102 protein-coding genes and 1 pseudogene (2 of these 103 running past the window's edge) are annotated in these 112,479 nt (G+C 71.4%); 43 read left to right on the plus strand and 60 right to left on the minus strand.

Annotated features, from left to right (window positions below; all coding sequences use genetic code 11):
* The 23 genes from D9C15_RS07250 to D9C15_RS07360 all read right to left on the minus strand — a co-directional run.
* Positions 1-696: the beginning of a nickel-dependent hydrogenase large subunit gene (locus D9C15_RS07250; RefSeq protein WP_127996778.1), read on the minus strand. Its footprint begins 762 nt before the window's first position; the window shows 696 of its 1,458 coding nt (coding positions 1-696); it begins with the start codon at positions 694-696; its stop codon lies off the left edge, out of view.
* On the minus strand, positions 693-1,688 hold the full coding sequence (locus D9C15_RS07255) for an NADH-quinone oxidoreductase subunit B family protein (RefSeq protein WP_127996779.1): 996 nt from the start codon (positions 1,686-1,688) through the stop codon (positions 693-695). The genes D9C15_RS07250 and D9C15_RS07255 overlap by 4 nt, the downstream gene beginning before the upstream one ends.
* Positions 1,685-3,223: a sigma-54-dependent transcriptional regulator gene (locus D9C15_RS07260; protein ID WP_127996780.1), complete on the minus strand. Its 1,539-nt coding sequence runs from the start codon at positions 3,221-3,223 to the stop codon at positions 1,685-1,687. The genes D9C15_RS07255 and D9C15_RS07260 overlap by 4 nt, the downstream gene beginning before the upstream one ends.
* A complete protein-coding gene (locus tag D9C15_RS07265; RefSeq protein WP_127996781.1) occupies positions 3,223-4,926 on the minus strand; it encodes an enoyl-CoA hydratase-related protein in 1,704 nt (567 codons plus the stop codon). The genes D9C15_RS07260 and D9C15_RS07265 overlap by 1 nt, the downstream gene beginning before the upstream one ends.
* Positions 4,923-5,429 (minus strand): hypothetical protein, encoded by a 507-nt coding sequence (locus tag D9C15_RS07270; protein ID WP_127996782.1) that lies wholly within the window; start codon positions 5,427-5,429, stop codon positions 4,923-4,925. Before D9C15_RS07270 ends, D9C15_RS07265 begins: the two co-directional genes overlap by 4 nt.
* A complete protein-coding gene (hypE, locus tag D9C15_RS07275) occupies positions 5,429-6,487 on the minus strand; it encodes a hydrogenase expression/formation protein HypE (RefSeq protein ID WP_127996783.1) in 1,059 nt (352 codons plus the stop codon). Before hypE ends, D9C15_RS07270 begins: the two co-directional genes overlap by 1 nt.
* Positions 6,484-7,623: a hydrogenase formation protein HypD gene (gene hypD, locus D9C15_RS07280; protein WP_127996784.1), complete on the minus strand. Its 1,140-nt coding sequence runs from the start codon at positions 7,621-7,623 to the stop codon at positions 6,484-6,486. The genes hypE and hypD overlap by 4 nt, the downstream gene beginning before the upstream one ends.
* On the minus strand, positions 7,620-7,850 hold the full coding sequence (locus D9C15_RS07285) for a HypC/HybG/HupF family hydrogenase formation chaperone (protein WP_127996785.1): 231 nt from the start codon (positions 7,848-7,850) through the stop codon (positions 7,620-7,622). The genes hypD and D9C15_RS07285 overlap by 4 nt, the downstream gene beginning before the upstream one ends.
* Before the next feature lies 1 nt (position 7,851).
* Positions 7,852-9,006 (minus strand): Kae1-like domain-containing protein, encoded by a 1,155-nt coding sequence (locus tag D9C15_RS07290; protein ID WP_127996786.1) that lies wholly within the window; start codon positions 9,004-9,006, stop codon positions 7,852-7,854.
* On the minus strand, positions 9,003-9,851 hold the full coding sequence (gene hypB, locus D9C15_RS07295; RefSeq protein ID WP_127996787.1) for a hydrogenase nickel incorporation protein HypB: 849 nt from the start codon (positions 9,849-9,851) through the stop codon (positions 9,003-9,005). The genes D9C15_RS07290 and hypB overlap by 4 nt, the downstream gene beginning before the upstream one ends.
* A gap of 13 nt (positions 9,852-9,864) precedes the next feature.
* Positions 9,865-10,212, minus strand: a complete 348-nt coding sequence (locus D9C15_RS07300; protein ID WP_127996788.1) for a hydrogenase maturation nickel metallochaperone HypA/HybF — start codon at positions 10,210-10,212, stop codon at positions 9,865-9,867.
* On the minus strand, positions 10,205-11,281 hold the full coding sequence (locus tag D9C15_RS07305; RefSeq protein WP_127996789.1) for a hydrogenase formation protein: 1,077 nt from the start codon (positions 11,279-11,281) through the stop codon (positions 10,205-10,207). Before D9C15_RS07305 ends, D9C15_RS07300 begins: the two co-directional genes overlap by 8 nt.
* Positions 11,278-11,748, minus strand: coding sequence for a [NiFe]-hydrogenase assembly chaperone HybE (gene hybE, locus D9C15_RS07310; RefSeq protein ID WP_127996790.1), 471 nt, complete (start codon positions 11,746-11,748; stop codon positions 11,278-11,280). Before hybE ends, D9C15_RS07305 begins: the two co-directional genes overlap by 4 nt.
* Positions 11,745-11,963, minus strand: a complete 219-nt coding sequence (locus D9C15_RS07315; protein ID WP_127996791.1) for a rubredoxin — start codon at positions 11,961-11,963, stop codon at positions 11,745-11,747. The genes hybE and D9C15_RS07315 overlap by 4 nt, the downstream gene beginning before the upstream one ends.
* Positions 11,964-12,045: 82 nt before the next feature.
* The gene (locus D9C15_RS07320) at positions 12,046-12,921 is read right to left on the minus strand and encodes a hydrogenase expression/formation protein (RefSeq protein ID WP_127996792.1); all 876 of its coding nucleotides are present in this window, start codon (positions 12,919-12,921) and stop codon (positions 12,046-12,048) included.
* A 13-nt stretch (positions 12,922-12,934) separates the two neighbouring features.
* Positions 12,935-13,369, minus strand: a complete 435-nt coding sequence (locus D9C15_RS07325) for a thioredoxin domain-containing protein (RefSeq protein WP_127996793.1) — start codon at positions 13,367-13,369, stop codon at positions 12,935-12,937.
* 109 nt (positions 13,370-13,478) lie between these two features.
* Entirely contained in the window at positions 13,479-13,790 is a 312-nt protein-coding gene (locus D9C15_RS07330) for a HypC/HybG/HupF family hydrogenase formation chaperone (RefSeq protein ID WP_127996794.1), read from the minus strand.
* 2 nt (positions 13,791-13,792) lie between these two features.
* Positions 13,793-14,410 (minus strand): HyaD/HybD family hydrogenase maturation endopeptidase, encoded by a 618-nt coding sequence (locus D9C15_RS07335; protein ID WP_127996795.1) that lies wholly within the window; start codon positions 14,408-14,410, stop codon positions 13,793-13,795.
* Positions 14,411-14,414: 4 nt separating this feature from the next.
* Positions 14,415-15,149, minus strand: coding sequence for a Ni/Fe-hydrogenase, b-type cytochrome subunit (cybH, locus tag D9C15_RS07340; RefSeq protein WP_127996796.1), 735 nt, complete (start codon positions 15,147-15,149; stop codon positions 14,415-14,417).
* A gap of 19 nt (positions 15,150-15,168) precedes the next feature.
* Positions 15,169-15,753 (minus strand): HupE/UreJ family protein, encoded by a 585-nt coding sequence (locus D9C15_RS07345; RefSeq protein WP_127996797.1) that lies wholly within the window; start codon positions 15,751-15,753, stop codon positions 15,169-15,171.
* A gap of 32 nt (positions 15,754-15,785) precedes the next feature.
* A complete protein-coding gene (locus tag D9C15_RS07350; protein ID WP_127996798.1) occupies positions 15,786-17,642 on the minus strand; it encodes a nickel-dependent hydrogenase large subunit in 1,857 nt (618 codons plus the stop codon).
* A gap of 12 nt (positions 17,643-17,654) precedes the next feature.
* The gene (locus D9C15_RS07355; protein WP_127996799.1) at positions 17,655-18,719 is read right to left on the minus strand and encodes a hydrogenase small subunit; all 1,065 of its coding nucleotides are present in this window, start codon (positions 18,717-18,719) and stop codon (positions 17,655-17,657) included.
* 162 nt (positions 18,720-18,881) lie between these two features.
* A complete protein-coding gene (locus D9C15_RS07360) occupies positions 18,882-20,432 on the minus strand; it encodes a methyl-accepting chemotaxis protein (protein ID WP_127996800.1) in 1,551 nt (516 codons plus the stop codon).
* A 134-nt stretch (positions 20,433-20,566) separates the two neighbouring features.
* On the opposite strand from D9C15_RS07360, the gene D9C15_RS07365 reads away from it, so the two are divergent.
* Complete coding sequence (locus D9C15_RS07365; RefSeq protein WP_164886674.1) at positions 20,567-21,709, plus strand: porin; 1,143 nt, start codon at positions 20,567-20,569, stop codon at positions 21,707-21,709.
* Between the two features lie 19 nt (positions 21,710-21,728).
* Positions 21,729-22,706 carry a tripartite tricarboxylate transporter substrate-binding protein gene (locus D9C15_RS07370; RefSeq protein WP_127996802.1) on the plus strand — a complete coding sequence of 326 codons (978 nt, stop codon included), beginning with the start codon at positions 21,729-21,731 and terminating at the stop codon, positions 22,704-22,706.
* On the opposite strand, the gene D9C15_RS07375 is transcribed toward D9C15_RS07370, so the two are convergent.
* The 3 genes from D9C15_RS07375 to D9C15_RS07385 all read right to left on the minus strand — a co-directional run bounded on the left by D9C15_RS07375 (position 22,707) and on the right by D9C15_RS07385 (position 25,917).
* Complete coding sequence (locus D9C15_RS07375) at positions 22,707-23,189, minus strand: MarR family winged helix-turn-helix transcriptional regulator (RefSeq protein WP_127996803.1); 483 nt, start codon at positions 23,187-23,189, stop codon at positions 22,707-22,709.
* A gap of 66 nt (positions 23,190-23,255) precedes the next feature.
* On the minus strand, positions 23,256-25,121 hold the full coding sequence (locus D9C15_RS07380) for a feruloyl-CoA synthase (protein WP_127996804.1): 1,866 nt from the start codon (positions 25,119-25,121) through the stop codon (positions 23,256-23,258).
* Position 25,122: 1 nt separating this feature from the next.
* Positions 25,123-25,917 carry a crotonase/enoyl-CoA hydratase family protein gene (locus D9C15_RS07385; protein WP_127996805.1) on the minus strand — a complete coding sequence of 265 codons (795 nt, stop codon included), beginning with the start codon at positions 25,915-25,917 and terminating at the stop codon, positions 25,123-25,125.
* Positions 25,918-26,008: 91 nt separating this feature from the next.
* Between D9C15_RS07385 and D9C15_RS07390 the strand changes: the two genes are divergently transcribed.
* Positions 26,009-27,310 carry a PQQ-dependent sugar dehydrogenase gene (locus D9C15_RS07390; protein ID WP_127996806.1) on the plus strand — a complete coding sequence of 434 codons (1,302 nt, stop codon included), beginning with the start codon at positions 26,009-26,011 and terminating at the stop codon, positions 27,308-27,310.
* A gap of 13 nt (positions 27,311-27,323) precedes the next feature.
* Here D9C15_RS07390 and D9C15_RS07395 read toward each other — a convergent pair whose 3' ends face one another.
* The 9 genes and pseudogenes from D9C15_RS07395 to D9C15_RS07435 form a co-directional block, all read right to left on the minus strand.
* Entirely contained in the window at positions 27,324-28,580 is a 1,257-nt protein-coding gene (locus tag D9C15_RS07395) for a hypothetical protein (protein WP_127996807.1), read from the minus strand.
* Positions 28,581-28,669: 89 nt separating this feature from the next.
* Positions 28,670-29,929 (minus strand): phenylacetate--CoA ligase family protein, encoded by a 1,260-nt coding sequence (locus D9C15_RS07400; RefSeq protein ID WP_127996808.1) that lies wholly within the window; start codon positions 29,927-29,929, stop codon positions 28,670-28,672.
* A complete protein-coding gene (locus D9C15_RS07405; RefSeq protein ID WP_127996809.1) occupies positions 29,922-30,224 on the minus strand; it encodes a hypothetical protein in 303 nt (100 codons plus the stop codon). Before D9C15_RS07405 ends, D9C15_RS07400 begins: the two co-directional genes overlap by 8 nt.
* Before the next feature lie 10 nt (positions 30,225-30,234).
* Positions 30,235-31,041 (minus strand): ABC transporter ATP-binding protein, encoded by an 807-nt coding sequence (locus D9C15_RS07410; protein ID WP_127996810.1) that lies wholly within the window; start codon positions 31,039-31,041, stop codon positions 30,235-30,237.
* A gap of 103 nt (positions 31,042-31,144) precedes the next feature.
* Positions 31,145-32,473, minus strand: coding sequence for an ABC transporter substrate-binding protein (locus D9C15_RS07415; RefSeq protein ID WP_127996811.1), 1,329 nt, complete (start codon positions 32,471-32,473; stop codon positions 31,145-31,147).
* 20 nt (positions 32,474-32,493) lie between these two features.
* Entirely contained in the window at positions 32,494-33,558 is a 1,065-nt protein-coding gene (locus D9C15_RS07420; RefSeq protein WP_127996812.1) for a branched-chain amino acid ABC transporter permease, read from the minus strand.
* An 18-nt stretch (positions 33,559-33,576) separates the two neighbouring features.
* Positions 33,577-34,506 carry a branched-chain amino acid ABC transporter permease gene (locus D9C15_RS07425; protein WP_127996813.1) on the minus strand — a complete coding sequence of 310 codons (930 nt, stop codon included), beginning with the start codon at positions 34,504-34,506 and terminating at the stop codon, positions 33,577-33,579.
* A gap of 9 nt (positions 34,507-34,515) precedes the next feature.
* Positions 34,516-35,301 (minus strand): ABC transporter ATP-binding protein, encoded by a 786-nt coding sequence (locus D9C15_RS07430; RefSeq protein ID WP_127996814.1) that lies wholly within the window; start codon positions 35,299-35,301, stop codon positions 34,516-34,518.
* Positions 35,301-37,235: pseudogene (locus D9C15_RS07435) on the minus strand (AMP-dependent synthetase/ligase). The gene D9C15_RS07430 and the pseudogene D9C15_RS07435 overlap by 1 nt, the downstream one beginning before the upstream one ends.
* Positions 37,236-37,371: 136 nt before the next feature.
* Here D9C15_RS07435 and D9C15_RS07440 point away from each other — a divergent pair.
* From D9C15_RS07440 to D9C15_RS07455, 4 genes are all read left to right on the plus strand, one after another.
* Positions 37,372-38,109 carry a Crp/Fnr family transcriptional regulator gene (locus D9C15_RS07440; RefSeq protein ID WP_127996815.1) on the plus strand — a complete coding sequence of 246 codons (738 nt, stop codon included), beginning with the start codon at positions 37,372-37,374 and terminating at the stop codon, positions 38,107-38,109.
* Positions 38,109-39,101, plus strand: a complete 993-nt coding sequence (locus D9C15_RS07445; protein ID WP_127996816.1) for a helix-turn-helix transcriptional regulator — start codon at positions 38,109-38,111, stop codon at positions 39,099-39,101. The genes D9C15_RS07440 and D9C15_RS07445 overlap by 1 nt, the downstream gene beginning before the upstream one ends.
* A 90-nt stretch (positions 39,102-39,191) precedes the next feature.
* Positions 39,192-41,153 carry an amidohydrolase gene (locus tag D9C15_RS07450; RefSeq protein WP_127996817.1) on the plus strand — a complete coding sequence of 654 codons (1,962 nt, stop codon included), beginning with the start codon at positions 39,192-39,194 and terminating at the stop codon, positions 41,151-41,153.
* Positions 41,154-41,271: 118 nt separating this feature from the next.
* Complete coding sequence (locus D9C15_RS07455) at positions 41,272-41,583, plus strand: hypothetical protein (protein WP_127996818.1); 312 nt, start codon at positions 41,272-41,274, stop codon at positions 41,581-41,583.
* Positions 41,584-41,729: 146 nt separating this feature from the next.
* On the opposite strand, the gene D9C15_RS07460 is transcribed toward D9C15_RS07455, so the two are convergent.
* From D9C15_RS07460 to D9C15_RS07470, 3 genes are read right to left on the minus strand one after another with little or no spacing between them, the layout of a single operon-like run.
* Positions 41,730-42,743, minus strand: a complete 1,014-nt coding sequence (locus tag D9C15_RS07460; protein WP_127996819.1) for a nucleotide-binding protein — start codon at positions 42,741-42,743, stop codon at positions 41,730-41,732.
* Positions 42,740-43,660: a 5'-nucleotidase gene (locus tag D9C15_RS07465; RefSeq protein WP_127996820.1), complete on the minus strand. Its 921-nt coding sequence runs from the start codon at positions 43,658-43,660 to the stop codon at positions 42,740-42,742. Before D9C15_RS07465 ends, D9C15_RS07460 begins: the two co-directional genes overlap by 4 nt.
* A gap of 40 nt (positions 43,661-43,700) precedes the next feature.
* The gene (locus D9C15_RS07470) at positions 43,701-44,552 is read right to left on the minus strand and encodes an AraC family transcriptional regulator (protein WP_164886675.1); all 852 of its coding nucleotides are present in this window, start codon (positions 44,550-44,552) and stop codon (positions 43,701-43,703) included.
* Positions 44,553-44,743: 191 nt separating this feature from the next.
* On the opposite strand from D9C15_RS07470, the gene D9C15_RS07475 reads away from it, so the two are divergent.
* From D9C15_RS07475 to D9C15_RS07490, 4 genes are all read left to right on the plus strand, one after another.
* Entirely contained in the window at positions 44,744-46,396 is a 1,653-nt protein-coding gene (locus D9C15_RS07475) for a tannase/feruloyl esterase family alpha/beta hydrolase (RefSeq protein WP_127996822.1), read from the plus strand.
* 108 nt (positions 46,397-46,504) lie between these two features.
* The gene (locus D9C15_RS07480) at positions 46,505-46,711 is read left to right on the plus strand and encodes a hypothetical protein (RefSeq protein ID WP_127996823.1); all 207 of its coding nucleotides are present in this window, start codon (positions 46,505-46,507) and stop codon (positions 46,709-46,711) included.
* Between the two features lie 64 nt (positions 46,712-46,775).
* Positions 46,776-47,516 (plus strand): response regulator, encoded by a 741-nt coding sequence (locus D9C15_RS07485; protein ID WP_127996824.1) that lies wholly within the window; start codon positions 46,776-46,778, stop codon positions 47,514-47,516.
* Positions 47,513-50,380 carry a hybrid sensor histidine kinase/response regulator gene (locus tag D9C15_RS07490; RefSeq protein ID WP_127996825.1) on the plus strand — a complete coding sequence of 956 codons (2,868 nt, stop codon included), beginning with the start codon at positions 47,513-47,515 and terminating at the stop codon, positions 50,378-50,380. The genes D9C15_RS07485 and D9C15_RS07490 overlap by 4 nt, the downstream gene beginning before the upstream one ends.
* Positions 50,381-50,395: 15 nt before the next feature.
* On the opposite strand, the gene D9C15_RS07495 is transcribed toward D9C15_RS07490, so the two are convergent.
* Positions 50,396-50,824 (minus strand): globin domain-containing protein, encoded by a 429-nt coding sequence (locus D9C15_RS07495; RefSeq protein WP_127996826.1) that lies wholly within the window; start codon positions 50,822-50,824, stop codon positions 50,396-50,398.
* 131 nt (positions 50,825-50,955) lie between these two features.
* On the opposite strand from D9C15_RS07495, the gene D9C15_RS07500 reads away from it, so the two are divergent.
* Entirely contained in the window at positions 50,956-52,701 is a 1,746-nt protein-coding gene (locus D9C15_RS07500; RefSeq protein WP_164886676.1) for a diguanylate cyclase, read from the plus strand.
* A 15-nt stretch (positions 52,702-52,716) separates the two neighbouring features.
* Here D9C15_RS07500 and D9C15_RS07505 read toward each other — a convergent pair whose 3' ends face one another.
* From D9C15_RS07505 to gspG, 12 genes are all read right to left on the minus strand, one after another.
* Positions 52,717-53,712, minus strand: coding sequence for an AAA family ATPase (locus D9C15_RS07505; protein ID WP_127996828.1), 996 nt, complete (start codon positions 53,710-53,712; stop codon positions 52,717-52,719).
* 128 nt (positions 53,713-53,840) lie between these two features.
* Positions 53,841-55,058, minus strand: a complete 1,218-nt coding sequence (gene gspF / locus D9C15_RS07510; RefSeq protein ID WP_127996829.1) for a type II secretion system inner membrane protein GspF — start codon at positions 55,056-55,058, stop codon at positions 53,841-53,843.
* Between the two features lie 19 nt (positions 55,059-55,077).
* Complete coding sequence (gene gspE / locus D9C15_RS07515) at positions 55,078-56,499, minus strand: type II secretion system ATPase GspE (RefSeq protein WP_127996830.1); 1,422 nt, start codon at positions 56,497-56,499, stop codon at positions 55,078-55,080.
* Positions 56,500-56,508: 9 nt separating this feature from the next.
* On the minus strand, positions 56,509-58,653 hold the full coding sequence (gene gspD, locus D9C15_RS07520; RefSeq protein WP_240668323.1) for a type II secretion system secretin GspD: 2,145 nt from the start codon (positions 58,651-58,653) through the stop codon (positions 56,509-56,511).
* A 2-nt stretch (positions 58,654-58,655) separates the two neighbouring features.
* Positions 58,656-59,534, minus strand: a complete 879-nt coding sequence (gene gspN / locus D9C15_RS07525) for a type II secretion system protein N (protein WP_205854748.1) — start codon at positions 59,532-59,534, stop codon at positions 58,656-58,658.
* On the minus strand, positions 59,531-60,052 hold the full coding sequence (locus D9C15_RS07530) for a type II secretion system protein M (RefSeq protein WP_240668324.1): 522 nt from the start codon (positions 60,050-60,052) through the stop codon (positions 59,531-59,533). The genes gspN and D9C15_RS07530 overlap by 4 nt, the downstream gene beginning before the upstream one ends.
* A gap of 58 nt (positions 60,053-60,110) precedes the next feature.
* The gene (gene gspL / locus D9C15_RS07535) at positions 60,111-61,382 is read right to left on the minus strand and encodes a type II secretion system protein GspL (RefSeq protein WP_127996832.1); all 1,272 of its coding nucleotides are present in this window, start codon (positions 61,380-61,382) and stop codon (positions 60,111-60,113) included.
* Positions 61,383-61,525: 143 nt separating this feature from the next.
* Positions 61,526-62,464 (minus strand): type II secretion system minor pseudopilin GspK, encoded by a 939-nt coding sequence (gspK, locus tag D9C15_RS07540; RefSeq protein WP_127996833.1) that lies wholly within the window; start codon positions 62,462-62,464, stop codon positions 61,526-61,528.
* Entirely contained in the window at positions 62,461-63,120 is a 660-nt protein-coding gene (locus D9C15_RS07545; protein ID WP_127996834.1) for a PulJ/GspJ family protein, read from the minus strand. Before D9C15_RS07545 ends, gspK begins: the two co-directional genes overlap by 4 nt.
* A gap of 4 nt (positions 63,121-63,124) precedes the next feature.
* Positions 63,125-63,484, minus strand: coding sequence for a type II secretion system minor pseudopilin GspI (gspI, locus tag D9C15_RS07550; protein WP_127996835.1), 360 nt, complete (start codon positions 63,482-63,484; stop codon positions 63,125-63,127).
* Entirely contained in the window at positions 63,481-63,960 is a 480-nt protein-coding gene (locus tag D9C15_RS07555; protein WP_127996836.1) for a pilus assembly FimT family protein, read from the minus strand. Before D9C15_RS07555 ends, gspI begins: the two co-directional genes overlap by 4 nt.
* On the minus strand, positions 63,935-64,372 hold the full coding sequence (gene gspG / locus D9C15_RS07560) for a type II secretion system major pseudopilin GspG (protein ID WP_127996837.1): 438 nt from the start codon (positions 64,370-64,372) through the stop codon (positions 63,935-63,937). Before gspG ends, D9C15_RS07555 begins: the two co-directional genes overlap by 26 nt.
* Positions 64,373-64,433: 61 nt before the next feature.
* Here gspG and D9C15_RS07565 point away from each other — a divergent pair, with 61 nt between their 5' ends.
* Entirely contained in the window at positions 64,434-65,054 is a 621-nt protein-coding gene (locus D9C15_RS07565; protein ID WP_127996838.1) for a type II secretion system protein N, read from the plus strand.
* Positions 65,055-65,060: 6 nt separating this feature from the next.
* On the opposite strand, the gene D9C15_RS07570 is transcribed toward D9C15_RS07565, so the two are convergent.
* Together D9C15_RS07570 and ilvA are read right to left on the minus strand one after the other, a co-directional pair.
* Positions 65,061-66,131 (minus strand): nicotinate-nucleotide--dimethylbenzimidazole phosphoribosyltransferase, encoded by a 1,071-nt coding sequence (locus D9C15_RS07570; protein WP_127996839.1) that lies wholly within the window; start codon positions 66,129-66,131, stop codon positions 65,061-65,063.
* Between the two features lie 105 nt (positions 66,132-66,236).
* Entirely contained in the window at positions 66,237-67,799 is a 1,563-nt protein-coding gene (ilvA, locus tag D9C15_RS07575; protein WP_127996840.1) for a threonine ammonia-lyase, biosynthetic, read from the minus strand.
* A gap of 346 nt (positions 67,800-68,145) precedes the next feature.
* On the opposite strand from ilvA, the gene D9C15_RS07580 reads away from it, so the two are divergent.
* On the plus strand, positions 68,146-68,568 hold the full coding sequence (locus tag D9C15_RS07580) for an OsmC family protein (RefSeq protein ID WP_127996841.1): 423 nt from the start codon (positions 68,146-68,148) through the stop codon (positions 68,566-68,568).
* Positions 68,569-68,584: 16 nt separating this feature from the next.
* On the opposite strand, the gene coq7 is transcribed toward D9C15_RS07580, so the two are convergent.
* On the minus strand, positions 68,585-69,229 hold the full coding sequence (gene coq7, locus D9C15_RS07585; RefSeq protein ID WP_127996842.1) for a 2-polyprenyl-3-methyl-6-methoxy-1,4-benzoquinone monooxygenase: 645 nt from the start codon (positions 69,227-69,229) through the stop codon (positions 68,585-68,587).
* A 211-nt stretch (positions 69,230-69,440) separates the two neighbouring features.
* Between coq7 and D9C15_RS07590 the strand changes: the two genes are divergently transcribed.
* From D9C15_RS07590 to D9C15_RS07625, 8 genes are all read left to right on the plus strand, one after another.
* On the plus strand, positions 69,441-70,538 hold the full coding sequence (locus tag D9C15_RS07590; RefSeq protein WP_127996843.1) for a porin: 1,098 nt from the start codon (positions 69,441-69,443) through the stop codon (positions 70,536-70,538).
* Positions 70,539-70,707: 169 nt separating this feature from the next.
* Positions 70,708-71,946, plus strand: coding sequence for a porin (locus D9C15_RS07595; RefSeq protein ID WP_127996844.1), 1,239 nt, complete (start codon positions 70,708-70,710; stop codon positions 71,944-71,946).
* Between the two features lies 1 nt (position 71,947).
* Positions 71,948-72,676, plus strand: a complete 729-nt coding sequence (locus tag D9C15_RS07600) for a DUF3047 domain-containing protein (protein ID WP_240668325.1) — start codon at positions 71,948-71,950, stop codon at positions 72,674-72,676.
* A 68-nt stretch (positions 72,677-72,744) separates the two neighbouring features.
* Positions 72,745-73,728 carry an ABC transporter permease gene (locus D9C15_RS07605; RefSeq protein WP_127996845.1) on the plus strand — a complete coding sequence of 328 codons (984 nt, stop codon included), beginning with the start codon at positions 72,745-72,747 and terminating at the stop codon, positions 73,726-73,728.
* The gene (locus D9C15_RS07610) at positions 73,728-74,939 is read left to right on the plus strand and encodes a M20 aminoacylase family protein (protein ID WP_127996846.1); all 1,212 of its coding nucleotides are present in this window, start codon (positions 73,728-73,730) and stop codon (positions 74,937-74,939) included. Before D9C15_RS07605 ends, D9C15_RS07610 begins: the two co-directional genes overlap by 1 nt.
* A gap of 2 nt (positions 74,940-74,941) precedes the next feature.
* On the plus strand, positions 74,942-75,853 hold the full coding sequence (locus D9C15_RS07615) for an ABC transporter permease (RefSeq protein WP_127996997.1): 912 nt from the start codon (positions 74,942-74,944) through the stop codon (positions 75,851-75,853).
* Position 75,854: 1 nt separating this feature from the next.
* On the plus strand, positions 75,855-76,835 hold the full coding sequence (locus D9C15_RS07620; protein WP_127996847.1) for an ABC transporter ATP-binding protein: 981 nt from the start codon (positions 75,855-75,857) through the stop codon (positions 76,833-76,835).
* A complete protein-coding gene (locus D9C15_RS07625; RefSeq protein WP_127996848.1) occupies positions 76,832-77,833 on the plus strand; it encodes an ABC transporter ATP-binding protein in 1,002 nt (333 codons plus the stop codon). Before D9C15_RS07620 ends, D9C15_RS07625 begins: the two co-directional genes overlap by 4 nt.
* Here D9C15_RS07625 and lysA read toward each other — a convergent pair.
* Entirely contained in the window at positions 77,830-79,098 is a 1,269-nt protein-coding gene (lysA, locus tag D9C15_RS07630; protein ID WP_127996849.1) for a diaminopimelate decarboxylase, read from the minus strand. The genes D9C15_RS07625 and lysA overlap by 4 nt on opposite strands.
* A complete protein-coding gene (gene lptM, locus D9C15_RS34535) occupies positions 79,095-79,337 on the minus strand; it encodes an LPS translocon maturation chaperone LptM (RefSeq protein WP_375138759.1) in 243 nt (80 codons plus the stop codon). The genes lysA and lptM overlap by 4 nt, the downstream gene beginning before the upstream one ends.
* Here lptM and cyaY point away from each other — a divergent pair.
* A complete protein-coding gene (cyaY, locus tag D9C15_RS07640) occupies positions 79,249-79,614 on the plus strand; it encodes an iron donor protein CyaY (RefSeq protein ID WP_127996851.1) in 366 nt (121 codons plus the stop codon). The two genes, lptM and cyaY, sit on opposite strands and share 89 nt — an antisense overlap.
* An 11-nt stretch (positions 79,615-79,625) precedes the next feature.
* Here cyaY and D9C15_RS07645 read toward each other — a convergent pair whose 3' ends face one another.
* A complete protein-coding gene (locus D9C15_RS07645) occupies positions 79,626-81,989 on the minus strand; it encodes a penicillin-binding protein 1A (RefSeq protein ID WP_127996852.1) in 2,364 nt (787 codons plus the stop codon).
* Between the two features lie 269 nt (positions 81,990-82,258).
* Here D9C15_RS07645 and D9C15_RS07650 point away from each other — a divergent pair, with 269 nt between their 5' ends.
* The 20 genes from D9C15_RS07650 (at position 82,259) to mutY (ending at position 110,601) form a co-directional block, all read left to right on the plus strand.
* Positions 82,259-83,338 carry a pilus assembly protein PilM gene (locus tag D9C15_RS07650; protein ID WP_127996853.1) on the plus strand — a complete coding sequence of 360 codons (1,080 nt, stop codon included), beginning with the start codon at positions 82,259-82,261 and terminating at the stop codon, positions 83,336-83,338.
* The gene (locus tag D9C15_RS07655; protein WP_127996854.1) at positions 83,335-83,991 is read left to right on the plus strand and encodes a PilN domain-containing protein; all 657 of its coding nucleotides are present in this window, start codon (positions 83,335-83,337) and stop codon (positions 83,989-83,991) included. Before D9C15_RS07650 ends, D9C15_RS07655 begins: the two co-directional genes overlap by 4 nt.
* Positions 83,992-83,998: 7 nt before the next feature.
* On the plus strand, positions 83,999-84,694 hold the full coding sequence (locus D9C15_RS07660) for a type IV pilus inner membrane component PilO (protein WP_127996855.1): 696 nt from the start codon (positions 83,999-84,001) through the stop codon (positions 84,692-84,694).
* The gene (locus D9C15_RS07665; protein WP_127996856.1) at positions 84,691-85,248 is read left to right on the plus strand and encodes a pilus assembly protein PilP; all 558 of its coding nucleotides are present in this window, start codon (positions 84,691-84,693) and stop codon (positions 85,246-85,248) included. Before D9C15_RS07660 ends, D9C15_RS07665 begins: the two co-directional genes overlap by 4 nt.
* Positions 85,245-87,404 carry a type IV pilus secretin PilQ gene (locus D9C15_RS07670; protein ID WP_375138760.1) on the plus strand — a complete coding sequence of 720 codons (2,160 nt, stop codon included), beginning with the start codon at positions 85,245-85,247 and terminating at the stop codon, positions 87,402-87,404. The genes D9C15_RS07665 and D9C15_RS07670 overlap by 4 nt, the downstream gene beginning before the upstream one ends.
* Positions 87,405-87,469: 65 nt before the next feature.
* The gene (locus tag D9C15_RS07675; protein WP_127996857.1) at positions 87,470-89,338 is read left to right on the plus strand and encodes a beta strand repeat-containing protein; all 1,869 of its coding nucleotides are present in this window, start codon (positions 87,470-87,472) and stop codon (positions 89,336-89,338) included.
* A gap of 19 nt (positions 89,339-89,357) precedes the next feature.
* Complete coding sequence (locus tag D9C15_RS07680; RefSeq protein ID WP_127996858.1) at positions 89,358-89,921, plus strand: shikimate kinase; 564 nt, start codon at positions 89,358-89,360, stop codon at positions 89,919-89,921.
* Between the two features lie 29 nt (positions 89,922-89,950).
* Positions 89,951-91,054 (plus strand): 3-dehydroquinate synthase, encoded by a 1,104-nt coding sequence (gene aroB, locus D9C15_RS07685; protein ID WP_127996859.1) that lies wholly within the window; start codon positions 89,951-89,953, stop codon positions 91,052-91,054.
* A 13-nt stretch (positions 91,055-91,067) separates the two neighbouring features.
* Complete coding sequence (locus D9C15_RS07690) at positions 91,068-92,252, plus strand: deoxyguanosinetriphosphate triphosphohydrolase (protein WP_127996860.1); 1,185 nt, start codon at positions 91,068-91,070, stop codon at positions 92,250-92,252.
* 98 nt (positions 92,253-92,350) lie between these two features.
* Positions 92,351-92,944 carry a type IV pilus modification protein PilV gene (pilV, locus tag D9C15_RS07695; RefSeq protein WP_127996861.1) on the plus strand — a complete coding sequence of 198 codons (594 nt, stop codon included), beginning with the start codon at positions 92,351-92,353 and terminating at the stop codon, positions 92,942-92,944.
* A gap of 8 nt (positions 92,945-92,952) precedes the next feature.
* Complete coding sequence (locus D9C15_RS07700) at positions 92,953-94,008, plus strand: PilW family protein (RefSeq protein WP_164886677.1); 1,056 nt, start codon at positions 92,953-92,955, stop codon at positions 94,006-94,008.
* A 13-nt stretch (positions 94,009-94,021) separates the two neighbouring features.
* Positions 94,022-94,654, plus strand: a complete 633-nt coding sequence (locus D9C15_RS07705) for a pilus assembly PilX family protein (RefSeq protein WP_127996862.1) — start codon at positions 94,022-94,024, stop codon at positions 94,652-94,654.
* A 15-nt stretch (positions 94,655-94,669) separates the two neighbouring features.
* Positions 94,670-99,106 (plus strand): pilus assembly protein, encoded by a 4,437-nt coding sequence (locus tag D9C15_RS07710; protein ID WP_205854750.1) that lies wholly within the window; start codon positions 94,670-94,672, stop codon positions 99,104-99,106.
* Positions 99,106-99,606, plus strand: coding sequence for a type IV pilin protein (locus D9C15_RS07715; RefSeq protein ID WP_127997000.1), 501 nt, complete (start codon positions 99,106-99,108; stop codon positions 99,604-99,606). The genes D9C15_RS07710 and D9C15_RS07715 overlap by 1 nt, the downstream gene beginning before the upstream one ends.
* Before the next feature lie 5 nt (positions 99,607-99,611).
* Positions 99,612-100,211, plus strand: a complete 600-nt coding sequence (locus tag D9C15_RS07720) for a pilus assembly FimT family protein (protein ID WP_259372596.1) — start codon at positions 99,612-99,614, stop codon at positions 100,209-100,211.
* A gap of 15 nt (positions 100,212-100,226) precedes the next feature.
* A complete protein-coding gene (locus tag D9C15_RS07725) occupies positions 100,227-100,955 on the plus strand; it encodes a transposase (protein WP_127996864.1) in 729 nt (242 codons plus the stop codon).
* 116 nt (positions 100,956-101,071) lie between these two features.
* Positions 101,072-105,823 carry a glutamate synthase-related protein gene (locus tag D9C15_RS07730; RefSeq protein WP_127996865.1) on the plus strand — a complete coding sequence of 1,584 codons (4,752 nt, stop codon included), beginning with the start codon at positions 101,072-101,074 and terminating at the stop codon, positions 105,821-105,823.
* Positions 105,824-105,936: 113 nt separating this feature from the next.
* Positions 105,937-107,403: a glutamate synthase subunit beta gene (locus D9C15_RS07735; RefSeq protein ID WP_127996866.1), complete on the plus strand. Its 1,467-nt coding sequence runs from the start codon at positions 105,937-105,939 to the stop codon at positions 107,401-107,403.
* Positions 107,404-107,545: 142 nt separating this feature from the next.
* Positions 107,546-109,555 carry a dynamin family protein gene (locus D9C15_RS07740; protein WP_127996867.1) on the plus strand — a complete coding sequence of 670 codons (2,010 nt, stop codon included), beginning with the start codon at positions 107,546-107,548 and terminating at the stop codon, positions 109,553-109,555.
* Positions 109,552-110,601 (plus strand): A/G-specific adenine glycosylase, encoded by a 1,050-nt coding sequence (gene mutY / locus D9C15_RS07745; protein WP_127996868.1) that lies wholly within the window; start codon positions 109,552-109,554, stop codon positions 110,599-110,601. The genes D9C15_RS07740 and mutY overlap by 4 nt, the downstream gene beginning before the upstream one ends.
* Here the strand turns inward: mutY and D9C15_RS07750 are convergent.
* The 3 genes from D9C15_RS07750 to recN form a co-directional block, all read right to left on the minus strand.
* Positions 110,594-111,208, minus strand: a complete 615-nt coding sequence (locus D9C15_RS07750; RefSeq protein WP_127996869.1) for an LON peptidase substrate-binding domain-containing protein — start codon at positions 111,206-111,208, stop codon at positions 110,594-110,596. The genes mutY and D9C15_RS07750 overlap by 8 nt on opposite strands.
* Positions 111,201-112,097: an RNase adapter RapZ gene (gene rapZ, locus D9C15_RS07755; RefSeq protein ID WP_240668331.1), complete on the minus strand. Its 897-nt coding sequence runs from the start codon at positions 112,095-112,097 to the stop codon at positions 111,201-111,203. Before rapZ ends, D9C15_RS07750 begins: the two co-directional genes overlap by 8 nt.
* Before the next feature lie 101 nt (positions 112,098-112,198).
* A protein-coding gene (gene recN / locus D9C15_RS07760; protein WP_205854751.1) for a DNA repair protein RecN crosses the window boundary here: on the minus strand, positions 112,199-112,479 show its end. 1,381 nt of this gene lie beyond the right edge of the window; only the last 281 of its 1,662 coding nucleotides appear in the window; the start codon falls outside the window, past its right edge; its stop codon occupies positions 112,199-112,201.

Consider the following 112,479-nt stretch of genomic DNA (forward strand, 5'->3'; position numbering starts at 1 on the left):
GCGCAGGTCGCCGCGCAGCGGATCGGCCGCATGCCAGGCCTGCAGCGCGGCCTCGTCGGGCAGCGCGGCGATCTCCTCCAGCGGCGCGGCGAAGGTGGTGTTCTCGAGGAAGGCGCGCAGCTCGCGCACCCGCGCCAGGAGGCGCAGCCGCTCCGCCGGCTCGATGGCGCGGGCGCTGCCGCCTGGCACCACGCTGCCGGTGTGTGGCCACTTGCCGCCCAGCGTGCCCATCAGCTCGAACCAGCGCTGGCGCGCCGCGATCGCCGCGCGGGCATGCTCGCCGGCCAGCGCGGCGAAGCGCCGCACCGCCTCGCCGAACCAGGGCCGGGCGGCATAGGCCGCGCGGGTGAAGTCCGGCATGAAGAACAGGTAGAAGTGGCTCAGGTGGTCGGCCAGGTTCTCGCAGGCGAGCATCAGGTTGACCGCGTGCAGGCCGTTGGGCGGCACCTCGAGGCCGGCCGCGTCGGCCAGCGCGCGCGCCGCCGCCACCGACTGCGACACCGAGCAGATGCCGCAGATGCGCGGCACGATCACCAGCGCGTCGTGCGGCGCGCGGCCGGCGAGCATCTGCTCGAAGCCGCGGTACATCGGCGCGTTGACATGCGCCTGCACCACCCGGCCGTCGGCCACCTCGAGCCGCACCTCGAGGTCGCCCTCGACGCGGTTGAACGGGCCGACGATCAGGCGCTGGCTCATTTCAGGCGGGTCTTGCGCACCGCCGGCGCGACGACGAGATGGTCGGCCGTGGCATTGCTCTTGACGCGGCGCGGCGTCGCGCTCTTGGACAGCGAGGCCAGCGCCACGAACCAGGCCTTGGGCATGTCGGTGGGCAGCCCGATCGGGATGCCGGCCAGCTTGGGCGTGCGGTGGAACGGGTGGCCCGGGTCCTGGAAGCCCGGCTCGGTGCAGCTGATGCAGGCGTAGCCGCCGCGTGTGCACGACCCCTCGCCGTTCCACAGCCGGGTGTTGCAGTCGGCATGCGCCTGCGTGCCCTTGCAGCCCAGGTGCTCCATCATGCAGCCCAGGTCGGAGGGTTTCTCGGCGCTGGCCTTGAACTCGTAGTACTCGTTGCGGGTGCAGCCGTGGTGCACCAGCTGGTCGGCGTAGAAGCGCGGGCGGTTCAGCGGGTCGAGGTCCGCGCGGGTGAGCAGCCCGGCGGCCAGCGCCATCAGCGTGTCGAGCACCCAGCCCGGGTGCGTGGGGCAGCCGGCCACGTTGACCGCCGGCAGCCCGCCGCGCGCGACGAAGGCCCCGCCGAGCAGGCCGCCAAGCCGGTCGTCCTCGTACTGCAGGCCGCAGGCCTCGGTGGGGTTGGTGCCGGTGGCGCTGAGGCCGCCCCAGGCCGCGCAGGAGCCGACCGCCACCACGTGGGTGGCGACCTGCGCCAGCTCGCGCACCCAGTCGACCATCGGGCGCCCGGTGCCGGCCAGCACGTGGAAGCGGCCGCTGCCCTGCGGGCCGCGCAGCAGGGCGCCCTCGACGCACAGCACGTCGAGCGGCTGGCGGCCGTCGCGGCAGGCCTCGAGCAGCGCCACCAGCTCGGCGCCGCTGGCCAGCGAGAGCGACGGATGCCACAGCAGCTCGATGCCGCCAGCCTTCAGCAGCGCGGGGAAGTCGGTCGTGTCGGCGCACAGCAGCGACATGCTGCAGCCGCCGCAGCCGCCCGATTGCAGCCACAGGATGTTCACAAGAGCTCCTCTGCCGGGTCGAGCGGCCGCCGCGGATCCGGCTCGGCCGGGCCGCCGGCGGCGCCCCCTCGAGGGGGAGCGCCGAAGGCGCTCCGGGGGTGGGTGTCTTCCAGTCCCAGGCGCTGCAGCTTGGCCCGCAGGCCCACGCGCGACAGGCCCAGCTCCTGCGCCGCGCGGGTCTTGTTCCAGCGGTGCCGCAGCAGCGTCTCGCGCAGCACCATGGCCTCGATCGCCTCGAGCCGCTCGGCCAGGGTGCCGCTGGCCGGCAGCGCGGTCCCGTCCGTCCCTCGGCTCGCGGCGCCGGTCTGCCCGGCGAGCAGCTTGCGCGAGAACGCGTGGGCATGCACCACGGTGCCGTCGCTCAGCGCCAAGGCCCGCGCGATCTCGTTGCGCAGCTCGCGCACGTTGCCGGGCCAGGGGTAGCCGACCAGCACCGCGCGTGTGTCCGCGTCGAAACGCGCCGGCGGCAAGGCCAGCTCGGCGGCCACGTCGGCCAGCAGGCGCTCGGCGATCGGCAGGATGTCGCCCGGCCGTTCGCGCAGCGGCGGCATCGCCAGCGTGACGCCGGCGATGCGGTAGTAGAGGTCCTCGCGGAAGCGGCCGGTGCGCACGTCGGCCTCCAGGTCGCGGTGCGTGGCGGCGATCACGCGCACGTCCACCGGCACCGCACGTGTCGAGCCCACCGGGCGCAGCTCGCCTTCCTGCAGCACGCGCAGCAGGCGCACCTGGAAGGCCGGCGAGGTCTCGCCGATCTCGTCGAGGAACACCGTGCCGCCGTGGGCGCGCTGGAACAGGCCCACATGGTCGTCCACCGCGCCGGTGAAGGCGCCGCGCTTGTGGCCGAACAGCTCGCTCTCGAGCAGCGTGTCCGGGATCGCGGCGCAGTTCTCCACCACGAAGGGCCCGGTCTGGCGCGGGCTGGCGTAGTGGATCGCACGGGCGATCAGCTCCTTGCCGGTGCCCGATTCGCCCAGCACCAGCACCGAGAGGTCGTGCCGCGCGATGCGCCCGGCGGTGGCGCACAGCGCATCCAGCGGGCTGCCCTCGGCCCGCACGATGCGCTCGAAGTCGAAGCTGCGCCGCGCCTGCTCGAGCCGGCCCTGGCTCTTGGCGCGCAGCGCGCGCGTGCCGCCGCGCAGCTCGAGGTCGAGCCGCGCCAGGCCGTGCTGCAGGTGGCGCGCCTCGGCCGCACCACGCACCGTCTGGAGCAGGTGGTCGGGCACCCAGGGCTTGAGGATGTACTGCCAGATGCCGGCCTCGTTGATGCCGGCGATGATGTCCTCGCTGTCGGTGTAGCCCGAGATCACGATGCGCACCGTGTCGGGCCAGCGCTCGCGCACCTCGCGCAGGAACTCCACGCCGGTCTGGCCGGGCATGCGCTGGTCGCACAGGATCACGTCGACCTCCTGAAGCTCGAGCAGGCCGCGCGCGGCGTCGGTGTCGCCGGCGGTGAGGATGGCGAAGTCCTCGTCGAGCGTGCGGCGCATCGCGTCGAGCGAGCGCGGCTCGTCGTCGACCAGCAGGACCGTCGGCATCACTTGCGGTGCGTCGCGAGGTGGCGCGGCGTCCAGGCGTGCGGCTTGCGCGTCACGAAGTGATGGCGCGCGACGTGGTAGCTCGGGTCGAAGCCGTAGAAGTTGCGGTGCATGTGCTGGAGCTCGTCGTCGCGGTAGGCGGCCAGCGGGCGGCGCGCCTCGTCCTCGGCGCGCCTGAGCTGCTTGGCGGCGATGCGCTGCGCATGATCGCACGCGGCGGCGAGCGCGGCCGCCTGCTGCGCCGCGAGTTCCTGCAGCTCGGCGGCGTCCGCGCCGAGCACCGCATCCACCAGGCCGAGCGCGGCGGCCTCGCGCGCGCCGATTGGCAGCCGGCGCTGCATCAGCCCGGCACCGCGCGCACCGGCGCGACGCGGCAGCGTGTAGGTCCAGTACTCCGAGCCGTACAGGTTGCCCATGTTCTTGTAGTGCGGGTTCAGCACCACGCCCTCGTGGGCCCATACCAGGTCGGCCGCGAACGCGAGGAAGCAGCCGCCCGCGCCGGCATTGCCGGCCAGCAGCGCGACGCTGAGCCGGTCGTCCAGCGTCAGCAGCTCGTGCACCACGTCGTTCATCGCCTGGATGTTGCGCCAGGAGGCGTCGGCCGCGCTGTCGCCCGGCTGCTCGGCGCAGGCCTCGATGTCGTGCAGGTGGATGCCGTTGCTGAAGAAGTCGCTGCCTCCGGCCAGCACCAGCAGGCGCACCGGCCGCGCGCGCAGGCTGCGCAGCGCGTCGCGCAGGCGCTCGCACTGGCGCGTGGACATCGCGCCGTTGTGGAACTCGAAGCGCAGCCAGCCGACCCGTGCGCCGTCCGGGCCGGTTTCGGCGTAGTGCAGCTCGTCCCATTCCCCGGCGTCGCGTTGCAGCGGCACCGCGAGCTCGGGCAGCGCCGCGGCCTCGGCCGCGAACGCGCGTGTCGCGGCGAGCTTGAGCGCGCCCACGCGCACGTGGCCGATCCAGACGGCACCGTCCAGCGTGCGGCGCAGCAGCGCCGGGCCGCGGCGTGCGAGCAGTTCGCCGGGGGCGCCCTGCGGTGCACGCGCCAGCGTGGCCGGCGTGGCGGGGTGCACGTCGTGCAGCCGGCAGGCGCGGCCGAACAGGGTGTCGGCCACACCGGGGTGGCCGTCGGCGCTGCGGACCTTGCGCAGCACGGTGGCGCTGTCGTCGCGGGCCCAGTCGATCGTGCGCGCGGCGACCGGCACCGGGCCGTGCCAGCCGCGCACGGATGCCGGCACCGCCTGCGGCGGGCCGGGTCGCCCGCGGGTCACCGCCTCGAGCACCGCGTCGACCGCGGCGCGCGTGATCTCGTGGCGGTAGCTGCTCGCCTTGGTGGCCTGCGGCCTCAGGCGCAGCGGCCGCCAGGCCCACACCGGCCCGGCGTCGTAGTCGCCGGTGGCCTGCAGCACCGTCACGCCCCAGTCCGCGGCGCCGTCGAGCACGGCCCAGTCCAGCGCCGCCGGACCCCGGTCGCCCGGCGGGCCCGGATGCACGACGAGGCAGGGCCGCACCGACCAGACCGACTCCGGGATGCGCCGCTTCAGGAACGGCGCGATCACCAGGTCCGGGTCGGCCAGCGCGACCGCCTCCTCGGTGACCGCATCGGCGATGTCCAGCTCGACGCAGACCTCGTGGCCGGCCTCGCGCAGCGCCACGTGCAGGCGCTGCGTCAGGCCGTTGAACGCGTGCGCGAGCAGCAGCAGCTTCATGGGCCGTGCGCGATCTGCGTCGCCAGCTTCTCGGCCAGCTTGCGGCCCATGTGCACCGACATCGTGTCGCGCAAGGTGGCCAGCGCGCGTGCGAACTCGGCCGGCGTGACCGCGCCGCGCAGCGGCTCGGCCATGCGCACCGCGTCCGGCCCGTAGTGCGGCGAGAGCAGCGTGAGTGCCCGGGTGCGGGCGGCGGCCAGGTCCTCGGGTTCGAGCGGATGGCGCTGCGGCGCCGGGGGGGGCGCCGGCGGGGCGGGCCGGGCCTCGGCGGCCGGTGCCGGCCGAGGCCGGGATGCTGCGGGCACCGGCTCGATCAGCCCGGCGCCGAGCAAGGCCATCAGCGTGCGCTGCGGGTCGAAGCCGACATGCTGCGCGAGCTGCGCCACGCTCAGCTCGCCGTTGGCCAGGATCAGCAGGCTGCGCGTGCGCATGTCCAGCCCGAGCGCGCGGCCGCGCACCTCGGCCAGGCCGGCGGCCGTCTTGCGGAACACCTCGCCGCCCATCAGCAGATGCGCGGCAGCGGCTCGCCGCTGAGCCAGTCCACCACACGCCGGCCGCCGAAGGCCGTGGCCATCTGCACGAAGCGCTGCGGGTCGTCCGTGACGCTGCCGATGTGCGCCGCGTCGCGGCCGAGCGGATGCGCGCGCAGCGCCTCGAGCGCGCCCTCGGCCACCGCCGGGTCGCACACCACGATGCACTTGCCCTCGTTGGCGATGTACAGCGGGTCGAGCCCGAGCAGCTCGCAGGCCGCTGCCACCTGCGGCTTGACCGGAATCGCGGCCTCGTCGAGCAGCATGCCCACACCCGACTGGCGGCAGACCTCGTTGAGCGTGGTGGCCAGGCCGCCGCGCGTCGGGTCGCGCAGCGTGCGCACGCTGCCCTCGGGCACTGCCGCGAGCAGGCGCGCGACGAGGCCGTGCAGCGCCGCGCTGTCGGATTCGATGCTCGTCTCGAACTCGAGCGATTCGCGCTGCGAGAGCACCGCGACGCCGTGGTCGCCGATCGTGCCCGACACCAGCACCACGTCGCCCGGCCGCGCCCGCGCGCCGCCGATCTCGCGGCCGCTCGGCACGCTGCCCAGACCGGTGGTGGAGATGAACACGCCGTCGCCCTTGCCCTGCTCGACCACCTTGGTGTCGCCGGTGACGATGGGCACGCCGGCGGCACGCGCCGCCGCGGCCATCGACTCGACGATGCGCTTCAGGTCGGCCAGCGGGAAGCCTTCCTCCAGCACGAAGCTCGCGCTCAGGTACAGCGGCGTCGCGCCCAGCATGGCCACGTCGTTGACCGTGCCGTGCACCGCGAGCGCGCCGATGTCCCCGCCGGGGAAGAACAGCGGCGAGATCACGTGCGCGTCGGTCGCCATCACGAGCCGGTGGCCGGGCGGCGGGGCGGGCAGCAGCGCGCCGTCGTTGCCCTGGCGCAGCGCCTCGTTGTCGAAGGCGCGTGCGAACAGCTCCTCGACCAGCTGCGCCGAGGCACGGCCGCCGGCGCCATGGTTCATGTCCACACGCCCGTGCCTGAAATCGATCGGGCGGACGTAGTCCTTCTTGATGCTCATGCTGCGACGACCGGGATGTCCCGGAACCTACCGTACGAGTAGTGCGCCGCGCACGCCCCCTCCGACGACACCATGCACGAGCCCATCGGGTTCTCCGGCGTGCAGACGGTGCCGAACAGCCTGCAGTCGGTCGGCTTCTTCACGCCGCGCAGGATGGCGCCGCACTCGCACTGCTTGTGGTCGGGCACGCTGCGATAGACCAGGCCGAAGCGCTTCTCGGCGTCGAAGCGCTCGAAGGCCGGTCGGATCTTCAGCGCCGAGTACGGCACCTCGCCGAGCCCGCGCCACTCGAAGCTCGTGCGCAACTCGAACACCTGCGAGACGAGCGCCTGCGCCGCGCGGTTGCCCTCGCGCGTGACGGCGCGGGTGAACTCGTTCTCGACCTCGGCGCGGCCGTCGTTGACCTGGCGCACCAGCATCAGGATGGCCTGCATCACGTCCAGCGGCTCGAAGCCGGCGATCACGACCGGCTTGCGGTACTCGGCGGCGAAGTGTTCGTAGGGCTGGGCACCGATCACGATGCTCACGTGCGCCGGGCCGACGAAGCCGTCGATCGGAACCGTGCCGTACTGGCGCACCTCGGGCGACTCGAGGATGTGCGTGATCGCGCTGGGCGTCAGCACGTGATTGCACAGCACGCTGAAGTTGGGCGTGTCGTCGGCCGCGGCCTGGCGGATCACCAGCGCCGTCGGCGGCGTCGTGGTCTCGAAGCCGATGGCGAGGAACACGACCTCGCGGTCCGGGTGCCTCTTCGCGAGGCCGAGCGCATCGGCCGCGGAGTAGACCATGCGGATGTCGGCCCCGCGTGCCTTCGCGCGCATCAGCGAGAGCGACTCGGAGGCCGGCACGCGCATCACGTCGCCATAGGTACACAGGATGACACCGCGCTCGAGGGCGAGCGCGATGGCCTGGTCGATGCGGCCGATCGGCAGCACGCACACCGGGCAGCCGGGGCCGTGGATCATGCGCAGGTTGGCCGGCAGCAGCTCGGCGATGCCGTAGCGCGAGATGGCGTGGGTGTGGCCGCCGCAGAACTCCATGAAGCTGTAGCGCCGCGCCGCATCGGCCTCGGCGGCGATGCGCCTGGCGAGGCCCTGGGCGAGCGCGCCGTCGCGGAACTCGTCGACGAACTTCATGACTGCCGCTCCTGCGCCGCCATCTCGGCGAACAGGGCCAGGGTGCGCTCGGCCTCCTCGGCATCGAGCAGGCCGATCGCATGGCCGACGTGCACGATCACGTAGTCGCCGACGCCGGCTTCGGGCGTCAGCGCCACCGAGACCGTCTTGCGTACGCCGCCGAGCTCGACCACCGCCTCCTCGGGCGGACGCCGTTCGACGATGCGGGCGGGCAGGGCGAGGCACATGTCAGTGGGTCTCCAGGGATGCGACGGATTCGGCGGCGCTCGCATCGCTCACGCTGCAGGCCGCCACCCAGGCCTGGCCGAGCGCGAGGCCGGCATCGCCGCAGGGCACGACCAGCGGCGCGTGCACGGCCAGGCCGCTGCGTTTCAGCAGCAGGGCGAGCCGCTCGCGCAGCACGCGGTTGAGGAAACACCCGCCGCCGAACACGACGTGTTCGACACCGCGGGCGGCGGCCTGCGTGGCCGCGACCTCGGCAAGGCCCTCGGCCAGCGCAAGGTGGAAGCGCAGCGCCGCACGCTCGCGCGCCGCCGGCTCGTCCGGCACCTCGAACAGCGACGCGACCAGGGCATGCAGGTCGAGGGTCGGCGCGGGCAGCGTCGGTTCGTCGCCCCGCGCCAGCGCCGCGGCGGCAAGCTTCTCGAGAGCGATCGCCGCCTCGGCCTCGGTCGACTGGCGCACCGAGAGACCGAGTGCGCCGGCTGCGGCATCGAACCAGCGGCCCGCGCCGCTCGTGGCCGGGCAGTTCAGCCCGCGCTGCAGCATGGTGTGCAGCGTTCGTGCCGCCTGCGTGCCGACCACGGGGCCGAAGCGCGGCTCGATCTCGGCGCCGCGGCCCTGCGCGTGCAGCACCGCCGCCGCCAGCCGCCAGGGTTCGCGCGCCGCGACGTCGCCGCCGGGCAGGCGCAAGGGCGCGAGGTGCGCGACCCGTTCCCAGCGCTGCGCTTCGTGCCCGCCGCCGACCCAGAGGATCTCGCCGCCCCAGGCCGTGCCGTCGCTGCCGAGGCCGACACCATCGAGTGCGATGCCGATCACCGGCCGCACCAGGCCTTGCTCGGCGATCACCGCGGCGATGTGCGCATGGTGGTGCTGCACGCCGATCGCCGGCACGCCGAGCCGCTCGGCCAGCGCGGCCGCGAGCCGGGTGCTGTGGAAGTCCGGGTGCAGGTCGTGCGCGACGGCACGCACGCCGCCCTGCGCGAGCAGCCCGTCGGCCGAGCGCTCCAGCGTGGCGCAGGCCGCCGCCTCGCCGAGATCGCCGTGCTCGGCCGACCACGTGACGCGCGCTCCGTCCAGCCGCGCCGCGCGGTTCTTCAGCCAGGCGCCGCAGGCCAGCACCGGCGCGGCGGCGGCGGCACGCGGCAGCACGAGCGCGTTCATGCGGCCGGGTGCGCTGGGGGGTGCATCAGCCACTCGACCCAGGCGTCCAGCCCGGCACCGGTCCTGGCCGAGACCAGCAGCACCTCGATGCTGGGGTTCACCCGCTGCGCGTAGGCGATGCACTTCGGCACGTCGAAGTCGAGGTGTGGCAGCAGGTCGATCTTGTTCAGCACCATCAGCTTCGCGGCGGCGAACATGTCGGGGTACTTCAGCGGCTTGTCCTCGCCCTCGGTCACCGAGAGGATCGCGACCTTGGCGGCCTCGCCCAGGTCCCACATCGCGGGGCAGACGAGGTTGCCGACGTTCTCGATGAAGAGCAGGGATTGCGCGTGCGCATGGTCGTGGGCGTGTTCGTCGCCGTGGTGCTGGTGCCCATGCAGATCGAGCCGCGCGAAGGCCTCCGCCACCATCTGCGCATCGAGGTGGCAGCCTTTGCCGGTGTTGACCTGGATCGCGCTCGCGCCGGTGGCGCGGATGCGGTCGGCGTCGTTCGAGGTCTGCTGGTCGCCCTCGATCACCGCCAGCGGCAGCGCGCTCGCGTGGCGCTTCAGGTGCTCGATGGTGGCGCACAGCAGGGTGGTCTTGCCCGAGCCGGGGCTGGAGACGAGGTTGTAGGCCGTCACGCCATGCGCGGCGAAGTGCGCCCGGTTGGCGGCGGCGATCGTGTTGTTCGCGCCCAGCACGTCGGCCTCGAGCTTGATCGCGCGGGCCTGGCTCATGCCCGGCACCGACACCTTGGCGGCACCGGCGCCGAAGTGCAGGTCGCCGGTCTTCGTGTCCACCGCGACGTGCGCGTGCTCGGGGTGGGTGGCGGTGGGGTTGGCGCAGCCGCAGACGACACACATGCTCGCCTCTCCTTCAATCGTCGTGGACCAGCAGGTCGAGCACCTTCAGCTCGGTGCCGCCGGTGGGTTGGATCTGGTGCCCGCCGCAGCGCGGGCAGGCGTCGGTGCGCGACGCGATCTCGATGCTGCAGGCGCAGCGCAGGCACCAGGCCTGGCCGGGCGGCTGCTCGATCTCGATGGTCGCACCGGCCAGGCAGGTGCCGGGCGTGATCGCGTCGAGCGCGAAGCGCAGCGCGCCGACCTCGACGCCCGAGAGGGCCCCCGCCTCGAGCCGCAGCGACGAGACACGCGCAAAGTGCTCGCGCGCGGCTGCGTCCTCGACCAGCTTGAGGATGCCGCCGGCCAGGCTCAGCTCATGCATGGGCCGGCTCCGGCGTCGCCACGACGAACTCGACGCAGGGATCGAAGGCCACCGCGGCGCGCGCGGCCTGGGCGGCGCGATCGCCCTCGGGCAATGCGGCAAGCGTGCGTGCCAGCACGCCCTCGGGGTGGAAGTTCCACTCGGTCGGTGCCAGCACCGCGGCGCTGCGCACGCAGCCCGCGTCGTCGAGCTGCACGTGGTGCACGAGCAGGCCACGCGCCATCTCGGTCCAGGCGATGCCTTCGCCGCGGGCCAGCGGCAGCGCGCCTTCGGCCAGCCAGTCGTGGCCGTCCGGGGCCGCGAGCTGCAGCAGATCGACGAGGCGGGCCGTCAGGCGCATCCAGCCATTGTGCAGGCGGGGGCGCACGCGGGAATTGATCCGCGTCCAGGGGCCGGTCTCGGCCGGCTGTCCGAGCCAGTCGGGCCGCGCGCAGAAGTCCGGCTGCTCGGCGATGCGGCGGGCGAGTTGCGGCAACGTGGCCAGCGGCTGCTCGAGCAGCGGCAGGGGGGCCTGCGGCGTCGCGAGCCGGCGCAGCGCGTCGGCCTGGCTGCGCAGCAGGCGGGCCGGCGGGGTGTCGACCGCGTGGCACCAGTGCAGCGGCCAGTCGGCCGGATCGTCGGCCCAGCGCTGCAGCCAGTCGCCGACCGTGCCACCGAGCCAGTGCTGCGCCAGCCAGGCGGGCAGGGCCGCCAGGCGCTGATCGGTCACCGGCCCCGGCTCGAACAGCGGGCAGCCGCGCAGGGCGTCGGCCGTGTCGATCACCGGCGCGCCGGGCAGCAGGCGCGGCCCGTCGTAGGCCAGCCGCAGCAGCTGGTCGCGCGCGGTGGCCGCGCGCAGCGCCTGGCGCTGCGCCGCGTCCGGCAGCGCCGCCGCGCCGCGCGCCGCGGCCACGGCACCTGCGGCGGTGTGGCGGTGCGCGTGGCCGCACAGCGTGAACAGCGCGCCCAGCAGGCCGGGCAGCTCGTCGGCGCGGCGCCCGCGGGCGAGGCGTGGCGCGAGCAGAGGCCGCTCGTTGACGACCGTCGGCGGCGGTCCGCCCGGGCGCAGCAGCACGCGGCCGGGGGTCACGGCCGCCCCTCGCGCCGGCCGAGCAGGAAGCCGCGCCGCGCCGGCTGCTCGGGCGGCCGCGTCGCGGGCCGGCCGCGCAGGTGCACGAGCACGGCACGCGCGGTGGCGACGGCCGCTTCCTGATCGGCGAACTCGTGCATCGGCGAGAACAGCGAACAGGCCTCGAAGGGCCCGAGCGCCGCCTCGTGCGCGCCGATGAAGTCGAAGGTGCACGGGCCGAGCGTGCGCGGCGCGGTCTCGCCGGGCGCGAGCGTCTCCACGCCCGGCGCGAGCGGCAGGCGCAGCAGGTTCATGAACCAGGGGGTCACCAGCACACCGGTGGCCAGGCCCTCGCCAGGCGCCGCCTCGAAATCCACCGCCTGCACCACGAGCGCCGGGTTCAGCATCGGCAGCCCGCGCAGCCGCTCGCGCTCGATCGTGCGGAAGCAGCGTTCGAGCAGGGCGAGCCGCGCGGCCAGCAGGTTCACGTGTTCTCCGTCAGCACCATGAACTGTTCAGCGTCCCCGTCGCACTGCGGGCAGCGCCAGTGCGCGGGCAGCGCTGCGAACGGCGTGCCGGGCGCGATCTGCCAGACCGGATCGCCGAGCGCGGGATCGTAGACCCACCAGCAGATCTTGCACTCCAGGCGCGCCTGTGCCGGCAGGCGCGCCGCGTCGCCGAGGTAGGAACCCTCGAACGTCATGACAGCCCCTCGCCCGGCGAGTACGCCGGTCGATCCCCCGAGGGGATTCGGGCCGGCTTGGGGCGGCCCGGCGCTCGGCCCGTCACGCCGGCTCCAGCCACTGCAGCACCTCGGCCAGGCGCTCGGCGCTGTCGGCCAGGTCCTCGGGCGCGGCGCGGGCCACCGCGGGCAGCGCACCGACCTCGATGGTGTTGAGGATCACCACGTCCTGGGAGTTGTAGAAGACCACGCGCCAGGTGTGCGGCACCAGCGCGTTGGTGATGCGGCAGTTGCCGTAGCCGCGCGAGAGCAGCAGCACGCGGCCGGTGCCGAGCTGGTGGTCGATGTGCGCGATGTCCTCCGGTGCCAGCGGCAGCAGCGTCAGGTTGACCACGTGCGCCGGGTCGCCCGGCTGCCAGCGCGCGCGCTGGTCGGCCAGCTCCACCAGCAGCGGCGGCACGTTGACACATTCCGGCGGCACCGGCGGCAGCGCGCCGCGCGTGGCGGCGCTGTCCTCGGCCGCCGCGGCGACCAGCGCGGCCGGCACCGCGCCGACCTCGACATGGTCACTCGTGGCGCCATCGTCCTCGACCGAGCGCACACGCCAGACACCGGCGAACACCGATTCCTGCACCCGCACGCGGGCCGCGTCGGCATCGACCGCGCGCAGCCCGGGGCGCGCCAGCACCTGCGCCGCGACCTCGCCTTCGCCGAGCACCTGGTCGAGCAGACGGCGGTCCTCGTCCGACAGCGCGAACAGCGGAATGCGTTCCGGCCGGCCGGCGCGCAGCGCGGTCAGCACCTGGCCGAGCACGGCGCGGGTGCCGGCATGGCCGGCGAGCTCCTCGGGCTCGGGCAGCACCGGCGCCCGGTAGGTGTCCATGCCCGAGGGCATGGTGATGTACTCGAGCGTCTCGTCCTCGGGCTGGCTGCCGGGGCCGACGGCGACGACGGGGATCGGGAAGGGGCGGGGGTTCATGTCGGTCCTCGGCTCAGTGGCAGGAGGAGGTTGCTGCCGGGCCGACCAGCGCGATCGGCGGCCGCGTGGTCGGTGCGGCGAGCGCGGCCGCCACGCGTTCGACGAACACGCCCCAGTCGTGCATGCCGGCCAGCGTGGTCACGTAGCGGCCGTCGCGCACGAACACCAGCGCGGGCCAGCGCTGGTTGCCGTAGCGCCTGGCGACGGCCTCCTGATCGTCGCGTGCCACCACGCCGATGCGGAACGCGCCGCCCGCCGCCGCGCGCAACTCGGGCAGCACCACCGCCACGTCCAGGCCCTCGGGGAACTGCACCGGGTCGCCGGACAGGAACAGTACCTGGTCGCCGGGATGCTCGAGGAACCCGGGCAGGCCGGCCTCGTCGACGGGCACGACCGCGTCGCGCTCGAGCAGGCGGCGGATCACGGGGGGCAGGGTGTCGGTGCTCATGACAGCCCCTCGTCCGACGGGTACGTCGGCCGATCCCCCGAGGGGATGCGGGCCGGCTGGGGAGCGGCCCGGCGCTCGGCCCGCCATGCCCAGGTTGATACAGGGTGTCTCATGTCGCTTGTCCGGTGAGGGCCGCGAGTGCGGCGGGATCCATGCGCGAGGGCAGCTCGAAGTCGGCATCGAAGCCGGGGTCGCCGGCGCCGAGCAGCGCGCCCTGCACCTGATCGAGCAGGGCGTTGACCTCGGCGGCGCGCGCGGCGTCGATGCGTTCGCGCGCGCTGTCGAGGAACACGAGCAGCCAGTCGCCGCGCTCGACCGCGCCGACCAGCGCGGTGCTGACACGCCGCCGTTCGCCGCGGGCGGCCACCCAGGCGTGGCCGGGTTCGGGGTGATCGACCTGCATCGGGATCGCGATGCACATGGTCAGGGCTGCAGCAGGAAACGTTCGTCGCCGATCCGGCAGGCCTGCGCGGCCGAGGGCCGCCCGGCCTCGTAGCCCTCGATCGCGAGGGTGCGCACCGTCACCGCCTCGTCGCCGCCGGGCGGGGCGAGCCGCGGCACCGGCTTGGCGCCCCAGGCGCGCAGGCGGTCCACGCCGAGCGCGAGCGCATCCTCCAACGCGGTGCGCACCGCCGGCCGCAGGCTGCCGCCGAAGTCCTCGATCTCCTGCGGCTGGCAGCCGATCAGCAGCACCCGCTCGGGGAACTTCTCGGTCAGCTGCGCCAGCATCAGCACCTCCTGGAAGCCGGTCTGGTGCAGGCTCATCTTCTTCGCGCCCATGAAACGCGGCACCGCGTCGTCCTCGATCAGCTTGAGCGTGCCGGGCTCGAGGCCGTAGTCGATCGCGTCGAAGATCAGCAGCTTCGTCGCCGCCTGCACGTGCTGGATCAGGTACAGGCCCTGCGTGCCGCCGTCGACCAGCTGCACCGGCTCGCCGCCTTCGAAGGCCCAGCGCTGCTGCAGCGCCTCGACGCAGCGCACGCCGAAACCCTCGTCGGCCCAGAGCACGTTGCCGATGCCGAGAACAACGATGGTGCCCATGGCCTCAGTCTTTGAACGTGCGGTAGCCCGAGATCATCGTGCTGACCATGCTCTGCCGGCCCATGATGTCCTCGCGGATCGCGGCGTACACGTGCAGGATCACGAAGATCAGCATCGCCCACAGGCCCAGGTGGTGCCAGGTGTGCACGTCCTGCGACTGGCCGAACAGCGGGATCACCCAGCTCGTGAAGAGGCTGTGGGCCCACGAACCCGGCTGCGTGCCTTCGCCGTAGAGCGCGAAGCCGGTGACGATCATGAACACCGTGATGACCAGGAAGCCGAAGAACATCGCCGCGCGCGCCAGCGGGTTGTGGCCCACGTAGCGGCTCGGGCGCGGGATGATGAAGGCGTACCACTTCAGCATCGTCAGCACCTCGCGCCAGTAGGCAAGGCGGAACACCGGCAGCCAGAACAGCTCGGCCGCGTGGTGGTTGCCGACGAAGGCCCAGTAGAGCCGCCCGACCAGCCCGATGGCGAACACGTAGCCCGCGGCGAAATGCGCGAAGCGGATGTAGCCCATCAGGAAGTTCGCGCTGGCCTCGCCGGGCAGCGTGGGCAGCGGCGAGCCGATGAAGTAGCCGGTGACGCCGAGCACCACGAGGCTGAGCGCGTTGATCCAGTGCCAGATGCGCACCGGCGCCTCGTAGACGTAGACCGACTTGATCGCCGCGGCCTGGGCGACCGCCTGCTCGTCGGTGCCGGTGGCATCGCGGAAGACCTGGGAAGGGGTGTGCGACATGCGGCCTCCTCGGGCAGGGTCAGAGACGCGCCAGCAGCGCGAGGCCGGCGAGGCCGAACGACGCGCCCATCAGCTGCCACAGCCGCGCGCCGCGCTCGCGCAGCGCCAGGCCCGCGGCCAGGCCGCCGCCGTGCAGCAGCGCCGTCGTCGCCAGGAAGCCGAATGCGTAGCCGGCGACACTCGCGCCCGCCGGCAGCTCGGCACCGTGCGCCACGCCGTGCAGCGCGGCGGCGCCGGCGATCAGCGCCAGGCCGGCGCCCGGGGCGATGCGTCGCGCGAAGGCGAGCATCACGCCGAACACCGCCACGCCGGCCGCGATGCCCGCCTCGGTGAAGGTCGGCGACACGCCGGCCAGGCCCAGCGCCGCGCCGGCGCTCATCGCCAGCAGGAAGGCCAGCGGCCCCTGCCACTGCCGCTCGCGCGGCAGCGCCGCGGCCGACCACAGGCCGACCGCGACCATCGCGAGCAGGTGGTCGAGTCCGAAGGGGTGCGCCAGGCCCTCGGCCAGGCTGGCCACGCCGTGGCCGGGGTGGGCGCTCGCGCTGCCGGCGGCCAGCAGCAGGGCCGCGGCGCCGGCGGCGCGCAGGAGTTGCTTGCGGATCATCGTGATCGTCTCCGTAGTCGGTGTAGGCGTTGTCAGCGCACCTTGACGCGCGCGAGCTCGGCACCGTCCTCGCTCATCACGTGGGTGGAGCAGGCCAGGCAGGGGTCGAAGGAGTGCAGCGTGCGCAGGATCTCGACCGGCTGCTCCGGGTTGACCATCGGCGTGTTCATCAGGCTGGCCTCGAAGGCGCCGATCTGGCCCTTGTGGTCGCGCGGCGAGCCGTTCCAGGTGGTGGGCACCACGCACTGGTAGTTCTCGATGCGGCCGTCCTTGATCTTGACCCAGTGGCCCAGCATGCCGCGCGGCGCGGCCACCGTGCCCACGCCCTTGGCCTCCTTGGGCCAGGTGGCCGGGTCCCACTTGTCGACGTTGGCGGTGGCCGTGTCGCCGGCCTTGATGTTGGCGACCAGCTCGTTCCAGTCGTCCAGCATCATCTCGCCGCAGTACTGGCCCTCGAGCGCACGCGCCAGCGTGCGGCCGATGGTGGTGGGCAGCAGCTGCTTGAGCGTGAACTGCGTCTCCGGCAGGCCGAGCGCCTTGGGGATGCCGGCGTTGATCATCATGGCCGAGAACTCGAGCTGTTCCTTCGGCCGCTGGGCGAACTTGTTGCCCTTCTTCGCATGGGCGTAGGCCAGGATGTAGCGCGACAGCGGGCCCACCTCGACCGCCTGGCCGCGCCAGCGCGGCGACTTGATCCACGAGTACTTGGCGCTCTCGTCGATCTGCTGGATGTTCGTCTTCGTGCCCTTGGTGTTGGCGCCGAGCGCGTAGTTCGGCTCGGTGACGCCGTCCCAGGGGTGCAGGCCCTTGGTCTCGTCGGCGTACTTGTACCAGCTGTGGGTGACGAACTCCTGCACCTGCTCGGGGTCGCGCGGGTCGATCGGCAGGATCTCGTCCCAGTTGCCGTTCAGGATCACGCCGCCGGGCAGCTGGTCGGTGCTCTTGTCGTAGTTGACCTTGGGGTACTCGCCGTAGTCGCTCACGTTGGTGGCGGAGAGCCCGCCGCCGTAGAGCCAGCCGGCCTGCTTGTAGATCGTGCCGATGGCCAGCACGTCGGGGATGTAGACGTTCCTGTTGAACTCGATGATCTCGTCGATGCGCGCCTTGACGAAGTTCAGCCGCTCCATGTTGATCGGCGCGCCGGCCGCACCGTCGCGGTCGAGGTTGATCGCGCAGGGCACGCCGCCGACCAGGTAGTTCGGGTGCGGGTTCTTGCCGCCGAAGATGGTGTGGATCTTGACCCACTCCTTCTGCAGGTCGAGCGCCTCGAGGTAGTGCGTCACCGCCATCAGGTTGGCCTCGGGCGGCAGCACGTAGGCCTTGCTGCCCCAGTAGCCGTTCATGAACGGCCCGAGCTGGCCGCTCTCGACGAACTTCTTGAGCCGGTTCTGGATGTCGCGGAAATATCCCGGCGAGCTGAGCGGATGGGATGGCGACACCAGGTGCTGCAGGTCCGAGGTCTTCTTCGGATCCGCCTTCAGCGCCGAGACGACGTCGACCCAGTCGAGCGCATGCAGGTGGTAGAAGTGCACCGCGTGGTCGTGCACCTGCAAGGTCTTGGCCATCATCTCGCGGATCAGGTGCGCGTTCTTCGGGATCCTGATCCCGAGCGCGTCTTCCACCGCACGCACGCTGGTCAGCGCGTGGCAGCCGGTGCACACGCCGCAGATGCGCTCGACGAAGGCCCACGCGTCGCGCGGGTCGCGGCCCTTGAGGATGACCTCGAGCCCGCGCCACATCGTGCCGGTGGAGACGGCGTTGCGGATGACGTTGTTCTTGTCGAGGTTGACCTCGCAGCGCATGTGACCCTCGATGCGGGTCACCGGGTCCACGACGACGCGGCGGCCGCTGTCGTCGAGCTTGAAGCCCTGGGTGTCGTAAGCGCCCATGTGATGCCGTCCTTATTTCTGAACCGGGCTGGCCACCCGCTTGATCGCCGAGACCGCCGCGTGCGCGGCGACCGCCGCGCCGACGATGCCGGCCGCGGTGCCGCCCACCTTGTCGGCGTTCGCCTCGACGCCGAAGTGCCCGATGTCGGTCAGCCGGTCGTAGAACGAGCCCTTGTCCCAGAAGCCGTCTTCCGAGCAGCCGATGCAGCCGTGGCCGGCCTGGATCGGGAAGCTGGTGCCCTCGTTCCAGCGCGTGGTGGAGCAGGCGTTGTAGGTCGTCGGGCCCTTGCAGCCGACCTTGTAGAGGCAGTAGCCGCGGCGCGCGCTCTCGTCGTCGAAGGCTTCGACGAACTGGCCGGCGTCGAAGTGCGGCCGGCGGTAGCACTTGTCGTGGATGCGCTGGCTGTAGAACATCTTCGGCCGGCCCTGGCGGTCGAGCTCGGGGATGCGGTCGAAGGTCAGCATGTAGGTGATGACGCCGGTCATCACCTCGGCGATCGGCGGGCAGCCGGGCACCTTGATGATGGGCTTGTCGGTGATCACCTTGTGCACCGGCACCGCCTGCGTCGGGTTCGGCTTGGCGGCCTGCACGCAGCCCCAGCTCGCGCAACTGCCCCAGCTGATGATGGCCTTGCAGTCCTTCGCGACATGCTTGAGCTGGTCGAGGAACGGGCGGCCGCCGATGATGCAGCTCATGCCGTCCTGGTTCAGCGGCGGGTTGCCCTCGACGGCGAGGATGTAGTTGCCCTTGTACTTGGCGATGATCTCCTCGAGGATGGCCTCGGCCTGGTGGCCGGCCGAGGCCATCAGGGTGTCGTCGTAGTCCAGGCTGATCATCGACAGCACCACGTCCTTGGCCAGCGGGTGCGCCGAGCGGATGAAGCTCTCCGAGCAGCAGGTGCATTCGAGCCCGTGCAGCCACAGCACCGGCGTGCGCGGCTTGGTCTCCATCGCGTGCACGATCTGCGGCACGAACGAGGGCGCGAGGCCCAGCGAGGTGGCCGTCAGCGAGCAGTACTTGAGGAAGCTGCGCCGGGAGATGCCCTGGCGCCGCATCACCTCGTAGAAGGTCTCCATCGTCCTCGTCTCCTGGTGGGTGGGCCAGGAGCAGGACTCAAGAGCCGTGCCGCGCGCGGGGTGACTTCGGGTAAGTCCGGGAGGGCGGCGCTAAGTGCTTGATGCGCGCCGCGTTTGCACGCGCCACCCGGCGCGCGCCGGCGCCGGCCGCGGCGCGGCTGGTCAGGCCGCTGCCGGTGCGGACACCGGAACGGCAACTGCCTTGTCAGGCGGCGCTGCGCCGGCGCCGTCCCCGTCGGTGCGGTTGATGCTGCACAACGCGACCCAGTCGTCGTCCACCGCGAGCGCGTAGCCGAGCTTCTCGACCACGGCGCCGGTGGCGGGGTGCATGCTCCTGAAGCCGACCCAGCCGCCGCCGGCGCGCGCCGCGGCGTGGGTGCGCGCGCACAGGTCGGCGATGTCGACGCCGGGCGCGGCGACGGCCGGCTTGTCGGCCTTCGACGGATCGACGCCGAAGGCGCGGAAGTGGTTCCTGCTGTCCATCAGGATGATGAACATGTCGCGGTCGCGGAACGGGCCCGTCGGATCGTGCACCGCGGCCACGGCGGCCTGCCGGCCGTGGGCGCGGGTGTAGGCCACCACCTTCTCCACCAGCGCGCGGGCCTCGTCGGCGCAACCCTGGCGCAGGCGCAGGTCGGCCACCGAGGCGGCGATCTCGTGCGACTGCTCGCGCAGCCGCTCCGCGGCCTGCACCGTCGCCTCGACGGTCTGCGCCTGGCGCTGCGTCAGCGTGTCGATTTCGGCCACCGCCACGGCCACCTGCTGCAGCCCGTCGTTCTGCTGCCGGCTCGACGCGGCGACCCCGCGCAGCGTCTCGGCCACCTCGCGGATGCCGCTGACCACGCTGTCCAGGGCCTGGGTCGAGGCGCGGATGCGCTGCACGCCGGCATGGATGTCGTTGCTGGAGCCGTCGATCAGCTTCTTCACCTCGGCGGCCGCCTGGGCGCTGCGCTGCGCGAGGCTGCGCACCTCGCCGGCCACCACCGCAAAGCCGCGCCCCTGCTCGCCGGCGCGCGCCGCCTCGACGGCCGCATTGAGCGCCAGGATGTTGGTCTGGAACGCGATGCCGTCGATCACGCCGATGATCTCGGTCATCTGGCGCGCCCGCTGTTCCAGGCCCTGCATGGATTCCACCGCCGAGGTGACCACGCTCAGGCCCTGCTCGGCCGATCCGCGCACGCGGCCGGCCAGCGTGTCGGCCTCCTGCACCGCCTGCGCATTGCGCTGCACCGCGCCGGCGATCTCGCCGACGCTGGCCGAGGTCTGCTGCAGGCTGCCGGCCTGCCGGTGCGTGTCGTCGGACATCGCGCCGGCATGCCGGCTGAACTGCTCGCCGGACATCGCCACCAGCTGCGCCTCGCTGCGCACCGTCGCCACGACGGCCGACCAGCGCCGCGTCAGCTGCTCGACCCGGCGCTGCAGTGCGGCCAGTTCGTCCGTGCCGCTGGCCTCGGCGCGGCGCGTCAGGTCACCGGCGTGCAGCGCCTGCAGCGCGCGCGCCAGGCCGTCCAGCCCGCCGCGCAGCAGCGAGTACCAGCACAGCAGCAGGTAGGCCGCCAGCGCGGCCAGCACCGCAGCCAGACCGCCGGGCAGCCCGACGCCCAGCGGCACGAGCAGCGCCGCGAACACCGCGAACTGGCCGGCCAGGTGCAGCCGCCCGAGCAGGCGGCAGCCGGGGCGCAGCAGCAACGACGACGGCGACGACAGGCGCATGGATGGTCCTCCTCGGCGGGCTTATCGGACGCGCCGCGCCGGCCTTGACCCCGGCAAACCCTGCTTGCGGTGAGTCAGGCGAATCAATAGTATGGATAACGGTTAGTCATAGATCGATTCACAAGGAGACAGACATGCCTCGTCGCAGCCTCGGCCGCCCGGCCGGCGTGGTGCTGGCCACGCTGGCCGCCGCCGGCGGCGCCGCCGCCCAGTCGTCGGTGACCCTCTACGGCGCGCTCGACGCCTACGTGGCCGTGCAGTCGGCCAGCGGAGCGGATTCGCGCAAGGTGCTCAACAGCGGCTTCAACCCGAACGCGCTCGGCTTCACCGGCAACGAGGACCTGGGCGGCGGGCTCTCGGCCGGCTTCACGCTCGAGACGCAGCCGGTGCTGGACACCGGCGGCACCGGCCAGGCCGGCAAGATGTGGGGCCGCCAGTCGCTCGTGTACCTGGGCAGCGGCAGCTACGGGCGCCTCTCGCTCGGCCGCATCCACACCGCCGGGCGGACCTTCGGCATCAAGTACTCGGCCACCGGCTGGCTGACGACCGATCCGCTGGGCAACCTGCTGATCGCCGCCGGCAGCGCGATGGCGCCGGTGATGAACCTGGACGGCGCCGGCTCGCGCACCAGCAACGCGGTGCTGTACAGCTCGCCGCGCCTCTCCGGCTTCAGCTTCTCGCTCATGCAGTCGGCCGGCGAGGGCGGCAGCTTCGCGGCCGGCTCGGCCAAGCTGACGCAGTTCGGCGCGGGCTACACCAGCGGTCCGCTGACCGCGGACCTGGTGATCAACCGCATTCCCGAGGTGCCGGGCAGCCAGATCGAGCAGACCGACCTCGCACTCGGCGCGCAGTACAGCTTCACCGCGCTGAAGCTGGTCGGCGCGTTCTTCTCGCGCAAGGGTTCGTCGATCGCCGCGCCGGGCGCGACCACGCCGATCCCGGGCTCCGAGGGCACCGACCGCGTGCTGATCCTCGGCGTCTCGGTGCCGATGGGCGTGCACACCTTCGGCGCCTCGGTCGGCCGGCTGACCCTGGCCGACGTGCACCGCGGCCGGCGGCCGGCCAACGTGGCCGCGCCGATCTCGACGGTGCCGGACGACTCGACCGCCTGGTCGCTCGCCTACACCTATGCCTTCAGCAAGCGCACCCAGGCCTTCGTCGCCTACGGCGCGCTGAACAACGGCGAACTCGGCAGCGCTTCGCTGGTGGGCGACCTGCGGCCCAGCGCCGGCGGCACGTCGCGCCTGCTGGCCAGCGGGCTGCGCCACAGCTTCTGACCGGAAGCCGGAGAAGCCCATGCGCCTCACCCGCCGCGCCGCGCTGGCGGCGCTCGCCGCGGCCGCCGCGCCGGCCGTGCGCGCGCAGGCCGTCGAGCAGCCGCGCATCCTGTACGGCTTCCCGCCCGGCAGCGCCGGCGACGTGGTCGCGCGCCGCGTCGCGGAGCGCCTGGCCGGCAGCGCCTACGCGAAGAACGCCGCGGTGGTGGAGAATCGCGCCGGCGCCGGCGGCCGCCTCGCGCTCGAGGCGCTGAAGGCCGCACCGGCGGACGGCTCGGTGCTCGCGCTGACGCCGTTCACCGCGACGGTGATCTACCCGCATGTCTACCGCCGCCTGGCCTACGACCCGCTGGCCGACTTCGCGCCGGTCGCCATCGCCGCGCTGACGCACCACGGACTGGCGGTCGGGCCGCTGGTGCCGCCGAGCGTCACCGACGTGAAGGGTTTTCTCGCCTGGGCCAAGGCGAACCCCGAGAAGGCGAGCTACGGCTCGCCGGGCGCCGGCTCGACGCCGCACTTCCTCGGCGCGCTGCTCGGGCTCGGCCAGAACCTCGAATTGCGTCACGTGCCCTACCGCGGCTCGGTGCCCGGCGTGACCGATCTGCTCGGCGGCCAGATCGCCGCCATGCTGACACCCAGCGGCGACTTCCTGGCCCACCACCGCGCCGCCAAGCTGCGCCTGCTGGCCACCAGCGGCCGCACGCGGCTGCCCTTCGCGGCCGAGGTGCCGACCTTCGCAGAGCAGGGCTTCGGCGAACTGACCGTCGAGGAGTGGTTCGGCTTCTACGCCCCGGCGGGGACCGCGCCACGCCTCGTGGCCGCGGCCAGCAGCGCGATCAACGCAGCGCTGAAGGATCGCACCGTGGTTGACGGCCTGGCCGCGCTCGGCCTGCTCGCGCAGGGCTCGACGCCCGAGGAGATGGCACACAGCCAGCGCGCCGAGCACGAGCGCTGGGGCCCGCTGGTGCGGCGCGTCGGCTTCACGGCCGACAGCTGATCAGGTCGCGACGCGCTCGAGCAGCGCCATCAGCTGCGCGCGCTCGGCGGCGCTGAGCCGCTGCGCCAGGCGCTCCTCGTAGGCGGCCAGCGCGCTGCGCAGCGCCTCGACCTTCGCGCGGCCCGCCGGCGTCAGCACGAGGTTGTAGCGGCGCCGGTCGTCGGCCACGTCCTCGCGCCGGATCAGTCCGCCTTCCTCGAGCGCATCGACCAGCTTCAGCACGCTCGGGCCGGCGACGTCGAGCCGCTTGGCGAGCGTCGCCTGATTGATCTCCGGCTCCATCGCGATGATCGACAGCGCCGTTACGCGCGCCGGCGAGAGGTCCATCGTGCCGAGCATCTCGTAGAAGCGCTCGTAGACGCGCAGCTGCGCGCGGCGCAGCGCGTAGCCGAGCGAGTCGCTCTGGAAGTCGAAGCGGGCGAGCGGGTCGTCCGCCGGGCGGCGCTTGCGCGGGGGGGCCGGCGGGTCGGTGCGGGAGGGCATTCAGCAGGCGGCGGGGTCGGAGGGGGCGGGGCCATTGTAGGAAGCGCGGCCGCCGCCCCGGCGGCCTCAACGCGGCGACGCGCGCAGCACCCGCGGGTCGGCCGGCTCGGCGTACAGCGCCTCGACCAGGGCGGCGCGCGTGCGCAGCACCGCGCGCTGGTTCAGCGAGCCCTTGTCGGTGAGTTCGCCGTGGGCGGCCGAGGGCGGTTCGTCCATCAGCAGCAGGCGCTCGACGCGATTCGAGCTGCCGGTGCCGGCGGCGGCCAGCGTGTCGAGCCAGCGCTGCGCCCAGGCGCGCACGCCGGGGTCCGCGGCGAGTGCGCCGGCACTTTTCGCGAGCGCGCCGGCATCGCCGCACAGCCGACGGGCCTCCGGCGCCAGGAAGGCCAGCAGCCCGAGCACCTCGCGCCCTTCGCCGGCGACCACGACGTCGTGCACATAGGGCAGCGCGTGCGCCAGCGCGCGTGCGCGCACCGCCTCGACGCCGACCCAGGTGCCGCTGACGAGCTTGAAGTTCTCCGCGATGCGGCCGTCGAAGCGCAGCCCGCGCGCCGGCTCGGCCGGGTCGATGAAGGCCGCGGCATCGCCGCTGCGGAAGAAGCCTTCCTCGTCCCAGCACTGTGCGCGCAGCTCGGGCTGGCGCCAGTAGCCGGGCGTCACGCTCGGCCCGCGGTAACGCACCTCGAGCTTGCCGTCCACCGGCGCGAGCTTCAGCGCCAGGCCCGGCGCAGGCAGGCCGATCACGCCGGCGTGCCAGCCGGGGCGGTGGTGCGAGACGGCGAACGGCGCGGTCTCGGTCATGCCCAGGCCCATCGTCATCGGCACACGCCAACCGACGGTCTGCAGCGCGATTTGGTCGAACTGCTCGATCACCGCCGGCGGCATCGCCGCGCCGGCCGCGAACACCAGGCGCAGCTCGGCGAACAGGCTGCGCCGCAGGGCCTCGTCCTCAGCCAGGTGGCGCACCAGCACCTCCAGGCCCTTGGGCACGGTGTAGATCGCGGTCGGCGAGATCTCGCGCAGGTTGAGCAATGTCTCGGCGATGCCGGCCTCGGTGGGCTTGCCGTCGTCGATGTACAGCGTGCCGCCGTTGCGCAGCACCAGCCCGAGGTTGGAGTTGCCCCCGGCGGTGTGGTGCCAGGGCAGCCAGTCCACGAGCACCGGCGGCACCTGCTCCAGGAAGGGGTAGCACTGGGCGTACATCTGCTGGTTCGCGCACAGCATGCGGTGGGTGTTGATCACCGCCTTGGGCGCCTGCGTCGAGCCCGAGGTGAACAGCAGCTTGGCGACCGTGTCGCCGTCCACGCGCGCGTGCGCCGCCGCGACGGCCGGCGTCGGCGTGGCGGCGAGCAGCGTCTCGAAGGCGAGCGTGGGCCGGCCGGGCAGCTTGCCCTGCGTCAGCAGCACCGGGACGTCCGCCGGCACCGCGCGCGCGATCGCGTGCGCGTAGGCGGCGCCTTCGGCCGCGAACACCAGGCCGGGTGTCAGCCGCTCGATCGCCTGCACCACGCGCACGGCCTCCGGATCGAGCCGCGAGTACGACGGCGACAGCGGCGCGACCGGGATGCCGACGTGCAGCGCGGCGAGGCTCAGCAGCGCGTGCTCCAGGTCGTTGCCCGACAGGATCACGAGCGGCCGCTGCGGCGAAAGCCCCAGGTCGAGCAGCGCCTGCGCGAGCTGCGTCACCTGCTCGAGCGCCTGCCCGTAGCTCAGGCGCCGCCATGGCCGCCCCGGGCTGCCGGCCGGCCCGGGTGCGCGCCGCGCCAGGAAGGTCTGCGCGGGCCGCCGCGCGGCCCACTGCACCAGGTGCTCGGTGAAGCGCTGCGGATACGGCTGCAGCGGCTCGCAGGCGCGCAGCAGCACGCAGCCGTCGGCGCGGGTCTCGATGTCGGCCGCGTACGGACCGAAGGCGACGTCGCGGTACGGTGCCACGTCAGCTGCGCTGCACCTTCGCGGCGCGCTTGGCGAGGAAGGCCTCGACCCGTTCCTTCGCCTCCGGCTCGGACTGGCTGATCGCCGCGATCAGCGACTCGGTCATCAGCCCGTGGCTCATCGGCTGCTCGGCGATCAGCGGCAGCGCGCGCATGATCGCGAAGTTCGACATCGGGGCGTTGCCGGCGATGCGCTGCGCGAGCGCCAGCGCCTTGGCGAGCCCTTCGCCCGGGGCCACGGTGTAGTGCGTCAGGCCGATGCGGAAGGCCTCGTCGGCGTCGTACACGTGGCCGGTCAGCATCATCTCGGTGACGCGCGAGAAGCCGATCAGCTTGGACACCCGCACCGAGCCGCCGCCGCCGAGGAAGATGCCGCGCTGGCCCTCGGGCAGCCCGAAGTAGGCGCTGGACTCGGCCACACGCACGTGCGCGCAGGCGGCCAGCTCGAGCCCGCCACCGACCACGGCACCCTGCAGCACCGCGACCACCGGCACGCGGCCGAACTGCAGCCGCTCGAACACCTGGTACCAGGCGTGCGAGTGGTGCACGCCCTGCGCGGCGGACATCTCGGGGATCTCCGACAGGTCGAGCCCGGCGCTGAAGTGCTCGCCGCGCGCGGCCAGCACGACCGCCTTCACGTCGTCGGGCAGCATGGCGATGCAGCGGTCGAGCTCGCGCACCATCGCCAGGCTGATCGCGTTGCGCTTGGCAGGGCGGTTCAGTTCGAGCACGGCCACCGGGCCGTCGTGGCGCGCCAGGACCAGCGGGTCGGCGTCGGGAAGTTCGTCGCGTGGCATATCGTTAGTGTAGCTAACGATATGGTCAGCGTAAAGGCGCCGCCCGCGGCCGCGCGTCAGAATTCGCTCCCGGACGCAGAGGGAGGCAGGCATGGGCGAGGCAGGGCTGTTCGCGCAGGTGGTGGCGGTGGTCGGCGATGCGGCGCGGCGCTGGCGGCGCCTGCAGCACGGCACGCCGGCGATGGCCGTCGGCACGACGCCGGTGATCCCCGCGGGGCGCCCGCAGGGCAGCCTGCCGACCCTGAAGATGCCCACGGCGCGGGGCTGGGCGACCGGTCAGCGGCCCGTGGCGGCGCCGGGCCTGAAGGTCAATGCCTTCGCGACCGGGCTGAAGCACCCGCGCTGGATCCACGTGCTGCCCAACGGCGACGTGACCGTGGCCGAGGCGCTGTTCGAGCCCGATCCGCCGCGCTCGCTGTTCGACCGTGCGATGGTGGCCACGCTGCGCCGCGCCGCGGCCATCGGGCCGAGCCCGAACCGCATCACGCTGCTGCGCGACGCGGACCACGACGGCGTCGCCGATGTCCGCGACACCTTCCTCGAGAACCTGCGCCAGCCCTTCGGCATGGCGCTGGTCGGCGACACCTTCTACGTCGGCCACACCGACGGCGTGCTGGCCTACGCCTACCAGCCGGGGGCGACCAGACTCGCCGGCGCGGGCCGGCGCCTGTCGACCCACAAGCCGGGCGGGCACTGGACGCGCAGCCTGCTGGCCAGCCGCGACGGCCTGCGTCTGTACGTCGGCGTCGGCTCGCTGTCGAACATCGGCGAGCGCGGCATGGACGCGGAGGAGGGCCGCGCCTGCATCGTCGAGATCGACCTCGCGCGCGGCAGCAGCCGCATCTTCGCCGCCGGCCTGCGCAACCCGGTCGGCCTGGCCTGGGAGCCGGTGACCGGCGCGCTGTGGACCGTGGTGAACGAACGCGACGGCCTGGGCGACGAGACGCCGCCCGACTACCTGACCTCGGTGCGCGAGGGCGGCTTCTACGGCTGGCCGTACTGCTACTGGGGCCGGACCGTCGACGACCGCGTGCCGCAGGACGCCGCGCTCGTGGCCACGGCGCTGCAGCCCGACTACGCGCTGGGCGGCCACACCGCCTCGCTCGGCCTGTGCTGGCTGCCGGCCGGCACGCTGCCCGGCTACGGCGAGGGCATGGTGATCGGCCAGCACGGCTCGTGGAACCGCAGCACGCTCAGTGGCTACAAGGTGGTGCACGTGCCGTTCGCGAACGGCCGGCCGGCCGGGCCGCCGCGCGACATCCTCTCCGGCTTCCTGGCGCCGGACGAGAGCGTGTCCTACGGCCGCCCGGTCGGCGTGGCCATCGGGCCGGACGGTGCGCTGCTGGTGGCCGACGACGTGGGCGACGTGGTCTGGCGGGTGACGGGGGCCTGACAGACGCCGGTTCTCAGGCCTTCTTGGGCCGGATCGCCTCCAGCGCCCGCACCATCGGGATGAAGGTCACGCCGATCCAGTTCCAGCGTTCCATCTCGTCGCGCAGGGTCACGGCGATGTCGTGCGCAGCCGTCCAGTGGCGCGCCAGGTCCTGCTGCAGGAACTTCTCGCCCGGCAGCTCGAGCGTGGTCAGCTCGGCGAACTCGTGCAGCGCCTGCGCCTTCAGGCCGCGCGCCTTCTCGCGCAGTTCCACCAGCTTGTCGTGCTGCTCCCGGTAGTCGCCGGCCAGGTCGCGCACGCGGCGGGCGTCGCGGGTCTCGCCGGAGCGGTCGAAGATGGCCCACATCTCCTCGATGAAGTCCGGGATCTGCTCGAAGGTGATCACGCGCGAGGTGTCGGCGGCGATCGACTTCGCCTCGGGCTGCGGCGCCGGCTTCTCGCGGCCGTCGGCGGCGTCTTCCCACTCCTTGACGCGGCGGTCCGTCATCTTCGCGATCGGCACCCAGATCTCGCCGGCGCGCGAGACGAACTCGAAGTAGCCCTTGAGCGCCGGCACCTCCTTGGTGGCGTCGGCGCCGAGCTCGCCGAACAGCTTGGCCAGGTCCCCCATGGCCTTGGCGTTCTCGACGCGCCGGCTCTGGTCGGTGAAGTCCACCGCGTCGACACGCGCCAGCACCCGCCGGCACTCCTCGAGCTTGCGCGCCGCCGCGGCCACGGCCAGGGCCTGGTCGGCGTGTTTCGAAGCCTTGTCCAGACCCTTGGCCACGTCGCCGAGCGCATCGGCTGTCTTGCCCAGGGCCTTGGCCGTGTCGGACTCGCCCTTGAGCTTGGACAGCAGCGACTGCGCCTTCCTGAGCTTCGCCGACGTGGACTTCACGTCGTCGGCGAAGTCCTTCAGACTTTGCTCGGCCGCGCCGGGGTCGACGGCGCCGTCGGTCGGGGTGTCCGAGCCGAAGTCCTGGTCGACGACCTTCTTCGCGTCCTTGACCGGTTTCAGGGCCTGCTCGACGGACTTCCTGGCCGCCTCGACCTTCTTCTTGCCGAGCTCGACCTTCTTCATCACCTCGTCCCACAGCCCGGCCTTGGCGTCGGCGCCGGCCGACTGGGCCAGCGCGCGCAGTTCGGTGCCGGCCGGATGCTGCTCGCCGATCAGCGACTTCACGTCGGCGACGAACCCCGCCAGCCGCGCCTGCGCGTCGGCGATGGCGGACTTGTCGGTCGCGGCGCGCGTCTTCGGCGGGCGCAGTTTCAGCTCTTGCAGCAGGCTCATGGTCGGTTCCCCCGTGGCAGAAGATTGTTGCCCGGGGAGAAGCATGGCCGCAGCGACGTTATGCCCCCGTTACAGGGGGGCGGGGTCACTCACTTGTAGCTGCGCGCGTCCTCGATCACCTTGCCGTCGTTGGGCAGGCTGCCCGGCGCGGCGAGCACCACGTCGGCGCGCAGCTTGGTCACGTCGCGCACGCTGGCGGCGAGTCGCTCGGCCAGGCCCTCCGGGGCGCCGGGCACCTCGACGTGCAGCGTCATCGTGTCGTTGGCCATCTCGCCGGCCACCACCAGCCGGGCGCGCTGCACCTCGGGATGGCGCTTCACCACCTCGGCCACCTGGCTCGGGTGCACGAACATGCCGCGCACCTTGGCGGTCTGGTCGGCGCGCCCCATCCAGCCCTTGATGCGGGTGTTGGTGCGGCCGCTCGGGCAGCGGCCCGGCAGCACCGCCGAGAGGTCGCCGGTGCCGAAGCGCACCAGCGGGTAGTCGGGGTTGAGCACGGTGACGACGACCTCGCCGACATCGCCCTCGGGCACCGGGTCGCCGGTGCCGGGGCGCACGATCTCGAGGATCACCGCCTCGTCGAGCACCAGGCCCTCGCGGGCCGCAGTCTCGTAGGCGATCAGGCCGGCGTCGGCCGTGGCGTAACACTGGTAGCCCTGCACGCCGCGCTCGGCCAGCCAGTCGCGCAGCGAGGGCGGGAAGGCCTCGCCGCTGAGCAGGGCCTTGCTCAGCCAGGGCAGCGCCATGCCCAGCTCGGCCGCCTTCTCGACCAGGATGCGCAGGAAGCTCGGTGTGCCCGCGTAGGCGTGTGGCCGCAGATCCTGCATCGCCTGCAGCTGCAGCTCGGTGTTGCCGGTGCCGCCGGCGAACACCGTGCAGCCCAGCGCGTGGGCACCCGTCTCCATCATCGAGCCGGCCGGCGTCAGGTGGTAGCTGAAGCTGTTGTGCACCAGCTCGCCGGCGCGGAAGCCGGCGGCATGCATCGCGCGGGCGATGCGCCAGTAGTCGGGCGCCTCGCCCTCGGGTTCGTAGATCGGCCCGGGCGACTGGAACACGCGGCGCGCGCCGCTTGGCGCGCGCAGGCCGTTCCAGCCAATGGTGGCGAAGCCGCCGAACGGGTCCTGCGCGCGGCCGGCCTTCTGCCGCTCGAACAGTTCGTGCTTGCGCAGCACGGGCAAGGCGGCCAGTGCGGCGCGCGAGGTGATGGCGGCGGCATCCACTCCCGCCAGCAGCGCGCCGAAGGCCGCGCTGCGCTGCGCCTGCGCCAGGTGCGCCGGCAGCGCCGCCAGCAGCGCGGCCTCGCGCGCCTCGGGCGGGCGGGTCTCGAGCGCGTCGAGGAAGTCACTCATCCCGGTCGCTCCATCCGGCCAGCTTCTTCTTCAGGTCGGCCACGAAGTCGCGCAGCGCGGCGGCGTCGCGCAGCGTCTTCTCGGTCCATTCGGGGCTGTTGCGGCTCGGTCGCCTCACGACCGCGGCCTTCAGCACGTCGCCCTCGACCGCCAGCATGGCGATCGCCACGCCGGCGCGCTCGAAGCGGCCCGCGCGCTCCGTCAGCCCGAGTTCGCGCAGGTCGCGCCGGGCGCGCTGCAGCGCTTCGTCGGGCTTGAAGGGCGGGGCGGCGAAGCCCCAGGACTCCTCGCTCATGGTCGTTCCTTCAGGCCAGCCACCGCTTGCGCCGCTTGTAGCTCTTGACGTCGCGGAAGCTCTTGCGGTCCGCGCCGCCCATGCCGAGGTAGAACTCCTTCACGTCCTCGTTCTCGCGCAGCGCCTTCGCCTCGCCGTCCATCACGATGCGGCCGTTCTCGAGGATGTAACCGTAGTCCGCGTACTTCAGCGCGATGTTGGTGTTCTGCTCGGCCAGCAGGAAGGTGACCTTCTCGCGCTGGTTCAGGTCCTTCACGATCTCGAACACCTCCTGCACGATCTGCGGGGCCAGGCCCATCGAGGGTTCGTCGAGCAGCACCATCTTCGGGTTGGCCATCAGCGCGCGGCCGATGGCGCACATCTGCTGCTCGCCGCCGGAGGTGTAGGCGGCCTGGCTGGTGCGGCGCGTCTTCAGGCGCGGGAAGTAGGTGTAGACCTTCTCCAGCGTCTCGGCCACCGCCGCCTTGCCGTCGCGGCGCGTGTAGGCGCCGGTCAGCAGGTTCTCCTCGATCGTCAGGTGCGCGAAGCAGTGGCGGCCTTCCATCACCTGGATCACGCCGCGCTCGACCATCTGCGCCGGCGAGAGCCTCTCGATGCGCTCGCCGCGCAGCTCGACCGAGCCCTTGGTGACCTCGCCGCGTTCGCCGGCCAGCAGGTTCGAGACGGCGCGCAAGGTCGTCGTCTTGCCCGCGCCGTTGCCGCCCAGCAGCGCGACGATGCGCCCCTCCGGCACCTGCAGCGAGACGCCCTTGAGCACGAGGATCACGTGGTTGTAGATCACCTCGATGCCGTTGACGTTCAGAAAAATCTGGCTCATGTCTCGGTGCCTTCAAGCAGCCGCCGCGGATCCGGCTCCGCCGGTCCGCCAGCGGCGCCCCCCTCGAGGGGGGAGCGGCGTGAGCCGCTCCGGGGGGTGGGTGTCAGGACTGGCAGTCTTCCGGCGTGCGGCGCGACAGCTTCTTCTCGGAGGCGTACTTGTCCGCCGCGGTGCGCACCATCGGCTTGAGGATGGACTCGTCGGCCTGGTACCAGTCCGAGGTGAAGTTCCACTTCGTGCCGTCCCAGGTGTGCAGCCGCGCCCAGGCGGCGCCCATGTGGTCGGCGCACGAGGTGGACACGGGCCGCATCACGCCGGCGAAGCCGAGTGCGTCGAGCTTCTTCTGGTCCAGCGCCAGGTTCTCGTAGCCCCAGCGCGCCTGCTCGCCGGTCATCACCTTGCCCTTGCCGAAACGCTCCTGGGCACGCCGCACGCCCTCGACCGCGAGCATCGCCGCCGACAGGCCGCGCATGTAGAGCACCTGGCCGACCTCCTCCTTCGGCCCGGTGCCCTGGCCCTTGGCGTGCACCTTGTCGAGCACCTCCTTGACGATCTTCGAGTTCGGCTCGGCGCCGTGCTGCAGCGCAAGCGCGTTGTAGCCCTTCGCGCCGTCGCCGACGTCCTTCACGTCGGGCTCGGCGCCGGCCCACCAGACGCCGTACATCTTGTCGCGCGGGTAGCCGGTGGCCACGGCCTCCTTGATGGCCGTCGAGTTCATCACGCCCCAGCCCCACAGGAACACGTAGTCGGGCCGCGTCTGGCGGATCTGCAGCCAGGTCGCCTTCTGCTCGACGCCCGGGTGCGTCACCGGCAGCAGCTGCACGTCGAAGCCGTGCATCTTGGCGCGCTCCTGCAGCAGCGGGATCGGCTCCTTGCCGTACGGGCTGTCGTGGTAGACGAGCGCGATCTTCTTGCCCTTGAGCTTGTCGAGCCCGCCCTCCTTCTTGCCGACGTGCTGCACCAGGATGTCCGCCGCCACCCAGTAGGTGCCCACGAGCGGGAAGTTCCACTTGAACACACCGCCGTCGGCGCTCTCGCTGCGGCCGTAGCCCGAGGTGATCAGCGGGATCTTGTCGCCCGGCGCCTTCTCGGTCAGCGCGAAGGTGATGCCGGTGGACAGCGGCTGGAACACCGTCGCGCCGCGGCCCTTCAGGCGCTCGTAGCACTCCACGCCCTTGTCGGTGGCGTAGCCGGTCTCGCATTCCTCGAAGGTGACCTTCACGCCGTTGATGCCGCCGTTGGCGTTGACGAGCTTGAGGTAGTCGACGTAGCCGTTCGCGAACGGGATGCCGTTGGGCGCGTAGGCACCGGTGCGGTAGACGAGCACCGGGAAGAACTGCTCCTTCGCCTGCGCGTAGGCGCTGCTCGTGCTCAGGCCGGCCAGGCTGGCCGCCGCGACGAGCGCGGCCGATGCAAGGGACTTCAACTTCATGTCTGCCTCCAGGGGGTGTGTCAGTGAGGGAAGGGCCAGAGCCGGAGCTTTTCCTTGCCGATCGACCACAGCCGGGCCAGGCCGTGCGGCTCGACGATCAGGAAGAAAACGATCAACGCGCCGAAGATCATGAAGGTCAGGTGCGAGGCGAGCGCGGTGTCGATCGGGATGCCGAACCAGTACGGCAGGTTGTCCAGCACGATCGGCAGCACGACGATGAAGGCCGCGCCGAAGAAGCTGCCCATGATCGAGCCGAGCCCGCCGATGATGACCATGAAGAGCAGCTGGAACGAACGGTCGATGTTGAAGGCGGCCGGCTCCCACGAGCCCAGGTGCACGAAGCCCCACAGCGCGCCGGCCACGCCGACGATGAACGAGCTGACCGCGAACGCGGTGAGCTTGGCGTAGACCGGGCGGATGCCGATCACGGCGGCCGCCACGTCCATGTCGCGGATCGCCATCCACTCGCGCCCGATGTGGCCGCGCACCAGGTTCTTGGCCAGCAGCGCGAAGACGATCAGGAAGGCCAGGCAGAACAGGTACTTCTGCACCGGCGTGTCGATCGGCATGCCCAGCACGTTGAGGCCGGCGACGCTGACCGAACCGGAGGCCGAGTCGTTGGTGAACCACTTGATGCGCAGGAAGGCCCAGTCGACGAAGAACTGCGCCGCCAGCGTGGCCACTGCGAGGTACAGGCCCTTGATGCGCAGCGACGGGATGCCGAACAGCACGCCCACCGCGGTGGCGCACAGGCCGCCCAGCAGCAGCGAGGCGATCAGCGGCATGCCCTCGATGCGCACCTGGAAGTTGTAGGCCGCATAGGCGCCCACCGCCATGAAGGCGCCGGTGCCCAGCGAGATCTGCCCGCAATAGCCCACCAGGATGTTCAGCCCGAGCGCCGCGAGCGACAGGATCAGGAACGGGATCAGGATGGCGCGGAACAGGTACTCGGGCGCGGCCAGCGGCACGACGACGATCGCGATCGCCAGCAGCGCATAGATCGCGACGCGGTCCTGCGCGATCGGGAACACCGCCTGGTCGGCGCGGTAGCTGGTCTTGAACTGGCCGTTCTCGCGGTAGAGCATGTTCTGGTCCTTCTGCGCTCAGACGCGATCGATGATCTTCTCGCCGAACAGCCCCTGCGGACGCACCAGCAGGAACAGGAGTGCGAGCACGTAGCCGAACCAGATCTCGATGCCGCCGCCGATCATCGGCCCGAGGAACACCTCGGAGAGCTTCTCGCCCATGCCCAGGATCAGCCCGCCGATGATGGCGCCCGGCACCGAGGTCAGCCCGCCGAGGATCACCACCGGCAGGCCCTTCAACGCCAGCACCGACAGCGAGAACTGCACGCCCAGCTTGCTGCCCCAGATGATGCCGGCCACCAGTGCCACGAAACCCGCCACGCTCCAGACGATCACCCACACGCGCGACAGCGGGATGCCGATCGACTGCGCGGCCTGGTGGTCGTCGGCCACCGCGCGCAGCGCGCGCCCGGTGGCGGTCTTCTGGAAGAACAGGCTCAGCAGCGCCACCAGCGCGGCGGCGATGCCGGCGGCGAACAGGTCTTCCTTGTTGACCAGCACGCCGCCCTGGAAGGTGCCCTCGAACAGGAACAGCGGGTCCTTCGGCAGGCCGATGTCGATCTTGTAGATGTCGCTGCCGAAGATGGTCTGGCCGAAGCCGTCGAGGAAGTAGGTGATGCCGAGGGTGGCCATCAGCAGCGTGATGCCCTCCTGGTTGACCAGCCGGCCGAGCACCAGCTTCTCGATCAGCCAGGCCACCAGCACCATCACCGCCAGCGCGGCGACGAAGGCCAGCAGATTGGCCACCAGCTTGCTCTCCAGCCCCAGCCCCTTGGGGATCCACTCGGCGAAGCGCGCCATCGCCAGCGCCGCGAACAGCACCATCGCGCCCTGAGCGAAGTTGAACACCCCGCTGGCCTTGAAGATCAGCACGAAGCCCAGTGCGATCAGCGAGTACAGCATGCCCGACATCAGGCCGCCGATCAGTGTCTCGAGGAAGAAGCCCATCGTCGCGCCTCAGTGGCTGGTGCCCAGGTAGGCGTTGATCACGTCGGGGTTGGCGCGCACCTCGCCCGGCGTGCCGTCGCCGATCTTCTTGCCGTAGTCGAGCACGACCACGCGGTCGGAGATGTCCATCACCACCCCCATGTCGTGCTCGATCAGCACGATGGTGGTGCCGTACTCGTCGTTGACGTCGAGGATGAAGCGGCACATGTCCTGCTTCTCCTCGACGTTCATGCCGGCCATCGGCTCGTCCAGCAGCAGCAGGCTGGGCTCCATCGCCAGCGCCCGGCCGAGGTCCACGCGCTTCTGCAGGCCGTAGGGCAGGCGGCCCACCGGCGTCTTGCGGTAGGCCTGGATCTCGAGGAAGTCGATGATCTTCTCGACCACCTCGCGGTGCGCCATCTCCTCGCGTTCGGCGGCGCCGAAGCGGATCGCCTGCTGGAACAGGTTGGTCTTCATGCGCAGGTTGCGGCCGGTCATGATGTTGTCCAGCACGCTCATGCCCTTGAACAGCGCGAGGTTCTGGAAGGTGCGTGCGATGCCCGATTCCGCCACCTGGCGCGAGTTCATGTGGCGGAAGGTCCGGCCCCGCAGCGTGATCTGGCCTTCCTGCGGCGCGTAGACGCCGTTGATGCAGTTCAGCATCGAGCTCTTGCCGGCGCCGTTCGGCCCGATGATCGCGCGCACCTCGTGCTCGCGCACGTCGAAGCTGATGTCGGTGAGCGCCTTCACGCCCCCGAAGCGCAGGCTGATGTTGCGCACGTCGAGGATGACGTCGCCGATCTTGCGTTCCGCCATCAGGCCGCCCTCTTCATCGCGGGAAAGGTCTTCGTGTCGACGATCTTCAGCGTCGCCGAGACCGAGCCCGTGCGCCCGTCCTCGAACTTGACCTGCGTCTCGATGAACTGCTCGGCCTTGCCGCCGTACAGCGCATCCACCAGCACCTGGTACTTCTCGCCGATGTGGCCGCGGCGCACCTTGCGCGTGCGGGTCAGCTCGCCGTCGTCCGCGTCGAGCTCCTTGTGCAGGATCAGGAAGCGGCTGATCTGGCAGCCGGCCAGCTTCTCGTCGGCCGCCAGGTCGGCGTTGACCTTCTCGACGCACTCGCGGATCAGCTCGTACACCTCCGGCTTGCCCGCCAGGTCGGTGTAGCCGGCGTAGGGCAGGTTGCGCTTCTCGGCCCAGTTGCCCACGGCCTCGAAGTCGATGTTGACGAAGGCGCAGACCTTGTCGCGCCGGTCGCCGAAGGCCACCGCCTCCTTGATGTGCGGGAAGAACTTGAGCTTGTTCTCGACGTACTTGGGCGCGAACAGCGCGCCGCCGGCGAGCTTGCCCACGTCCTTGGCGCGGTCGATGATCTTCAGGTGGCCGCCGGCGTCGAGGAAGCCGGCGTCGCCGGTGTGGTACCAGCCCTCGGCCGTCAGCACCTCGGCGGTCGCCTGCGGGTTCTTGTAGTACTCCTTCAGCAGGCCGGGTGACTTGATCAGGATCTCGCCGCTGTCGGTGAGCTTCACCTCCACGCCGGCGATCGGCACGCCCACCGTGTCGGCGCGCGCCTCGTGATCGGGCTGCAGGCAGACGAACACCGCGGTCTCGGTCGAGCCGTAAAGCTGCTTCAGGTTGATGCCGATCGAGCGGTAGAAGGTGAAGAGATCCGGTCCGATCGCCTCGCCCGCGGTGTAGGCCACGCGCACGCGCGAGAAGCCGAGCGTGTTGCGCAGCGGGCCGTACACCAGCAGGTTGCCGAGCGCATAGCGCAGCTTGTCGAGCGCGCCCACCGGCTGACCGTCCATCAGCGCCGGGCCGATGCGCCGGGCCAGCGCCATGTAGTGCTGGAACAGGGCGCGCTTGATCGCGCCGGCGTCCTCCATGCGGATCATCACGCTGGTCAGCAGGCCCTCGAAGACCCGCGGCGGCGCGAAGTAGTAGGTCGGGCCGATCTCCTTCAGGTCGATCGTCACCGTCGCGGCGGACTCGGGGCAGTTCACCACGTAGCCGCAGGCCAGCCACTGCGCGTAGCTGAAGATGTTCTGGCCGATCCAGGCCGGCGGCAGGTAGGCCAGCACCTCTTCCTTCTCGGTCAGCTTGTCGAAGTCGGCGCCGGCCTTGGCGCGGTCGAGCAGCGTGAAGTGCGTGTGCACCACGCCCTTCGGGTTGCCGGTGGTGCCGGAGGTGAAGAACATCGCCGCCACGTCCTGCGGCTGCGCCTTGGCCAGCTCGGCCTCGAAGAAGCCCGGGTGCGCCTGGCCGTACGCGCGGCCCTGCTCGATCAGCGCGTCGAGCGAGTCGAGGCCGGGTTCGCTGTAGTTGCGCAGTCCGCGCGGGTCGTCGTACCAGAGCCGCGCCAGCTGCGGACACTGCGCGCGCAGCTCGAGCAGCTTGTCGACCTGCTCCTAGTCCTCCACCACGGCGAAGGCGACCTCGGCGTTGTTGATCGGGTAGGCGAACTCGGCCGCCACCGCGTCCTGGTAGAGCGGGATCGGCACCGCGCCGAGCGCCTGCGTGGCGAGCATGGTGGCGGCCAGGCGCGGCCGGTTGTCGCCCACGACCACCAGGTGGTCGTCGCGCTTGAGCCCCGCGGCGGCCAGGCCGCCGGCGATCTCGCGCACCAGCACCGCGAGCTGCGCCCAGCTCGTGGTCTGCCAGATGCCATAGACCTTTTCGCGCAGCGCCGGCGCATCGGGGCGCTGGCGGGCATGCTCGAGCAGCAGTCGGGGAAAGGTGGTCTGCACCAGGGACTCCTCGCGTTGCCGGGCATTCTGGGAACAAGTTTGACGTCCGGTTGTCGTTCTGACGACAATCTCCGGGACAGTCCCGAGGGGAGTTTCCCCGGGGACGCCTGTCAGCCCGCCGTCAACCGCAGCGCCTATGACCGACCTGGCCGCCCCAGCGCGCACCCCGCCGCTGCGCTCGCGCGCCCGGGCGCCGGCGGCGGCCGAGCTGGCGATGGTGCCCTGGCTGGCGCTGCTGGACGCTGTACAGCGCGAGCGGGCGGTGGCCGACCTGCAGGTGGTCGAGGCCCAGCCGGGCGACTACGTCTGCAAGATCGGCCGCCAGGCCAACTACTGGTTCGGCCTGCTCGACGGCCTGCTGAAGATGAACAACGACGGCACGCAGGGCATGCCGATCACCTTCACCGGCATGCCGCCGGGCGGCTGGTTCGGCGAGGGCACGCTGCTCAAGCGCGAGGTCTACCGCTACAACGTCGAGCCGCTGCGCCGCAGCGTGGTGGCGGGCCTGGGCATCGAGACCTTCCACTGGCTGCTCGAGCGCAGCATCCCGTTCAACCGCTACGTGATGAACCAGCTCAACGAGCGGCTCGGCCAGTTCATCGCGGCGCGCGAGATCGACCGCCTGGACGACCCGGACACACGTGTCGCCCGCAACCTGGCGGCGCTGTTCCATCCGGTGCTCTACCCCGGCGTGGGCACGCTGCTGCGCATCACGCAGCAGGAGCTCGGCTACCTGGTCGGCCTGTCGCGCCAGCGCGTCAACGAGGCCCTCCGGGCGCTGCAGGCGCACGGCCTGATCCGCATCGAGTACGGCGGCGTGCGGGTGCTGGACCTGGCGGCGCTGCGGCGCTACAGCGCGGCGGACGCGGCCTGATGCAGATCGGCCGGCAGGTGCTCGAGGCCTTCAGCGCGCGGCTGCTGGCGCTCGACCGCGTGGCCGAGTCCGCGAGCCCGGCGCGCCTGATGCGCGACGGCCTCGAAGGCCTGCGCGCACTGGTGCCCTTCGAGGCGGCGTGGTGGGGTGAATGCTCGGGCGGCATGGACGGCCTCGCGCCGCGCAACTGGCTGAGCGGGCGCATCAACCTCAGCCCCGACTTCGCGCGCGAATGGAACCGCATCGGCCACCAGGACCGATTTGCCCTCGAGAGCCTGCGGCGGCTGGACACGGTGGTCCGCTCGGCGAGCTACGACGACCCCGTGCCCGCCGTCGAGGCCTTCGCGCGCCGCCACGACCTGTTCCACGCGCTCGCCGTGACCCGCGCCTTGCCGGGCAGCGGGTTGCAGCAGTTCATCTCGATCTACCGCGGCCAGGACAGCGCGCCCTTCGTGCCCGCGGAGGGTGTGCTGTTCGAGCAGTTCAGCGCGCACCTGATGCAGCGCTGGAGCACACGTGTCGCGCTGGCGATCGGCGGCGCCGGCGCGGCGCGTGCGGGCGACGGCCATGGCCTGCTCGACGCGGCCGGCGAGTTCGTCTACCTCGGCGCGCGGCTCGCGCTGCTGCTGCAGGAGCACTACCCGCACTGGGACGGCGCGCAGCCGCCGGCCGACCTGGTCGAGGCGCTGCGCCGCGCGGCCGGCAGCCTGAAGCTGGGTGCGCGCCGGGTGGCCGTGGATCCCAGCGGCGAGCTGCTGCTGCTGAGCCTCGCGCCGCGCCGCCAGGCCCCGCTGCTGCCGCCGCGCGAACTGAGCGTGGCGCTGCTCTACGCGGACGGCCGCTCGCACAAGCAGATCGCGCGCGAGACCGGCCTCAGCCCCGCCACCGTGCGCACCTACCTGCGCGACGCTTACCAGCGCCTGGGCGTGGCCGACAAGGTGGCCCTCGGCCGTGCGCTCGCCGGCCGCCGGGCACGCAGCCGCACGGCTTGACCCTCCTCAATTGCGGAGGGCCGTGCCGCGGCCCTGCCGCTACCTTCGACGCCACGCCGTTCCCGGCGTGGACAAGAGGGCGGAGGAGCGATGAGATTCCAGTTCAAGGCGGGCCTGGGCCTGCTCGCGGCCGCGGTGGCGGCCGTCGTCGTGGGGGGCTGCGGCGGCAGCGACGAACCGGCGGCCGAGGTGGTGCTGCGCGGCGGCAAGGTGGTGACGATGGACGGCCAGCGCCGCATCGCGCAGGCGCTGGCGGTGCGCGACGGGCGCATCACCTTCGTCGGCACCGATGCGCAGGCGACCGGCCACATCGGCGCACGCACCCAGGTGATCGAGCTCGGCGGCCGCATGCTGATGCCGGGCTTCGTCGATGCGCACCTGCATGCGCTGGCCGGCGGCCGCGCGCTGCTGGTGTGCGACCTGGCGTACGCGCCGCTGACCCGCGCGCAGCTGGCAGGCAAGCTGCAGGCCTGCCTGGACGCCAGCACCGACGCGGGCCCCGACGCCTGGCTCGAGGCGGTGAACTGGGACCGGCAGTCCACCGCCGCGCTCGACGCGGACCCGACGCGTGCGCTGCTCGACGGCCTGAGCACCACCCGCCCGATCGCGGTGACCTCGTCGGACTTCCATTCGGTGCTCGCCAACTCGCGGGCCTTCGCGCTGGCCGGCATCGACAAGGACACGCCCGATCCGGCCGGCGGCAAGTTCCTGCGCGATGCCTCCGGCACGCCCAGCGGCATCTGCGAGGACGCGGCAGGCTTCCAGCTCAAGGCCGCGATCCCGCCCGACAGCGAGGCCGACCAGCTCGAGCAGGGCCGTGCCGCGCTGGCGGCCCTGCGCGAGCAGGGCATCACCAGCTTCATGGACGCCGCGGCGGGCGAGCCGCACCTGCGTGTGTTCAAGGCGCTGCGTGACAGCGGCGAGCTCACGGCGCGGGTGAACCTCGCGATCAACGTCGACGCCGAGAACGCGAACACGAACCCGGCCGACGAGATCGCCCACGCCAGGGCGCTGGCCGCGCAGGCCGACAGCGCCGCGCCCACGCCCGCACCCGGCGTGCGTGCGCGCACGGTCAAGGTCTTCCTCGACGGCGTGGTCAACGCCCCGGCCGACACCGGCGCGCTGCTGACGCCCTACCTGCAGAACATCGGCACCGAGGCCGCGCCGCAATGGGTGCCCGGCACCAACCGTGGCCAGCTCTACTACTCCCCCGCCTCGCTGAAGGCACTGATGCTGGCCTCAGCCGACGCGGGGCTGGACATGCACCTGCACGCCACCGGCGACCGCGGCGTGCGCACCGCGCTCGACGCCGTGGCCGCGCTGCGCCAGGCGCGGCCGAACGCCGACTTCCGCGCCGCGATCGCACACAACGAGACCGTGGCCGTGGCCGACTACCCGCGCTTCGCGGCGCTGGACGTGATGGCCGCGATGTCGTTCCAGTGGGCGCAGCGTGCGCCGTACTCGATCGGCGACACCGAGAGCCACCTCGGCGCCGAGCGCTTCGCGCGCATGGAGCCCTCGGGCAGCCTGCAGCGCGCCGGCGCGCGCATCGTGCACGGCAGCGACTGGCCGATCGACCCGTTCGACACCTTCCTGGCGCTGAAGGTCGGCGTCACGCGTTCGGGCGACCCGGCCAACCCGCACAGCGCCGCGAGCCTCGCGCCCATCTTCGAGGGCCCGATCAACGACGACCCGGCGCTCAGCCGCGATGCGGTGCTGGAGGCGATCACCCGCAATGCCGCGCACCAGCTGCGCCTCGAGCGCGAGATCGGCAGCCTGGAGCCGGGCAAGTTCGCCGACCTGATCGTGCTGGAGCGCGACTTCCTCGCCGTGCCCGACGAGGAACTGGGCCGCAACCGGGTGCTGCTGACGATGGTGGGCGGCAAGGTGGTGGCCGCGCTGGCGCCTTTCGACGGCACGCTGAGCGCGGCGCAGAAGGCGGGCAACGCACGCGCCCGGCTGCTGAGCCCGCGCGGCTCGGCGGGGCATGCGATCCCGTCGACCGTGCCCGGGGCGCCACATGCGCACGGTGGGGACGGGCACAACCACTGACGAGCTGTGAACAGGGGCCGGGCCGGAACAAGGACCGCATCGGCCGGCATTTCCGGCGGCAGTGGCATGCGCTGCGCGGCATGATGGATGCCGGTGCCACTGCCGTCCTCGTGCCGCCATGTCATCCCCGACCATCATCGCCGACCGCGGCGAATTCATCGACGCCTTGCGTGCGTTGCGCCGCGGACACGTGCTGGTGCACGCCGCCGAGACCTGGGGCGGCTGCACGATCGACGGCGGCATCTTGCGCACGGCCTTCCGCCCGCTGACCGACTACCACCTGGTCGACGAGTACGAGAACCCGCAGGGCTTCGAGCACGTGCGCTACTTCAGGCTCAACGCCCGCGGGCGCGAGTTCGCCGAGCGCGCCTGCCGCGCCTGGGAACGCCGCCCCCTCCTGGAACGCCTCGCCACCCGGTTGTTGGGCTGAGCCCGGACGTGCGGGTGTCCCTGCGGACACCCGCTCGCCTGGCGAAGGACCGGGCGCCTGCAGGCGCACGGGCTGGGGCGAGCCCGGACGTGCGGGTGTCCCTGCGGACACCCGCGCGCCTGCAGGCGCGCGGGCCACGGCGCGCCCTACCGGAAGCGCAGGTCGGCGATGCGCTGCTTCACCAGCGCCTGAGCCGCGGCCGAGAACGGGTCGCGCATGGTGGCCGCCTCGGCCTCGTCCAGGCGCCGCATGCGCACGCCCTTCTCGCGCACCGGGGCGTGGCCTCCCTGGATCTCGGCGACCCGGATGTCGTAGTACCAGCCGCGGCCGCTGGAAGGCGCCTCGCGCGAGTCGAAGCTGACCTGACCCTGCCCGGCGATGGCCGCCCCGCGCGCGCTCTCGTGGAACCCCTGCCAGCGGTAGTGCAGCGTCGGCGGATCGTCCAGCTGCAACGCGGCGTCGGCCTGCCACTCGGCCAGGCGGCCGCCGTCCAGGTCGTAGGCGTCGCCGCGCAGCACGGCACCGTTGGTCACCGGGTCGAGGCCGATGGTCACCAGGCTGAGGGCCGACTGGTCGTCGTCGCCGTCGCGCATGCGCTCCCACCACAGGCCCTCGATGCGGCGCAGGAACTGCCAGCGCTGCTGCTGCCGCCGGCGCTCGTCGCCGTCGGGCCGGTAGCGCGTGCCGTGTTGCGCCAGCTGCTCCCGGATGCGCTTCTTCAGTTCGCGCGCCCGTTCCGCCAGTCCGGGCCGCACCCGGCGCGTCATCTGCTCGGGCGGCCAGTACTCGGCCGCCTTGACGCCGGACAGGTCGCTGGCAATCTGGGTGCTCGAGTCGTGCTCGACGAAGAAGGTGCAGCGCTCGCGCCCGATGCGGCCGATGAACAGGCCGAGCTCGAAGATCACGTTGTCGCGCGGCAGCACGACCTGGACGCCGCGCTTGTTGGCCAGGTCGTCGCCGGTCATCACGACGACGGCGAAGTCCGCCGTGTCGAGGGCCTTCTCGAGCGACTCGATGTAGACCGCACTGAAGGCGAACTCGCTGTCCCAAACCCGCACCGTCCACTCGGCCGGCTCGGCCAGCGCCTCGGCGATCGCGCGGGCGACCGGCAGGCGCTCGGTCGACGAGGCGACGAAGATCACCGGCTTGTCGGAGATCACGGCATTCCCTCCACGGTGTTGGCGACCCCGCTGGCCACGTGCCCCGCCGGCACGTGCGGCGCAGCGTTCTCGATGTGGCCGGTCTGGTCGTCGAAGAAGAAGTCCGGCTCGAACTCGCGCAGGAACTCCCCCTTGGGCAGGCCGCCGAGGAACATCGCCTCGTCGACCTCGATGCGCCAGGCCATCAGCGTGCGGATCGCGCGCTCGTGCGCCGGCGCGCTGCGCGCCGTGACCAGCGCGGTGCGGATGCGCATGTGGCGCGCCGGCTCGCGCTGCAGCCGGTGCAGCGCCTCGAGCAGCGGCTTGAACGGCCCGGGCGCCAGCGGCATCGCGGCGCGGTCGCGTTCGTGGCTCTGGAAGGCGTCCAGCCCGTCGGACTGGAACACCCGCTCGGCCTCGTCGGAGAACAGCACCGCGTCGCCGTCGAAGGCGATGCGTACCTCGTCCGGGTGGGCGTCGGAGGCACGTGCCGACTGCGGGTAGACGCGTGCCGCGGGCACGCCGGCGGCCAGCGCCGAGCGCACGTCGGCCTCGTTGGTGGACAGGAACAGGTTGGCCGCCAGCGGCCGCAGGTAGCGCCAGGGCGGCTGGCCACGCGTGAACACGCCGCGCTGGATCGGCAGGCCGACCTGCTGGGCGGAGCGGAACACGCGCATGCCCGACACCGGGTCATTGCGCGACAGGATCACCACCTCGACGCGTTGCGCCGGCTCCGCCCCCGCGGCGTTGAAGGCCAGCAGCTTGTTGACCAGGGAGAACGCCACGCCGGGCTTGGCGGTGCGCTCCAGCCGCTCGAGCTGCAGCTGCATGTAGGCGCGGTCGTCGCTGGCCTCGAAGACCCGGTTCTCCTCCTCGAAGTCGAACAGCGCGCGCGACGAGATGGCGACGACGAGCTGACCGGCGAGGCTGACGGGCATGGCGGGGATCATAGCCAGGGCCCGGCGCCGGGCCCGCCGGTCAACCGTGTCCGGCAGTGCGCCGGAACTGCCCCGGTGTCGTGCCCACCTTCTGCGCGAACGCGCGCGTCAGCTGGCTCTGGTCGGCAAAACCGCATTGCACGGCAACCTCGGCCAGCGGCAGGCCCTGCCGGATCAGCAGCTGCGCATGTTCCACGCGGCGCTGGATCAGGTACTGGTGCGGCGACCGACCCGTCGCGTGCCTGAAGGCGCGCGTGAACTGGCGCGGGCCCAACCCCGCGGCCGCGGCCAGCTGCTCGAGCGGGATCGGCTCGGCGAAGCGGGCCTCGATGAGATCGATGGCGCGCCGGCTGGCGCGTGCCGCGCTCGCGCGCGGCGTCGTGTCGCGCACGCCCGCGAGGTGCGCGACCAGGGCCGCGATCAGCGAATCCCCCACCAGCGCGCCGGCCGGGCTGCCCTGCGCGAGGTCGGCCCACAGCCCGTCGAAGATCAGCCCGGGCAGCGTCGCGCCCGGGATCGGGGCGGGGGTGGACGAGCGCAGCGGCCGGTCGTCGCCGAGCACCTCGGCCGCCCGGCCGCCGTCGATGAACAGGAACTGCGAGCGACCGCCCGAGCGCCATTCGAAGCGCTGTTCGTCGCCGGGCTGGCACAGCGCGAAGCCGGGCGGGATCTCGATCCAGTCGCGCTGGCCGAGCGCACGGTGGCCCTCATGGTGCATCACGCGCACGATGCAGTAGCGCTCGTGGGCATGGTCGACCACGCCTTCGCGCGCGCCGTCGATGTCGGTGAAGTACGCGCCCTGCCAGCCGACCCGCGCGCTGTCGAGCAGGAAGCGCGGCATCACGGAGACGTTGTAGAGCCCGTGCGGGCCGGGCAGGGGGGCGATGGGCATGGCGGGGCTGACGGGTGGCGGGCATGGTAGGCGGTGCCCCACCGGCATCGCATGCGGGGAAGCCCCGGGGGCCGCTTTCGACAACACCGGCCCGTTTCGACAAGACCCGCCGCCCCGGCCTTCCTAGATTGGCGATCGGCCCGCGCGCCCGTGGCGCGGCGCCGCTACACGTCCAACCAAGGAGGAGACCCATGCCCTGCCACCCGAAGCTCGCGCTGGCCCTGGCCGCCGGCGTCCTCGCCGCCTGCGGTGGCGGCGGCGATGCGCCCCGCACGCTCGCCTGCAGCGATCTGGTCACCGCCAAGCTCGACATCCCGAACCTGCAGGTCGCAAGCGCCGTGGAGGTGCCGGCCTCCGGAGCGCTGCCGGCGCACTGCCGGGTCAACGGCGCGCTGAACGAGCGCACCGGGATCGACCGCAAGCCCTACGCGATCGGCTTCGAGCTGCGCACGCCCGCGCCCGAGGCCTGGAACGGCAAGTTCTTCTTCCAGGGCGGTGGTGGCACGAACGGCTTCATCGTGCCGGCCACCGGCAACCTGCTCAACGCGCCCACCGGCACGGCGCTGGAGCGCGGCTACGCGGTGGCGAGCACCGACGGCGGCCACGACGGCGGGCAGTCCGACGTGAGCTTCGCCATCGATCCGCAGGCGCGCAGCGACTATGGGTACAACGCCGTCGGCCAGGTCACCCTGGCCGCGAAGACGCTGCTGCAGGCCCGCTTCGGCCGCGCACCGGAGCGCTCGTACCTGCTGGGCTGCTCCAACGGCGGGCGCGACGCGATGGTGGCCGCGTCGCGCTTTGCCGACCAGTTCGACGGCTTCGTCGCCGCCAATCCCGGCTTCAACCTGCCCAAGGCTGCGGTCGCGCAGCAGTGGGACACGCAGCAGTTCATGTCCGCGGCCGGACCGGGGCAGCTGCCGAAGGACGCCTTCCCGGCCTCGGCGATGACGCTCGTGTCGCAGAAGGTCCTGGAGCGTTGCGACGCGCTGGACGGCCTGGCCGACGGCATCGTCAATGATCGTGCACGCTGTCGCAGCCGCTTCGACCTCGACCGGGATGTGCCCACCTGCGCTGGCGCACCCGCGGCCGACTGCCTGAGCGCGCCGCAGAAGACCGCGCTGCGCAACATCTTCGCCGGCCCGCGCAACAACGCCGGTGATCGCCTCTACGCCAGCTGGCCGCTGGATCCGGGCGTGTCGGGGCAGAACTGGCGCTTCTGGAAACTCGATGCCGGTTTTGCGCCGCTGCCCTTCAACACCTTGATCGGCGCCGGCGCGATGGGCTTCATCTTCACGTCGCCACCGGATGCACCGGACCTGAGCGATGCCGGTTTCGCCTACCAGCTCGGCTTCAGCATGGACAGCGACGCACCGAAGATCTTCGCCACCACGACGACCTACCGCGAGTCCGCCATGGAGTTCATGACGCCACCGAACCCGACGCGGCTGACCACGCTGAAGGCACGCGGCAAGCTGATCGTGGTGCATGGCACGGCCGACCCGGTGTTCTCGGCCGACGACAGCATCGCCTGGTACGACGCGCTGACGGCGGCCGACCCGGCTGCCGCGGCCTACGCGCGCCTGTTCCTCGTGCCTGGCATGAACCACTGCGGCGGCGGCCCGGCCACCGACCGCTTCGACATGCTGACGGCGCTGGAGAACTGGGTCGAGAAGGGCCGTGCGCCCGACGTGGTGGTGGCCACCGTCAACGCCGCCGATCCCGACGTGATGGCCGCCGGCTGGCCGGCCCGGCGCAGCCGGCCCCTGTGCGCCTACCCGAAGCAGGCCCTGCTCCGGGCGGGGGCGGCCGACACCGAGAGCGCTGCATCGTTCGAATGCCGCTGACGCGCGACACGCGCGCCTTCGGCAACCAATGAAACACGGGCGGGCGGGCCTGAAAAACGCACGTCACAGTCGGCCGCCATCATCTGAGGCATCCCACCGGAGATGCCCATGACCCAGCTGCTCGCCTTCGCCCGTCCCCTCTCGCTCGGCTGGGTGGTGCTGTCGCAACGCCTGGCACGCGCGCCGCAGCCGCGCCGGCCCACCTTCGCGCTGACCGAGCCGGCGGTGTTCCGCAGCGAGTGTTTCGCCGAGGACCTGCCCGAGCATGCCGCGAAACCGATGAAACAAGGACGCCGGGCCAAGAAGCGCGGCTGAAACCGGCCGGCGCCAGCATGGCGCGCGTCGATATCATCGGCCCCTCCGGCCGTCGCGCGCCTCCATGAACACCACTCCCGCCGCCGAAGCGCCGTTCCAGATCCTGGCCGTCGACGACGAGCCCGAGCTGCGCCAGCTGCTGGCCGAGTACTTCGGCCGGCACGGCTTCGCGGTGCGCCAGGCGAGCGACGCCGCCGCCGCGCGCCAGCTGATCGCCCAGGCGGTGCCGCAGCTGGCCATCCTGGACATCAACATGCCCGGCGAGAACGGGCTGTCGCTGGCGCGCTGGCTGCGCGAGGCGCATCCCCAGGTCGGGCTGATCATGCTGACCACGGCCGGCGAGTCGGTCGACCGCATCGTCGGCCTGGAGCTCGGTGCCGACGACTACATCCCCAAGCCCTTCGAGCTGCGCGAGCTGCTGGCGCGGGTGCGCGCGCTGCAGCGCCGCCTGGCCGCCCCGCCTGCGGCCGCCGCGCCGGCCGAGGAGCCGACCCGCCGCGTACGTTTCGGTCCCTGCACGCTCGATCTCGACCAACGCCGCCTGTTCGGCGCCGAGGGCCACGAGATCGAGATCAGCGCAGCCGAGTACGACCTGCTGGCGCTGTTCGCGCGCCACCCGAACCGCCCGCTGAACCGCGACCAGATCATGGAGCAGGCGCACAACCGCGGCTGGGACGTGTTCGACCGCTCGATCGACCTGCGCGTGATGCGCCTGCGCCGCAAGATCGAGCGCAACCCCGACAAGCCCGAGGTGCTGAAGACCGTGCGCAACGTCGGCTACGTGTACGTGCCGACGGCGGCGTGAACCGGCCGGCCGAGCGCGATCCCGCCGCCGCCACGCTGGGCGCCACGCGGCGCCTGATGTGGCTGCTGGTGGTGCCGATGCTGCTGCTGCTGGCGGTGCTGACCCTGCTGCAGTGGCGCCAGCTGCAGGCCGATGCGCGCGCGCAGCTGGAACGGCGCGTCGACGAGCGGGCCCAGGAGCTGTCTGCGCTGGTGCGCCCGGCGATCGAGCACGTGGACGACCTGCGCACCATGCTCGAGACGCTGTGGGAGACGCCGCCCGACGCCGGCCCGGCGCTGCGCCTGGCGCTCGCGCCGCGCCTGGTGCACGGCCGGCCGGACGGCTGGTCGCTCGACGGCGCCAGCCGCGAGCAGCGCGAGCAGCTCGGCCAGATGTGGTGGGCCCCGCCGGACGGTTCGCCGCCGCCGGAGGTGTGGCTGCGCCGCGCCCAGGCCTTCCTCACCCAGGCCCGCGTGGTGCACCGGCGCAGCGCCGCCTTCGAGGCCACCTGGTTCGCCGGCACCGACCTGAACACCTCGTTCGGCTACCCCTGGGTCGCCACCTCGCGCATCACCGAGACGCTGGGCGTGCCCTCGCTGACGGCGATCGCGCCGCTGCGCGCCCAGGCCACCGCGCGTTCGCGCGTGCGGCTCGAGGCCAACCCGTTCGAGCGCGCGCGCTGGGGCCCGCCCTACACCAGCCAGCTGCACGGGGGCCTGGTGGTGTCGTACAGCGCCTACGTGTTCGCGCGCGGCGATCACGTGGGCGAGGTGTCGGTCGACGTGCGCCTGGACGACCTGCAGGAGCGCCTGGCGCGCTGGCAGGACCCGGCCGGACGCGACTGGATCGTCGACGAGAAGCTCCAGGTGCTGGCCGATTCGCGCCAGGCGCCCGCCGCGCCGGCCGGTGCGGGGCAGGGCAACCGGGTGGTCACGCTCTCGATGCAGGAGCGCCTGCCCGCCGGCCTGGACCGCGCCCAGATCGAGGCGGCACTGCGCCAGGAGGGCCGCCCGCTGCAGCACGAGGGTTGGGTCATCGCCGCGCAGGCGCGCAAGGACTCGCCCTGGGCCTACGTCAGCATCGTGCCGGAAGCGGCATTGACGGCGCGCCTGCTGCCCGCGCTGCTGCCCAACGCGCTGATCGCGCTGGCGCTGCTGGCGATGTTCGTGGCCGGGCAGTGGCTGCTGTCGCGCAACTTCGTCGACCCGGCGCTGCGCGTGCTGGCCTACCTGCGCGAGCTGTCGCGCCGCGAGGATGCGCCTGCGCCCACCGTGGGCGCGCGCTGGCAGCCCTGGCTGGAGGCGGTGCGCGAGACCTTCCGCCGCCAGCGCGAGCTGCAGCGGCGCGAGCGCCAGCAGGAGGCCTTCAAGTCGGCCATCGTCGACAACGCGCTGGCGGCCATCGTGGCCACCGATCCGGAGGGGCGCATCGTCGAGTTCAACCCGGCCGCCGAGGCGATGTTCGGCCACCGGCGCGCCGAGGTGCTGGGGCGTTCGGTCGGCGCCGTGCTGATCCCGGAGCGATACCGCGCCGCACACGACGCCGACATGCAGCGCCTGCGCGAAGGCGCCCCGCTGCGCCCGATGGGCCGGCGCGTCGAGATGGCCGCGCTGCGCGCCGACGGCAGCGAGCTGCCGGTGGAGATGGCGGTGTGGCGCGTCCAGGCCGAGGGCCAGGTGCACTTCATCGTCTCGATGACCGACCTGTCCGAGCGGCGTGCCGCGGCGCAGCAGATCGAGCAGCAGCGCGAGGCGCTGCGCCAGAGCGAGAAGCTCTCGGCCATGGGCAGCCTGCTGGCCGGCGTGGCGCACGAGCTGAACAACCCGCTGGCCATCGTGATGGGCCGCGCCAGCCTGCTGGAGGAGAAGTGCGCCGACGACGCGGCGCTGCGTGGCGACGTGCAGCGCATCCGCGAGGCGGCCGAGCGCTGCGGGCGCATCGTGCGCACCTTCCTCAACATGGCGCGCCACAAGCCGCCGGAGCGGCGCAGCGTGCAGCTCAACGACCTGACGCGCGCCGCCGCGGAGATGCTGGCCTACACCTTCCGCAGCCACGGCATCGAGCTGCTGCTCGAGCTGGAGGCCGACCTGCCCGAGGTGCGCGCCGATGCCGACCAGATCGGCCAGGTGGTGCTGAACCTGCTCGTCAACGCGCAGCAGGCGCTGGCCGCGCAGGAGCCGCGCGCGGGTCTGGTGCGGCGCGTGCGCGTGGCCACTGGCGTGGAGGCGCGGCGCGAGAACCGCGAGCCGCGCGTCTGGCTGCGCGTCTCGGACAGCGGCCCGGGCATCGCGCCGGCGCTGCGCGACAAGATCTTCGAGCCCTTCTTCACCACCAAGCCCGAGGGCATCGGCACCGGGCTCGGCCTCGCGGTCTCGCGCTCGCTGGTGCGCGAGCACGGCGGCCAGCTGCAGCTGGAGTCCGGCACCGACGGGGCCACCTTCCGGCTCAGCCTGCCGATCAGCGGCGAGCGCGACGACGCCACCGAGCCGGGCCGGCTGGGCCCGCCCGACGACGGCCCGGCCGCGCGGCTGCTGGTGGTGGACGACGAGCCCGAGCTGGCCGACCTGATGCGCCAGATGCTCGAGGGTGCCGGCTTCGAGGTGGCCACGGCCGAGTCCGGCGCGGTGGCGCTGGAGCTGCTCGGCGAGGCGCGCTTCGACGCCATCGTGTCCGACCTGCGCATGCCCGACATGGACGGCGCGGCGCTGTGGCGCGCGGTGCGCGAGCGCCATCCGGCCCTGGCCGGGCGCATGCTCTTCGTCACCGGCGACACGCTGTCGCCGGGGGCCGAGCGCTTCCTGGCCGAGTCGCGCTGCGCCAGCCTGGACAAGCCCTTCGCACGCGACGACCTGGTCGGCCGCGTGCACGAGCTGCTGGCGCGCTGATCCCGGCGGCCCGATTCAGATCGTCTGCGGCGCCGACTCGGCGCGTGCCGCGGCGATCATCGTCGAGCTGACCAGCGCGTACATCGCACTCCAGGCGGCCCGCGTGTCGGCGTCGAACTCGGCGCCGAGCTGCTCGGCCAGCGTGTCCAGCAGCGCCAGTCCGACGACCTGGTAATCGCGCGCCTGCACGCCGTAGCCGGCGTGGCGCGCGCCCAGGTGCTGCAGCACCGGCACCAGCTGCGCCGGGCGGTCGAGCAGGCCGACGGCGGCGCTGATCATCTGCATCAGTCGCGTGGCCTGCTGCCGGATGTCGCCGATGAACAGCGGGCGCAGGTCGGGCGCCAGCGCGAAGAGCTTGCGGTAGAAGAGCTGGCCGGCACGGTCGGCATGGGGGACGAGCCGCGCGTGGCTGGCGCGGATCAGCTGGGTCTGCTGCGGGGTCATGGGTGATGCGGGTTCGGGGGCGGCGCAGGCCGCGGAGATCACAGCATCGGCCCGGCGTGTCGCGCGCGCATTTCGGCCGCCGTTTCCTTTGTTGTGCTCAAGTTTCCGGGGCGTGCGTCGAAGTTCGCCGGGTGAAGTCATTTCTCGTCGCGCTGGCCCGCGGGTGCTGGGGCCTGCTCCTGATCGCCGCGGCGGCGGCGCCGGCGCTCGCCCAGCCATTGCGGCTGGAGGCGGCGCAGGGCGTGCTCGACGCCTGGCCGGCCGTGACCGTGCTGCCGGACGCCGACGGCAGCCTGGACGTGGCACAGGTGCGCGCCCGAGCCTCGGCCTTCGAGCCGCCCGACACGCCACACGCCAACCTCGGCCGGCGCAGCGACACCGTCTGGCTGCGTCTGCCCCTGGTGCTGCCGGCCGATGCTCCGGCGCAATGGGTGCTGGCGGTGGAGTACCCGTCGATCGACCGCATCGACCTGTACCTGCCCGGCGCGCGCGAGCCGGTGTCGCTCGGCCGTGCGGTGCCGTTCAGCCGCCACCCGCTGCCCAGCGCCTGGCATGCCACGCCGGTCACGCTCGAGCCGGGCCGGGCCACGGAGCTGCTGCTGCGGGTGCAGACCCGCAGCACGATGGTGCTGCCGCTGACCCTGTCCACGCCCGAGGCCTTCCTGGCCCGCGAGTCGCGCAACCAGCTGCTGCAGGGGCTGCTGGCCGGGGCCTCGCTGTGCCTGCTGCTGTACAGCCTGGCGCAATGGGTCAGCCTGCGCGACGCGACCTTCCTGGCCTATTCGCTCAGCCTCGGCGGCACCGCGATTTTCTTCATCGCCTACTTCGGACTCGGCCCGCAGCACCTGTGGGGCGACCAGCCCTGGCTCGCGCTGCACGCGGCGCCGCTGAGCGTGCTGCTGGCGCTGTTCGGCGGCTGCGTGTTCATCGAGCGGGTGCTCGGCGTGCGCCAGGTGTGGCGGCGCGTGTCCGACGCGCTGCGCGCCGTGGCCGGCATCTCGCTGCTGGCGGCGCTGGCCTTCGGCGCGGGGCTGATCGACTACCGCGTCGCGCAGAGCATGGCCAGCGTGCTCGGTCCGCTGCCGATGCTGCTGGCCATCCCGGTGGCCTGGCGGCGCATGCGCGCCGGCGACAGCGTCGGCACGACCATGCTGGTGGGGTGGGTCGCCTACGCCGTTGCCACGCTGACCATGGCGGGGCTGCTGCGCGGGCTGGTGCCGTCGAACTTCTGGACGCAGCACTCGTTCCAGTTCGGAGCCATGGTGGAGATGGTGCTGTGGATGCGCGTGCTGGCGTTGCGCATCGAGGACCTGCGCCGCGCCGCGCAGCGCGCCACGGTCGAGCGCGACGCGCTGCGCTCGCTGGCGCACACCGATGCCCTGACCGGCCTGCCGAACCGGCGTGGCCTGAACGAGGTGCTGCAGCGCCTGCTGCCGGCCGCGACGCCGGAGCGCATGGCGGCGGTCTTCCTGCTCGACCTGGACGGCTTCAAGCCGGTCAACGACCGGCTCGGCCACGACGCCGGCGACGAGCTGCTGGTGGGCGTGGCGCGCCGCCTCGAATCGCTGCTGCGCTCGAGCGACACGGTGGCCCGGCTCGGCGGCGACGAGTTCGTCGTGGTGGCCGGCGCCCTGCCGGGCGATGCGGAGGCGCAGGCGCTCGGGCGCAAGCTGCTGGAGGCCTTCCGCCAGCCGTTCGACGTGGCCGGCCAGGAGGTGCGCGTGGGCCTGACGATCGGCTACGCCCTCGCGCCGCTGGACGGGCGCGACGCGCTCGGCCTGCTCAAGCGCGCCGATGCCGCGATGTACGCCGGCAAGCAGGCCGGCCGCGACTGCCTGCGCCGCGGCCAGGCCTCGGTCGGGCTGGCCGGGGTCTGAGGCCCGACGCCGGGCCTACTGGACAAAGCCGATCGGCGACTTCTTCAGGCCGGGCTCGGGCAGGTCGCGCACCAGCACGTGGTCGCGGCGGTCGAGCTTGGCGTTGCCGAAGGCCGTCATCCAGGCGCGCCGCATCTCGCGCGGCGCCACCTCGGCCAGCCGGTCCAGCACCTCGGTGCGCGGCTCGGGATCGAAGCGCGAGCCCCAGTCGTGCTCGGCGCGGATGCCGCGGTACAGCTTGGCCGCGATGCGGCGCGCCGCCTCGTGGTCGGGGGCCTGAACCTCGTAGACGTTCATGCGGTTCAGGATCGGCTCGGGAATGCTGCGCGCATCGTTCGCGGTGGCGACCCAGATCAGCTGGCTGGCGTCGATCGGCACCTCGGCGAACTCGTCGGTGAAGGCGAGCGCGGTGTCGTGCTCGAGCAGGCTGTAGAGCGCGCCGAGCGGATCGTAGGCGTGCTCGCCACCGGCCTTGTCGATCTCGTCGACCACCATCACCGGGTTGGCGTACTGGCCGTCGACCAGGGTCTCGAACACCTTGCCGGGGCGCGCGCCCTTCCACTGGCTGGAGGCGCCGGAAAGCACCCAGCCGGCCGTCATCGAGCTCATCGAGATGAAGCCCATGCCGGTGCCCAGCAGATGCGACAGCGCACGCGCGAAATGGGTCTTGCCCACGCCCGGGGGCCCCAGCAGCAGCAGCGGGGTGATCTCGAGCGCGTCGCGGCTGTCCTCGCACAGCGCGAGCTGGCGGCGCACGTCGTCGAGCACCTCGGCGAAGTTGGGCAGGTCGTCGTACAGGTGGTCCATCACCGGCAGGCCGGAAGGCTTGACCTGGAAGCGCTCGGGGCCCTTCTCGATCATGCGCTCGTAGGTGGAGCGCAGGCTCTCGTGTTCCTTGGGCGGCAGCTTGTCGAGGCGGCGCTCGACGTCGCCGACGCGGTACACACTGCGCATGTGCGCAATCGGGAGGCCGCTGCGCGGCAGGGCTACCAGGTCCTTGGACGCGGTCATCCGTTCCTCCGAAACCACCGTGACACGATGCTATTCAAGCAAAGCGTGCCACGGTGCAGGCATCGAACAAAACCCCAATCACGGGGTACTTCGATGCAGGATGCGTGCCAGAGGTTCTCGGGCGATCCCTACTTCACCCAGGTATTCAGTTGAATGATGGGGAGGAGCACCGCCAGCACGATCAGCATCACCACCGCGCCCATCGCCACGATCAGCAGCGGCTCGAGGATGGTGGCCATCTGCATCGCGCGGCGCTGCACCTCGCCGCCGAGCTGGCGCGCGGCGCGCTCGAGCATCTGCGGCAGCTGGCCGGTCTGCTCGCCCAGACGCGAGAACATCGCCAGCAGGCCCGGAAAACGCTTCTTGCCGGCCAGCGCCGAGGCCAGCGGCGCGCCCTCGCGCACGCGCACCAGCGCGTCCATCGCGTCGGCGCGCATCGCGCGGTTGGACAAGGTCTCGGCCGCCGCCTGCAGCGCCTTGAGGATCGGCACGCCGGCGCCGGCCAGCATTGCCAGCGTGCCGGCGAAGCGCGCCGCGTTGTAGCCGCGCGAGAGCTTGCCGATCAGCGGCAGGCCGAGCCAGGCGGCGTCGAAGCGCTCGCGGAAGGCGTCGTTGCGCAGCATGAACATCAAGGTGCCGATGCCGCCGGCGATGGCCAGGATGAGCAGCCAGCCCCAGCTGCGCAGGAAGCCGCTGATGGCGAGCATCGCCACCGTCAGCGCGGGCAGGGCACGCTTGGAGCTGGTGAACACCGAGGCCACCTGTGGCACCACGTAGGTGACCAGGAAGATGACGATCACGACCGCGATCACCGAGACGATCGCCGGGTAGAGCGTTGCGCCGATCAGCTTGGCGCGCAGCGCCTGGCGCTCCTCCAGATCGTCGGCCAGGCGCTCGAGCACGGCGCCGAGCGCGCCGCTCGCCTCGCCGGCGGCGACCACGCCGCGGTACACGTCGTCGAACTCGCGCGGCACGCTGGCCAGCGCCCGCGCGAACGGCGAGCCGGCGTTGACCTCGCTGCGCAGGTGCGCCACCAGCTCGCGCTGGCGGTTGTCCTCGGCCTCGTCGGCCAGCGCGGTGAGCGCGCGCTCGAGCGGCAGCCCGGAGCCCACCAGCCCGGCCAGCTGGCGAGTCCACACCGTCAGCCCGGTGCTCGTGAAGATGCGGCGCGTCAGGCGCAGCCCGCCGCTGGCGCCGCCCGCCGCCGAGGCGACCGGCGTGACGTCCAGCGGCACCAGTGCCTGGGCGCGCAGCTGGGCGCGCGCGGCCTTGGCGTTGTCGGCCTCCAGCAGGCCGGAACTGGCCTTGCCGGCGGCGTCGAGGGCTTCGAAGCGGTAGGCGGGCATGGCGCGGGGCGGCCGGTGCTCAGTCGCGCGTCACGCGCAGCACTTCCTCGGCCGAGGTGATGCCCTCGGCCACCAGGCGCTCGCCGTCCTCGCGCATCGAGCGCATGCCGCCGGACTGCGCGGTGTGGATCAGCTGCGCCTCGGCGGCGCGCTCGTGGATCAGCGAGCGCACCTTGTCGTCGGCCACCATCAGCTCGTAGACACCGGTGCGGCCCTTGTAGCCGCTCATGCCGCACTCGCTGCAGCCCACCGGCCGGTAGCGGCCATGCTCGTCCTGGCGCTTGCAGTGCGGGCACAGCTTGCGCACCAGCCGCTGCGCCAGCACGCCCAGCAGCGAGGAGCTGAGCAGGAAGGGCTCGACGCCCATGTCGGTGAGCCGCGTCACCGCGCTCGGCGCGTCGTTGGTGTGCAGCGTGGCCAGCACCAGGTGGCCGGTGAGCGAGGCCTGGATCGCGATCTGCGCGGTCTCGAAGTCGCGGATCTCGCCGATCATGATGACGTCCGGGTCCTGGCGCAGGATCGCGCGCAGCGCCTTCGCGAACGTGAGGTCGATCTTCGGGTTGACCTGCGTCTGGCCGATGCCGGCGAGTTCGTACTCGACCGGGTCCTCCACCGTCAGCACGTTGGTCGTGCTGGTGTCGACGCGGCCGAGCGAGGCGTACAGCGTGGTCGTCTTGCCCGAGCCGGTCGGGCCGGTGACGAGCACGATGCCGTGCGGCTGCTGGATCAGGCGGTCGAAGCTCGTCAGCACGTCGCCGCTCATGCCGAGCGACTCGAGCGTGAACTTGCTCTCGCCCTTGTCGAGCAGGCGCAGCACGGCGCGCTCGCCGTGCGCGGAGGGCAGCGTGGAGACGCGCACGTCGACAGCGCGGCCGCCGATGCGCAGCGAGATGCGGCCGTCCTGCGGCAGGCGCTTCTCGGCGATGTCGAGCTCGGCCATGATCTTCAGGCGCGAGATCAGCGCGGCGTGCAGCGCCTTGTTGGGCTGCACCACCTCGCGCAGCGTGCCGTCGACGCGGAAGCGCACCGCCGAGCTGCGTTCGTAGGGCTCGATGTGGATGTCGCTCGCGCCGTCCTTGGCAGCCTGCGTCAGCAGCGCGTTGAGCATGCGGATGATCGGCGCGTCGTTGGCGGCCTCGAGCAGGTCCTCCACCGCCGGCAGGTCCTGCATCATGCGCGACAGGTCGACCGCGCTTTCCACCTCGCCCACCACCGTGGCGGCGCTCGACTCGCCGCCCGCGTAGGCCGCGGCGATGCGGTTGGCCAGCGAAGGCGCCGCCTCGCGCTCGAGTGCATCGACCTCGTAGACACGCAGCACCTCCGACAACGGGCCGAGCGGCACGCTTTCGGGCGCCCACAGCACCAGGCGCTCGCCGTCGTCCTCGAGCAGCAGCGTGTGCGCCTTGGCGAAGGCGTAGGGCAGGGGGTGGCGGGCGCCCATCGCGAGACCTTACGGGGCCGAGGCCGCGGCGGCCGGTGCGGAGGGCGCGCGCTCGGGCGGCAGCACCGGCGAGTCCTTCAGCGGGATGAGGGGGTGGTTGGCCGGTTGGGCGTCCTTCTGCGTGGCGCGGATGAGGTCGTAGCGGTCCAGCGAGAGCTTCTCGGCGCTGACGTTGTCGCGCAGGATGGTCGGGCGCAGGAACACCATCAGGTTGCTGCGGTTCTTCTCGCGCTTCTCGCTGCGGAACAGCTGGCCCAGCACCGGGATGTCGCCCAGCAGCGGCACCTTGGCCTTGGTGTCGGTGAAGGTGTCGCTGATCAGCCCGCCGAGGATCAGGATCGCGCCGTCGTCGACCACCACGGTCGACTCGATCGAGCGCTTGGTGGTCGACGGACCGGCGTTGCTGGTGCCTGCCGCGGTGGTTTCCTTCACCGCCGACTGCTCCTGGTAGATCGTCATGCGCACCGTGCCGCCTTCGCCGATCTGCGGCTTGATGCGCAGCGTGATGCCGACGTCCTTGCGCTCGATGGTCTGGAACGGGCTGGTCGTCGCGGTGCCGGTGTTGGTGAACTGGCCGGTGATGAAGGGCACGTTCTCGCCGACCACGATCTTGGCCTCCTCGTTGTCGAGCGTGATCAGGTTCGGGGTCGAGACGATGTTGGTGTTGGCCTGGGTCTGCAGTGCCCGCGCCACCGCGGCCAGCGCGTAGGTGCCGCCGTAGTTGCGCAGCAGCGCGATGTTCAGGCCTTCGCCGGGCAGCGTGGTGCCGGCCCCGGCGAGCGTCTGCGACAGCGAGATGATGCTCGGGCCGCCGACGGTGGTGTTGGTGCCGATGCCCACGCCGTACTTGTCGCCGTCCTTGCCGAGCAGGCCCTGCCACTGCAGGCCGAAGTCGGCCGCGTTGCTGCCCGACACCTCGACGATCATGCTCTCGATGTAGACCTGCGCGCGGCGCGAGTCGAGCTGCTCGATCATCGCGCGCACCTGGCGGTACAGCGGCTCGGGCGCGGTGACGATCAGCGAGTTGGTCGACGGGTCGGCCTGGATGAAGCCGCCGGTCGACGGCCCCGCACCGGCCTGCACCGGGCTGGTCGACTGCACCGACGCCCCGCCGGCCACGCCGCCGGCGCCGGCCGTGGCCGGCTGCGCCATGATGGCCGTCGGGGTGGCCGGGCTGGAGAGCGTGCTGCTGCCGCCGGCGCTGCCGCCGGTGTTGGCGGCGAAGGCGGCGCGCAGCACCTGCGCGAGCTTGGTGGCGTCGGCGTTCTTCAGGTGCACCACCCAGATGTTGCCGGTGCTGGCCGAGCCCTGCAGCGGCTGGTCGAGCCGCTCGATCAGCGCGCGGATGGTCGCCATGCGGGCCGGGCTGCCGGCCTTGACCAGCAGCGAGTTGCTGCGCGGGTCGACCAGGATCGAGCTGCCGCTGCCGCCCGCCGACGGCGGTGCGCCCGGCACCACCGCCGTGCCGCCGGCCTCGGCCAGGCGCTGCACGATCGGGCCCAGGTCGGAGGCGACCGCGTGCTTGAGCGGGATCACCTCCACCTCGCCGGCCGAGGGCGTGTCCATCGCCGCGATGATGCGGGCGATGCGCTGCAGGTTGTCGGCGTAGTCGGTGATGACCAGCGAGTTGTTGCCCGGGTTGGCGTTGATCGTGTTGTTCGGGCTGATCAGCGGGCGCAGCACCGGCACCAGGTTGTTCGCGTTCTCGTGGTTGAGGCGGAAGATCTGGGTCAGGATCTGGTCGCCGCGGCGGTTGGTCTCGCCGATCGCCACGGTGCCGGTCTGCAGCTTCGCATCCGCCTCGGGCACCACCTTGAACAGGCCGCCCACCTCGACCACCGTGAAGCCCAGGCCGCGCAGCGCCGCCAGGTAGTTGAGGTAGGCCTCGCGCGGCGAGATCGGCTGCTCGGAGAACAGCGTGATCGTGCCCTTGACGCGCGGGTCGACGACGAACTGCTGCTTCAGGATCGCGCCCATCGCGCGCGACACCGCCTCGATGTCGGCGTTGACGAAGTTCAGCGTCACCGGGTCGCCCGGGAAGCGGTTGGCCGGCGCCTGCGCGTACGGCGCCGTGGGCAGCAGCGCGGCGGCCAGCAGCGCCGCGGCGAGGCGCTTGGGCCAACCGTGCGTGCGGGAGGGCAGACGTGGATTCATGCTCATCCGATCGAAATGACGGACCGTGCGCCGTCGCGCCGCCCGATGATGTTCAGCAGGTTGGCCAGGGCCGTCTCGCCGCCCTCGGCGGCACGCGCCTCGCCGCGGAAGCGCACGCCGCTCGGCGCGATGCTGCCGCTGCCCGACAGCTGCAGCGTGCCCTGCTGCGTCGCCAGGTTCATCTGTGCCGCGCCGTTCGGGTCGCCCGAGATGGACAGGCGGTAGCTGCCCAGGGTGTCGAGCGTCGACAGGCGCGAGGAGACGTCCTGCAGGTCGATGTCGGCGCGTCCGGTGAGGCGCCAGCGGCCCTGCACCGATTCGACCGCCAGGCCGGGGGAGGACAGGCGCACGTTGCCGCCGAGCTGCAGCGTGTTCCAGGGCGTGCCCAGGCCGCCGAGCCAGGCGCTGGGCCACTGGCCGATCCATTCGGCACCGGGCTGCAGCGCCACCGTGACGCGGCCGAAGCCCGGGCGGATCGCCACCACCGCGGTGCCGTTCAGGCAGCAGGCCTGGCGCAGGCGCAGCTCGAAGCCGAGTCCGGACGGCACCAGCGTCCACTCGAGCCGGCCGGGCAGCGCGCTGGCGTCGCGGCTGCCGGGCCCGCCGGTCAGTACCGCCACCGCGCTGCCGGACCAGACCGTGCCGCGCGCGTCCGCCAGCAGCAGGTGCTCGCCGGTGGCCGAGGCCAGCCCGCGAGCCAGCCAGGCGGCCGGCGCGAACAGCACCAGCGCGATCAACGCGCCCAGCACCGCGCCGAAGAGGCCCCAGCGCATGCCGGCAGCGCGCGAGCGGTCCCAGGACAGCTCCGCGAAGGTCGACTCGCTCCAGCCCGTGGCGGCGGCGGTGTGGGCCCAGGCGCGGCCCTTGCGGCGACGGATCATGGCGCCGCCCCGCCGCTCAGCTGCACGACCAGCGTGCCGCTGTAACCGCTGCCGGCGCGCGTCAGCTGGGCCTCGATCGGACGCACGCGCGCCGCGCTGCGTGCCTCGACCAGCCAGCCGCGCAGCGCCTCGGGGGAGGCGCCGTTGAGCGTCAGCGTGGCACGGTCGCCCAGCAGCGCGAGCCGGCCCTTGTCGCCCAGGCGTTCGGTGGCGGCACGCAAGGCGGCCGTGGCCTGGCCGGTGCCGACCGCGGCCACGCCGCGCAGCAGCTGCGCCTCGGCGGCCAGCGCCTGGGTCTGCTGCAGCTGGGCCTCCAGCACCGCCAGCTGCGCCGGCGTCTGGCGCAGCGTGTTCAGCGCCGGCTGCACCAGCAGCAGCCAGGCGAGCGCAAACAGCAGCACGCCGCCCATCACGAGCAGCGCCAGGCGTTCGCGTGGCGCCCGCGTGCGCCAGTACTCGCGTGCCTTGTCGCGCTGCTGCGCCAGTGCCGGCGGCAGGCTCAGGCCGGCGGCGCTCACGGTCCTGTCCTCCGCACTGCGTGCTTCGGGGTTCGCGCTAGAGAGCGGCCCGGCGCGCTCACGAGCGACCCCCGCTGCGGGCGCGCGAAAGCGTCAGGCGCCCCTCGCTCGATTCCACCTGCCAGCCGGCGGGCTGCAGCTGGCTGCGGAACTGGCTGAGCTGCTGCTCGCTCCAGCCGGCCGCGGCCAGGCTGAGGCGGCCGTTCTCGAAGCGCAGGTTGTCGACCGGCGGGCGGTCGGCCGGCCAGGCCGAGGCGGCAGCAGCGAGCAGCGTCTCGAGGTCGGTGTCGCCGGCCTTGCCGGCCAGCGTGCGCATGGCCTGCACCTCGCGCTGCATCACGGCGCCGGCGTCGCGTTGCAGGTCCAGGTCGCTGGCGCGCGGGAAGGCGGCCTTGACCGCGTTGACGATCGCCACGCGGCGCTGCTCGACCGCCTGGCGCTGCTGCCAGGCCCACAGGTTCAGGCCCACCACCTGTGCCAGCACCAGCGCCGCCACCCCCCAGCGCAGCGCGCGCCAGGGCGGGCTGGCCAGGCGGCGCAGGCCGTCGCGCAGCGCGCGCGCGCCACGGGTGCGCTGCGCCAGGTCGAACTGGCGCAGGTTCCACAGGCTGCGCGCGGCCTGCAGCGCGCGTTCGCCGCGCGACATCACGTTCACCGGCATGCCGAGCCACTGCTCGGCCGCTGCGGCGGCGCCGGCGGTGGCGCTCCAGCGCGTGCCGGCCGGCGCGGGGCGCGGCACCAGCGCGCGCACCAGCGCCCCCTGCAGCCGCAGCGCGGCCACGCCGTCGGGATGGGCCCAGTGCAGCACGATGCCTTCGCTGCTGCCGGGTTCGCCCGCGCCGGTTTCGGCGAAGTGGCCGGAGGGCGGGTCGTCCGGCCAGCTCGAGGGCACGACCCGGTCGACGAACACGTCGGCCTTCTCGAGCGCGGCCAGCTCGGCGCGCAGCCAGGCCTTGTCGACCGCCGCCACCCAGACCGGCTGGCCCGGCGTCGCGCCCGGCGCGAGCGCCAGGTGCACCGCCTCGGCATCGTCGAGCAGCACGTCCTCGAGCACGCCGACCAGCGCGGCGCGCAGCTTGCCCTGCGGCGCCTTGGGCAGCGTGATGCGGTGCCAGCTCACGTCCGCATCGGCGAGCTGGGCGATCACCGTGGCGGCCCGGGGCAGCAGCGCGGCGGCGGACTCGCCCTGCTTGTCCAGCTGCAGCCCGTCCGGGCTGGTGGCGTAGGCGTACTCGGTGCTGCGGTCCGAGACGGACGGCGCCGCCTCGCCGGCACTGCGGCGGGCGGACAGGCGCGACCGCGAGGGGATCTGGACGACGAGGAGCGACATGCGGGCTTTATCGGACTGGCGCCATTGTAGAGAGGGCTCCGCTACAAACCTTCACGAATCAACGACTTAGGACACGACGTTGTAAACCCGTCGCGGTCCGCCCACAACCGGCGCTACCCGCTGGCGGCGCGCCTCCCGGACCCTCAGCCGCGGTGGGCGTCGCGCGAGGACACCTGTTCGCGCCGCAACACCACGACATCGAGTCCGCGCCGCACGACCAGCGAGCGCTGTTCGAGCACGCGGTCCTCCAGACGCAAGCGGCCACGCACCTCGAAGTAGTCGGAGTTGACCGACACCAGTGCGCCGTTGAGCGTCAGGCCCGTGGCCTGGGAGGAGACCGCCTCGAGGTTCTTGAACGGGTCGCGCTGGCGCACCTGGATCAGGCGTTCCGCGGTGGCCAGGTCCAGCCCCTTGATCGCCGCCGCGAGCACCTCGCGCGGTGCGGTGTTGACGTTGACGGCGGTGCGCGAGGGCAGCAGCGTGACGTAGGGCGCGAGGCGCTCGATCGTGTCGGCATCGATGCCGAACCAGGCCAGCTGCTCGAGGCTCTGCGGCCGCAGCGGCGCGGCGCTGTCGGTGCCCGGCGCCACCGCCGCGACCATGCCGGCGGCGATGCGCCGGGCCACGTCGTCGGACACGCCGATCGCCTGGCACAGGCGCTGCAGCGCCTCCAGGTCGTTGGCCGAGACCTTGTTGCCCTCGGCCAGGTTGAACAGGTTGAAGCGGGCCTGCGCGTCGGTGATCACGCCGGACAGGAAGGCGTCCGGCCCGTCCTCGGCGTTGGCGTTGTCGGCGGCCAGGAAGGTCGACAGGCGCGACTCGGCCAGCGGCGTGGCCCAGGGCTCGGTGAGCGCGGTCGGCCGGCCCGAGCGCTTGTCCTCGCGCAGGATCAGGCGCGCCCAGTCGAGCGCGCCGTTCAGGATCCAGGACGATTGCACGCGGCTGCGCTCGGCCGCCTCCACCAGCACGGCACGGCGCTGCTGCAGCACCATCGCCGCCACCAGCGTCGCCAGCAGCGTGACGATGATCATCGCGGTCAGCAGCGCGGCGCCGCGCCGCGAGCGGTGGCGCAGTCGGGTCATGGCTCGAGCAGCGCGTCGCGCGTGATCGACCCCGACAGTCCGCTGCCGGGTGCGAACTCCATCACCAGGCGCACGCCACTGGGCAGGGCCACGGCGGCGGCCGGCGCGCTGGCGCCGCCGGCCGGGGGCCGGACGACGTTGCCGCTGGACTGCGCGTTGCTCCAGCCGCTGCTCTGTGCCTGGTTCTGGTACCAGAAGTAGACCTGCCACTGGTTGACGCCCTCGAGCGCGCGCAGCTGGCCGGCTTCGTTGCCCTGCAGCTGCTGGCTGGCCAGCCAGCTGTCCTGCAGCGCGGCGCTGGTGGTGGCCACCGGGCCGGCCCAGCGCAGCAAGGTGCTGGCGGACTCGTCCGGGCGCAGCGACCAGGCCACCACCTGCACGCCGCCCGCCGCGCTGCGGGTCAGGCGCAAGGTGGCACCGTCGAAGTTCAGGGCCGGCACCGCGCCGGTGTCCTGCACCGCGCCGAGGTCGGTCTCCCACTGGCCGATCACCGCGTTCAGGCGCAGCGTGCGGTCGATCTGGCCCTGGCTGGTGTCGCGCGCACGCACGATGCCGTCCACGCCCTGCCAGGCCATGCTGGCCATCAGCGCCAGCACGAGCAGCGCCACCAGCACCTCGACCAGGGTGAAGCCGCGCGGGCGCAGGGGGCCGGTCATGGGCTCAGTACCGGCCGAGCACGGTGGACAGGGTCAGCAGCGGCTCGCCGACCTCGTTGAACACCTGCGCGTCGACGCGCCGGAAGTTCGGGTTGGGCGTCGGCCGCACCACCAGCCTGCCGGAAAAGCTGCGACCGAGCTGCTCGCAGGCGAAGTCGCCGTCGCCCACGCTCGGGAACACCTTGGCCAGGCGCAGCCCGGTGATCTGGTTGTCGGCACACCATTGCGCCGTGCTGACCTCGGCCAGGCGCTGCGCATTGCCGGTGAGGGCGCCGGCCGCCTTGATGCCGGCGCCGAGCGTCACCGCGACGACGGCGAGCGCGACCAGCACCTCGATCAGCGTGAAGCCCTTCGATGCCCTCATTGCAGCGCCTCCGAGCCGGTCTCCAGCACCGTGAACGGCCCGAGGCCGTCGGTGCCGAGCAGCAGGTACTGCCGGTCCAGCCGAAGCAGGACGCGCTGCGGCGGGATCAGCGGCTCCGGGCCGAGCAGCAACGCGCGCGCGCCGGGAATCTCGGCACGCACGCCCTCGCCGAGCCACTGCTCGGGCAGCTCGATCGAGGCGGGCAGGCCGAGGAAGCGGAAGCCGGGTTCGTCGGCCTGCTCGCGGCGCGGCTCCCAGCGCGCCTCCACGCCCGAGGCGCGTGACTCCGCGCGGGCCGCCTCGAGCAGGGCGGACAGCCGCGCCGCCTCGCGCTCCAGGCGCGTGGCCGCCGGGTCGCGCAGCGCGAGGCTGACGACGCCGCTGGCCACGGCGATCAAGGCGACGACGATCAGCAGTTCGACCAGCGTGAAGCCGGCCGAGCGCCGCGCGTCACTGCCAGGAGCCGATCTCCGCATCCTTGCCTTCGCCGCCCAGCACGCCGTCGGCGCCGAAGCTGAACACGTCGATCTCGCCCTTCAGGCCGGGGTTGGCGTACTGGTAGGGCTTGCCCCAGGGATCGTTCGGCAGCTTCTCGAGGTAGGGCTTCCAGTTCGGCGGGATCGGCCCGCCGGTCGGCTTGATCACCAGCGCCTGCAGGCCCTGCTCGCCGGTCGGGTAGCGCTGGTTGTCGAGCCGGTACAGCTTGAGCGCCTGCATCAGGTTGTTGACGTCCGTACGCGCGGCGGTCACGCGGGCGTCGTCGGCCCGGTCGAGCACGTTGGGCACGATCAGCGCGGCCAGCACGCCGATGATGACCAGCACCACCATCAGCTCGATCAGCGTGAAGCCGCGCGAGCGAAGGCGCCGGAAGGACGAGGGTTGCGACATCTTGTGACCGCCCCGCGGGGCAGGGCCGGTGGTTGCGAAAGCGCTCGATGATAATCCGCGCATGTTGGCAAGATTCGCCGCCTTTGCCGCCTGGGCCCTGGTCGCCGCGACTGCGGTGTTCTGGGGACTGCGCCTGTTCGTCGCCGCGCCGAGCGCGCCGCCCTATGCGGTGACGGTAGGCGAATCGACCGCGCAGCGCGGCGATCTCGGCCGGCTGCTCGGCGTCACGCCGCGTGAGGTGGCGGCGCCGGTCGCGGCACCGGAACTGGCCTCGCGCTTCAAGCTGCTGGGCGTGATGGCGGCCCGTCCGCCGGCCACCAGCGGCTTCGCGACAATCGCGGTCGACAGCCGGCCGGCACGCACCTACGCCGTCGGGTCGGTGCTGGACGGCGACCTGGTGCTGCAGGCCGTCAGCCTGCGCAGCGCGGCGATCGGCCCGAAGGAAGGCGCCCCGGCGCTGACCCTCGAGGTGCCGCCGCTGCCGCTGGCGGCCACCGGCAGCCTGCCGCCGGTGGCGATGGAGATGGTGCGGCCCGGCGCGCCTGCGCCGCAGCCGGCCGTCGGCATGCTCCCGCCGGGGCAGGGTGCCGGGCAGATGCAGCCGGGCCAGATGCCCCCGCCGCCGCAGCCGCTGCCGCCGGGCGCGAGGCTGCCGCGCACCCCCGGCGCGGCCAACCGCTGAGGCGGATCAGAGCGTCCCGAGCCCGCTGAGCGTCGGAATCGGCGTGGGCCGCGAGGGTCCGGGGTCCTCGCCCTCGGCCACCTCGGTCAGCAGCGCCGCGGCGCTGCGGATCAGCGGCCAGGCCAGCGTGGCGCCGGTGCCGTCGGTGCTCTCCATGCCGAGCTCGAGCAGCGCCGAGGCCTGGAACAGTGCCAGCGTGCGGTCCAGCCCCTGGTGGCCGTGGCTGCGGCAGTAGACGCAATAGTCGGTGACCGCCGGCGCGATGCGCGAGGCGACCATCAGCGCGGCGCAGGCCGGCACGCCGTCGACGACGATCAGGTGCCGCTTGCTGCCGGCCACCAGCATCACGCCGACCATCATCGCCATCTCGAAACCGCCGAAGGCGGCAAGCGCCTCGACCGGGTCGGCCGCGTCCTTGTGGCGCAGCTGCGCACCCTGCAACACGTTCATCAGGTGCTGCAGGTCCTCGGGCGTCATCGACGGACCGGCGTAGAGCAGGTCGCGCAGTTCCGTGCCGCCCAGGCGCGACAGCACGAGCGCCGCGCTTTCCTGCGATCCGACGCCGACGCCAGCGCAGGCGATCGCGTTGCCGGGCAGCGAGTCGGCGATCTCCATGCCGGCGCGGATGGCCGCGTGGGCCTGGTCGAGCGACATCGCCATGGTGGCGCGTGCGCTGCGCGTGCCATGGGCGATCTTGCGCGCCAGCAGGCGTGCGTGCGGTGCGACGGGTTCGGCCACGCCGCAGTCGACCACCGACAGCTCCAGCCCCTGGATGCGTGCGAACACCGCCACCGGCAGCTGCGAGGACAGCAGGCTGCCGACCAGCCTGGCCGTCGACGGGCGCCCGGGCATGCCGATGCCGTCGACCGCCAGACCATGGTCGGCGGCGAACATGACAATCTGTGGCGTCCGGAAGCGCGGCTTGAGCGTGTTCTGGATCAGCCCCAGGCGCACCGCCAGCGGCTCGAGTTCACCGAGGCTGCCGACGGTCTCGCCGCGGCGACCGAGCTTCTCGCGCAGGGCTTGCTCGAGCAGCGGGTTGGCGGTGGGCGTGATCAGCGAACGGTTGACCGACATGGAGGCGCTGGGGGATGCAGGAATCGCGCCGACAGGCGCGGCCGCTCACTTATTGTGAGGCCGCGGCCCCGCGCCGTGCAATGCGATCCCGCCGCGCCGTGCGTTCTAGCGCAGGAACAAGCGGTACACCGGGTTGTCCGTCTCGTCGTCGCATGGGTAGGCCAGGCCCTCGAGAAAGGCGCGGAAGGCCTGCTTGTCCGAGCGCGGCACCTGCAGCCCGACCAGGATGCGCCCGTAGTCCGCACCCTGGTTGCGGTAGTGGAACAGGCTGATGTTCCAGTCCGGGTGCATGCTCTCGAGGAAGCGCATCAACGCCCCCGGACGCTCCGGGAAGACGAAGCGGAACAGCCGTTCATCCTGCGCCAGTTCGCTGCGCCCGCCCACCAGGTGGCGCAGGTGCTGCTTGGCGAGCTCGTCGTCGGTCAGGTCCAGGGTCGGGAAGCCGTGCCGCTCGAGATGGCGCGCCAGCTTGTGGCCCTCCTCCCGGTTGGTGGTGGCCACGCCGACGAACACATGGGCCTGGTCCGAGTCGGAGATGCGGTAGTTGAACTCGGTGACCGCACGCGCGCCGATCAACCCGCACAGCCGCTTGAAGCTGCCGCGCTCCTCGGGGATCGTCACCGCGAACAGCGCCTCGCGCGCCTCGCCCACCTCGGCGCGCTCGGCGACGAAGCGCAGCCGGTCGAAGTTCATGTTGGCGCCGCAGGTGATGGCGACGTAGGTCTGCCCCTTGGTGCGGTGCTGTTCGACGTACTGCTTGATCGCCGCCACGCCGAGCGCGCCGGCCGGCTCGAGGATGCTGCGGGTGTCCTGGAACACGTCCTTGATCGCGGCACAGACGGCGTCGGTGTCGACCACCACGAAGTCGTCGACCAGCCGGCGCGTCAGGCGGAAGGTCTCTTCGCCGACCAGCTTGACCGCGGTGCCGTCGGAGAACAGGCCGACGTCGGCCAGCGTGACGCGCTTGCCGGCACGCACCGATCGCACCATCGCGTCCGAGTCGGTGGTCTGCACACCGATCACCTTGATCTCCGGCCGCACCGACTTGATGTAGGCCGCCACGCCCGAGATCAGCCCGCCGCCGCCGATCGCGACGAACACCGCGTCGATCGGGCCCTGGTGCTGGCGCAGGATCTCCATCGCGATCGTGCCCTGCCCGGCGATCACGTCCGGGTCGTCGAACGGGTGCACGAAGGTCAGGCCCTGCGAGCGTTCCAGCTCGAGCGCGTGCACATAGGCGTCGGAGTAGCTGTCGCCGTGCAGCACGACTTCGCCGCCGAGCGCGCGCACCGCGTCGATCTTCAGGCGCGGCGTGGTCACCGGCATCACGATCAGGGCGCGGCAGCCGAGCCGCCTGGCGCCCAGCGCCACGCCTTGCGCATGGTTGCCCGCCGAGGCGCAGATGACGCCGCGCTGCAGCTGCTCCGGGCTCAGGTGCGCCATCTTGTTGTAGGCGCCACGCAGCTTGAAGCTGAACACCGGCTGGCTGTCCTCGCGCTTCAGCAGCACCTGGTTGCCCAGGCGCTTGGACAGGCTGCGTGCGCTGTCCAGCGGCGACTCGATCGCCACGTCGTAGACACGCGCGGTCAGGATCTTCTGCAGGTAGTCGGCCGGCTTGAGTCGCGGTCGCTTGTCGGTGGGGGTCGGGCTGCGGCGGGAGCCGGCCATGGCGATCTTCTCCGGGCGGTGGGCCGTTGCGGCGCCGCATCATAGCCGCGCGGGCGCTGGGTGCCGCCCAAAGAAAAGAGCCCAAGGCATTGCTGCCTTGGGCTGAATCCACCAATGGAGGAGGTGGAGGAGACAAGCGGATCGGAGATCGAATCGCGTCTAAACGAACACAAACGACAGAAGACGATCACCGAATGAATCGAGTGTAGGCGCTTTCATGCTGCGCCGCAATAACTTCATCGCGTGAACTTAGAGCGATCTCTCGGCGACGTGATGCAGCGCACAATACGCGCCGCCGGTGCACCGCTGGGGTGCAACATCGACCGGCCAAACCCGGGGACCGAGCATGGAGTGCACGATCAATTGGCTGCCGGCCGCCGGCATGGCCTTCAGCGCCGAGACGGGCAGCGGCCACCTGATCACGATGGATGGCGCGCCCGACGGTGGCGGTCGCAACCTCGCGCCGCGACCGATGGAGACGGTGCTGGCCGGCACCGGCGCCTGCACCGCCTACGACGTCGTGCTGATCCTCAAGCGCGGCCGGCACGACGTGCGCGGCTGCCAGGTCAGGATCGAGGCCGACCGGGCTGACGTCGATCCGAAGGTATTCACCCGCATCCGCATGCATTTCATCGTCACCGGGCGCGATCTGCCGGAATCGGCGGTCGAACGCGCGGTCAAGCTGTCGCACGAGAAGTACTGCTCGGCCAGCGCCATGCTGGGCAAGACCGCGGAGATGACGACCAGTTTCGAGATCGTGGCCGCCTGACCAGCGCGGTTCGGGATCAGAAGCGGTGCGCGGTGACGGTCATGACCTTGGCCGCTGCCCGCATCGCCCAGCGCACCGGCGCGGGCAGTTCGGCGGCACCGGCCGCCTGGGCGGCATCGGCATGGCGGGCTTCGTCCTGCCGCATCTGCTCGACGATGGCGCGAGAGGCCTTGTCGGCGGCGGGCAGCCGATCCAGGTGACCTTCCAGATGCTGCTCGACCTGGCGCTCGGTCTCCACGAGAAAGCCCAGACTGGTCGCATCGCCGACTCGCCCGGCCAGCAGGCCGATCGCAAACGCACCGCCGTACCACAGCGGATTGAGCAGGCTCGGCCGGGCGCCGAGTTCGCCCAGGCGTCGCTGGGTCCAGGCCAGGTGGTCGGTCTCCTCGCGGGCCGCGGCATCGAACTGGTGGCGCAGAACCGGATCGCGTGCCGTCAACGCCTGCGCGCTGTACAGCGCCTGGGCGCAAACCTCGCCGACGTGATTGACGCGCATCAGTGAGCCGGACAGTCGGCGCTCGTCCGCGCCAAGGTCCCCATCCGGTTCAGGTGCGCTGGGGCAGGGTCGCCCCGCATGGCTGGCGCCGGCCAGGGTTCGCAAGGCGGTGTCGACGGCGGCGATCACGGCATCCGTGCCGCTCAAGGGCTGCCAGGAAGTCATGACACAAGTATGTCGCGCCTGGCCCGGAATGGCATCGTGGCCGGCCGTTGTGATCAGGCAACAAGGGGTTCGATATTCGTCCCAAATCTTTGCAACCCCGGAGGCCGTCTGGTGCAATACGCCCAACTTCCGCTGAGGGGGTTCGGCCTGATCTGCCCGAAAAGGGCGCCAGTCGATCGGGACCTCTTGTTCAACTTAGGAGATAGTCGCAATGAAAAAATCTCTGCTCGCTCTCGCCGTGTTGGGTGCGTTCGCCGGTGCGGCCTCGGCCCAGTCGTCGGTGACGATCTACGGCGTGGTCGACCTGGCTGTGCAGAAGTCCAACGGTGGCAACACCTACAGCCCGGGCGTGTGCGAGGTCCCGAGCGCGACCACGAACACCTGCGGCCCGCTGGGCACGAAGGCCTGGAAGCTGCAGCAGTCGACCGCCTCGCGCCTCGGCTTCCGCGGCACCGAAGACCTGGGCGGCGGCCTGTCGGCCCAGTTCCAGATCGAACACCGCTTCACGCCCGATGACGGTGCCGCCGGCAGCCCGTTCTGGGCCGGCCGCAGCTACGTGCAGCTGACCAGCGCCGCCGCAGGCTCGGTCTATCTGGGCCGCGAGTACGCGCCGTTCTTCTGGCTGGCAGCCAAGTCCGACCCGTTCGGCCCGGACGGCGTGGGTCAGTTCACCGGCTTCGTGTACGGCCTGGCCGGTACGCACGAGACCAACATGGGCGGTGACGGCCTGCCCGATGGCAACCCCGCCGGCCGCCACACCAACGGCATCGGCTACAAGTCGCCCAACCTGGGTGGGCTGACCGTCAACGCCGCGGTCGGCCTGGGTGAAGGCTCGACCACGCTGAACCGCGATGCCGGCATCAACGTCGAGTACTCGGGCGGCCCGATCTACGCGGGTATCGGCTATGGCAAGAAGACCGGCACCAATGCCAACAGCGACGGCAACTCGCTGGTCAACCTGGCGGCAGCCTACGACTTCGGCGTGGCCAAGCTGATGGGTTACTACATCCGCACGAAGACCGGCGTGAACAGCGAAGGCACGAACAAGTTCTTCCTGATCGGCGCGACGGCCCCCCTTGGCCCCGGCCTGCTGAAGGTCGGCTTCGGCCAGCTGACGGCTGAACCGGTAGGCGCGACGGAAGAGACCAAGGTCAAGAAGTTCGCGATCGGCTACAACTACAACCTGAGCAAGCGCACCAACCTGTACCTCGACCTGTCGACGGCGAACGACGACCTCGAGGTCGGCTTCGACGGCAACAACAGCAAGAACAGCACGGCCTACGCCTTCGGCCTGCGCCACACGTTCTGATCGAGGCTTCGCGCCCGATCCTCGAGGCCGCCTTCGGGCGGCCTTTTTCATGGTCCTGTCGTCCGCGCGACAGGTTCTCAAGGAAAACCAGCGTGGGTCCGGCGCGACAGGCAGCGGCCATGCCCGGTGGCGCTCGGCACAATCTTCGGATCACCGATCGGAGACCACCATGAAAAGAATCCTCGCGCTGACCGCCCTGGCTGCCGCCTCCTCCGCCGCGTTCGCGCAGAGCAGCGTCACCGCCTACGGCATCCTGGACGGTGGGGTCAGCCAGGTCACCGGCCTGCGCGGTGGGACCCGGACCTTCCTGGTCAGCGGCATCATGGATGGCTCGCGCCTGGGTTTCCGCGGCAACGAGGACCTGGGCGGCGGCTATCGCGCGTTGTTCACGATGGAACACCGCATGGAGATCGACACCGGCGGCATCAACAACCGGCCGCTGTCGGGTTCGCAGCTGCCCGACCGGCTGACCAATGCAACGCTCCTGGGCCTGCCCACCTTCCTGCAGCCGGCGGTCGACAACGTCGCGGCGGCACTGGGCAGTACCATCGGCGTCAACCTGGCCAACAACATGTGGGACCGGCAGGTCTTTGTCGGTCTCGTGACGCCGTTCGGCGCGGGGCTGGCGGGTCGCCAGTACACCCCGGCCTACGAGGTGTCGGCGAGCTTCGACGTGATGGGTACGCAGTCCAGCCTGGCCGCCGGCCAGGTGGCCTCGTTCCCGCCGTCGGTCGACATCCGCGTCAGCAATGCAGTTGCCTACCGCATCGCGCAGGGCCCGTTCTCGGCGTCGCTGATGTACGGCCTCGGCGAGGGCAGCACGTCGACCGGCCGGATGATCGGCGGCATGGCGATGTACAAGGCCGACGCGTTCGGCGCGGGCATCGGCTACAACACGCGCAACAACGAACGTGGCGACAAGGCGCTGAGCTCGCTGGTGCTGGGCGGTTACTTCGCGATCGGGCCGGGCGCCTTGTACGGCCAGTATGCCCAGGTGAAGGACGACAACCCGGCCGGCCTGTCGGCGCTGCGCGCCTCGCTGGTGAGCAATCCCCAGCTCGGCCCGGTGATCGGCGGCCAGGTGGCCGACGCCTTCACCGCCGCGCTGCGCCAGGACGGCCGGCTCTACCACGGTGGCTACAAGATGGTGACGGGCCCGCACACCGTGTACCTGGCCGCCACCTCGTACGACGACAAGCGCCCGAACAACGCCGATACCATGTCCTATGGCGTGGCCTACACGTACTCGTTCTCCAAGCGCACCGACGTCAACGCGGTGCTGACCCATTTCAACAACAAGAACCTCGGACAGGCCGCCCCGGGCCAGGCCGGCTTCATCGGCGGCGTGACCGACCGCGCCGGTACCGACTCGAACAGCGTCGCGCTCGGCCTGCGCCACCGCTTCTGACGTGCGCCTGCCGCGCAGTGCCGCGGTCTGCGCGGCAGCGGCGATGTTGTGGCTGGTGGGCTGCGCGACGCCACCGGCCGAGATCGGGTCCGATCCGTCGCCGGGCCTGTCGGGCTGGAACGAGTTCGTGCTGCCGGGCAAACGGCGGACCCGCTACCTGCCTGACAAGGAAGATGGGCGGCCGGTCGTGCGTGCCGAGGCGGAGGCCTCCGCGAGCATGCTGCGGCGCCCGCTGCAACTCGAGCCCGCCCAGGTTGCCCAGGTCGAGTTCTCCTGGCGTGTCGATGAACTGATCGCCGAAGCCGACCTCGGCGTGGCCGAGCGGTCCGACTCGCCGGTGCGGGTGCTGTTCGCGTTCGACGGCGACCACTCGCGGCTGTCGCTGCGCAACCGCGCCGTGTTCGAGCTGGCCGAGACGCTGACCGGCGAGCCGCCGCCCTACGCCACCCTGATGTACGTGTGGGACAACCGGGCCGCACCCGAGACGCTGTTCCAGGGCCACCGCACGGACCGGGTGCGCAAGATCGTGCTCGAGTCCGGCGCGGCGCGCCGTGGCCAGTGGCTGCGCTACCGGCGTGACCTGGTGGCCGACTTCCGGCAGGCCTTCGGCGAGGAACCCGGGCGGCTCATCGGCGTGGCCTACATGAGCGATGCCGACAACACCGGCGGCCGCGCACTGGCCCGCTACGGCGAGGTGCGCCTCTACGGCCGCGACGGCCGCCGTCTCTGAACGCTGCGGGGCGACGGCTGCGGGCAACCCCGCTTGGCGCATGGCGCGCGATTTGCTGAACTGAGTGCATGCTGGCTTTCGTGCTGCGTCGCCTGGTGCAGGGTGTCCTCGTGATGCTGACGGTGGGCTTCATCGCCTTCATGCTGTTCCAGTACGTCGGCGATCCGGTGATGCAGATGGCCGGGCCGGATTCGACGCCCGAGCAGCGTGACCAGCTGCGGGCCGACCTCGGGCTCGACCGGCCCTTCCCGATGCAGTTCGCGGCCTTCTGCGCCCAGGCGCTGCGCGGCGACTTCGGTATCAGCCTGCGCCAGGGCCGCAAGGTGTCGACGCTGATCGCCGAGCGCTTCCCGGCCACGCTGGAGCTTGCGGTGGCCGCCGCCGTGCTGGCCCTGGTGGTCGGCATCCCGATGGGCGTGGTCGCGGCCCTGCGCCGCGGCACGGTGCTGTCGCAGGTGCTGATGACCGTCTCGCTGCTCGGGGTGTCGCTGCCCACCTTCCTGATCGGCATCCTGCTGATCCTCGTGTTCGCGGTGATGCTCAAGGTGCTGCCGAGCTTCGGCCGCGGCGACGTGGTGCAGCTCGGCGCGTGGAGCACCGGGCTGTTGACGCTGGACGGCTGGAAGCACCTGGTGCTGCCCGCGGTCACGCTGTCGGTGTTCCAGCTCACGCTCATCATGCGGCTGGTGCGCGCCGAGATGCTCGAGGTGCTGCGCACCGACTACATCCGTTTCGCCCTGGCACGAGGTCTGCCCGATCGCGTGGTCTACTTCGGCCATGCCTTGCGCAACACGCTGGTGCCGGTGATCACCGTGGTCGGGCTGCAACTCGGCGCGCTGATCGCCTTTTCCATCATCACCGAGACGGTGTTCCAGTGGCCCGGCATGGGGCTGCTGTTCGTGCAGTCGGTGCAGTTCGCCGACATCCCGGTGATGGCGGCCTACCTGTGCCTGATCGCCCTGGTGTTCGTGCTGATCAACCTGGTGGTCGACCTGCTGTACTTCGTGGTCGACCCGCGCCTGCGCCTGGATGCCGGCGCCGGAGGCCATTGATGTCGACCGTTGCCGAGGCTCCCACCGGGGTCTACCGTCGCCTGTCGGAGTGGCATGGCGAGCTCACCGCGTTCCGCCGTGACCTGCATGCCCACCCCGAACTCGGCTTCGAGGAGCGCCGCACCGCCGCCCGCGTGGCCGAGGCGCTGCGGGTGGCCGGGGTGGACGAGGTGCACGAGGGCGTCGCGCGCACCGGGGTGGTCGGCGTCGTGCACGGGCGCGGCGGGCGCGACGCGAGCGCGCGTGCCATCGGCCTGCGTGCCGACATGGACGCGCTGCCGCTGGTGGAGGAGAACGAGTTCGCGTGGCGCTCGGCCACACGTGGCCTGATGCACGGTTGCGGCCACGACGGCCACGTGACGATGCTGGTCGGCGCCGCGCGCTACCTGGCCGAGACGCGCCGCTTCGACGGCCGTGCGGTGCTGATCTTCCAGCCAGGCGAGGAGGGTTTCGCCGGCGCCAAGGCCATGATCGACGCCGGGCTCTTCGACCGCTTCCCGGTCGACGCGGTCTACGCGATGCACAACTGGCCGGCGCTGCCGGCCGGCACGATCGGCATCAACCCGGGGCCGATGATGGCCGCATCGGACCGCATCGAGGTCATCGTGCAGGGCCGCGGCGGGCACGGTGCGCACCCGCACCTGGCGACCGACCCGGTGCTGGTGGCCGCGCACATCATCACCGCCGCGCAGAGCCTGGTCTCGCGCAACGTCAACCCGATGGACCAGGCGGTGCTCAGCCTGTGCTCGATGCAGGCCGGCGAACTCGGCGCCTACAGCGTGATTCCGCGCGAGGTGCGCCTGGTCGGCACGGTGCGCACCTTCCGGCGCGAGGTGCAGGACATGATGGAGGAGCGGCTCGGCCGGCTGGTCGAGTCGGTCGCGCTCGGCTTCGGCGCGACCGCGCGGCTGAAGTACCAGCGCAGCTACCCGGCCACGATCAACAGCGAGCGCGAGGCGCAGTTTGCCGCCGACGTCGCGGCCGGCCTGGTGGGCGAGGCGCGCGTGGTGCGCCAGCTCGTGCCCAGCATGGGCGCCGAGGACTTCTCCTTCATGCTGCAGGTCAAGCCCGGCGCCTACCTGCGCCTGGGGCAGGGCGGCGAGGGCAGTTGTTTCCTGCACAACAGCCGCTACGACTTCAACGACGCGGTGCTGCCGCTGGGCGCCGCGCTGCACGCCGCGCTCGTCGAGCAGGCGCTGCCGGCGTCGTGACGATGCAAGCGGCGCTGCGGCGATTCTTCGACGGCGACCTCTGGCACAGCTTCCGCGCCTCGCCGGTGGCGATGGCGGCGGCGGTGATCGCGCTCGTCTGCGCGGCCGGTGCCTTCCTCGCGCCCTGGTTCGCGCCGCACGACCCCTTCGACCTCGCCACGCTCGAGCTGGCCGACGCGCGCCTGCCGCCGGCCTGGGCCGACGAGGGCCGCGCGAAGTACCTGCTGGGCACCGACGACCAGGGCCGCGACGTGCTGTCGGCGCTGATGTACGGCGCGCGTATCTCGCTGGTGGTCGGCCTCGCGTCGGTGCTGCTGTCGATGGCGCTCGGCGTGAGCCTCGGGCTGCTGGCCGGCTTCGTCGGCGGGCGTCTGGATGCGCTGCTGATGCGCATCTGCGACGTGATGCTGTCCTTCCCGTCCATCCTCGTCGCGCTGCTGATCGACGGCGTCGGACGGGCGCTGTTCCCGAACGCCCACGACACGCTGGCCTTCGCGGTGCTGATCCTCGCCATCGCGCTGCCCGGCTGGGTGCCGTACGCACGCACGGTGCGCGGCTCCACGCTGGTCGAGCGGCGCAAGGAGTACGTGCAGGCGGCGCGCCTGATCGGCGTGCCGCCGCTGCGCATCATGCGTCGCCACGTGCTGCCCAACGTGCTCGGCCCGGTGCTGGTGCTGGCCACGATCCAGGTGGCCACCGCGATCCTGATCGAGGCGACGCTGTCCTTCCTCGGCGTCGGCGTGCCGCCCACCCAGCCCTCGCTCGGCACGCTGATCCGCAACGGCAACGACGCGCTGTTCTCGGGCGAGTGGTGGGTGACCATCTTTCCCGGCGCGGTGCTGGTGCTGATCGCGCTGTCGGTCAACCTGCTGGGCGACTGGCTGCGCGACGCGCTGAACCCGAGGCTGCGCTGAGATGGGTTCACCGCTGCTGGAGGTGCGCCACCTGCGCGTCGAGTTCCCGACGCGCCGCGGCACGCTGGTCGCGCTCGACGACGTGTCGTTCGAGATCGCGCCCGGCGAGGTGCTCGGCGTGGTCGGCGAATCGGGAGCCGGCAAGTCGCTCACCGGCTCGGCCATCATCGGGCTGCTGCCCCCGCCCGGGCGCATCGCGGCCGGGGAGATCCGGCTCGAGGGCCGGCGCATCGACCGGCTGGGCGCCGACGAGATGCGCCGCCTGCGCGGCCGCCACATCGGCGCGGTGTTCCAGGACCCGCTCACCTCGCTGAACCCGCTCTACACCGTCGGCCGCCAGCTGGTCGAGACGATCCGAGCGCACCTGCCGCTGAACGAGCGCGTCGCGCGCGAGCGTGCCATCGCGCTGCTGCGCGACACGGGCATCCCGGCGCCGGAGAGCCGCATCGACCAGTACCCGCACCAGTTCTCCGGCGGCATGCGCCAGCGCGTCGTGATCGCGCTCGCGCTGGCGGCCGAGCCGCGTCTGGTGATCGCCGACGAGCCGACCACCGCGCTCGACGTCTCGGTGCAGGCGCAGATCATCACGCTGCTCAAGCGTGTCTGCCGCGAGCATGGCGCGGCGGTGATGCTGGTGACGCACGACATGGGCGTGATCGCCGAGACCTGCGACCGGGTCGCTGTGATGTACGCCGGCCGCGTGGCCGAGATCGGCCCGGTGCGCGACGTGATCCTGCGCGCGGCGCACCCCTACACGCTCGGCCTGATGGGCTCGATCCCGGCGATGGACACGCAGCGCGAGCGCCTGCTGCAGATCGACGGCGCGATGCCGCGGCTCGACGCCATCCCGCCCGGCTGCGCCTTCCACCCGCGCTGCCCGCAGGCGCTCGAGCATTGCCGGCGCGAGCGGCCCGAGCTGCGCCCGGCCGGCGCGACCGAAGCCGCCTGCTGGCTGCACGCGGCGCCCGGGGGGCAGCAGTGAGTGCCGGCACGCCGCTGGTCGAGGTGATCGACCTGGCCAAGGTGTTCGAGGTCTCGGCGCCCTGGCTGAACCGCGTGCTCGAGCGCCGGCCGCGCCAGTTCGTGCATGCGGTGGACGGCATCGGCTTCACGATCGCGCGCGGCCGCACGCTGGCGCTGGTGGGCGAATCCGGCTGCGGCAAGAGCACCGTCGCGCGCCTGCTGGTGGGCCTGCTGCAGCCCACGCGCGGCACGCTGCGCTTCGACGGGGAGGACAGCACCGCGGCGCTCGCGGCGCCGGGGGCGATCGCGCTGCGGCGGCGCCTGCAGATGATCTTCCAGGACCCGTACGCCAGCCTGAACCCGCGCTGGACGGTGCTCGAGATCGTCGCCGAGCCGCTGCGCGAGCACGGCCTGGTGCAAGGGGCGGCAGCACTGCGCGCGCGTGTCGAGGCACTGCTCGCCTCGGTCGGCCTCGCCGCGGCGGACGTGGCCAAGTACCCGCACCAGTTCTCCGGCGGGCAGCGCCAGCGCATCTCGATCGCCCGCGCGCTGGCCACCGAGCCCGAGTTCCTGGTCTGCGACGAGCCGACCTCGGCGCTGGACGTGTCGGTGCAGGCCCAGGTGCTCAACCTGATGAAGGACCTGCAGCGCTCGCGCGGGCTGACCTACCTGTTCATCTCGCACAACCTGGCGGTGGTGCACCACGTGGCCGACGAGGTGGGTGTGATGTACCTCGGCCGCCTGGTCGAGGTGGCGCCCAAGGCCGAACTGTTCGCACACCCGCGCCACCCTTACACGCGCATGCTGCTGGACGCGATCCCCGACGTGCACATGAGCGGGCGCGCGCGCACCCCGGTGCAGGGTGAGGTGCCGAACCCGCTCGCACCGCCGCCGGGCTGTGCGTTCCACCCGCGCTGCCCGCATGCAAACGAACGCTGCCGCCGCGAGCGGCCGGCCGACACGCTGATCGGCACGGTGCGCGTGGCCTGCCACGCGGTGGAGGAAGGGCGGATCTAGGGAAGCAGGTGCTCGCCGCGGAAAAGCTCGGCGGGTGCTTCGCGATCGCGTATCAGCCAGGCCTCGGCGCCGTCGACCATCACCTCGGCGGCGCGGCCGCGGGTGTTGTAGTTGCTTGCCATGCTCATGCCGTAGGCGCCGGCCGACAGCACCGCGATGCGGTCGCCCGGCTGCACCGCGAGGCGGCGCTCGCGGCCGAGCCAGTCGCCCGACTCGCACACCGGGCCGACCACGTCGTAGGTCTGTACCGGGGCGGTGCCGCGCCGCGTCGCGACGATGTCCATCCAGGCCTCGTACATGGCCGGGCGCATCAGGTCGTTCATGGCCGCGTCGACGATGCAGAAGTTCTTGTCGCCGCCGGACTTGAGGTACTGCACCTGCGTCACCAGCACGCCGGCATTGCCCACCAGCGAGCGCCCCGGCTCGAGCAGGATCTTGCGCCGCCCGTGGCCGCGTGCATCGATGCGCGCGAGCATCGCGCCGACCAGCGCCTCGGCGGCCGGTGGCTGCTCGTCGGTGTAGCGGATGCCCAGGCCACCGCCGAGGTCCAGGTGCGGCAGCGCGATGCCGGCGGCCTCCACCGCCTCCACCAGGTCGAGCACGCGGTCGAGCGCGTCGAGGTAGGGCTCGGCCTGCGTGATCTGCGAGCCGATGTGGCAGTCGATGCCGACCACCTCCAGCCCGGGCAGGCCCGCGGCCCGGCGGTAGACGGCGAGCGCGCGGTCGTGCGCGATGCCGAACTTGTTGCCCTTCAGCCCGGTCGAGATGTAGGGGTGGGTCTTCGCGTCGACGTCCGGGTTGACGCGCAGGCTGACGCGGGCGCGTGCGCCATGGCCGCACGCGACCTCGTTCAGCGCCTCGAGCTCGCCCTCGCTCTCGACGTTGAAGCAGGCCACGCCGGCCTGCAGCGCCTGGGCCATCTCGGCGCGGGTCTTGCCGACGCCGGAGAACACCACCCGGGCCGCGTCGCCGCCGGCGGCCAGCACGCGCTGCAGTTCGCCGCCGGAGACGATGTCGAAGCCGCAGCCGGAGCGCGCGAAGGTCTGCAGCACCGCGAGGTTGCTGTTGGCCTTCATCGCATAGCAGATCAGGTGCTCGCGGCCGGCCAGCGCACGCTGGTAGCCGGCCAGCGCCTCCAGCATCGCGCGGCGCGAGTAGGCATACAGCGGCGTGCCGAAGCGGGCAGCGAGGTCGTCCAGCGGCAGGTCGTCGAGGTGCAGCGTGTCGCCGTGGTAGGCGACATGCGGGTGGCCGGGCAGGGTCATCGAGCGGGCGCGGAGGCCGCGCTGGAGGAGGGCAGGGGCTTGGGCAGGGTCAGCGGCCCCTTCTGGCCGCAGGCCGAGAGGGCCAGCGCCGCACCCAGCAGGACTACACTGATGTGGCGCTGCAACATGCCAGCGATTCTAGCGAGCGCCATGACCCTCCCGTTCGAGCCCACGACCCTGACCGACGCGCAGTACCACGCCGCCACCTCGGCGGTGCTGGCCCAGATCGAGGCCACCATCGACCGCTGGCTGCAGGACGACGTGGTCGACATCGACACCCACCGCACCGGCGGGCTGCTCGAGCTGGACTTCGGCCGCGGCGGCAAGATCGTGATCAACACGCAGCCACCGCTGCACGAGCTGTGGCTGGCGGCCCGCGCCGGGGGCTACCACTACAAGCACCACCAGGGCCGCTGGCGCGACACACGCGACGGGCGCGACTTCTTCGACGAGCTGTCGCAGCGCGCCAGCGAGCAGGCCGGCCGGGCGCTGCGCTTCGAGCCGCCTGCGAGCTGAACCGCGCCTGATCAGCGGTTGAACAGGTCGAGGATGCTCTTGCGCTCCTCGTCGTTGCGCGGCGCCTCCGGCGCCTCCTCCATGCCCAGGCTGCTGACGCCCGAGCCGTTGGCGTACTCGTCGTAGTACCACTCGCCGCCGACGTTGACCACGCCGGGCGGCGGCGCCGGCTCGGACACCGGCACGCCCTTGAGCGCGACGCTCATGTAGTCGATCCACACCGGCAGCGAGAGACCGCCGCCGGTCTCGCGGTCACCCAGCTTGCGCGGCTGGTCGTAACCCAGCCAGACGACGCCCACGACCTCCTTCTGCCAGCCGGCGAACCAGGCGTCGTTCGAGTCGTTGGTGGTGCCGGTCTTGCCGTAGACGTCGGGCCGCTTGAGGGTGCCCTGCGCGCGCGCCGCGGTGCCCGAGCGCGTGACCTCCTGCAGCAGGCTGGTCATCACGAAGGCGTTGCGGGCGTCCAGCACACGCATCGACTCGTCCAGCACCGGCGGCTTGGGCTCGTTGAGCACCCGGCCCTTGCTGTCGGTGAGCCGGCTCACCAGGAACGGGTTGACCGCGTAGCCGCCGTTGGCAAACACGCCGTAGGCGCTGGCCATCTGCAGCGGCGTCACCGAGCCGGCGCCCAGCGCCATCGTCAGGTAGGCAGGGTGTTTCTCCGCCTCGAAGCCGAATCGAGTGACCCATTCCTGCGCATAGGCCGGCCCGATCGCCTGCAGGATGCGGATCGAGATCATGTTCTTCGACTTCGCCAGACCGCGCCGCAACGACATCGGGCCGTCGAACTGGCCGTCGTAGTTCTTCGGCTCCCAGGGCTGGCTGCCGGTCACGTCGGCATCGAAGAACAGCGGCGCGTCGTTGATCACCGTGGCCGGCGTGAAGCCCTTCTCCAGCGCGGCCGAGTAGATGAAGGGCTTGAAGCTCGAGCCCGGCTGGCGCCAGGCCTGGGTGACGTGGTTGAAACTCGACTTGGAGAAATCGAAGCCGCCCACCAGCGCGCGGATCGCGCCGGTGCGCGGATCGAGCGCGACGAAGGCACCTTCGACCTCGGGCTGCTGGGTGATGCTCCAGTCCCCCTTGGGGCCCTTGATCAGCCGGATCACCGCGCCGCGCCGGATCGCCGTCTTCGGGTTGCCCTTCTCGGCGAGGCCGGACGTGGCCGGCTTCAGGCCCTCGCCGGTGATCGTCACCGATTCGCCGCTGGCCAGCACCGCGACCACCTTCTTCGGCCCGGCCTCGAGCGCGACGGCGGCCTTCAGCTCGTCGTTGTCGGGGTGGTCCTGCAAGGCCTCGGCGATGCGCGCGTCGACGTCCTTGAGGTTGCCAGGCAGGTCGATGTAGGCCTCCGGGCCGCGGTAGACCTGCCTCTTCTCGTAGTCCATGATCCCCTTGCGCAGCGCGCGGTAGGCGACCATCTGCTCGGCCGAGTTCAGCGTCAGGTGCACGTTCAGGCCGCGCGTGTAGGCCTCGGCGCCGTACTGCGAGAAGATCAGCTGGCGCGCCAGCTCGGCCACGTATTCGGCGTGCACCGCCACCTCGCTGGGTGCGCGGTAGCGCAGCTGCTGGGTCTTGGCGGCGTCGTGCTGCTCCTGGGTGATGAACCCGTTCTCGAGCATGCGGTCGATGATGTACTGCTGCCGCTCGGTGGCACGCTTCGGGTTGACGATCGGGTTGTAGGCCGAGGGCGCCTTGGGCAGGCCGGCGAGCATCGCCGCCTCGGCGACGGTGATGTCCCGCAGCGGCTTGCCGAAGTAGATCTCGCTGGCCGCCGCGAAGCCGTAGGCGCGCTGGCCGAGGAAGATCTGGTTCATGTAGACCTCGAGGATCTGCTCCTTGGACAGCAGGCTCTCGATCTTCAGCGCCAGCAGCACCTCGTAGATCTTGCGGGTGAAGGTCTTCTCGGTGGAGAGGTAGAAGTTGCGTGCCACCTGCATCGTGATGGTGGAGGCACCCTGGCTGCGAGATTCGCTCAGGTGCGCCAGGCCGGCGCGCAGCACGCCCTTGTAGTCGACCCCGCTGTGCTCGTAGAAGCGCGCGTCCTCGATGGCGAGCACCGCGTGCTGCATCACCTTCGGGATCTCCCCGATCGGCGTGAAGTTGCGTCGCTCCTCGCCGTACTCGCCCAGCAGCACGCCGTCGGCCGAGAAGATGCGCATCGGCAGCTTGGGCCGGTAGTCGGTGATGCCGCCGATCTCCGGCAGGTTCGGGTAGGCCACCGCCAGCGCGATGGCCACCGTCATCAGCAATGCGGCGAAGCCCGCCAACGCCAGGCCCAGCAGCGCGAGCACCGCACGCAGCGGCCACGCGGCCCACCCGGGCAGCGAAGAGGCGGCCTTGCGGCCCGACGCACCCGCGCCCTCGGTCTCGCTCATGGCACTCCAATGAAGCTGGAGGGATTATAGAAACCGGCTCCCGCCAGGCCCGGATGCATCAATTTGTCACGGCGCGAAGGCCGTGGCGGCACCTGCCGATAACGGGGTTTGTGACCACTTCGAAACGTCCGAGGGCAGTGTGAGTTTTGCAACGGCGCGAGGCGTTGCGGCGGGCATTTTTCTATGGTCCACAAAGGCTTTACTGCTAGCATTGAAGTAACTTATTAACAGTTCCAGCGTGTCCTCGAAGCGCTGGGGGGAAAGGCGTCGTGAGCTTTCTGGACACCCTTCTGGGCCGCAAGCATCCGCCGGTGATCGGGCTGGACATCAGCTCCTCGAGTGTCAAGCTGGTCGAACTCGGGCAGACGGCCAACGGCGAGTACGTGCTCGAGCGTTTTGCCTCCGAGAGCTTCGAGAAGGGCTGGATCACCGACGGCCAGATCGAGAAGTTCGACGAGGTGGCCGAGGCGGTCAAGCGGGTCGTCGCCAAGAGCGGCACCAAGACGCGCCAGGTCGTGATGGCGATGCCGCAATCGGCCGTGATCACCAAGAAGATCATGCTGCCGGCCGGGCTGCGCGAGGAAGAGCTCGAGATGCAGGTCGAGAGCGAGGCCAACCAGTACATCCCGTTTTCGCTCGATGAAGTGAGCCTGGACTTCTGCGTCATCGGCCCGAGTCCGACCTCGGTCGGCGACGTCGAGGTGCTGATCGCGGCGTCCCGCAAGGACCGTGTGCAGGACCGCCAGGGCCTGGCCGAAGCGGCCGGCCTGAAGCCCGCCGTGCTGGACATCGAATCACACGCCTCGCGCCTGGCGATGAGCCGCGTGGTGGCGGCGCTGCCCAGCGAGGGCAAGGATGCGCTGGTCGCGCTGTTCGAGATCGGCGCCGACACCACCAGCCTGAAGGTGCTGCGCGACGACGAGATGCTGTACGACCGCGACCAGGCCTTCGGCGGCTCGCAGCTGACCCAGCTGATCTCGCGCCAGTACGGCTTCTCGTACGAGGAGGCCGAGCAGAAGAAGCTCGCCGCCGACCTGCCCGAGGACTACGAAAGTTCCCTGCTCGCGCCCTTCGTCGACAGCCTGTCGCAGGAGATCGGCCGCGCGCTGCAGTACTTCTTCACCAGCACGCCGCACCACAAGGTGCACTACGTGATGCTGGCCGGCGGCACTGCCACGCTGCCGGGCCTGAAGGACCGGGTGACCGAGCTGACCGGCTTCGCGTCGATGGTCGTGAACCCGTTCGAGAACATGAAGCTCGGCTCCGCCGTGCGCGAGAGCAAGCTGCGCCGCGAGGCGCCGTCCTACCTGACCGCCTGCGGTCTGGCGATGCGGAGGTTCCTGCAGTGATCCTGATCAACCTTCTTCCCCACCGGGAAGAAAAGCGCCGCCGCAGGAAGGTCGCGTTCTTCGCCGGCCTGGGCGTGGCGGCGGGCGTCGGCCTGGGCATCGTCGGCCTGTGGTTCCTGGTGGTCCAGCAGATGACCGCGGCGCAGCAGGAGCGCAACGAGTTCCTGACCGCCGAGATCAAGAAGCTCGAGGTCCAGATCAAGGACATCGCGACGCTGAAGGCCGAGATCGAGGCCCTGAAGGCGCGCCAGAAGGCGGTCGAGGACCTGCAGATCGACCGCAACGTCCCGGTGCACATCCTCAACGAGCTGGTCAAGCAGACGCCCGAGGGCATCTACTTCAAGACCATCAAGCAGGACGGCCAGACCCTGTCGGTCAGCGGCATCGCGCAGACGCAGGAGCGCATCTCCGAGCTGCTGCGCAACACGGCGTACAGCTCGGAATGGCTGGTCCGTCCGGAGCTGATCGAGAGCAAGGCGACCAACGCCTCCTCGGGCCCCAACGCGCCCAAGGACGGCGGCCGGCAACTGTTCGAGTTCGGCATGCGCCTGGCCGTCAAGCGGCCGCAGGAAGCGGCCTCCGCGCCCGCGGGTGCCGCCTCCGGCGCGGCACCGGTGACCCCTGCCGCCGCTGCGGCCGCGAAGAAGGTGTGAGGCGCGCATGGCGACCAAACGTGGCATGAACGTGGACCTGAACTCGGTGTTCGAGGGCGCCGCGTCGCAGTTCCGCGGCCTGAACCCGAACGAGCCGGGCCAGTGGCCGATCCTTCCCAAGCTGATGACCTGGGCCGGCGTCGCCCTGGTGATGGTGGTGCTGGGCTGGTTCCTGCTGCTGTCCACCTCGCACGAGGAGCTCGACGCCGAGCGCGCCAAGGAGCCGACGCTCAAGGCCGACTACCGCAACAAGCTGGCGCAGGCGGTCAACCTGGACGAGCTGCGCAAGCAGAAGCTGCAGGTCGAGGAGTACGTGACGCAACTCGAGAAGCAGCTGCCGGGCAAGGCCGAGATGGACGCGCTGCTGTCGGACATCAACCAGGCGGGCCTGGGCCGCGGCCTGCAGTTCGAGCTGTTCCGCCCCGGCAGCGTGGTGGTCAAGGACTACTACGCCGAACTGCCGATCGCGATCAAGGTGTCCGGCCGCTACCACGACATCGGCGCCTTCGCCGCCGACATCGCGAACCTGTCGCGCATCGTGACCCTGCACAACCTGTCCATCAGCGCCACACCGCAGAACAGCGGCAGCACCGCGCCGCTGGGCATGGAGGCGACGGCGCGCACCTATCGCTACCTGGATCAGGAAGAGATCGCGCAGGCCCGCGCCGCGGCCCAGAAGAAGGCCCCGGGAGCCAAGAAATGAGCGCAACGACGACGCCCGCGCGGCCGCTCGCCGCGCCCGCCCTGCTGCTGAGCGCCTGCGTGCTGGCGCTGGCCGGCTGCGCCGGCGACGAGCAGGAGCTGAGCCAGTGGATGGATCAGCAGAAGCGCGAGGTCAAGCCCAGCGTGCAGCCGCTGACACCGCCCAAGAACTTCGTGCCGCAGCCCTACACCGCGCTGACCGGCGTCGAGCCGTTCAGCGCCCAGAAGCTGACGGTGGCGCTGAAGCAGGAGGCGCGGCAGCCGAACTCTCTGCTGGCCACCGAGATGAACCGGCGCAAGGAGCCGCTCGAGGCCTACCCGCTGGACAGCATGCGCATGGTCGGCAGCGTCACGCGCAATGGCCAGCAGTACGCGCTGCTGCGCGTGGACAACCTGCTGTACCAGGTCAAGCAGGGCGACTACCTGGGCCAGAACTACGGGAAGATCACCAAGATCACGGAGACCGACGTGAACTTGCGCGAGATCGTGCAGGACGCGGCAGGGGAGTGGATCGAGCGCCCCAGCGCCCTCCAGCTTCAGGAGAAGGCGCGATGAGCAGCCATCAGGAGAACACCATCATGAGCAAGTGGCGGGGCGGGGCGCTGGCATTCCTGCTGGCGGTCGGCATGCCGATCGCCGCGTTCGCGCAGAACGCGATCCAATCGATCAACAGCTCCCAGCAGGGCTCGTCCGACGTCGTGCGCATCGAGCTCAGCGAGCCGCTGGCCGCGGTGCCGGCAGGCTTCACGATCCAGACGCCGCCGCGCATCGCGATCGACCTGCCGGGTGTCAGCAACGCGCTCGGCCGCTCGAGCGTCGAGCTGAACCAGGGCAACCTGCGCTCGGTGAACGTGGCGCAGGCCGGTGACCGGGTGCGCCTGGTGCTCAACCTGAAGCAGGCGGCCAACTACAAGGCCACCGTGCAGGGCAAGACGCTGCTGCTGGCGATCGAATCCAGCGGTCCGCCGCCGGCCGCCGCGACGCCGACGGAACAGCCGGTGCGCTTCGCCGAGAGCCTGAACACCAACCCGCTGGCACTCAAGGACATCGACTTCCGGCGCGGCAACGACGGCGCCGGCCGGGTGGTGGTCGAGCTGGCCAACAACCAGGTCGGCGTGGACATCCGCCAGCAGGGCCAGAGCCTGGTGGTCGAGTTCCTGCGCTCGACGCTGCCGGACAACCTGCGCAAGAAGTTCGACGTCACCGACTTCGGCACGCCGGTGCAGACCATCACCACCTCGCAGCAGGGCGACCGCGTGCGCATGATGGTCGAGCCGCGCGGCTCGTGGGAGCACAGCGCCTACCAGAGCGACAACCAGTTCGTGCTCGAGGTGCGGCCGCAGAAGGTCGACCCGAACAAGCTGACGCAGGGCCCCGGCTACGCCGGCGAGAAGCTGTCGCTGAACTTCCAGAACATCGAGGTGCGCGCACTGCTGCAGGTGATCGCCGACTTCACCAACTTCAACGTCGTCACCAGCGACACCGTGACCGGCAACGTCACGCTGCGCCTGAAGGACGTGCCCTGGGACCAGGCCCTGGACATCATCCTGCAGGCCAAGGGCCTCGGGCTGCGCAAGTCGGGCAACGTGATCTGGATCGCCCCGAAGGACGAACTGGCCGCCAAGGAGAAGGCCGACCTCGAGGCCAAGCAGCAGATCACCTCGCTCGAACCGCTGCGCACGCAGTCGTTCCAGCTCAACTACGCCAAGGCCGAGGACGTGGCCAAGGGCCTGACCGGGCAGAGCAGCGGGGGCGGATCCGGCAGCGGCACGCGCATCCTGTCGCAGCGCGGCAGCGTGATCTTCGAGACGCGCACCAACCAGCTGTTCGTCAGCGACGTGCCCTCCAAGCTGGAGGAGATCCAGTCGATGATCAGCAAGATCGACGTGCCGGTGCGGCAGGTGCTGATCGAGGCGCGCATCGTCGTGGCCGACGACAGCTTCTCGCGCTCGCTGGGTGTCAAGCTCGGTGCCACCGACCTGCGCGGACTGCGCGGCGGCGTGCCGGGCTGGAGCGTGGGCGGCGACAACCGGGTGTCGATCGGCGGCAACCTGAACGCCATTGGCGCGCAGACGCGCCAGACGACGGCGACCAACGTCACCTTCAGCGACGCCCAGTTCGTCAACCTGCCGGCCATCGGCCAGGGCGGCTACGACCCGGCAACCTTCGCGATCTCGCTGTTCGGCGCGAACTCGAACCGCTTCCTGAACCTCGAGATCTCGGCCGCCGAGGCGGACGGCAAGGGCAAGGTGGTCTCGAGCCCGCGCGTCGTCACGGCCGACCAGCAGAAGGCGCTGATCGAGCAGGGCACCGAACTGCCCTACCAGGTGGCGACCTCCAGCGGCGCGACCTCGCTGCAGTTCCGCAAGGCCAACCTGAAGCTCGAGGTGACGCCGCAGATCACGCCCGAGGGCGGCGTGATCCTGGACGTGGACGTCAACAAGGACAGCGTGGGCCAGGCCACCGCAGCCGGCTTCGCGATCGACACCAAGCACATCAAGACCCAGGTGCTGGTCGAGAACGGCGGCACCGTCGTGATCGGCGGCATCTTCGAGCAGAGCGACCGCACCGACGTGGCCAAGGTGCCGGTGCTGGGCGACATCCCGGTGCTGGGCAACCTGTTCAAGACGACGACCAAGTCGTCCGAACGCACCGAACTGCTGATCTTCCTCACGCCCAAGGTCGTGACGGATCGGGTGGTGGCGCGCTGAACCGCCGCGCAACGCATCGAGAAGTGGGTCAGGAACCAACGACATAGAGGCCGGGAGCGAACCGAATGAAGGTGATCAAGTGGCTGGTGGCGGTGTTCGCCACCCTGATGCTGGCGGCGTGCGGGAGCGGCGGCTGCGACGCCGGTTCGTCGCCGCTGACGGGTTCGTCGGCTTGCGGCGGCGATGACGGCGGCACGACGACGGCGCAGTCCATCGACATGCTGGCCAGCGCGGTCCAGCTGGGCACCGGCGCGAACGCGTCGGTCACCATCACGGCCATCGTCAAGGGGGCCGGCAACGTCAGCCTTGCCGACACCGCCGTCAGCTTCTCGACCAGCAGCGGCACGCTGACCTCGGCCAGCGCCACCACGGATTCCGCCGGCGTCGCCACGGCCACGCTCTCGGCCGGCGGCGACAAGTCGAACCGGACCATCACCGTCACGGCGACCTCCGGCTCGGCCGTCGGCACGCTGCAGGTGGCCGTCGCGGGGACGACGCTGTCGTTCTCCGGCGCCACCACGGTGACGCTGGGCGCGAACAGCACGGTCGCGGTCAAGGCTACGGACTCACAGGGCGTGGCCATCGCCAACCTGCCGATCACCGTGGCGAGCAGCCTGAACAACGGACTGTCTGCCACCTCGGTGACCACGGACTCGCTGGGCAGCGCCTCAGTGACCTACACCGCCACCAACCCCGGCACCGACACGCTGACCTTCGACGGTGGCGGAGCCACCACCACCGCCACGCTGCAGATCAGCGGTGAGAACTTCGTCTTCACGAGCCCGGCGGCCAACGCGCAGATTCCGGTCGGCACGGCGACCGCGGTGAGCGTGCGTTACCTGCAGAACGGGAACCCGGTGTCGGGTCGCACCGTGAACTTCGCAGCCACCGGCGGCACGATCACGCCGAGCAGCGCGGTGACCAACGCGAGCGGCATCGCGACGGCCAGCGTGACGTCGACCACGGCCGGCCCGGCCACGCTGCAGGCCACGCTGACCGGCGCCACCACGGCGCAGGCCACGGTGCTGGTCGACTTTGTGTCGCTGGCGCCGAACAAGCTGGTACTGCAGGTCACGCCAACGGCGATCGGCCCGAATTCCAGCGGGTCGACCGGCAACCGGGCCGACGTTCTGGCCACGGTGACCGACGTGAACGGCAACCCGGTCAAGAACGCGGTGGTCAACTTCACGCGTGTCGAAGATCCGAGCGGCGGTGACCTGTCGCAGGCTTCGGCGACGACCGACGGCAGCGGCCAGGCCAAGGTCGAGTACATCGCCGGCGCGCTGACCACGGCCAGCAACGGCGTCAAGTTGCGCGCCTCGGTGGCATCGAACGCGAGTGTGTTCGGCACGGCCGCACTGACGGTCAACCAGAGCGCGCTGTTCATCGCTCTCGGCACCGGCAACGTGATCGAGAACCTCGACGAGCAGACCTACAAGAAGGATTGGGTGGCCTACGTGACGGATGCCAACGGCATCGCCGTCGAAGGCGTGACGCTAACCTTCAAGGTGCTGCCGGTGGCCTATGGGGTCGGCACGCTGGGCTGGAACGGCAAGTCCTGGGTCTACACAAACAACGTGAGCTTCTGCAAGAACGAGGACCTCGACTTCGACGGCGTGCTCGATGGAGCCACCGAGGACAAGAACTCCAATGGCGTGCTCGAACCCGGCAACGTGATCTCGGTGACGCCGGGCAACGCGAAGACCGACTCGACCGGACGCATCACCGTATCCCTGGTCTACGCCGAGAGCTATGCGCCTTGGGTCAGAGTGAGGCTGCGTGCCGAGGCCGTGGTGGCCGGCACCGAGTCGAGCAAGGAGGCCGAGTTCGTCGTCAACGGCCTCGCGTCCGACTTCACCAGCGAGACCGTACCGCCGGCTGGCGCCACCAGCCCGTTCGGCACCACCCCGGGCACCTGCGCGGCCTATCCGTGATTCGCGCGATGATGCGAGGGTGCTGATCTCCCTCGTCGCCATGCCCGGCGGTGGCAAGTCCACCGTCGGGCGTCATCTTTCTCGGGCCCTGAACGTCGCCTTCGTCGACGCCGACACCGAGATCGAGCGCCGCATCGGCTGCCCGATCCGGGTGTTCTTCGAACGCGAGGGCGAGGCGCGTTTCCGCGACATCGAGCAGGAGGTGATCGCGGAGCTCGCGCAGCGGCCGAGCGGCGTGATCGCCACCGGCGGCGGCGCGGTGCTGCGCGAGGCGAACCGGCGCGCGCTGCGCGACCACAGCACGGCGGTCTACCTGCGCTCCACGCCGGAGGAGCTGTTCCGCCGCCTGCGCCACGACACGCACCGGCCGCTGCTGCAGGTGGCCGACCCGCTGCGCAAGCTGCGCGAGCTGTTCGCCGAACGCGACCCGCTGTACCGCCAGACCGCCCACTTCGTCATCGAGACCGGCCGCCCGTCGGTGCCGACGCTGGTGAACATGATCCTGATGCAGCTCGAACTGGCGGGCGTGCTCGATTCGTCCACCGTGCCCTCACCGGTCGAGCCGCGCCCGCCGCAGCGCTGACGCGCCGGGCCGGGCCTACACTGCGGCCCATGACCCCTTCCACCGGCATCGCCGCCCGCGTCGGCATCGCGCTCGACGGCGGACGCAGCTACGACATCCTGATCGGCGCCGGCCTGCTCGGCGACGCCGCCGCCTTCGAGGGCCTGCCGCGTGCCAGCGGCGCGCTGATCGTCAGCAACACCGAAGTGGCGCCGCGCTACGCCGACGCGCTGGCGCGCACGCTGCGCACGCGTTACGCGCGCGTCGAGGTGCTGGCGCTGCCCGATGGCGAGCAGCACAAGGACTGGGCCGGCCTGAACCGCATCTTCGACGCGCTGCTGGGCGGCGGCTTCGACCGCAAGACGCTGCTGTTTGCGCTCGGCGGCGGGGTGGTGGGCGACCTGACCGGCTTCGCCGCGGCCTGCTACATGCGCGGGGTGCCGTTCGTGCAGGTGCCCACGACGCTGCTGGCGCAGGTGGATTCCTCGGTCGGCGGCAAGACGGCGGTGAACCACCCGCTGGGCAAGAACATGATCGGCGCGTTCTACCAGCCGCTGCGCGTGATCGCCGACCTCGCCATGCTCGACAGCCTGCCGCCGCGCGAGGTGTCGGCCGGCCTGGCCGAGGTCATCAAGTACGGCCCGATCGCCGACGACGCCTTCCTCGCGTGGATCGAGGCCAACCTGGACGCGCTGCGCGCGCGCGACCGCGCCGCCCTGGTGCATGCGGTGCGGCGCTCGTGCGAGATCAAGGCCGAAGTGGTCGGCCAGGACGAGCGCGAGGCCGGGCTGCGCGCGATCCTGAACTTCGGCCACACCTTCGGCCACGCCATCGAGACCGGCCTGGGCTACGGCGAATGGCTGCATGGCGAGGCCGTCGGCTGCGGCATGGTGATGGCAGCCGAGCTGTCGGTGCGGCTCGGGCTGGTGCCGGCCGCCTACGCGGCGCGGCTGAAGGCGCTGATCGGCCGCGCCGGCCTGCCGGTGGTCGGCCCGCGCCTCGGGGCCGCACGCTACCTCGAGCTGATGCGCCATGACAAGAAGGCCGAGGGTGGAGAGATCCGCTTCGTGGTCATCGAGTCGCCCGGCCGTGCGGGGCTGCGCGCAGCGCCCGATGCGCTGGTCGCGCAGGTGATCGAGGACTGCTGCCGCTAGGTCCGGCCGCGCCATGGATCCGTTTGCCGCCGGCCTGCGCGCCTGCGCGAGCGACCCGTCCCGCTCGCGCGGCCGACGCCATGCCGAGCCGCCGGCGCCGGGCCGCAACGACTTCCAGCGCGACCGCGACCGCATCGTGCACAGCACGGCGTTCCGCCGCCTGGTCTACAAGACGCAGGTCTTCCTCAACCACGAGGGCGACCTGTTCCGCACCCGCCTGACACATTCGCTCGAGGTGGCCCAGCTGGCGCGTGCGATCGCACGCCGACTGGGCCTGCACGAGGACCTCTGCGAGGCCATCGCGCTGGCGCACGATCTCGGCCACACGCCCTTCGGCCACGCCGGCCAGGACGCGCTCGATGCCTGCCTGCGCGAGGCCGCGCCCGGCAGCGGCGGCTTCGAGCACAACCTGCAGAGCCTGCGCGTGGTCGACGCGCTGGAGCAGCGCTACGCCGGTTTCGACGGCCTGAACCTCAGCTTCGAGACGCGCGAGGGCATCCTCAAGCATTGCTCGCGCCGCCATGCCGCCGAACTGGAGCGGATCGAACCCGGCGGGGTCGGGCGCCGTTTCATCGACGGTACCCGTCCCGGCCTGGAGGCGCAGGTGTGCAACCTGGCCGACGAGATCGCCTACAACACGCACGATGTCGACGACGGCGTACGCGCCGGGCTGCTGCAGGCCGACCAGCTGCTCGGCCTGCCGCTGTTCGCGCGCCACCACGCGCAGGCGCTGCACGAGCACCCCGGGCTCGCTGGCCGGCGGCTGCTGTACGAGACGCTGCGCCGCATGCTGTCGGCCCAGGTGCACGATCTCGTGGCCTGCTCCGAGCAACTGCTCCAGCGCCATGACCCGGCCGACGCCGACGCCGCGCGCCGAGCACCGCCGCTGATCGCGTTCAGCGAGCCCTGCGCCGGCGAACTCGGAGAGCTGAAGCGCTTCCTGCGGCGCGCGCTCTACCGCCATCCGCGCGTGGTGGCCACCACCGACGGCGGGCGCCGGGTGATCCGTGAACTGTTCCACGCCTACCTTGCCGAACCCGGCCGCATGCCGGACGAACACGCGCGCCGCGAGCCGCGCCCGGAGGCGGTGGCCGACTACATCGCCGGCATGACCGACCGCTTCGCGCTGCGCGAGCACGCACGGCTCTACGGCCCGGCCTTCTCCGCGGCGCTGCAGCGCCAGCTCGACACCGACTGAGGTGCCCGAGGCGGCGCGGCGGACGAGCGGCCGCCGGCGCGCGATGGGCGGCACGCCGGGGCGTTGCCCGGCTGCCGGCGGCCGACAAGAATCGCCACATGAAGATCACCGTCACTCCGGTGCGCCCGGTCACCCAGCGCGGCTTCACGCTGCTGGAGGTGCTGGTCGCGATCGTCGTGCTCTCCTTCGGCGTGCTGGGCGTCGTCGGCCTTCAGGCCATGGCCCTGCAGGCGAACAAGGAGGCGCGCTACCAGTCCACCGCGGTGGCGCTGGCGCGCGAGCTGGGCGACATGATGCGCAGCACCAAGAACATCGCCCGCGACACCAACGCGGGGGCGAATCCCTACCTGGTCGACTTCTCCGCGCCGGGCGCGCTGCCCGCGGCGCCGAGCGACTGCTTCGCCGTCTCCTGCCCGACGCAGCTCTCGGTGGCGCAGTTCAACATGCGCGAGTGGCTCGGCCGCATCAGCGCGGCGGTGCCCGGTGTGCGCGTGGTGGTCTGCTTCGACGACAACCCGTATTCGGCCGACGGCCGCCCGCGCTGGGCCTGCGATGGCGGCGCCACCAAGACCTCGGTGGTGAAGATCGGCTGGGCGCGCCAGTCGACCGACGCCAACGCGAACGACCTCGACCGCGTCACCGCCGGCGGCACCGGCGTGCCGGCGGTCGTGCTCCCGCTGATCGCCGACTGACCATGACGATGAACGCCACTCCGCTCGCGCGCCGGCAACAGGCCGGCCTCACGCTGGTCGAACTGCTGGTGGCCATGGCGCTCGGCCTGCTGATCGCCGGCGCGGCGGTCGCCACGCTGGTCATCGGCCGCCAGGGTTTCAACGCGGTCGACAGCAGCACGCAGCTGCGCGAGAACGCGCGCTTCGCGGCCAGCCTGATCCAGCGCATCGGCATCCAGGCCGGCTACGAGAACAACGCCGGCGGCAACTTCACCCCCTGGCGGCTGTTCTGCGGCACGCCCGGCGCCACCGTGCCGTGCGGCATCGGCGGCGACACCAACCCGGGTGTGCGTGCCTACGACAACGCGGTGATCGCCAACCTGGCCGCGCTGCCCGGCGGCCTGGCCCACGAGAGCCGCGGTGCGGCCTGTGCCGTGCCGGACACGAGCTGCCAGAACGGCAGCGACGTCCTGATGATCCGCTACTTCGGCGACACCCGCCCCGGGGCGGCGGTCGGCAGCGGCTCGATGATCAACTGTGCCGGCATGAACGAGCCGGAGAATCCGGCGCCGGCCTACAGCATCTTCCACGTGGTGCGCAGCGCCGCCGGCGAGCCGACGCTGGTGTGCGCCTTCGTCAACCCGACCACCGGCGCCTGGCAGCAGGTGCCTCTGGTCGAGGGCGTCGAAGGCTTCCAGCTGCTGTTCGGCGTCGACGGCGTGGCGCCCGGCGCCGCGCCGCCGGTGCTGCAGCTGCCGCTGAACATCAACAACGTCGGCAACGACACCGTGCCCGAGCGCTACCTGCGCGCCAGCGAGCTCGACGTGGCCGGCAACCCGGCGGCCACCGCGGACAACTGGCGCCGCGTGCGCGCCATCCGCGTCGGCCTGGTGGTGCGCGGCGGCGCGAACTCCGCGGTCGACCGCGCCAGCAGCGGCCGCACGATCGACGTGCTCGGCAACGGCTTCTTCAATGCCGCCGACGTCGGCTCGCGCCTGGTGGTGCCCGCCGACGGCCGGCTGCGCCAGACCCTGGTGTTCACGATCCACCTGCGCAACCCGCAGTACGTGTTCCCGAATTCCTGACCCGGACGCCGCCATGCACAAGCCCTCCCTGCTCCCACCGCCGCATGCCCAGCGTGGTGTGACGCTGGTCGTCGTGCTGCTGATCCTGGTGGTCGTGACCATCCTCGGCATCGGCGGCGCGCAGATCGCGCTGCTGGGCGAGCGCTCGACGCGCTACGACCGTGACAATCTCGTGGCCACGCAGTCGGCCGAATCGGCCCTGATGGACGCCGAGTTCGACATCGCCGGGCCGAACGCCTTCGCCGGCAACCGCGTGGCGCAGTTCAGCCCGTCCAACACCGGCATCTTCGTGCCCGATTGCGGCACCGCCGGCCTCTCGCTGGGCCTGTGCGAGCCCAAGCCCGAGACGCAGAAGCCGGTCTGGCTGACCGTCGACTTCCTCGACAACGACCCGGCCACCGCCCGCACCGTCGAGTACGGGCAGTTCACCGGCGGCCAGTTCGACGCCGGCGGCGTCGGCATCAAGCCGGCGCGCAAGCCGCGCTACATGGTCGAGGTACTGGACGACCAGGCGTGGGGCTCCAGCGCCAAGTACGACCCGGGCAAGCCGCAGCTGAAGCTGTACCGGGTGACCGCGATGGGTTTCGGCCCGCGCGAGGACATCCAGGTCGTGATGCAGATGACCTACAGGAAGGACAGGGACTAAGCCATGTCTCGACTCATGAACCTGCTGCAAGCCGTCGGCACCAGCCGTTCGGCCCGCTGGATCGGTGCCCCGGTGCTGATCGCCGCGGCCTTCGCGTCGCTGCTGAGCCAGAGCCAGACGCCGCTGCCGCCCACGGTGGCGCTGGCCGCTGAGCCGCTGTACGCCCGCGGCGCACGCGCCAAGCCGACGCTGACGCTGGCACTGTCGGTCGAGTTCCCGACCGTGGGCGCGCAGTACGTGAGTTCGCCGGGCGCCACCAGCGACAACACCTACGCGCCGACCACCAAGTACATCGGCTACTTCGACACCGAGAGCTGCTACAGCTACGTCAACGATGCCGATGCGACGCTGCGCCGCTTCGACCGCATCGGCGCGGCCACCAACCGCACCTGCGGCGGCACCGGCTTCAGCGGCAACTTCATGAACTGGGCCACCAGCTCGGCGATCGACGTGCTGCGCCTGGGCCTGACCGGCGGCGACCGCGTGGTCGACACGGGCACACTGACCGTGCTGCAGCGCGCCGTGCTGCCCAACACCAGCGTCTCGAACAACTTCTGGAACGGCTCGAACTTCCCGTCCAAGGTGCTGACCGCGGCGCTCGCCGCCGGTGCCGTGCCTGATGTGCTGCGCGGCGCCCACACCGGCGACATCTACATCGCCAACTGCCTGAACCGAGTGCACTTCGGCACCCAGGCCACGGGCAGCTGCGCCACGCCGGGCAACAACTCCAACCTCGGCACCGGGGCGGCGGTGACACCGGTGCTCGGTGTCGTCACGAACTACACCGGCACCTTGCCGTCGGACTTCTCCGCCACGGCCTGCGCGGCCGAGAACGGCACCTGCGCCGTGACCGGCACGGTGGAGGTGGCCTATGGCGCGGGCACGAACTGGCGCCTGATGACCACCAACACGAACGTCGCCTGCAACAACGCGACCTTCGGCGACCCGATCGTCGGCACCGTGAAGGCCTGCTACACGCGGCCGGTGGCGCCGGCCAGCGGCGGCCTCACGTCGGACGGCTTCTTCTACTCCCGCGTGCGTGTGTGCGAGAGCTCCGGCGGCGTGCTCACCGATCCGCGCATCGACCTGTGCCAGCGCTACCCATCGGGCAACTACAAGCCGGTGGGCAACCTGCAGAAGTACAGCGACCGGGTGCGCGTGGCCGCCTTCGGCTATCTGAACCACAGCCCGGGCGACCCGCAGCGCCATGGCGGCGTGCTGCGTGCGCCGATGAAGTACGTCGGCGACAAGTCCTTCGACGCGAACTTCAACCTGGTCACCGGCGCCAACCCGGTGCGCGAGTGGGACGACGTGACCGGCGTGTTCCTGCGCGACCCGGACTCCGGCGGCGGCCCCAACAGCGGCACGGGCAGCAACTGGCCCGGGCAGCCGATCAGCGGCGTGATCAACTACCTGAACCAGTTCGGCCGCCACGGCACCTTCGGCCAGTACAAGACCTACGACCCGGTGGGCGAGCTTTACTACGAGAGCATGCGCTACATCCAGGGCCTGCAGCCGACCAACATCGACTCCACGGTGGGCCATTCCGCCATCACCGGCATCACCGACACGATGCGTGACGGCTTCCCCGTCTACACCAGCTACACCGACCCGCATCCGGCCGTCTCCGGCATGACGGACTACAGCTGCGTGCGCAACAACATCGTGGGCATCGGCGACGTCAACACGCACAACGACCGCTACGTGCCCGGCAACCCGTCCACGCGCACCGGCAAGGGTGACGCGGCGCGCACCGCCAGCGACGCCGCCAACGAGCCCGACTTCTACTTCTGGACCAAGGTGGTCGGCGGGTTCGAGTCCAACAACTCGGTCACCTACACCGACGGCAAGGGCGTCTCGCGCACCACCAGCAACCCCAACACGCCGGTGACGGCGCGCTGGGGCATGGAGAACCAGAACATCGGTGCCGACGCCGCGTCGTACTACATGGCCGGCATCGCCTACTGGGCCAACACGCACGACATCCGAGGCAACCAGTGGAGCGATACCGCCAAGCGCCGCCCCGGGATGCGCGTGACGACCTACTGGCTGGACGTCAACGAGTACGGCCAGCAGACCGACCCGACCGTGCACCGCGTGCGCAACCAGTTCTACTTCGCGGCCAAGTACGGCGGCTTCAAGGACGTGACCGAGAGCGGCAACCCGTTCAAGAAGCTGGCCCCGGGCACCAAGCCGTCGGACAACAACTTCGTCAACGACCCGGACAACCTGAACTGGGAGCGCCAGACTGCCGACCTGACGAAGAAGGAGGCCAAGAACTACTTCCTGTCCAGCTCGGCGCAGGAGGTGCTCGACGCACTCGACCAGATCTTCGCCAACATCGCCTCCGAGGCGGCCTCGATCGCCGGCGGTGCGATCTCCACGCAGCGTCTCACCACCTCGGGCGGCCTGGTCTACCAGGCGCAGTTCGACCCGGCCGACTGGAGCGGCGACCTGGTCGCCTACCCGGTCTCGCTGGCCGCCAGCGGCACCTCGGTGTCGATCGGCACGCTGCAGAACTCGCCCTGGCGCAACCTGGCGGGTGACGCCGTCGGCGCCTCGGGCAAGCTCGACGACCGCAGCATCGCCTCGCGCAACATCTATGTCGGCTACTACAGCGGCTCGGGCACCGGGTTGTTCAACACGGCCGAGTTCGTCTGGAGCGGCAGCCTGCCGACCCAGATCAAGGATGCGATGAAGCTGCCGCCCGGCGGCTCGACTCCCGACTCCGACACGATCGGCGAAGCGCGCCTGAACTACCTGCGCGGCGAGCGTGCCTCCGAGGCCGGAACCGGCGTGGTGTTCCGTCGTCGCAGCGGCCGCCTGGGCGACATCGTCAACTCCGGCGTGGCCTTCTCCGGCGCGCCGACCAAGAACATCTCCGACAGCTCCTACGCCTCGTTCGAGTCGACCAACCGCAACCGCGTCAAGGCGCTGTTCGTCGGCGCCAACGACGGCATGCTGCACGGCTTCAACGCCGACACCGGCGACGAGCTGTTCGCCTACATCCCGAGCTGGGTGGTGCCGCGCCTGACGGCGCTGACCTCGCCGAACTACACGCACCAGAGCTACGTCGACGCCACGCCGACGGTGGCCGAGGCCAACACGGGCACGAGCGCCTCGCCGAACTGGAAGACGGTGCTGGTGGGCGGCACCGGCGGCGGCGGCCAGGGTGTGTACGCGCTCGATGTCACGGACCCGACCGCCTTCGGTGCCGGTGCCGGCAACGACAAGGTTCTGTGGGAGTTCACCGACCGCGACGACGTCGACCTCGGCAACGTGGTCGGCAAGCCGCAGATCCTGAAGGTCAACCTGAACGCCGGATCCGCGACGCCGAACTACAAGTACTTCGCCGTGGTGGCCAGCGGGGTCAACAACCACGCGGCCGACGGCCGGGCCAGCACCACCGCGGAGCCGGCGCTGTTCTTCCTCGACCTCGGCAAGCCCAAGACCGACAGCTGGTCGCTCGGCGGCAACTACTACAAGATCAAGTTCCCGGTGCGCACCAACGCGATCACCACCGGCATCATCGGCTTCAGCGCCCGCGTGGGTACTTCCAGCGAACTGAGCTACCTGTATGTCGGCGACCTGCAGGGCAACCTGTGGAAGCTGGACTTCACCAAGACGGCGGCGAGCGCCTGGTCGCTGGACGCGCTCAGCTCGTTCAAGCAGTCGGGCACGGCGCTGCCGATGTACGTGGCACGTGACGCGTCGGGCAGCACGAACCGGCAGCCGATCTCGATGGAGCCGGCCCTGGTGTTCGGCCCGAACCGCAGCATCGTGGTGGCCTTCGGCACCGGCAAGTTCCTCGAGGTGAGCGACATCTCGCCGTCCTACAACGCGCAGTCGGTCTATGCGGTGCTCGACAACGGCAGCAGCACCGTCGACGGCGTTGCCACGCCCGAGGCGGCGATCGCCGGCCGGCCGCGCCTGATGGGCGGCACGATGACCGGGACCACCGTCAACGTGCCGGCGTTCAACTGGGGACGGCCGACCACCGACAACAGCGCTACCTCGCGCGCCGGCTGGTACTTCGATTTCCCGTTCTCCGCCACCACCACCTCGCCGGCGAGCGCAGGGACCGGGGAGCGCCAGATCAGCAACTTCGCCGTGCTGGCGGGCAAGCTGATCTTCGGCTCGGTGATCCCGGCGCTCAACAGCTGCGACAACGGCAGCGGCAACCTGTACATCATCGACTTCCTCGGCGGCGACGGCACCGGCACGGTGTCCACGGTCGGCATCCTCGGCGAGCCGTTCGTGATGCAGCTGGGCAGTGCCTCGAAGGACGGGACCGACTCGACGCGGATGCGCCGCCAGACCTCGCGCTGGCAGATCATCCTGCAGGGCTCCGCGGGCATCTCCGCGCCGCCGAGCATCACCAGCGACAGCATGAGCGGCCGGCTCGGCTGGCGCGAGATCAGCAACTACCAGGAACTGAGGAACGCCCCGTGATGCGCCTGGACGCCAGCGGCCTGCGGGCCGCGCACAAGGCCGGCGGCTTCTCGCTGCTGGAACTGATGATCGTGGTGGCGATCATCGGCGTGATCGCCTCGGTCGCGTACCCGGCCTACACCGAGTCGGTGCTCAAGGGCCGGCGCGCCGAGGCGCGCACCGCGCTGATGAACCTGATGCAGCAGCAGGAGCGCTACCTGTCGCAGAACGGCTGCTACTTCCTGTTCAACGCCAGCGCCGGCGCCTCCACCGGCACCAACTGTGCCGGCGCCAACGTCGCGACACCGTTCAGCACCAAGTCGAGCACCCGTTCGAACGCGCACTTGCTGGCTGCCACAGCCTGCGTCGTCGGCGGCGCGCCGCTGCCGGCCAACCAGTGCGTGCAGCTCTCGGCCGTGCCCAACCCGGCCGGCACCGACCCGGCCGCCGGCACGCTCTCGCTGATGAGCACCGGCCGCAAGGACTGCACCGGAACCAAGCCGGAGATCTGCTGGAAATGAAGCCGATGCTGCCGACCCTGCGATCGCCTGCGTGGCGCCGACGGGGCATGACCCTGGTCGAGCTGATGGTCGTGATCGCGATGATCGCGATCCTGCTGGGCATCGCGTCGCCGAGCTTCATCGCCTACCGGCGCAATGCGGAGCTGACCAGTACGTCCAACGAGTTCCTCGCCGCCCTCAGCGCGGCGCGGGCCGAGGCCATGAAGCGCCAATTGCGCGCCTTCGTCGTGCCGGCCGACGGCGCGACCTGGGCCAGCGGCTGGATCGCCTTCGTCGACGTCAACAGCAACGTCACCGCAGGCACGCTGACCATGGAGGAGGGCACCGACTTCGAGGTCACGCGTCATGCGGCGCTGCCGGCCTCGCTGTCCACCCCGGCCTCCGCCGACGTGACCGGCTTCCTCAGCGGCGGCGTGCCGTACGCGATGTTCAACGGCAGCGGCTTCATGGTGCAGCTCGACGGTGCCTTCCCGGCCGGGGGCGTGCACGCGATCGACCTCTACAACGGCACCGACACGCGCCGCATCATCGCCAACACCACCGGCCGGCTGCGGGTCTGCAAGCCCGACCCGGTCACCTGCAGCGCCGCCGCGGGCGGCATCTGACGGACCTCCGACGCCTTGGCCCGCCTGCCCCGCCTCGTCGTCGCTGGCCTGCCCCACGTGGTGGTGCACCGCGGCCTGAACGGCCAGCCGGTGCTGCTCGACGAAGCCGATCGCGCCACCTACCTGCAGGCACTGTCGGGCGCCGCACGCGAAGCGGGCGTGCTGCTGCACGGCTACGGGTTGTTCTCCGGCGAGGTGCGGCTGCTTGCCACGCCCACCACGGCCACCTCGCTGGGGCAGATGATGCAGGCCGTCGGGCGGCGTTACGTGCGCGCCTTCAACCAGCGCCACCAACGTGCCGGCACGCCCTGGGAGGGGCGTTTCCGATCCACCGTGCTCGAGCCGCAGGCGCATTTCATCGAGGCACTGCGGTTCGTCGAGGGCTGCGACGATGACGGCACGCCGCTTGCAGGCGGTTCCGATGCACTGCGCTGGTCGAGCGCCGGGCACCACCTTGGCCGCCGGCACGAGCCGGCGCTGACCGAGCATGAGGTGTTCTGGGCCCTCGGCAACACGCCGTTCGAGCGCGAAGCGGCCTACCTGGCGTTGCTGGCCCAGCCGGTGCCTGGCGCCGCGCGCGAGGCGGTACGCGACGCCGCCCTGAAAGGCTGGGCGCTCGGGTCGCCCGCCTTCGTCGACGGGCTGCGTGCCGGCACGAGCCGCCGCCCGTCGCCGCTGCGCCGGGGGCGTCCGAGCCGCCAGTCCGGTACCGCCGAGGTGGCGGGGAGATTATCTGTCCCCTAAAAGTCGGGGGCTGATCGTTTGATCTGATTAAATGGGGTCAGACCCCATTTAAAACGCTTGGCGCCCATGTTGCGCTGCAGTAAGCTTGCGGCCGTTTCGATCTGCCGGAGCCTGCCATGGTCACGCCCCAACCGCTCAGCGCCACCGCCCACGAACTGCGCGAGGCGGCCGACAAGGGCCTGTACACCCCTGCGCTGGAGCACGACGCCTGCGGCGTCGGCTTCGTGGCGCACATCAAGGGGCAGAAGGCACATGCGATCGTCGAGCAGGGCCTGAAGATCCTGGAGAACCTCGACCACCGCGGCGCGGTCGGGGCCGACAAGCTGATGGGCGATGGTGCCGGCATCCTGATCCAGATTCCGGACGAGTACTACCGCGCCGAGATGGCGAAGCAGGGCATCGAGCTGCCCCCGCCGGGCGAGTACGGCGTCGGCATGATCTTCCTGCCCAAGGAACATGCGTCGCGCCTGGCCTGCATCCAGGAACTCGAGCGCGCCGTCAAGGCCGAGGGCCAGGTGCTGCTGGGCTGGCGCGACGTGCCGGTCGACAAGGACATGCCGATGTCGCCCACCGTGCGCGCCAAGGAACCGGTGCTCAGGCAGATCTTCATCGGCCGCGGGCCGGACGTGATCGTGCCCGATGCGCTCGAGCGCAAGCTCTATGTGATCCGCAAGACCGCGAGCAGCGCGATCCAGGCGCTCAAGCTGACGCACTCGCGCGAGTACTACGTGCCCTCGATGAGCTGCCGCACGGTGATCTACAAGGGCCTGCTGCTGGCCGACCAGGTCGGCAAGTACTACAAGGACCTGCAGGACCCGAGCGTCACCTCGGCCTTCGCGCTGGTGCACCAGCGCTTCTCGACCAACACCTTTCCCGAGTGGCCGCTGGCGCACCCGTACCGCATGGTTGCGCACAACGGCGAGATCAACACCGTCAAGGGCAACTTCAACTGGATGCGCGCCCGCGAAGGCGTGATGAAGTCGCCCGTGCTGGGCGACGACCTGAAGAAGCTCTACCCCATCAGCTTCGAGGGCCAGTCCGACACTGCCACCTTCGACAACGCGCTCGAGCTGCTGGTGATGGCCGGCTACCCGCTCGCGCACGCGGCGATGATGATGATCCCCGAGGCCTGGGAGCAGCACACGCTGATGGACGCACGCCGGCGCGCGTTCTACGAGTACCACGCCGCGATGCTCGAGCCCTGGGACGGCCCGGCCGCGATGGTGTTCACCGACGGCCGCCAGATCGGCGCCACGCTCGACCGCAACGGCCTGCGCCCGGCGCGCTACATCGTCACCGACGACGACCTGGTCGTGATGGCCAGCGAATCCGGCGTGCTGCCGATCCCCGAGGCGAAGATCGTCAAGAAGTGGCGCCTGCAGCCGGGCAAGATGTTCCTGATCGACTTCGAGCAGGGCCGCATCGTCGACGACGAGGAACTGAAGCAGCAGTTCGCCTCGGCCAAGCCCTACCGGCAGTGGATCGAGAGCGTGCGCATCAAGCTCGAGGACACTCCCGCCGAGCCGGAGAGCCTGGCGTTCAAGGAGTCTCTGCTGGACCGCCAGCAGGCCTTCGGCTACACGCAGGAGGACGTCAAGTTCCTGCTCTCGCCGATGGCCGTGGCCGGCGAGGAAGGCATCGGCTCGATGGGCAACGACTCGCCGCTGGCGGTGCTGTCCGACAAGAACAAGCCGCTGCCGAACTACTTCAAGCAGCTGTTCGCGCAGGTGACGAACCCGCCGATCGACCCGATCCGCGAGGCGATCGTGATGTCGCTCGTCTCCTTCATCGGCCCGAAGCCGAACCTGCTGGACATCAACGCGGTGAACCCGCCGATGCGCCTGGAGGTGCCGCAGCCCATCCTCGACTTCGAGGACATGGCGCGCCTGCGCCAGATCGAGAAGCACACCGGCGCGAAGTTCAAGACCTACACGCTGGACATCACCTACCCGCTCGCCTGGGGCGCCGAGGGCGTGGAGGCCAAGCTCGCATCGCTGTGCGCCGAGACGGTGGACGCGATCAAGACCGGCCACAACATCCTGATCATCAGCGACCGCGCGATGGACCGCGACAACGTCGCCATCCCGGCGCTGCTGGCACTCTCGGCGATCCACCAGCACCTGGTGCGGGAGGGGCTGCGCACCACGGCCGGCCTGGTGGTGGAGACCGGCTCGGCCCGCGAAGTGCACCACTTCGCGGTGCTGGCCGGCTACGGCGCCGAGGCCGTGCACCCGTACCTCGCGATGGAGACCCTGGCCGCGCTGCACCAGGAGCTGCCGGGTGACCTGTCCGCCGAGAAGGCGATCTACAACTACGTCAAGGCGATCGGCAAGGGTCTCTCGAAGATCATGTCGAAGATGGGCGTGTCGACCTACATGTCGTATTGCGGCGCCCAGCTGTTCGAGGCCATCGGCCTGGACAAGCCGCTGGTGGAGAAGTACTTCCGCGGCACCGCGAGCCAGGTCGGCGGCATCGGCGTGTTCCAGGTGGCCGAGGAAGCCATCCGCATGCACAAGGCGGCCTTCGGCGACGACCCTGTGCTCGCCGGCATGCTCGACGCCGGCGGCGAGTACGCCTGGCGCGTGCGCGGCGAGGAGCATATGTGGACGCCCGACGCCATCGCCAAGCTGCAGCACAGCGTGCGCGGCGGGAAGTTCGAGACCTACAAGGAATACGCCCAGATCATCAACGACCAGAGCAAGCGCCACATGACGCTGCGCGGGCTGTTTGAGTTCAAGGTTGACCCGAGCAAGGCGATTCCGCTCGACGAGGTCGAGCCGGCGGCCGAGATCGTCAAGCGCTTCGCCACCGGCGCGATGTCGCTCGGCTCGATCTCCACCGAGGCGCATTCGACGCTCGCGATCGCGATGAACCGCATCGGCGGCAAGAGCAACACCGGTGAAGGCGGCGAGGACCCGGCGCGCTACCGCAACGAGATGAAGGGCATTCCGATCGTCGACGGCACCAAGGTCAGCGACGTGCTCGGCGCCAAGGTGATGGAGGCCGACATCACGCTGAAGGCTGGCGACTCGCTGCGCTCGAAGATCAAGCAGGTCGCCTCGGGCCGCTTCGGCGTCACGACCGAGTACCTGGTCTCGGCCGATCAGATCCAGATCAAGATGGCCCAGGGCGCCAAGCCGGGCGAGGGCGGCCAGCTGCCGGGCGGCAAGGTCAGCGAGTACATCGGCTTCCTGCGCTACTCGGTGCCGGGCGTCGGCCTGATCTCGCCGCCGCCGCACCACGACATCTACTCGATCGAGGACCTGGCGCAGCTGATCCACGACCTGAAGAACGCCAACCACCGCGCCAGCATCAGCGTGAAGCTGGTGTCCGAGGTCGGCGTGGGCACGATCGCCGCGGGCGTGGCCAAGGCCAAGGCCGACCACGTGGTGATCGCCGGCCACGACGGCGGCACGGGCGCGTCGCCCTGGAGCTCGATCAAGCATGCCGGCACGCCCTGGGAGCTGGGCCTGGCCGAGACGCAGCAGACCCTGGTGCTGAACCGCCTGCGCAGCCGCATCCGGGTGCAGGCCGACGGCCAGATGAAGACCGGCCGCGACATGGTGATCGGGGCGCTGCTCGGCGCCGACGAGTTCGGCTTCGCCACCGCGCCGCTGGTGGCCGAGGGCTGCATCATGATGCGCAAGTGCCACCTGAACACCTGCCCGGTGGGCGTGGCCACGCAGGACCCGGTGCTGCGCCGCAAGTTCGCGGGCAAGCCCGAGCATGTCGTCAACTACTTCTTCTTCGTCGCCGAGGAAGCGCGCCAGATCATGGCGCAGCTGGGCATCCGCAGGTTCGACGAGCTGATCGGCCGCGCTGACCTGCTCGACACCCGCAAGGGCATCGCGCACTGGAAGGCGAAGGGCCTGGACTTCTCGCGCGTGTTCCACCTGCCGGCGGTGCCGGCCGAGGTGCCGCGCCGCCAGGTCGAGGAGCAGGACCACGGTCTCGCCAAGGCGCTCGACCAGCGCCTGATCCAGAAGGCGCTGCCCGCGCTCGAGCGCGGCGAGAAGGTGCAGTTCCTCGAGGACGCGCGCAACGTCAACCGCACCGTCGGCGCGATGCTCTCGGGCGAGCTGATCCGCCGCCATCCCGAGGGCCTGCCGGACCAGACCATCTTCATCCAGATGGAAGGCACGGGCGGCCAGAGCTTCGGCGCCTTCCTCGCCAAGGGCATCACGATCTACCTGATCGGCGACGCCAACGACTACACCGGCAAGGGCCTGTCGGGCGGCCGCATCGCGATCCGCCCGTCGATCGAGTTCCGCGGCGATGCGACGAACAACATCATCGTCGGCAACACGGTGCTGTACGGCGCGACCGGCGGCGAGGCCTTCTTCCGCGGCGTCGCGGGCGAGCGTTTCGCGGTGCGCCTGTCGGGCGCGACGGCGGTGGTGGAAGGCACCGGCGACCACGGCTGCGAGTACATGACCGGCGGCACGGTGGTCGTGCTCGGCAAGACCGGGCGCAACTTCGCGGCCGGCATGAGCGGCGGCATCGCCTACGTCTACGACGAGGACGGCAGCTTCGCGCAGCGCTGCAACACGGCCATGGTCGCGCTCGAGAAAGTACTGCCCAAGGCCGACCAGGAAGCCTCGGTGGACCGTTCGTTCTGGCACAAGGGCGAGGCTGACGAGGTGCTGCTGCGCAAGCTGATCGAGGACCACCACAAGTGGACCGGCTCGCTGCGCGCGCGGCACATCCTCGACCACTGGGCCGAGTCGCGCGCGAAGTTCGTCAAGGTGTTCCCGAACGAGTACAAGCGCGCGCTCGGCGAGCTCAACGCGGCGAAGGAAGCGGGCGACACCATCGCGAAGGCGAAGGCGCCGGAGAAGAAGGGCAGCAAGGCGATTCCCGCGAAATGACAGCCCCGGCCGCGGGGTACCGCGGCCACCCCCGAGGGGTCGGCACTCGGGCTTGGGGCGGCCCGGCGCCCGAGTGCCTGACGACGCAGCAACACTGAGAGCAAGAAACCATCATGGGCAAAGTCACCGGCTTCATGGAGTACGAGCGCCTGGAGGAGGGCTACGCGCCCGTCGCCGAGCGTGTGAAGCACTACAAGGAGTTCGTCATCGGGCTGAAGGCCGACGAGGCCAAGGTGCAGGGCGCACGCTGCATGGACTGCGGCACGCCGTTCTGCAACAACGGCTGCCCGGTCAACAACATCATCCCGGACTTCAACGACCTGGTGTACCGCGGCGACTGGAAGAACGCCTGGCACACGCTGGACTCGACCAACAACTTCCCCGAGTTCACCGGCCGCATCTGCCCGGCGCCCTGCGAGGCCGCCTGCACGCTGAACGTCAACGACGACGCGGTCGGCATCAAGTCGATCGAGCACGCGATCATCGACCGCGCCTGGGCCGAGGGCTGGGTCGTGCCGCGGCCGCCGAAGGCGAAGACCGGCAAGAAGGTCGCCGTGGTCGGCTCGGGCCCGGCGGGCATGGCGGCCGCGCAGCAGCTCGCACGCGCCGGGCACGACGTGACCCTGTTCGAGAAGAACGATGCGGTCGGCGGCCTGCTGCGCTACGGCATCCCCGACTTCAAGCTCGAGAAGTCGCACATCGACCGGCGTGTCGAGCAGATGAAGGCCGAGGGCGTGAGCTTCCGCACCGGTGTGCTGGTGGGCCACCTGCCGGAGGGCAGCAAGGTCACCAACTGGGCCAAGGAGATCATCGCGCCCGACGAGCTGAAGGCGGCCTTCGACGCGGTGCTGCTGACCGGCGGCGCCGAGCAGTCGCGCGACCTGCCGGTGCCCGGCCGCGACCTGGACGGCATCCACTTCGCCATGGAGTTCCTGCCGCAGCAGAACAAGGTCAACGCCGGCGGCAAGGTCAAGGGGCAGATCTCTGCCTCCGGCAAGCACGTCATCGTGATCGGCGGCGGCGACACCGGCTCCGACTGCGTGGGCACCAGCAACCGCCACGGCGCGAAGAGCGTCGTGCAGTTCGAGCTGCTGCCGATGCCGCCCGAGCAGGAGAACAAGCCGCTGGTGTGGCCGTACTGGCCGATCAAGCTGCGCACCTCGTCGAGCCACGAGGAAGGCTGCCAGCGCGAGTTCGCCATCGCCACCAAGGAGTTCATCGGCGAGAAGGGCAAGGTCACGGCGCTGAAGACGGTGCGCGTCGAGTGGCAGGGCGGCAAGATGACCGAGGTGGCCGGCTCCGAGCAGGTGCTGCCGGCCGACCTGGTGCTGCTGGCCATGGGCTTCGTCAGCCCGGTCGGTTCGATCCTCGAGGCCTTCGGCGTCGAGAAGGATGCGCGCGGCAACGCGCGCGCCGGCGTCGATGCCGAGGGCGGCTACAAGACCAGCGTCGACAAGGTGTTCGCGGCCGGCGACATGCGGCGCGGCCAGTCGCTCGTGGTGTGGGCGATCCGCGAAGGCCGGCAGGCGGCGCAGGCGGTCGACAAGTACCTGATGGGCGCGAGCGACCTGCCGCGTTGAAGCGGGCGGGCCGAGCGTGACCAATCCGGCAGTGCGCCTGCGCTGCTGGTGAGAAGATGTATCTGCGCCCTCCCCGGGCTGCGGGGGGCGACAGGGCATGCGCTAGGATGCCCCGATTCATATGCCGGGCTCCGTACGCGCCATGTCGACCTCGTTCGCCAGCAGTCTCGACGCCCTGAGCGGCTGGCGCTCGGCATTGCTGACGAGTCTCGAGTCGGTCGCACGTTTCCTGACCGACCACGAGCTGGCCGACGTGCAGATCGAGGCCCAGCTCGCCGCCGTGCGCGAGCGGCTCGCCCAGGAGAAGCTGGTCGTTGCCTTCGTCGCCGAGTTCTCGCGCGGCAAGTCGGAGCTGATCAACGCGGTCTTCTTCGCCGACGCGGGTCGGCGCATCCTGCCGGCCACGCCGGGCCGGACCACCATGTGCCCGGTCGAGCTGGCCTGGGACGGCGAGGAGGCCCCCGGCCTGGCGCTGCTGCCGATCGAGACGCGCCTGAACGGCCAGTCGCTTGGCGAACTGCGCCAGCAGCCGCGCCAGTGGAAGCAGATCGAGCTCGAGACCAAGAACCCCGAACGACTGGCCGAGACGCTGCGCGAGGTGATGCGCACCTCCTGGGTCTCGAAGGACGACGCGCGCGCGCTCGGCTTCTGGAACGACGAGACACCGGACGACAATCCGCCGCTGGACGAGATGGGCCGCGTCGAGGTGCCGGCCTGGCGCCATGCGCTGATCAACTACCCGCACCCGCTGCTCAAGCAGGGCCTGGTGGTGCTCGACACGCCGGGCCTGAACGCGATCGGCGCCGAGCCCGAGCTGACGCTCTCGCTGCTGCCCACCGCGCACGCCACCGTGTTCATCCTCGGCGCCGACACCGGCGTCACCAAGAGCGACCTGGCGATCTGGCGCGACCACCTCGGCACCGACCCGCTGTCGCGCTTCGTGGTGCTGAACAAGATCGACGCGCTGATCGATCCGCTCGCCTCGCCGGCGGTGGTGCGCGAGCAGATCGCCTCGCAGGTCAGCGAGACGGCGCGTACGCTGGCGATTCCCGCCGAGCGGGTGTTCCCGCTCTCGGCGCGCCAGGCGCTGGCGGCGCGTGTGGCCGACGATCCGGCCGGCCTGGCCGAGAGCCGCCTGCCCGCGCTGGAGGACGCCCTCGGCGCCGAGCTGATGCCGCACCGCCGCGCGCTGCTCGAGCGCGTGGTGGTCGAGGCGGCCGCCACGATCGAGAACCATGTCGCGCGCCACGTGCTCGACCGGCGCCGCCAGCTCGCCGAGCAGATGCTCGAGCTGCGCGGGCTGCGCGGCAAGAGCGCCGGCAAGCTGCAGATGATGCTGCAGCGGGTGGACGCCGAGACGAGCGAGTTCGAGGCCTGCACCACCAAGCTGCAGGCGATGCGTGCGGTGCACAGCCGCATGTTGAAGGACGCGATGGTCGATCTCTCCTCCGACCGCCTGCGCGAGCAGGTCGGCCAGATGCAGGAGCAGATGTCCGCCTCGCTGCTGAACCTCGGCGCCCGCAAGGCCTTCGTCGCCTTGTGCCAGCGCCTGCATGGGCTGCTCGGCGCGGCCGCCAAGCGCAGCGGCGAGATCCGCGAGATGCTCTCGGCCACCTTCGGCAAGCTGAACACCGAGTTCGGCTTCAGCCTGGCGGTCAACCCGGGCCCGGACCTGGAGCGCTTCGCCGACGAGCTGCGCCTGATCGAGAAGAGCTACACCCAGTACCTCGGCCTGACCCAGGCGCTGCGGCTGTCGCAGCCCAAGTTCATGGAGCAGTTCCGGCGCATGCTGATGTCCAAGCTGCGCGTGGTGTTCGAGAACGCGAGCGCCGAGATGGAGCTGTGGAACAAGTCCGCCTCGGCCCAGGTCGACGCGCAGCTGCGCGAGCGGCGCCGCGCCTTCCGGCGTCGCCGCGAGGCGCTCGAGCGCATCCAGGCCGCCGCCGGCGAGCTCGAGACGCGCCTGGGCGAACTCGAGGCGCAGGACGGGCGGCTGCAGGGCTTCCAGGGCCGCTGCGAGGAGCTGACCGGCGCGCTGCGCCGCCAGGCCCGCAGCGGCATGCGCGGCGAGACGGCCACGATGATCAGCATCGACCTGCCGCTGTCCGACGAGCCCGAGCCGTCGATGCTGCGCCACGCCGCGCAGGCGTGAGCCGGGCCGGTTTCTCCGCGCGCCTGATCGCCTGGCAGCAGCGCCACGGCCGGCACGACCTGCCCTGGCAGGCCACGCGCGACCCGTACCGCGTGTGGCTCTCCGAGATCATGCTGCAGCAGACCCAGGTGGCCACCGTGCTGGGCTACTACGGGCGTTTCCTGCAGCGCTTCCCCGATGTCGCCGCGCTCGCCGCCGCCTCGCAGGACGAGGTGCTCGCGCTGTGGAGCGGCCTGGGCTACTACAGCCGCGCGCGCAACCTGCACCGCTGCGCGCAGCAGGTGGTGGCGCGCCACGGCGGCGCCTTCCCGCGCAGCAGCACTGCGCTGGCCGAGCTGCCCGGCATCGGCCGCTCGACGGCCGCGGCGATCGCCGCGTTCTGCTTCGGCGAGCGCGTCGCCATCCTGGACGGCAACGTCAAGCGCGTGCTCACGCGCGTGCTGGCCTTCGAGGGCGACCTGGCCGAGGCCGCGCAGGAGCGCGCGCTGTGGCACGAGGCCACCGCGCTGCTGCCCGCACAGGGCATCGAGGCCTACACGCAGGGACTGATGGACCTGGGCGCCACGCTGTGCCTGCAGCGCGCGCCGCAGTGCCCGGTCTGCCCGGTGCGCGAGGACTGCCGTGCCGCGCGCGCCGGCGAGCCGCAGCGCTACCCGGTCAAGACGCGCAAGCTGCGGCGCGGCACGCGCACCAGCGTCTGGCTCTGGCTCTCCTGGCGCGAGCGGCTCTGGCTGGTGCAGCGACCGCAGCGCGGCGTCTGGGCCGGCCTGTGGAGCCTGCCCGAGTTCGACGACGAGGCCGCGTTCGAGACCGCGCGTTCCGGCTGGCCCGGCACCGTGGAGCGGCTGCCGAGCTTCACGCATGTGCTGACGCACCTGGACTGGACGCTGCACCCGCGCCGCCTCGTGCTGCCGTCGCGCACGGCGGCCGCGCGTGTCGACGCGATTACCGCCGCCTGGCCCGCGGGCCGCTGGTTCACGCGCGAGGAGGCGCTCGCCAGCGGCCTGCCCGCGCCGCTGCGCAAGCTGCTGCTCGCGTCTACTTGACCACGCCCTTGCCGCGCAGGAACTCGTCGACCAGGGCGAGGCGCGCCAGCGGGTCGGGCAGCTCCATCAGCTTCTGCTTGGCCGCCAGCGGGATCGGCAGGATTTCGCACCAGCGGTTGGCCACCCAGCCGGCGAGCTCGAAGTGGTAGGGCGCATCGAAGGGCTCGGCGCCCTGCGCCTTCAGCGAGGCGATCGCGTTGGCCAGGCCGCGCACGGTCTCGTGCTGGCTGGCCGCCGGCGCGACCGGTTCGTCGTCGGGCAGCAGCCGGGTGCGCGCCAGCCACAGGCCGTCGGCCTGCTGGTGCGACTGCTCGACCTGGAAGCGCTGCGTGCCGCGACCGCGCACCTGCAGGATGCCGGGGCGCAGGCTGTCCACCTCCACCAGCTCGGCCAGCACGCCAATGGTCTCGAAGGCCACCGCGTCGTCGCCCTGGCGCACCTCCTGCCCGCTGCGCAGCGCCACCACGCCGAACGGGCGCTGCTCGCGCAGGCAGGCGGACATCAGGTCGAGGTAACGTGCCTCGAACACCTTCAGCCCCAGGCGGCCGCCGGGGAACAGCACCGTGTTCAGCGGGAACAGCGGGGTCTCGTGGGCAGGGTCAGTCACGCGCGTCCAGTTCGCGGTGCCGGATCAGCGTGCCGCCGCGGGCGCGGAAGCGCGCGGCGAGCTGCTCGGCCAGGTAGACGGAGCGATGCTGGCCGCCGGTGCAGCCGATCGCCACGGTGAGGTAGCTGCGCTGGTCGGCCTCGAAGGCGGGCAGCCAGCGGCTCAGGAAGGCCTCGATCTGCACCAGCATCTCGCCCACCTCGGGCTGTGCGAGCAGGTAGTCGGCCACCGGCGCATCCTTGCCGGTGAGCGGGCGCAGCTCGCGGATGTAGTGCGGGTTGGGCAGCATGCGCACGTCGAACACGTAGTCCGCGTCCAGCGGCACGCCGTGCTTGAAGGCGAAGCTCTCGAACACCAGCGTCAGGTGCTGCGGCCGCGCCTGCACCAGCCCGCGGATCCAGGTGCGCAGCTGGGCCGGGCGCAACTGGCTGGTGTCGATCACGGTCGACACCTCGCGCAGCCCGGACAGCAGCTCGCGCTCGAACTCGATCGCGTCGATCAGCGCGCGCCGGCCCTCGCCCTGGCGGTCCTCGCGGCGGCGCGTGGGCAGCGTGGCCGCGGCCAGCGTCTCGTCGGACAGCGGGTGCGGCCGGCGCGTCTCGGAGAAGCGGCGCACCAGCGCGTCGGTGGTCGAGTCGAGGAAGATCGAGACGATCGCCACGCCCTCGGCGCGCAGCTGGTCGAGCAGCGGCAGCAGGTGCGGCAGCGAGCCGGCGCTGCGCACGTCCACCGCGATCGCCACGCGGCGCTGCGAGCGTTCCTGCTCCAGGCGCAGGAACTCGCGCAGCAGCTCGGGCGGCAGGTTGTCGATGCAGTAGAAGCCGACGTCCTCCAGCGCGTGCAGCGCGACCGACTTGCCCGAGCCCGAGATGCCGGTCACCAGCACCACTTCGCGTGTGCCGGCTTCCGCCTCGGGCGCCGGCTCGCCCCCCGGCGTGAACTGCTCGAGCTGCGCGAGCACCTCGCCGCGGTGATCGGTCGGCGGCGTGCTCACCGCCGGCTCCGCGCGCTGCCGTGCGCGAGCATCTCCTGCGCGTGGGCCAGGCTGGTGCCCGACAGGCGCTCGCCGCCCAGCATGCGGGCGATCTCGGCCACGCGCGCCTCGCCGGCCACCGGCGCGACCTCGCTGCGCGTGCGCCCGCCACGCGCGGCCTTGGTGACCACGAAATGGTGGTCCGCGCAGGCGGCCACCTGCGGCAGGTGCGTCACGGCGAGCACCTGGCGGTCGCGCCCGAGCTGTTTCATCAGCTTGCCGACGGTCTCGGCCACGG

The organism is Piscinibacter defluvii (assembly GCF_004011805.1).
GTDB classification, from domain to species: domain Bacteria; phylum Pseudomonadota; class Gammaproteobacteria; order Burkholderiales; family Burkholderiaceae_C; genus Piscinibacter; species Piscinibacter defluvii.

What these genes read in the sequence shown, in the direction of transcription:
- D9C15_RS07260 (WP_127996780.1), bottom strand. Translation starts at nt 3,223, where the DNA reads ATGCCGACGGTCCTGCTGGTCGACGACGAGCCGCGCTCGCTCGACGCG.
- D9C15_RS07265 (WP_127996781.1), bottom strand. Translation starts at nt 4,926, where the DNA reads ATGAAGCTGCTGCTGCTCGCGCACGCGTTCAACGGCCTGACGCAGCGC.
- D9C15_RS07270 (WP_127996782.1), bottom strand. Translation starts at nt 5,429, where the DNA reads ATGGGCGGCGAGGTGTTCCGCAAGACGGCCGCCGGCCTGGCCGAGGTG.
- hypE (WP_127996783.1), bottom strand. Translation starts at nt 6,487, where the DNA reads ATGAGCATCAAGAAGGACTACGTCCGCCCGATCGATTTCAGGCACGGG.
- hypD (WP_127996784.1), bottom strand. Translation starts at nt 7,623, where the DNA reads ATGAAGTTCGTCGACGAGTTCCGCGACGGCGCGCTCGCCCAGGGCCTC.
- D9C15_RS07285 (WP_127996785.1), bottom strand. Translation starts at nt 7,850, where the DNA reads ATGTGCCTCGCCCTGCCCGCCCGCATCGTCGAACGGCGTCCGCCCGAG.
- D9C15_RS07290 (WP_127996786.1), bottom strand. Translation starts at nt 9,006, where the DNA reads ATGAACGCGCTCGTGCTGCCGCGTGCCGCCGCCGCCGCGCCGGTGCTG.
- hypB (WP_127996787.1), bottom strand. Translation starts at nt 9,851, where the DNA reads ATGTGTGTCGTCTGCGGCTGCGCCAACCCCACCGCCACCCACCCCGAG.
- D9C15_RS07300 (WP_127996788.1), bottom strand. Translation starts at nt 10,212, where the DNA reads ATGCATGAGCTGAGCCTGGCCGGCGGCATCCTCAAGCTGGTCGAGGAC.
- D9C15_RS07315 (WP_127996791.1), bottom strand. Translation starts at nt 11,963, where the DNA reads ATGACGTTCGAGGGTTCCTACCTCGGCGACGCGGCGCGCCTGCCGGCA.
- D9C15_RS07320 (WP_127996792.1), bottom strand. Translation starts at nt 12,921, where the DNA reads ATGAACCCCCGCCCCTTCCCGATCCCCGTCGTCGCCGTCGGCCCCGGC.
- D9C15_RS07325 (WP_127996793.1), bottom strand. Translation starts at nt 13,369, where the DNA reads ATGAGCACCGACACCCTGCCCCCCGTGATCCGCCGCCTGCTCGAGCGC.
- D9C15_RS07330 (WP_127996794.1), bottom strand. Translation starts at nt 13,790, where the DNA reads ATGTGCATCGCGATCCCGATGCAGGTCGATCACCCCGAACCCGGCCAC.
- D9C15_RS07335 (WP_127996795.1), bottom strand. Translation starts at nt 14,410, where the DNA reads ATGGGCACCATCGTTGTTCTCGGCATCGGCAACGTGCTCTGGGCCGAC.
- cybH (WP_127996796.1), bottom strand. Translation starts at nt 15,149, where the DNA reads ATGTCGCACACCCCTTCCCAGGTCTTCCGCGATGCCACCGGCACCGAC.
- D9C15_RS07345 (WP_127996797.1), bottom strand. Translation starts at nt 15,753, where the DNA reads ATGATCCGCAAGCAACTCCTGCGCGCCGCCGGCGCCGCGGCCCTGCTG.
- D9C15_RS07350 (WP_127996798.1), bottom strand. Translation starts at nt 17,642, where the DNA reads ATGGGCGCTTACGACACCCAGGGCTTCAAGCTCGACGACAGCGGCCGC.
- D9C15_RS07355 (WP_127996799.1), bottom strand. Translation starts at nt 18,719, where the DNA reads ATGGAGACCTTCTACGAGGTGATGCGGCGCCAGGGCATCTCCCGGCGC.
- D9C15_RS07360 (WP_127996800.1), bottom strand. Translation starts at nt 20,432, where the DNA reads ATGCGCCTGTCGTCGCCGTCGTCGTTGCTGCTGCGCCCCGGCTGCCGC.
- D9C15_RS07365 (WP_164886674.1), top strand. Translation starts at nt 20,567, where the DNA reads ATGCCTCGTCGCAGCCTCGGCCGCCCGGCCGGCGTGGTGCTGGCCACG.
- D9C15_RS07370 (WP_127996802.1), top strand. Translation starts at nt 21,729, where the DNA reads ATGCGCCTCACCCGCCGCGCCGCGCTGGCGGCGCTCGCCGCGGCCGCC.
- D9C15_RS07375 (WP_127996803.1), bottom strand. Translation starts at nt 23,189, where the DNA reads ATGCCCTCCCGCACCGACCCGCCGGCCCCCCCGCGCAAGCGCCGCCCG.
- D9C15_RS07385 (WP_127996805.1), bottom strand. Translation starts at nt 25,917, where the DNA reads ATGCCACGCGACGAACTTCCCGACGCCGACCCGCTGGTCCTGGCGCGC.
- D9C15_RS07390 (WP_127996806.1), top strand. Translation starts at nt 26,009, where the DNA reads ATGGGCGAGGCAGGGCTGTTCGCGCAGGTGGTGGCGGTGGTCGGCGAT.
- D9C15_RS07395 (WP_127996807.1), bottom strand. Translation starts at nt 28,580, where the DNA reads ATGAGCCTGCTGCAAGAGCTGAAACTGCGCCCGCCGAAGACGCGCGCC.
- D9C15_RS07400 (WP_127996808.1), bottom strand. Translation starts at nt 29,929, where the DNA reads ATGAGTGACTTCCTCGACGCGCTCGAGACCCGCCCGCCCGAGGCGCGC.
- D9C15_RS07405 (WP_127996809.1), bottom strand. Translation starts at nt 30,224, where the DNA reads ATGAGCGAGGAGTCCTGGGGCTTCGCCGCCCCGCCCTTCAAGCCCGAC.
- D9C15_RS07410 (WP_127996810.1), bottom strand. Translation starts at nt 31,041, where the DNA reads ATGAGCCAGATTTTTCTGAACGTCAACGGCATCGAGGTGATCTACAAC.
- D9C15_RS07415 (WP_127996811.1), bottom strand. Translation starts at nt 32,473, where the DNA reads ATGAAGTTGAAGTCCCTTGCATCGGCCGCGCTCGTCGCGGCGGCCAGC.
- D9C15_RS07420 (WP_127996812.1), bottom strand. Translation starts at nt 33,558, where the DNA reads ATGCTCTACCGCGAGAACGGCCAGTTCAAGACCAGCTACCGCGCCGAC.
- D9C15_RS07425 (WP_127996813.1), bottom strand. Translation starts at nt 34,506, where the DNA reads ATGGGCTTCTTCCTCGAGACACTGATCGGCGGCCTGATGTCGGGCATG.
- D9C15_RS07430 (WP_127996814.1), bottom strand. Translation starts at nt 35,301, where the DNA reads ATGGCGGAACGCAAGATCGGCGACGTCATCCTCGACGTGCGCAACATC.
- D9C15_RS07440 (WP_127996815.1), top strand. Translation starts at nt 37,372, where the DNA reads ATGACCGACCTGGCCGCCCCAGCGCGCACCCCGCCGCTGCGCTCGCGC.
- D9C15_RS07445 (WP_127996816.1), top strand. Translation starts at nt 38,109, where the DNA reads ATGCAGATCGGCCGGCAGGTGCTCGAGGCCTTCAGCGCGCGGCTGCTG.
- D9C15_RS07450 (WP_127996817.1), top strand. Translation starts at nt 39,192, where the DNA reads ATGAGATTCCAGTTCAAGGCGGGCCTGGGCCTGCTCGCGGCCGCGGTG.
- D9C15_RS07455 (WP_127996818.1), top strand. Translation starts at nt 41,272, where the DNA reads ATGTCATCCCCGACCATCATCGCCGACCGCGGCGAATTCATCGACGCC.
- D9C15_RS07465 (WP_127996820.1), bottom strand. Translation starts at nt 43,660, where the DNA reads ATGCCCGTCAGCCTCGCCGGTCAGCTCGTCGTCGCCATCTCGTCGCGC.
- D9C15_RS07470 (WP_164886675.1), bottom strand. Translation starts at nt 44,552, where the DNA reads ATGCCCATCGCCCCCCTGCCCGGCCCGCACGGGCTCTACAACGTCTCC.
- D9C15_RS07475 (WP_127996822.1), top strand. Translation starts at nt 44,744, where the DNA reads ATGCCCTGCCACCCGAAGCTCGCGCTGGCCCTGGCCGCCGGCGTCCTC.
- D9C15_RS07480 (WP_127996823.1), top strand. Translation starts at nt 46,505, where the DNA reads ATGACCCAGCTGCTCGCCTTCGCCCGTCCCCTCTCGCTCGGCTGGGTG.
- D9C15_RS07485 (WP_127996824.1), top strand. Translation starts at nt 46,776, where the DNA reads ATGAACACCACTCCCGCCGCCGAAGCGCCGTTCCAGATCCTGGCCGTC.
- D9C15_RS07495 (WP_127996826.1), bottom strand. Translation starts at nt 50,824, where the DNA reads ATGACCCCGCAGCAGACCCAGCTGATCCGCGCCAGCCACGCGCGGCTC.
- D9C15_RS07505 (WP_127996828.1), bottom strand. Translation starts at nt 53,712, where the DNA reads ATGACCGCGTCCAAGGACCTGGTAGCCCTGCCGCGCAGCGGCCTCCCG.
- gspF (WP_127996829.1), bottom strand. Translation starts at nt 55,058, where the DNA reads ATGCCCGCCTACCGCTTCGAAGCCCTCGACGCCGCCGGCAAGGCCAGT.
- gspE (WP_127996830.1), bottom strand. Translation starts at nt 56,499, where the DNA reads ATGGGCGCCCGCCACCCCCTGCCCTACGCCTTCGCCAAGGCGCACACG.
- gspD (WP_240668323.1), bottom strand. Translation starts at nt 58,653, where the DNA reads ATGAATCCACGTCTGCCCTCCCGCACGCACGGTTGGCCCAAGCGCCTC.
- gspN (WP_205854748.1), bottom strand. Translation starts at nt 59,534, where the DNA reads ATGATCCGTCGCCGCAAGGGCCGCGCCTGGGCCCACACCGCCGCCGCC.
- gspL (WP_127996832.1), bottom strand. Translation starts at nt 61,382, where the DNA reads ATGTCGCTCCTCGTCGTCCAGATCCCCTCGCGGTCGCGCCTGTCCGCC.
- gspK (WP_127996833.1), bottom strand. Translation starts at nt 62,464, where the DNA reads ATGACCCGACTGCGCCACCGCTCGCGGCGCGGCGCCGCGCTGCTGACC.
- D9C15_RS07545 (WP_127996834.1), bottom strand. Translation starts at nt 63,120, where the DNA reads ATGACCGGCCCCCTGCGCCCGCGCGGCTTCACCCTGGTCGAGGTGCTG.
- gspI (WP_127996835.1), bottom strand. Translation starts at nt 63,484, where the DNA reads ATGAGGGCATCGAAGGGCTTCACGCTGATCGAGGTGCTGGTCGCGCTC.
- D9C15_RS07555 (WP_127996836.1), bottom strand. Translation starts at nt 63,960, where the DNA reads ATGCGGAGATCGGCTCCTGGCAGTGACGCGCGGCGCTCGGCCGGCTTC.
- gspG (WP_127996837.1), bottom strand. Translation starts at nt 64,372, where the DNA reads ATGTCGCAACCCTCGTCCTTCCGGCGCCTTCGCTCGCGCGGCTTCACG.
- D9C15_RS07565 (WP_127996838.1), top strand. Translation starts at nt 64,434, where the DNA reads ATGTTGGCAAGATTCGCCGCCTTTGCCGCCTGGGCCCTGGTCGCCGCG.
- D9C15_RS07570 (WP_127996839.1), bottom strand. Translation starts at nt 66,131, where the DNA reads ATGTCGGTCAACCGTTCGCTGATCACGCCCACCGCCAACCCGCTGCTC.
- ilvA (WP_127996840.1), bottom strand. Translation starts at nt 67,799, where the DNA reads ATGGCCGGCTCCCGCCGCAGCCCGACCCCCACCGACAAGCGACCGCGA.
- D9C15_RS07580 (WP_127996841.1), top strand. Translation starts at nt 68,146, where the DNA reads ATGGAGTGCACGATCAATTGGCTGCCGGCCGCCGGCATGGCCTTCAGC.
- coq7 (WP_127996842.1), bottom strand. Translation starts at nt 69,229, where the DNA reads ATGACTTCCTGGCAGCCCTTGAGCGGCACGGATGCCGTGATCGCCGCC.
- D9C15_RS07590 (WP_127996843.1), top strand. Translation starts at nt 69,441, where the DNA reads ATGAAAAAATCTCTGCTCGCTCTCGCCGTGTTGGGTGCGTTCGCCGGT.
- D9C15_RS07595 (WP_127996844.1), top strand. Translation starts at nt 70,708, where the DNA reads ATGAAAAGAATCCTCGCGCTGACCGCCCTGGCTGCCGCCTCCTCCGCC.
- D9C15_RS07605 (WP_127996845.1), top strand. Translation starts at nt 72,745, where the DNA reads ATGCTGGCTTTCGTGCTGCGTCGCCTGGTGCAGGGTGTCCTCGTGATG.
- D9C15_RS07610 (WP_127996846.1), top strand. Translation starts at nt 73,728, where the DNA reads ATGTCGACCGTTGCCGAGGCTCCCACCGGGGTCTACCGTCGCCTGTCG.
- D9C15_RS07615 (WP_127996997.1), top strand. Translation starts at nt 74,942, where the DNA reads ATGCAAGCGGCGCTGCGGCGATTCTTCGACGGCGACCTCTGGCACAGC.
- D9C15_RS07620 (WP_127996847.1), top strand. Translation starts at nt 75,855, where the DNA reads ATGGGTTCACCGCTGCTGGAGGTGCGCCACCTGCGCGTCGAGTTCCCG.
- lysA (WP_127996849.1), bottom strand. Translation starts at nt 79,098, where the DNA reads ATGACCCTGCCCGGCCACCCGCATGTCGCCTACCACGGCGACACGCTG.
- cyaY (WP_127996851.1), top strand. Translation starts at nt 79,249, where the DNA reads ATGACCCTCCCGTTCGAGCCCACGACCCTGACCGACGCGCAGTACCAC.
- lptM (WP_375138759.1), bottom strand. Translation starts at nt 79,337, where the DNA reads ATGGTGGCCTCGATCTGGGCCAGCACCGCCGAGGTGGCGGCGTGGTAC.
- D9C15_RS07645 (WP_127996852.1), bottom strand. Translation starts at nt 81,989, where the DNA reads ATGAGCGAGACCGAGGGCGCGGGTGCGTCGGGCCGCAAGGCCGCCTCT.
- D9C15_RS07660 (WP_127996855.1), top strand. Translation starts at nt 83,999, where the DNA reads ATGGCGACCAAACGTGGCATGAACGTGGACCTGAACTCGGTGTTCGAG.
- D9C15_RS07665 (WP_127996856.1), top strand. Translation starts at nt 84,691, where the DNA reads ATGAGCGCAACGACGACGCCCGCGCGGCCGCTCGCCGCGCCCGCCCTG.
- D9C15_RS07670 (WP_375138760.1), top strand. Translation starts at nt 85,245, where the DNA reads ATGAGCAGCCATCAGGAGAACACCATCATGAGCAAGTGGCGGGGCGGG.
- D9C15_RS07675 (WP_127996857.1), top strand. Translation starts at nt 87,470, where the DNA reads ATGAAGGTGATCAAGTGGCTGGTGGCGGTGTTCGCCACCCTGATGCTG.
- aroB (WP_127996859.1), top strand. Translation starts at nt 89,951, where the DNA reads ATGACCCCTTCCACCGGCATCGCCGCCCGCGTCGGCATCGCGCTCGAC.
- D9C15_RS07690 (WP_127996860.1), top strand. Translation starts at nt 91,068, where the DNA reads ATGGATCCGTTTGCCGCCGGCCTGCGCGCCTGCGCGAGCGACCCGTCC.
- pilV (WP_127996861.1), top strand. Translation starts at nt 92,351, where the DNA reads ATGAAGATCACCGTCACTCCGGTGCGCCCGGTCACCCAGCGCGGCTTC.
- D9C15_RS07700 (WP_164886677.1), top strand. Translation starts at nt 92,953, where the DNA reads ATGAACGCCACTCCGCTCGCGCGCCGGCAACAGGCCGGCCTCACGCTG.
- D9C15_RS07705 (WP_127996862.1), top strand. Translation starts at nt 94,022, where the DNA reads ATGCACAAGCCCTCCCTGCTCCCACCGCCGCATGCCCAGCGTGGTGTG.
- D9C15_RS07710 (WP_205854750.1), top strand. Translation starts at nt 94,670, where the DNA reads ATGAACCTGCTGCAAGCCGTCGGCACCAGCCGTTCGGCCCGCTGGATC.
- D9C15_RS07715 (WP_127997000.1), top strand. Translation starts at nt 99,106, where the DNA reads ATGCGCCTGGACGCCAGCGGCCTGCGGGCCGCGCACAAGGCCGGCGGC.
- D9C15_RS07720 (WP_259372596.1), top strand. Translation starts at nt 99,612, where the DNA reads ATGCTGCCGACCCTGCGATCGCCTGCGTGGCGCCGACGGGGCATGACC.
- D9C15_RS07730 (WP_127996865.1), top strand. Translation starts at nt 101,072, where the DNA reads ATGGTCACGCCCCAACCGCTCAGCGCCACCGCCCACGAACTGCGCGAG.
- D9C15_RS07735 (WP_127996866.1), top strand. Translation starts at nt 105,937, where the DNA reads ATGGGCAAAGTCACCGGCTTCATGGAGTACGAGCGCCTGGAGGAGGGC.
- D9C15_RS07740 (WP_127996867.1), top strand. Translation starts at nt 107,546, where the DNA reads ATGTCGACCTCGTTCGCCAGCAGTCTCGACGCCCTGAGCGGCTGGCGC.